Genomic DNA, 115,343 nt, shown 5'->3' with positions numbered 1-115,343 from the left:
CCCACAATTTCATACAGAAAATGCGCTACGGGCTCTTAAAAGTGGTAAGGATGTTTTGGTTGAAAAACCAATTGCTTTGAATGTAGCTGATGCTGAACTTCAAGTTAAGATTGCTCATGAATATGGGCGGATTTTTATGGTAGGCCATATTTTGCGTTTTCATCCTGCCTTTGAAAAATTATGTGAATTAATAGAGCAAGAAGCATTAGGAGATATCCGTTATATTTATTCTCATCGGTTAGGGTTCGGTAAATTTCATACACAAAGCAGCGCTTTATGGGATCTTGCTCCTCATGATCTTTCAATGATTTTAGCTTTGACAAAATGTGAGCCTTCTCAGGTGCATGGAGAAGGATCTGCAGTGATTAACCAGCTTTCTGATTTTGCGCATGTTCATATGACATTTCCCAATGGTATACGCAGTCACCTCTTTACTTCACGTCTTAGCCCTTATTGCGAAAGGCGCTTAACAGTTGTTGGTACAAAGGCTATGCTTGTATTGGATGATATGGAACCGTGGAATCGTAAATTAGCATTCCACAATTTTTCTGTTTGGCAGGAGAATAAAAAATGGGTTTCTAAGGTTGATAAGATAAATTATATTGATGTTTGTGAAGGTTTACCGCTTACTTACGAATTACAGCATTTTCTAAATTGTGTTGAGACACGTCAATTGCCTCGTACAAATGGGAAAGATGCTGTCGCTATTTTAAGAGTTTTAACTGCAGCTAGTGTCAACCATTATGAGTAAAAGATAAAGTATGCTTTCCTAATTGTAATTATCAATGGAGTTAATATGCAATTCATTGACCTTGGAGCGCAGCGTGCGCGCATCGAAGATAAAATTAATGCTGCAATTGCGCATGTTATAGCCAGTGGTCAGTATATTTTAGGACCGAAAGTAACAGAATTTGAAGAAAAGTTAGCAGACTATCTTGGCGTTAAACATGTTATTGCTTGTGCTAATGGAACAGATGCATTGATGATGCCTCTTATGGCTAAAAATATTGGTCCAGGGGATGCTGTCTTTTGTCCTAGCTTTACTTTTTCTGCAACGGCAGAGGTTGCGGCTTTGGTAGGAGCAGAGCCTGTATTTGTTGATGTAAGGTCCGATACATTCAATATTGATGTTGATAAACTTTGTGAAGCAATCGCAATGATTAAAAAAGAGGGACGTCTTAAACCAAAGGCTATTATTGCTGTCGATTTATTTGGACTTCCTGCTGACTATAGTCAAATTTCTCTAGTGGCTGAAAAAGAAAATCTTTTTGTTATTGAAGATACTGCTCAATCGATAGGTGGTAAAAGTGGTCATATTATGTGTGGCGCTTTTGGTGACGTTGCCGCAACGAGTTTTTATCCAGCAAAACCTTTAGGGTGTTATGGTGACGGGGGCGCTATGATGACCAATGATGATGATATGGCAGCCCTTTTACGTTCAATATTATTTCATGGTAAAGGTAAAACGCAATATGACAATGTGCGTATTGGTATGAATTCACGATTAGATACAATTCAAGCTGCGATTTTGTTAGAAAAGCTTGTTATTTTTGAAGATGAGATAGAAAAACGTGCAGCAATTGCTCAACGTTATTCTGAGAATTTAAAGGATATTGTGGCAGTTCCAGAAGTGGAAGAAAATGTTCGTTGTGCTTATGCACAATACACTATTAAGGTGAAAAATCGTGATCAGTTAAAAGCCTATTTACAAAAAAATGGCGTTCCTACAATGGTTTATTATAATACTCCATTACATTTACAACCAGCTTATAAAAATTTTCCCTATGTAAAGGATTCTCTTTCTGTTTCTGAGTATTTAGGAAGTTGTGTCTTAAGCTTACCTATGTATCCTTATTTATCTCAAAGCGATCAAGATAAAATTATTCAATGTATAAGAGATTTTTATAGTGCGTAAAATTTGTAAAAGAATCGCACTATTTATGGAACATTGTATACTGTAAGGTCCTGATTAATTCAGTCTATATCACTTTTCATATCTATTAATGATTTCATGCGTTCTTTCACTTATAACGCTGATATCAAATGGATCATGAAAGTTGAGAATATAGTCCTATTTATAGAAAAAGAAATTGCAAATATTCATGCCAGTATGAAGGAAAACATAAATATCCTCTCATTATACTAATATTTTGGTCAGATTGTATATCCTAAAAGACTGCAAAAAACTTTAAAATAAGAAAAATTATAAAAGAAATACGCTATTTTACAGATGAAACTTGAATAGTAAAAGTTTATCATTTGCAAATTAGCTATTGTTGACAGTGTGAATTCATAATAACAAAGTTTTCATGGCATTGATATTAATCAATGATGTTCATTGTTGATCTTTCAGTTATCAGCTTATCAAAAACGTCTTTTATTGTTTAGCTGTAATTAATTTTCAGGGAGGGGAGTTTTTTTAGTATTAACAATTTTTTTGCGAATATAAGATGCAAGGTCGTTTTTGTTTTTAGAGCCTTTAATTAATTTATTAATAGATGAGTCTTTACCCTCTTTTATAGCGATGTGAGCAGCTAGCGTGGCTGCTAATTCTTTTGTTTCTTCACATAATTCATGCAGTAGTTGATCTTTAGCAGCAGTATCAAGCTCATCTATTTGAATATTTTTTAAGCGTTTTTTATAATGCGCTATTTTCTCATGCATAGCTTTAATTTCCTTTATGAAAGTATTTGTTGCAAGAACATTATTTTTTTTCTCTACCGATTCTGTTTTAGGAGAGAGAAGGGGTGTGCATTGCGGTGGAAAATATGAAGAGCAGAGCTGTTCTTTTTGGAGGCTAAGTTGTATTTTTAGTTGAGCATATTTTTTTTGTAAAGAATCATATTTTTGTGCATGGCGCGCCAATTCTACGGCATGCTGGGCACAAAGAAAGTTTTGGTTTGCTTGTATTTCAATAAGCGATAACGGAATTTTTGCAGAAACAGATTTGTATGCAAAATGAAGAACTTTACGCCAAATGAGAGGGGAAATCAGTACTAATAACCAAGAAATAGTCGCAATTCCGAGAATAAAAAAAAGAATTGATTGGATAAACATAATGCCTCTTTTCAGTCAGAGTGTTAAAATGGGTTCCATGTTGGTGTGGGTGTTAATTTTAAATATCCCATATTGATGCTAAGGCGTGCGCCAATGCCTGTGCGTATCGGAATGAGCAGAGTATTATCCCGTTTAAGAATATGAAAGCCAACTCCTGCAATTAAATAGGCCGAACCTGAAATACCTCCATAGCGTCCCCATAAATTATTTATCTTATTAAGATCATAAACTAAGATCATTAAACGGGATCCTTGACCGCCAAAATCCCATCCTATAGAAGGACCTTGCCAAAAAACTTTATGCTGCCCATAGTTTTTTGTGAAGATTTTTCCTTCACCATAAGTTAATCCGGCAAAAAAAGCTCCAGATGCTTCTTCTCCTAAAATATAAGCACTTGGATGTCCGTGTCGTGAAAAAATTTTTTCAATTGCAGTGGCTATGCTTCCTGCTGTTTTCCCAAAAAAATTATGACCAGAAGAAATAATTTCTTGCAACGAGAAATTTTGATCATTTTCTTCTATTGGTGAGAGTTGGGCATTTGCAATATTTGTTATTATGAATAAAAGCGATGCAAAAAGTACAATATTCATATACCAACGTGATAAAAGAGAGTGTGTCATGGGATTTTTCCCTTTTAATTTTAAGTTAATTTATACACAAATAGAATTATAATGTTTATCCAATAGATAGAAAATAAGGCATAAAGTTATTTAAATTCTTAAATTTATTCTTAAAAAGAAGATTTTAATGTGATTGTTCAATTTCTGTACATACATTAGGTGCTAAGAGTTGCAGTTGAAAAACATTCAGAATTGAGGAGCTATATAAATATGACATTAGCTATTTCTTTGAAGTCTACTGATTTGGCTGCTTTGCTTTGTAGTCGTATTTGCCACGATTTAATTTCTCCTATTGGTGCTATTCAAAATGCTATGGAGCTTTATGATGAAGGTAATGCTGATGAAGATGTTTTACAATTAGTGCGTTTATCTGTTGCAAATGCTTCTGCACGTTTACAATTTGCGCGATTAGCTTTTGGGGCTGTAGGAGGAGTAGAGGACAAAGTAGATACGATTTTTGCTGAACAAGTGTCTCAACAATATATGAAAGAAGAAAAAGCAATTTTGAAATGGCAGGCTGCTTCTTTTCTTCTACCGAAAGATGAAATTAAACTTTTGCTTAATTTATTATTGATTGCAAATGCGACGGTTTCTCAAGGTGGTGAAATAGGTGTTGTAATTTTACAAAATACAGATCAACGTTTATTTCGATTCGAAATTCGTGGTAAAATATTACGTATCCCTTCTCATTTTATTGAATTATATAACGGAAAAATGCCGGAAGAGCTAATTGATGCACGTATTGCTCAGTTCTATTATACGATATTACTTGCTGAGATAACAGCTATGAAAATAAGCATACACGAAACCAGTGACTGCATTACTTTCGAATGTATAAAGAAGTTCTGAACAAGATAAAATTTTTCACTATATTAGAAAAAATAGCTGAGATGCTATTTAATGAATGATAATTATAGGATTTTTATTGATCGATAACAAAAAAAATCTCAGCATATAATATCTGAGATTTTAAGAGTTATGATTTTTGTTATTTAAGCAGTTTTTCGTATGTTTTCTTCAACTGGATCACGTAATACGTAACCGCGTCCCCAAACTGTATCAATATAATTGACGCCAGAAGATACTGCATCCAGTTTTTTCCGCAGCTTGCAGATAAAGACATCAATAATTTTGAGTTCAGGTTCATCCATACCACCGTAGAGATGATTGAGGAACATTTCTTTAGTAAGTGTAGTACCCTTGCGTAGAGATAGAAGTTCTAGCATTTGGTATTCTTTTCCTGTTAGATGAACAGGACGACCTGCAATTTCGACTGTTTTAGCATCGAGATTAACAGTAAGATCGCCAGTAATGATAACTGATTGTGCATGACCTTTAGAACGACGAACAACAGCGTGAATACGTGCAATTAATTCATCTTTATGGAAAGGTTTAGTCATGTAATCATCAGCACCAAAGCCAAAACCACGAACTTTATCTTCAATCCCTCCCATACCAGAAAGGATAAGCACGGGAGTCTTTATTTTTTCTAGCCTTAGAGTCCGTAAGACTTCATAGCCTGACATATCAGGAAGATTCAGATCAAGCAAAATGATATCATAATCATAGAGTTTACCTAGATCGATACCTTCTTCACCCAGATCAGTAATGTAAACATTAAAATTTTCTGATTTTAGCATCAATTCGATGCTTTTAGTGGTTGTTTTATCATCTTCAATTAATAATACGCGCATTTCATTTCCTCATCTTGCTCCTCCCGAATCAAGTGGAGCATTTTTATTTCATAACAGTTAGTAAAATGACTGTTCATAAAAAATAATTCACAAAATCAAACACTTAATATTTAAGTGCTTATGAATAGCTCAGCAGTACGCGTAACAATTGCCGCTGTTTCCCCCACTATCTTAGATAGTGGTTAACAAAATATTTTTATTTTTGAAAGAGGTGAATAAAATTATTTTAGAAAAATTTCATATTTTAAAAATTTGATAGGATAATCGGTGCTATATTTTATTAATTTGTGACGCAAAAAAGTTTTATAATTTACTGTTTTAAAATTTTTATATTTATTTACCGAGATTTAAGTCTCTTCGATTTAATAAGAGCATCATGTGAAGAAAGAGTTAGCGCTTTTAAAATAAGGCTTCGTTTGTAGTAGTTTAAAATGCTAAAGAAATTTAAATTAAAAATTGCTTTTTATTTTCAATGAAAAGAGTGAAAATAAAGGTATAGAGGGTATATATGAGCGCTAATTTGAGTTTTGGTGTAGTTTAAGGAGTATGAGGTATGAAGTCACAGCAGAATATGGTGCAATTAAAGATGTTTCAAGTGCGAGAGAAGCGTCGTGAAATTGCACAGCTTGAGATGATGATTACAGAATTTGAACGAATGGTATTAGAACTCGAAGAACAAATTGTTAATGAAGAGCGTAGATCGGGAAATAATGATATTCATCATTTCGCTTATTCAGCTTTTGCTCGTGCAGCACGACAGAGGCGTGATAATCTCACAGATTCGATTCGTGGTTTAAAGTTGCAGGAAACAAATGCTAAAATTGCCTTGAAAGAAATTGATACAGAGCTTCAACGTGCGCAAATTCTTGAAAAGAATGAGGATAAGACAGCAACAGATAATCATCATACTTTTACTCAACTCCATTCAATGGTTGGGTAGTTGAAACTCCAGATTCTATATAGATAGATTTTTAAATTTTATATGCTGAAAGAAAAAAATAAGCCAAGCTTAAAAAAGCTTGGCTTATTTTGAAATAAAATTTTGAACCGACATCATTATTTAATGCCTATATTGTTGGGTTTTAGTTGTCCGTAATCCAGCTAAACCGTGTTCATCAATCGAACTTTGCCATGAAAGAAATTCTTCTATAGTTAAAGTGTAACGTTGACACGCCTCATCCAAACTTAATAATCCACCTCTAACAGCTGCAACAACTTCAGCTTTGCGACGGATAACCCAACGCTTTGTTGTTGTAGGCGGTAAGTCGGTGATGGTGAGTGGACTTCCATCCGGACCAATAACATATTTTATTTGTGTTTTTATTAAATCAGTCATTGTATTTTCTACTGTAATATTTAAGAGCTAGAGACCTCAATATAATATATGAATAATATATGAGTTTTAAAAAAGAACTAAACTTGTTAAAAGAAAAATTAATAAAATCATTTGCAGATATTATAAATAAAACAATATGTTATAGTATTTATAGTAATTTTTTATGAAAAAACCTCTATTTTAATTGATTGTTTTTTACTTTAAGCTCCTTCTTTGACAGTCTGATATCACTCGTTAGTTGTAGGGAAGACAAAAAAATAATATAAACGGAGCATAGTGCATATATTTAGCAGGCATTTTAAAAAATAGAGAGTGAATGTATGTTTTTAAATAGTCTTGATTTGCCAGGGCACCCTAAAAATTCTCGTATTGTTGTTGCGATGTCTGGAGGAGTTGATTCGTCAGTTGTTGCAGGCCTCTTAAAAAAAGAAGGTTATGATGTAGTGGGGATTACCTTACAATTGTATGATCATGGTGCTGCAACACATCGTGTAGGGGCTTGCTGTGCAGGGCAAGATATTGAAGACGCACGTCGTGTAGCGGAAACTTTAGGTGTGCCTCATTATATTCTGGATTATGAAGAACGGTTTCGCGAGGCTGTTATTAATCCTTTTGCAGAAAGCTATGCGCATGGAGAAACACCCATTCCATGTGTCTCTTGCAATCAAACTGTTAAATTTTCGGATTTGTTAACAACTGCATATGAGTTAGGTGCAGATGCTCTAGCGACAGGTCATTACATTCGCAGTCGTGCCCATGGTGCACATCGAGCATTATTTCGTTCTCTTGATGCTGATCGTGATCAGAGTTATTTTTTATTTGCTACAACACAAGAGCAAATTGATTATTTACGCTTTCCATTGGGTGATCTTTCAAAAGAGCGTGTGCGTGAAATAGCGACCGAAATGGGCTTAGTTGTTGCCAATAAACACGATAGCCAGGATATCTGCTTCGTTCCACAAGGAAAATATTCTGATATTATTACAAAGTTACGACCAGAGGCTGCAAATCCTGGAGTTATTGTTCATATTGATGGGCAGATTTTGGGAGAACATTCAGGAATTGTTAATTATACTATTGGTCAGCGTCGTGGAATTGGTGTCTCAACTGGTGAAGCGCTTTATGTTATTTATCTTGATGTAGAAAATGCCTGTGTTATTGTTGGTCCGCGTGAGATGTTGGAAACACGTAAACTTTTTTTACGTGATGTGAATTGGCTTGGTGATGAACAATTAGATAATTTTCCTCTTGACGGTATTGAGGTTGCAGTAAAGGTTCGTTCGACGCGTCCTCCACGTTCAGCGCGTTTACATTATAAGCAAGGATCATTTTTTGTTGATTTGTTAGAAAGTGAGAGTGGTGTAGCCCCAGGTCAAGCTTGCGTTCTTTATAATGATAATAGTCATGAAGCACGTATTCTTGGAGGTGGATTTATTACGTGTGCAGAACGTGCCGCTGACACTGAAAAAATGTTGAAGAAAGTTTTATGTAATTTGAAAACGAAAACTTCATCCTTTTTCAAAGATGAAACATCCTTTGTATGTAAATAAATATATAAGATAAACAGGATATCATTTGATAATTTATTTTAAATATGAATGTTTTAATTCAATTGATCAAAATCAGCAAAATGTGCGAGGGTAAGACCTGACACTGTAGCAAGGTTGATGCTATCAAAGCCATAAGCCATAGGAATTCGCAAAGTCTCTGATTTTTGGAGAATATGTGTTGGCAAATCATTCCCTTCTATTCCAAAAATAAGTGCTGTGTGTTTTGTTGCTTTTGCATCTTTAAGATAGCAGGTAGCAGAAGGGGAAAGCGTGTAAAGTTTAAAATTCGCATTACTTAAAGCGGTTATAATGCTCTCAATATCATCTCCTCGTGTATAGGGTACACTTAACGCTGCTCCAGAAGAAGCTCTGATTGATTTTCTATAAAGAGGATCACAAGACGTTTTATCAAGGATAATACCAGTGCTAGCAAAAGCAGCTGCATTACGAAAAATAGCTCCCATACTCTCATAATTAGAGATGCCACATAAAACTGAAATCAAAGCTTTTTCTGGAAGATTTTGTAAAAACTTTTTTAATGATGGTAGTTTTTTACGTTCCCCAATGCCAAGCATACCACGATGAACATGAAAACCAGCAATATCATCCATGATTTTTTGCGGAACACAATAAATAGGGCATGTTGGTTTTGTTTCTTTTAAAATGGGCATAATACTTAAAAGGCGTGCTGCAACAACAAGCAATGATAAGGTAGAAAATTCTTTTGAATGCAGCAATGATGATAATATCGTTTTTCCTTCAGCAATAAATTGATGCTGTCGTCCAACGAGATCTTTTTCACGAATATTACGGTAAGCTTCCAAACATGGATCATCGGCTTCGTGAATTGTGGTGATGTTCAGAATCATATGAAATCCTTAACATTATTTTTTTTAAATCACTAGGTATTGAATAGAAAGATAAAAAATATTATTTTTAACTTTAAAGTAGAATATTATTGACAATATACAATCATAAGTATATATAACATGTACCGAGTGCGGCAAATATATTGTTTTCATATCGGGTACAGGATCTTAGGTCCCCGCTATTTCCTAAGCCTGTAAATCCTTATTAAAAGGAAAAAGAATCTGGGTTCCCAATGCCCAGGTTCTTTATTTTTATATTAGGAGATGTTTATTAAAACTTATTTTCTTCTATTTTAGGGGTGATTTTGACAATTATTTTTCTGTGAAATTATTTATAGTGGTTGTTGCATTTAAAAGTATAAGAGAAAAGCTGGAGTGAAACTCTTAGTTTTTTGTATTTTTTGATGTCTATTCATGTCATAAGGGTGAGTAATATAGGCAATGTATTAGGATTGCCGCATTTAAATATAAAAGTTATCCGTTTCAGTTAAAGGTAATAAAGAGAAAGCTGTTTAAGAAGCTGTTGATAGCCAGATTAATTGTATTTGATATCTGGAGAAAATCAACTTTTGATAAATAGTATCTAAGCTGCCTTTTTGTAAAGCAATTTGTATCAGAACTGTGGAAAAGTGATGATAAATTATAAAAATTAGTTTTATTTTCTCTTAATATTTCTTTTTATTTTAAGAGAGTGTTGGAAGATATATTAAAAATATTATCGCTCGTTATAATAAAAAAGATTATTGAGTTATGGATCCAAAAATACAGATACAAAGATTGACTATATTATCTATTGGAGCGGCTTGTATTGTATTTTCTTTAAAATATTGGGCCTATTATATCACAAATTCAGTTGCTCTTTATTCTGATGTACTAGAATCTATTGTAAATATTCTTGCCGCTTTAGCAGCGTGGTGGGCAGTTAAAATAAGTATGAAGCCTGCTGATCACGACCACCCTTTTGGACATCATAAAGCAGAGTATTTTTCTGCTTTTCTTGAAGGCGTATTCATCATTATTGCGGCAATTTTTATTTTAAGAGAAGCATGGCTAGCATTTATAACAGTTGAAGCACCAAAAAAACCTGGAATATGGCTTTGTCCTTATTTGGCAGCATGTATTATCAATTTTTTTTGGGGATGGCTTCTTATTCGACAAGGAAAAATTCATCGTTCTCCTGCTCTTAAAGCTGATGGAGTCCATTTAATGACGGATGTTTTAACTTCAGTTGGCATTTTAATAGGGTTGGTTTCTGCATTTATAACTGAATGGGCTGTTTTAGATCCAATTTTGGCAGTAATTGTCGCTATTAATATTCTTTTGCAGGGAGGTAAGGTAATTTATAATGCTATTCAGGGTCTCATGGATGTTGGGGTTGAATTAAATGAAACGATGCGGATTCGTAATCTTATTTCAATGAGTGCATCCGGTGCAATTGAAGTCCATGATTTAAGAACGCGTGTTGCTGGTAGGATTACTTTTATAGAGTTTCATTTAGTTGTACCAACTGATATGCAAGTAGGAGAGGCACACCAGATTTGTAATAATATTGAGAATGCACTTGAAGCGGAATTTAAAAATGTCCGTGTTACTATTCATATAGAACCTGAAAATGAAGCTAAATTGCGTTTTGGTACAGCATTTGTTCCTTTTGTGTAAGAATTTTATTGTTTTATAATTTATAAAGAGAGCGACTCTCAAAGAGAGAGTGAATATATGCTATGTTTATTGATATTGTTTTTTATGATTTAAGAGTACGTTGCAGGAACACAGAATTTTTTTTAAAGCATAACAAGAAAATTGTTACGAATGCTTCTACAATGATACTGAACTCTAGATTTATTATTGTATTCGGGATCAATAACGGTTTTCACTAAAGCGATTATGAATTGTTTCTTTTCGAAGGGAAAGACTTGAAATTATTTAGGCAAAAAGATGCCGATTTAAATTATCTTTTTTGTTTGTATTTTGAATTTCTTCACCCTTATGAACAGTATCACTGACCATAACTCTCTATAAATTATTGAATTAAGCTAGGTACGTTTATGTGGTCCTGTTACTTAATGTTGCATATTTTTGATTGTTCTCTTTATCCATAATTTACTCAAGAGGAATTTGATAGAAGAGCTAATTATTATAAAATAGCATATCTTAGTAAAAAACTTTCTATTTTTCGAAATATTAAAGATCAATTTTTTCAATACACGCTATTGTATTATTATGATTAATAATACAATAGCGCTGCAATTGGCAGTGCCATTGATTATGCAAATATTCAATAGCAAATAAGTTAAAACTTGCAGGGGGCTTTTTACTTCCGAAAGATTGTGATGCTGAAGAAACACCAACAATAGGAATCTTGCGCACTTTTCCTTCAATGATATTCAACGTAGGTAAATGAGTATGACCATGGAGAATAAGTTCGCAACCATGGTGTTTAACTACTTTTAGAAAACGCTCTATACCCCATAATTTTTTATGCCAAGAAGTAGCATGGTGAAAAGGAGGATGATGAATCATCACAACACGGAAGAGACCCTGTTTTTCTGCTTCATTTAAGAATTGGGATAAAGTTTTTGCTTGTTGTTTACCAAAGTAGCCTGAAGCTTGAAACGGTGGTGTCGCAATAGCTGAAGAGGCGCCTATAATTGCTATATTATTGCGAATACGCATATAGGGGAAAGGATTTTTTTGTGAGGAGTCACTTTTAATCCAAGGTTGGAAGTAAGTACAGGCTTTTTGGAATGCTCCGCGAACATAAGCATCGTGATTTCCAAATGTTAGGGAAATATTTTCAGGATTATTTTGAGCAAGTAACCAGTTGCGAGCTTGCGTAAATTCTTTATCCAAAGAAAGATTAACGAGATCACCAGAAATAACAATATGGTCAGGTTTTTTTTGTTTCAGTGCATGCATTAATGTTTCTAAAGCATCTGATTTCATTTGATTGTTACGTTTTTTTTTCCAATTAAGATATCCAGTGAGACGCTTTCCGCAAAGCTCCAATAAGGAAGGCTGTGGTAAGGGTGAAAGATGTACATCTGATATATGAGCAAGATAAAACATAGATGCTAGCATAGCGTTGAAAAAAATTTAGGCAATAAAAAATAGGCAAATACAAATGTTTGCATCCATAAAACCAGAGCGATTGTTCGCTTTAGAATTACAAGAAGATGTATGAAAAATGGCATAGGGTAAGGTATATTATTATGTGTGCTTAAATAAGTATAAACTACATTCAAGTAATTATAAAGTTGCTCAGAACTTTTAATGATTTTCACGATACCATACACTGGTCAACAATAAAAGACAGGTCAGTAATGCTAAAAATCCAGAAAAAATAGGAAAGTGAGAAATGTTAACCAAACGAGTTTTTGTTGCTTCTTTCAGAACAATTGAATGAGGAGAAGATGATACTTTTCCTGTTTGGGATTGAATCAATTTAATGGGAGGAAGATGAATATCATTTTTTTCTTTATTCCATAAACGCGTAACATGACCACCCGTTTGTTTACTGATAGGGATCAGTTTTTCTTCTGTTGAAATTAAATCAGACAATTCAGGATTATTGACTGCTCCTACAGTAGAAAGCACTGTTTGATCTCCATTACGAATAGTAAAGATCCCTGTTTCATCAGTCTGAATATTCCCTGTAAAGACACCTTCTTGTTCTTTCGTGAGAGTGATGTTCTTTTTTTTACCAGAGGGAAAAACTACTTCGACTGCTTCTGGGTGATCTTGGAGTGTTTGTCGACGAACTGTTAAATGATGATGATGACTCAAAGCACTTAATTTTTCTTCTTCAAGTTCTGGTTCTTTCATAAGCCAGTGGGCAATTCTACGGTAAAGAGCTGCATAAGGACCTCCACCTTCAAAACCTCGCGCCCAAAGCCAACTTTCATCGGAAAGTAACATTCCTACACGACCTTTACCAATATGGGAAAGAAGCAAAAGTGGTTGTTCATCAGCTCCTTTCATGATAGCAGTCGCTTTTCCTGTATTTTGGACTACAATTTGTCGTAACCATCGTCCCCATTGATGAGCAGGATGAGCAGGGGTTGTAAGACCCCGTGTAACAGGATGGCGCTCACCTTCTTTCGTGAGGGTAGGGCGAAAAGGTTTTTGAATTATGGTGCCATTTGGTAGCGCTGGTAGAACACTTATTAGAGGCGTTTTAGCTAATGAGAATTCTGTAGTAAACTCAGGTCCTGTTACTATCAGCAATGCTCCACCTTGTTGGACATATTGGGCAATATAATCATAGTAAATCAATGGAAGAACGTTAGAATATTGGTAGCCGTCGAGAATAACAAGATCAAAATTATTGATTTCTTCAACAAATAATTTGGTGGTAGGGAAGACTACAAGTGATAATTGATTGATAGGTGTATTGTCAGCTTTTTCAGGAGGACGCAAAATAGTGAAATGAATGAGATCGATATTAGAATCACTTTTTAAAAGGTCACGCCATGCTCGTTCACCATTATAGGGTGCACCTGAAATCAGAAGAACACGCAGATTTTCTCTAATGCCTTCAATAACAGTTATGGCACGATTGTTATTAAGACTTAATTCTCCTTCATGTGTGTCAGTTGTAACTTGAATAATGTTTTTTTCTGCATGAGATAGGGTGATTTCAGTTTGAAAGATAACACCAGGTGTTACAGAATGATGATCAACTTCTTGACCGTTAATGCTTACGGTAATATTTGCTTGTGCTGGTATGGGCTTTTTAGGGTGTCCTTTATCTTCTACTAAAATAGAGAGCATAAATGGTTTATTGATAAGAGCAAAGCGGGGAGGAGCAATAAATTTAATTTGGCGGTCAAATTCATCAGCTTTCCCTGTGATCAAAGCATTAATTGGGGCATCATGGTTAAGTTTTGATAGCTGTGGGATGTCATGCACTTGTCCATCCGTGATTAAAATCGTTCCTGCATAGCGAGAGGGTGGTATACTGGATATACTTTGTGTTAAAGCGTGAAACAAATTTGTTGATGGTGCATAATGATTATCAGAAAGTTTTCCAGCTTCAATAAAGCGTGGTTCGAATTGTGGGTAATGTGCTAGCGCATTTATTAATTGTGTATGGGCTTTATTTCTATCTTCCTCACGTGTTCCAAATGTTTGGCTTTCGCTATGATCAAGAACAATACCTACAACACTTTTAACAGGTTCACGTTGTTCTTTTGTGATCATTGGATTAAGGAGTGCAAGAATAAGAGACGCTAATGCTAGAAAGCGTAAAAAAGCTCCGCGGCGTTTTGTAATAAGCCCAATAACTATAAAAAAAGCGGGGATTCCTCCTAAAAAAAGAAGCCAAACGCTAGGCAAAAAAGGCTGAAAGGTAAGAGATTGTATCATTGCCTTCTTTCTCGGTTAAAACGCTCTAATAATGCAGGAACATGAATTTGATCGGCTTTATAGTTTCCCGTAAGTACATAAATAACAATATTCAATCCCGCACGAAATGCCCATAAACGTTGCATAGGATTATTAGGAATAAGTGGATATTTCCACCTGCCTTGTTCGTTTAGCGCCCAAGCAGCAGCAAAGTTATTTGCAGTGATGAAAAAAGAGCTAACATTATCTCCTGCAGTGATAGAATTTGTGTTTTTTTTGTTTATTGAAGATGATTCAACCCATAAAGGGGAACCACGATAAAGTCCTGGAAAATCAGGCATAATATAAAAAGAACGGGCAATAACATGTTCAGTTGATACTGGTTCCATCGTTGGAATATTTAATCCGCTTAATATCGTACGCAATCTTTGTGTGGCTGCGGTAGCTGTTTCTTCAAGGGTAAGATTGGTATTTATTTGATCACGAGTGTCAAATAAAACTGCGCCACCATTTTTCATGTAGGCATTGATTTTTTCAAGACTTTTTTGTGTTGGCATAGGGCTATTCGTATCAATTGGCCAGTAAATAAGAGGATAAAAACTGAGCTCATCCTTATCAAGGTCAAGCGCTACAACAGAACCAGGTGAAAGCATTGTACGTTCTGCTATAAATTGGCTGAGTGCTTCTAGTCCGCTTTTACTTGTTGTATCGATTTCATGATTATTGGTTACGACATAAGCGAGATGAGTAGTCCCTGCTGCTTTTATGATAGTATCATCATAGTTTTCTACAATTTCTGCTTGCATAATTGATGGATATAGAAAAAAAGCAATAAAGACTGCTATGAGAGGGAAAAGAAATAGCATATTGCTTTTCCTCTTAAAAAAGAGAGCTCCGCCTGTCCATAAAACTAAAAAACTATCGAGGGCTAATAATAAACTGGTTAGTCCTAATAGAAATCCAGTGAAATGTTTTTCTTGTGTATCATAGGGTAGAGTTTTATCACTTAAAAAATAAGGTGATGATGATTGTGTCGTTAAGTGTGATGCATGATTGAGTAGATTGAGAGCATAGAGATTGTTTTGAACACCATAGAGTCCAGGTGGAGTATGGTAGGATGGAAGGGGCGCTTTTTGTTCATCAGTAATGAGTGGAATAACATGAGAAGGAGCTGTTTGTAATTGACCGTTGGCATTGAGTATCTGCCAAGGATTGTATACTGTCGCTGTTTTTATTTGCGTTTGAGGTTCTTTTGCATGTGTACTAAGCGTAATAAGTTTTTGTAACATTTGTGTAAAAAAACCGGAAAGAGGAAGATTTGACCATGTAGGATCAGGTGCGATATGAATAAGAATGAGTATACCCTTACCATGGTTGGCAGCAGTAATGAGTGGAGTTCCATCTTCGAGACTAAGCCATGTTTTTTCAAAAAGATCTGAATTTGGTTCTGCAAGAATTTGGCGTAAAACAGTGACATTTTCTGGAAAAGGAAGGTCAAAAAAGAAGCTGTTTTTTGCAAAAGGTGCTAATTTTTGTGGTTTCGTCCACGACATAATACTGCCAAGTAAGCGTTCACCAGAACGTAATGATACAGGTAATAGGCTGTCATAATGTTTTGCAGAACTCAGATTCTCTCCAGCAAAACGGATAAGTATCCCTCCTTTATTTACAAAATGAGATAGCTTTTTTTCTGCTTCTTTTGATATATTAACTATGTCACCCATAATGAAAACAGATGGATTTTGGTTCAGTAAACGATCAATATCACTTGAAAGCTCTCCTCCTCCAGTTGTTATAAGTTGTGCATGACCTTGTAATGCTTTGATAACGTAGAACATTGGAGAAAGTAAGGGCTGTACCATTTCATTGATGTTGGGTGATAAAAGGGCAACGCGGTTTATTCGGCTACGGTTGTCGATTAAAAAGGTCGCAGCAGCTTGAGCTTGGTCATCAATTTTAATCCAGGCAATGTGATTACGTAATTCAAGTGGTAAATCAAAAGGAACAAGAGCTGTTGTTTCTCCTTCATGAAAGTTTGTTGTAAAACGAGCAAGGAGTTGACTTTTTAAATCATAAAGGCTGAGTGTTATTGGAGTCTCACCATAAGGAGTTGTACGAATGACACGTGCTGCCATATTTCCATTGTTATTTTCTATGTTTGTTATACCAGTTATGTTGGAAACATCATTCGCATACCATAAGAATGTTTTTGGCTTTAATTGTTTTATAAGGGTAAAAGCCTGACTATCTTCGTTTGTTTGCAAACCATCACTTAAGTACGCAATATCAAGAGGTTGTTCACCAATCTGTTCTACGAGCTTTTGAAGGGATTGGACGCGGTTAACAGGCCAAGGACGAGTATGTAAATGCAATAAATGTTGTTTGATGACTTCTGCAGAAAAAGGACCGATATCGTGAGCATTGTTTTCAGCTGTTGCAAGTAAATAAATGTTTTTTTGTTGTTTTTCTGCTTGTGTAATTAAAGATTTTGCAACTGCAATGCGTTTTTTCCATTCTTCAGCGGACGCCCATCCATTGTCAATGATGAGTGCAAGAGGATGAGAACCAGAAAATACAATCGGTTTTTGAATCCAAGTAGGACGCGCTAACGCTATTATGATCAGTGCGGCTATGGTTAGTCGTAATAATAATAACCACCAGGGTGTATGATTGGTAGTTTCCTGTTGATTAGTTTGTTTAAGCAGAAGGCGCAAAGGCGGAAAAAGTTCTTTATGAGGTTTTGAAGGTGTCGTTCTTAACAACCACCAAATAACTGGTAAGGCCAAAAGTCCAAACAAAAGGAAAGGAGCGTCAAAACTCAAAGTGATCTCCTTAGATAAGATTTAGAAGATTTCATTTTCTTTGTGAAGTTCACAATCACTTCTGTTAGGGGACGATCTGTTAAGCTAACCTGGTAAGTCCATCCTTGATGTAAGCAAAAATCTATTAATTTTTGTCGTCTTTCTTGATAGAGCTTGTGATAATTTTTACGCAAGTTTTCTGCTTTTCTCACGAGGAGTTTTTCTTTTGTTTCAGGATCAAAAAATTCTGTATGGCCTGTATAAGGGAAATGTTCTTCTGCTGGGTCGGTGACTTCAATGAGATGTGCATTGACTTGTTTTGTCTTTAAAACTGTCAGATGATCGATAATTTTTTCAGGATGATCAAGAAAGTCACTCATTATGATGGCTCGTGAAAAACGCGTTACAGTTGAGAAATTTGGAAATGAATTTTCAATTTGATGATTCGTTAAAGCTAAAGCCATACGCTCTATGACATTAGAGGATATAGTTGGAGCCATTAATTCAGGAATAGCAATATATTCGCCACTTTTTGCAAGAATTTTTGCTAATGCAAGGGAAAGAATGATGGCATGATTGCCTTTAGAGATTTTTGAAAAGCATGAACAATATTGCATAGAAGCACTTTGATCGGGCCAAATCCAAACGGTTTGCATCCTTTCCAATTCACGTTCACGTAGGTAGATATGTTCATCACGCGCTGAACGACGCCAGTCAATATGTGCGATGGATTCACCTTGCACATAAGGACGAAATTGCCAGAAATTTTCTCCATTGCCGTGTTTGCGTTGACCATGTCTTCCGGTTATTAATGTATTGGCAAGACGATTTGCTTGTAAAAGGAAATAGGGCATATTAGCTGCATCTTTCTGTAATGTTGCAGCAAGTGATTGTGGGCTTTCTCTAAAAGTTTGTTTGCCAATAGTCATCAGAGGGAATCTTTCATGAGATTAGCAATAATTTCTTTTATAGTTATATTTTCAGCATGTGCAGAAAAATTAAGTGCCATACGATGTTGTAAAACAGGTTGGGCGAGTGCTTGAACATCATCAAGTGAAGGAGCTAGACGTCCGTAGTAAAGGGCACGGGCACGAACGCATAGTGAAAGTGCTTGTGATGCCCGAGGACCAGGGCCCCAAGAAATATAAGTGTTTGCAAGGGAATTATCTTTATGAGGACGAGCTGAACGCACTAACTTCAAAATAGCTTCGACAACGCTTTCAGAAATTGGCATTTGGCGGACAATTTTTTGGATTTTTTGTAATTTTTTAATAGATAAAACGGGTTTTGCAATTTGGTTTTTTTTACCTGTCGTTTCTAAGATAATACGCCGTTCTGTCGCTAAATCAGGATAGTCAATGTCAATTTGCATTAAAAAGCGATCGAGTTGCGCTTCAGGAAGAGGATAAGTTCCTTCTTGTTCAATAGGATTTTGAGTTGCAAGCACATGAAAGGGTTTTGGTAGGTCATAACGTGTTCCAGCAATAGTGACATGGTATTCTTGCATGGCTTGTAAAAGGGCTGATTGGGTGCGAGGCGAAGCGCGGTTGATTTCATCGGCCATGAGAAGCTGAGTAAAGATAGGACCTTGAATATAACGGAAAGAACGTTGACCATTCTTATCTGAATCCATGATCTCAGAACCAATAATATCTGATGGCATTAAATCTGGTGTAAATTGGATGCGTTTTGCATCAAGTCCCAAGACGATTCCAAGTGTTTCAACAAGACGCGTCTTAGCAAGTCCCGGAACACCAACAAGAAGAGCGTGTCCACCTGCTAAAATAGCTGTTAAGGTGTATTCAATTACGTGACTTTGTCCAAAAATAACTTTGTCAATTGCTTTTTGTAGAATATCGAGCTCTTTGTGTGCTTCATCAATATCTTTAATAATTAATGAGGCATCATCATTGATACTCGCCTTTTCAGTAGAATGGGATAATGTATCATATTGACTCATATTTTTTCCTTAAAGCCATGTGTCGTAAAATGAGAATTTCTTTTATATGATTATAAATCTTTTCATGATTTGTAACAGAAAATGAAAAGAAAAGAAGCGTGATAAGCTGTTTTTTTATCTCTTCGCACAAATTAAGAATATTTTTATGGAGAAAGAGTGTGGTTTATAAAAAATATATTATGCATTGTATTTATTGAAATATAAAAGTTTGAAAGGGAATAATGAAAATTTGTTGAAAGGTTAAAGGGTGAATGTGACACACAATTTCAAACAGGTTGCATGGTTGCAGTCTAGCAATATTCAAACACTTCTTCGTGTTTTATCAATGGATGGTGAGGAAGCCCGTGTTGTTGGTGGTGCTGTACGGAATCAACTTTTGCAACAGCCTATCAGTGATATTGATATTGCAACAACCTGTTTGCCGCAGCAGATTATAAAGCGTGTAGAAGAAGTAGGATTTAAAGCTATTCCTACAGGAATTAATTTTGGTACAGTAACAGTAGTTGGTGAATCGTGCTCTTATGAGGTGACAACACTTCGCTCTGATATTCAGACGGATGGTCGTCATGCGGAAGTTGTCTTCAGCCGCGATTGGAAAAAAGATGCTGAACGTCGAGATTTTACTATCAATGCACTTTATTGTAATGCGGCCGGTGAGATCTATGATGAAGTAGGAGGTTTAAACGATATTGCAACTCGGACTGTTCGTTTTATTGGTGTTGCAGAGCAGCGTATTTGTGAAGATTATTTACGTATTTTGCGTTTTTTTCGCTTTTTTGCTTGGTATGGAATAGGGCGTCCTGATGCAGAAGGGTTGAAAGCGTGTACGCGTTTAAAACATGGTTTACACAAACTTTCACCAGAGCGTATTTGGGGAGAAATGAAAAAACTTCTGACTGCTTTGGATCCAACACGTGCTCTTTTATGGATGCGTCAAAGTGGAATTTTGACGTTCATTTTACCTGAGACAGAAAGGTGGGGGATCGATGCAATCCACTCACTTATTAAAACAGAGCAAGCTTTTGATTGGGAGGTTGATCCGTTTTTGCGGCTAGAAAGCCTTATTCCTCCTGATGTTATGCGTCTTCATGATATGGCACGTCGTTTACATTTATCGAATAAAGAAAAAATACGGTTAAAGGAATGGGCGGAACTAGAACTGATTAACTATGACTGTCCAGATATTCTTATGCAAAGACTGATTTATTTTTATGGTCGGCAACCAGTTTTAGATCAATTAGCTTTGTCTTTAGCAGCTGCACGGGATCACACCTTAAAGGACAGCAAAGCGGTTCAAAAAGAAGAATGTTATATCAGGCTTTATCAACTTGCTCGAAAATGGCAAATTCCAACTTTTCCTATTAGTGGCAAGGATTTATTGGAAAGAGGGCTGGTAAAAGGGAAGTTTTTAGGAAAAAAACTCAAAGAATTGGAATCATTATGGGTCGAAAGCGGCTTTTTGATTGATCGTAATAAATTATTAGAAAAAATTGAGCAGTAATATTCTGTGTTTTGTTAGGAGTTTTTTGAAATTTTCTTTTTATAGATTTTTTTGTTATTTGGTGTGTGATTATGCAATTTTATCGTAATGTAATTATTTGCAGCGTGAAAAATATGTTTTTGTTAATATCATTTCGTAAAGTTGTTTTAACAATAGGATAATTGAACTTAACAATTTTCATTTTTTCAATGTAATTTCTATCATCTGTTAAAAATTGTATCATTTGGTAAGATAACTTCTGTCATGAAGATTGGCCAGGCTGTAAGATTTAGTTTTATTATAAGGCTTGTCCTATTTCATTATAACCAATTTGACGAAGTGCCTCTCCTGTTACCATAGCGACGCTTATTGCAAGATTCAAAGAGCGTGCGTGTGGTAGCATGGGAATGGTTAATGCATAATCTGCTGCTTTATAAACATAATCGGGGACACCTGCTGATTCACGGCCAAAAAGTAAAACATCGTTTTTCTGATAATATATTTCTGTGTAATAGGTTTGTGCTTTTGTACTTAAGAGCAAAAGACGACGATTAAAGCGCTGCATGGTATCAATAAAACTCTGCCAATCAAGGTGACGTTCTAAGGACGCGCGTTCAAGGTAATCCATACCTGCACGTTTAAGATTGCGATCGGATAGATTAAAGCCTGCAGGTTCAATAATGTGTACATGCAGACCAAAACAAGCGCTAAGGCGTAAGATTGTTCCTGTGTTACCGGCAATATCAGGTTGAAAAAGAGCGATGTGAAGTGTCATATTGAATATTTGTAAACTGATTTATAAAGAAGTTATTTATAGCGATAGTGATTTTAAAGAGATAGTTTTAATTTATTGATTCAATAGAATACAATCAGCATATATGAAAAGATTTTTTTGAAGGTTATTTTTATGTTTATGGCGCAAAAGAGGAGGAGATAAAAAATTGAAATCAGTAAAATTTATATGATACGAAAGTAGATAATTCATATTTTTTTCAAAGCTTTGCCAAAAATATCATGAATATAAAGAGAATATGTTTTTTCCTTTGTATGTGCCTCAAAAATAAGATTAGAATTTTTGGGGCCCTTTGGTATTTATGCTAAAGGGTCATTGTGGCCCGGGCTGGAAGCAATATGTGTTTGTTACGATGGGCTCAAATATATATCTTTTCACGATTTAAAGGTACTGGGTTATGATCAGGAATAGATTAAAGTTTTGTATGTAATATGAAAGAGGTGATGGTTCTCATCGAGAAGAAAAGTTTTTAAAGAAATCTGGTATTGTGTCAGATTATTTTCCTTTTCCTTTTGCTAATCCTAAAGAAGCCAAATTTATGTATAATGGTTGCTAAACCTCCTGGTTTATTATTGATGACACGGACGCGCTTTTTTCTTTATCATTCTTTGCTTTAATTATTGATGTTTGATCAATTATAATTTTGATTATATTACAGCTCTTTAAACAGGGATATCATGAGACTTTAAAGGATAAAAAATTGCTAAAGGTTATTGGTATAATCCTTATTTTATTGTAGGGATATTTTGGCTTATGGTGTCTCCTTTAAAGAATATTCTTGTTTCTTATGAGAATGAAATAACAGAAGTGCATTATGGTGAGGTGTTTAATTTTTAATATGGGCTGCTGCTTCCCATATGGAAATTCGTAAGAAAGCTGGTTTTCGTATTATTTTTCATTATTTGGGAGTGCTTGTTTATAATATGAAAAGAAGAATTTGATCTGATCTAGTAAGGATTTAAAGAAAAATGAACACACAGAATAAGCTGTTTCAGAAACGCAGAGGGAACAAATTTTATAATGATGCATTGAGGATTTATAAAGTAAAAACGGAGAATTATAAAATGAAGAAAATTGTTTGCACTGCTTTCGTGTCAATTTTTATGGTTTCTGGTGCGTATGCTCAGTCTTTTACAACGACAACACCTTGTGAAAATGAAGTGATTTCATCAACAGGTATTGTACAGATTGGTTCAGATATTGCTGCGCGTTATATTACGCCTTCAGCAACTGATTTTGTTGCTTCAAGCCTTATTGGTGCTAATGTATACAATATGGAAGATGAAAATATTGGTGAAGTGAAAGATATTATTTTGCGTGAAAATAATGTCGAAGGAATTGTCATTGGTATTGGTGGTTTTCTTGGTATAGGAGAACGTTATATAGTTGTTTCTCCTGATACAATTCAGAAAACAAACGATTATGGTAAATGGAAATTTATTATCAATGCAACAAAAGATTCCTTAAAAGGCGCTCCAGAATTTAAATATGAAGGTTATTGGAATCGTTAATTTTGTCTTATCAGAAATAAAATAGCCGTTTATAACGCGGCTATTTTATTTGAAAGTTTTCTTAAAAACATAGAAAGAGTTGATACAAAGACGAATTTTATGGAGGATTAAGATTTAAGACTTTAAAGGAGTGTATTAAGTATTGTGCTTAAACAATATGATATCACCATCTTGCACAATATATTCTTTACCTTCATCGCGCGCTTTTCCTGCTTCTTTTGCTCCGTTTTCTCCACCAAAAGCAATATAATCTTCGTGGCTAATAGTTTGTGCACGAATGAAGCCACGTTCAAAATCTGAATGAATAACCCCAGCAGCTTGCGGTGCTTTTACTCCGCGCACAATTGTCCATGCTCGTGTTTCTTTAGGGCCACAAGTAAAGTAAGTAATGAGGTTAAGTAAATCATAGCCAGTGCGAATGAGTCTATTAAGCCCGGGTTCAGAAAGCCCTAAAGCCTTAAGATATTCTAACGCTTCTTCATCAGTAAGTTGGGCAATTTCAGCTTCAATGGAAGCGGCAATGACAATAGCTTGTGCATTCTGTGCTGTTGCCATTTTCTCAACTGCTTGGGTAAAGTCGTTACCATGAGCGGCCTCACTTTCACTGACATTGCAAACATAGAGAACGGGTTTTGATGTTAAAAGATTCAAACCATTAAGAATGCACCGTTCATCGGCAGAAATATCTTTAAGCATTAACCGTACAGGGTGTCCTGTTTGCAGCAATTTTAATGCAGCTTCCATGATAGGGAGAATAGCGAGCGCTTCTTTATCTTTTCCGGTTGCACGTTTGCGAATTTGTATGATTCGCCGTTCAAGACTTTCAAGATCTGAAAGCATAAGTTCTGTTTCAACGGTTGTAGCATCAGAAATAGGATCAATGCGTCCTTCTACATGTGTAATATTTTCATCTTGAAAACATCGTAAGACATGGATAATGGCATCAACTTCGCGAATATTCGCTAAAAATTTATTTCCTAAACCTTCACCTTTTGAAGCTCCACGTACAAGTCCCGCAATATCAACAAAACTAATACGTGTAGGAATTATTTCTTTTGATCCAGCGATAGAGGCGACTTTTTTCATCCGTAGATCTGGGACAGCAACTTCACCGGTATTAGGTTCAATCGTGCAAAAAGGATAATTGGCAGCTTGTGCTGCAGCTGTTTTTGTTAATGCATTAAAGAGAGTTGATTTCCCAACATTAGGTAATCCAACAATACCGCATTTAAAGCCCATAGATTCTCTTTCTTTGTTGATCGTAATTTATTTTTGTGGTCAAGATAAAGCTTTGTTAGTGTTTCTATAGCACGTTTTGAAAAGAGATCTAGTCTACAGTTGTTGTGATAGTATGAAAAAATAGACTGAATAATTGCATAATTTTTTTTTATATTACATTATTGAATAATGGTTGTACTCATAAATATTAACAGTGCATTAAGTTTTTCATAGTATGCAAAATTTTCGAAAATAAGTAATCGGAGAAAATATGAGATTGTTATCTCGTCGAACTTTTTTAATAGCAACGCCTTTGGCTTTGGCTGGATGTCTTACACGTCAATCAAATATGTCTATTTTTTCTCAACAGGACCAGTATATTCCACCGGAAATACTTGATTTATATGGGCCTGTAACAAATGAACCTTATTTTTTACCTGCAGTTAATCTTTCAATAATTGATCCAAAATTTTGGCGTCAACAAGTTAATTATCATACAGATTATTCTTCTGGTACATTAGTTGTAGATACTCAAGCATGTTTTCTTTATCTGATTGGTGAAAATGGCACAGCTTTACGTTATGGTATTGGTGTTGGCAAAGAAGGGTTGGCATTTACAGGTGTTGGAATTGTACAATATAAGCGCCGGTGGCCGCGTTGGGCTCCTACTAAGGCAATGATGGAGCGTGAACCAGAACGTTATGGACATTTAGGGCAGGGTATGCCTCCTGGTCCTGAGAATCCGTTAGGTGCACGAGCTTTTTATCTTTTCAAAAATGGGAAAGATACCCTTTTCCGTATTCATGGTTCACATGAAGCTTGGTCAATTGGTCGTGCTATTTCTAGTGGATGTATTCGTCTACTCAATCAAGATATTATTGATCTTTATAATCGTGTTCCTGATGGTTCACGTGTAGTGGTATTGCAGAATAGCGAAAATACATCAAGCGGGCTTATTTAATCATAATAAGTTATAAGATTTATTCGCTGAGTTTCATATTTCATTCAACTTTGATCCTTTCCTTCAGAGAAAAATATCAAAGGGTGTGAGTATGTCTTTTGTATTCAAGAAAGATGATGCTTTGTTGTAAATTTTTCCATTGCCAATGTAATTTTATTCATAAAACAATTATTGTTTCTTTTTATTAAGAGTTCCATGTTATTTGCGATTGCATCTAGTAAAGGGGTTAACCATTCTTGATCGGATTTTGTAAAATTTCCCAAAACATACTGGTTAACCAGCTCTTTGGGACCAGGATGTCCAATCCCTAAGCGTAGACGGCAGTAGTTGGTGCCGCAATGACTATCAATAGACTTTATACCGTTATGTCCATTACTTCCTCCTCCGATTTTTATTCTTATTTTACCAGGTGGTAAATCTAGTTCATCGTAAATGACAATAAGATTATTCAAGTCTAATTTATAAAACCGCAAGGCTTCGCCAATTGATTGACCAGACAAATTCATAAAAGTTTGCGGTTTTATAAGAATAATTTTTTCATCATTTATAAAGCCGTTTGAGATTTCAGCCTGAAATTTTTTTGACCATGGAGAAAATGAAAAGATTTGGTGAATAACATTAATAGCCATAAAACCAATATTATGGCGATTATTATTATAGTGAGAACCGGGGTTGCCAAGACCAGCAATGAGCAACATGTGCACCTCCGGTAAAGTATAAGAAAGCAAAAACTACTAAAAAGATAAGATCACATCTACTAAAGTTATTAGGTTTTTGCGTTGTTTTCATTGTTCTCTTGTTCTGAAGAATTATCGCTCGCACTTACGTTAGCAGGAGCAGCGATGGTAGCGATTGTAAAGTCTCTTTCCTGAATAACTGGTACGACACCTTTTGGTAATTGTACTGCAGAAATATGAATAGAATCACCAATGGAATAACTGGAAAGATCAATCTCAATTGCTTCAGGGATAGCATGTGCTAATGCTGTACATTCAATTTCATGGCGCACAATGTTTAAGACACCACCTCGTTTAATTCCTGGAGCTATGTCTTCATTAAGGAAGTGTACAGGAATGTGCACATGAACGATAGATTTTGCTGAAATGCGTAAGAAATCTACGTGTATAGGAAAGTCACGGACAGGATCAAGTTGATAATCTTTTGGTAAAACTTGAATTTTTTGTTGATCAATTTCAATCGTTGCAACAGTAGTACGAAATCCCCCAGCATGAATTTTATGGAAAATATCTTTATAGGGGACTGAAATTGCTAAAGGAGGCTGTTTATCACCATAAATAACAGCTGGAATAAGACCATTACGACGAAGTTCGCGGGAGGACCCCTTACCAACCCGCTCGCGTATTTCGGCTCTAAAAGTATAGCTTTTGCTCATAACTAAAGTCCTTTTTATATAATTTTTATATAATTGGAGAATCATGAAAACCAGTAGTGGTTTTTGCATGAATGCGAAGATATACGCTGTAAAACGGCGATTACCCCATTCTGTGTTGCCTCCAAGGGTGTCTACACAGAAGTTTGTTCTATAATTCAAACCATTTGGAGATGCAAGAGTTGAAGGAAAAATCCTTGGTTTCTACTTTTACAAAAGTATGCACGACAGATGCAGAATCAATATCAATTTTCAAAGATTGAATAATAGCTTTATGAAGGTTAAGATCATCTTAGGTGAAGTGCCAAAATGTAGCATGTTGCATAAATCAGTTTCAGTACTCCTTGATTTTGAGGAATTATTGACAGCATGTTTTTTGTACAAGATAGTTCTGATTCAGAACAATTACATCTTCCTCGATGTCTTCTTGAACAGAGTTCTTCATCAGCACAACAACGTGTTATTAATCCAGAAGGCGATTTTGTGACTTTGGCAAGTGAATTGAGCCGTATTATTATTGAATCTCAGCCGAAAGAAAAAAAATTGATACAAATTGCTCATCGTATTCGCCAATATTGAGTTTCGGTTGTGTTTAATCTTGAAGGTTTAGATATTGCACAACAGATGCATGCTGTTGGTCTTTTTCTTGAAGGTTTTTTTTATATTGGATGTGATTATTGGTTTTTATGTTAGTTGTAATTGATGAGGCACAGTTATTTACTCACCCTTCAGCAGGAGAGGTTTCTGATGTCTTGCGTAAGATTTCGCTTAGTGCTGCTGTGATCAAGTTAATGTGCCAAGGACGTAAACGTGGTCTTGCTGATGTTATTGCTACACGACATTTAGCTAAGTTTGCAAAAAACGTGGCTGCTGAAGCATCAAATTTTTAAATTAAGACGCATTTTTTAGATATTGATATGATATGTGCCACTGATCCCTAGGAATGGAGTGCTGTTAGGCAAAAATATTGTGAGCTCTTGAGCCACTTTATTACTTTAGGATTCGCTTTATCACGGTGTTCTTTACCGGTTATTGTTGGTTCTGTTCAAACATCAGTATGTTCTTCTGGTCCGAATAATGACGTTTCCAACGGAAAGAACTAATGCAAAAAGCTTGTTTTTACTGCCTCATCTGAAAAAACGATGTCATATCATCGTTCACTAGAGCCTGTAAAAGAACAAAAAATTCGTGAAATATTAGAAGCGGTTGCGCACAAAAAACAAAAATTAATAAAGGAAGATAAAAGTTCTTCTCCAAAGATTTCGGTAACTAATTACGAAATGCAGAGAGAACATATCATTTGTGAAATGATGGATAATCCTGAAGCTGGTTAACGTTCAACAGCAATCCTTTATCAAGATTTTTTGATATGTTATCGTATTTGTAATGTATTAGAGCTTCTTCCTAATATTTTACAATTTCGTTGTAAATTGGCTTTCATTCAGGCTTCTATTAATGAAGAAGAAGCTGTAAGAGAAAGAGTGGAAGCATATTTTACATCTATCAAAAAGTTTCGAAGATAATGTTAAGGTGTATTTTTGCGTGTTGCGCGGCAGCAGTAACGCTAAAACTCTGCTCATCAGATGTAGTTTTTGCACATCTTTCTGGAATCCATTCTTGAAGTTGTGTACATCGTCTTTTAATTTATTTAAAGAGCGTGGGCTTATTGTTATTCATACTGCTTTTAGTGGTAAGCCTATGGTAGAGCTTTTTCTGGTTTCAATATAGAAATAGCATCAGGGGATCCAAAGGCACTCATTTAGCCAAATAGACTTGAAACGGATTGCTCTGCTGCTGTTCTTGCAATAGCTTCTCCGATTAAATCAGCAATTGGCAAGATACGCATATTATGGGCTTGTTTAATTGCTTTGGTTGGCATAATTGAATCAGTGATCACTAATTCTTTCATTTCTGAATTGGCGATGCGTTCTACAGCGTTGCCAGAAAGTACACCATGTGTAATATAAGCAGTGACGCTTTTTGCACCATGTTGTAAAAGGGCACTCGCTGCGTTACACAGGGTCCCACCTGAATCAACAATATCATCTAGTAAGAGACAATCTTTTCCAGTTACATCACCAATGATGTTCATTACTTCTGATTCACTTGGACGTTCCCGGCGTTTATCAACAATAGCAAGTAGACTGTTTAAACGCTTAGCTAAGGAGCGTGCACGCACCACGCCACCAACATCAGGTGAAACAACAATAACATTTTCAAGAGAGTAATGCATTTTAATATCACGAGCAATAACAGGAACAGCATAAAGATTATCTGTTGGAATATCAAAGAAACCTTGGATTTGTCCTGCATGAAGATCTAATGTTAAAACACGATGAGCACCTGCTTGAGTAATAAGATTAGCAACAAGTTTTGCCGAAATAGGAGTACGTGGCCCAGGTTTACGATCTTGGCGAGCATAACCAAAATAAGGTAGAACAGCTGTAATACGACGTGCTGAAGAACGACGAAGTGCATCAATCATAATAAGCAATTCCATTAAATGGTCATTCGCTGGATAGGATGAAGATTGCAAAACAAAGACATCTTTTCCACGTACGTTTTCATGCAATTCTACGAAAATCTCTTGATCAGCAAAGCGTTTTACAGTTGCTTTGCCTAGAGGAATACTTAAATAGTTTGCAACATCTTCAGCAAGACATGGATTAGAATTGCCGCAAAAAAGTTTCATAATAGAACCTCTGAATAATTATGATTGAATGTGAAATAAGTTTTAACTTTTTACTATCAGATTGCAAGTGAACAATTATAAAAGAATGCTAAATTAGCTATCATTATTTTACAATGAATGTAGTTCATTAATTTATCTGAAAGACTTACTGTTTGTAGAGTGTTTGTTAAAAATGATAAAAATAGCTAACAAGAAAAAAATTATTTGTAAAGTAATCAATGTTATGAGAAAAAATACTCTTTTGAAGAATTTTGATTATTCATTTTTTAAACAATCGATAAGCATCTTGGTGAATGAATAAAACTTATATCACAGATTGTTTTTATGTCGTTCTTTCTTGAGAAGATTGTAGAAATATAGTTATTTGTAAAATATCTGTTTTTTCAATAGAGCAGTATAAATCTCAAAAATACAATTGTTTAATATGAAATATATTTTCGTTTTTGTTCATTTATTTCTGAAATCAGGATAAAGCTCAAAAGCAATTTTGATATCCGGTTTTTCTAATTTTCTAAGTATATATTTATGCTTCTTCGTAAAATTTTGCATAAATCTTAATTTTTTGTGAAAGAGATTACTTGATGAGGCAATAAAAATTTATGAGAGGCTATCAGCTTACACTTGCGATGTGAATTTTCATATTAGCTATGTTGTAATTACAATAAGAACATTTTAAATAATATAAATGGCAAATTGCGAAAATACCTTTTTCTAGATATATTGTTAAAGAATTTCTAGATATCAAATGGGCCAATTATTTATGTGTAAAAAATATGAATTAACAGATGAAGAAATAGTGATTGGTTTTCATAAACTTTATCGTATTAGAGCTCTTAAAGATTTTGGAAATGTAAAGGTAAATGAGCTTGGTGGTTTTATTGAAGATGAACAGAATTTATCACATGAGAACGATTGTTGGGTTTGTGATAATGCTAAAGTTTTTGATAACGCTATGGTTTTTGGTAATGCTAAGGTTTTTGGTAATGCTATGGTTTTTGGTAATGCTAAGGTTTTTGGTAATGCTATGGTTTTTGGTAATGCTAAGGTTTTTGGTAATGCTATGGTTTTTGGTAATGCTAAGGTTTATGATAATGCCAAAGTTATTGAGAATGCTCTAATTTATGATGAAGCCAGAGTTTTTAGCGATGTTAGAGTTTGTGGTGAAAACATTGTTGCTGGTAATACCATAATTTGGGGTAATGCTAATGTTTATAGCAGAACCAAGATCAGTCCCAGGGTTTCTAATAATGGTCGAGTTCAAAAGATGTGTTTATAATGAATTAAGGTATTATGAAACTAATATTATACAGCAGTTTTGAGGTTAAAATTGTCTACTAAGAGCAGTTGAAATGAGAAGGTATAACTGCAGTAAGAAATTTGATTTAATAGCAATTGATAACTCTTAACACCGAAGGGTTTTTTGGAAAAATATAAGGTTATTTGCAAAGCTTTTAGAGTTTGTATGTAATATATAAAAAGAAAAAGTAAAAATAATAAAAGCTTATACATTTTATGGAATAGGAGCTTTTTTCTTATATTTTTTAGTGTTTCTTTACAGTAAAATACAATTTTTCTCTTTATTTTGTGAGCATAATGGCAGAAATTTGTCGCCCATCATCAGGCTCGTTACGATGTGTTGCACGTCGATAGGAGAAAAAACGCTTTTCATCTTGATAAGTACAAAGTTTTATACAGGAAGTACGGATTCCGGCGTGCTCGAGTTTGTTTGTAATGAATGTCCATAAGTTAAACTTAAAGTGGTGTACTTTATCTGTTTTTGAAAAATATTTTTCGAACTCGTTATTGTGCTCAATAAATTGGTTATAAAATTCACTTGTTACTTCATAATGACATGGACCAATGCATGGTCCCAGTACTGCTATTATTGATTGCCGTTTGGCTCCTTGTTCTTCCATTACTGAGATTGTTTTTTCTAAAATTCCATTCAAGGCTCCCCTCCAACCAGCATGTGCAGCACCAATAACACCGGCTTGTGGATCAGAAAAAAGAATTGGTCCACAGTCTGCTGTAAGAACACCAATTGCTAATCCTTTTTTGGTTGTAACCAGAGCATCAGCTTTTGGAGGTTCTCCGATAAAAGCTTGATCAACAACGATAACTTCACAAGAATGTATTTGGTGAACAGTAATTAAATTTTGCACTTCAATATCAAAATAATGAGCGATTAAGATACGATTTTGCATAATATGTTCAGGATAATCATTGGGGTTTTGTTTAACATTGAGGTTTTGATAAAAGTTTTTTGATACATCTTCTTGGCGTGTAAAAAAGCCATGTTTGATATTATGTGGGTGTAAATTGCAAAGATCTTGTGCAAGAATAGGCTCCATAAAAGCTCCTATATGATTATTTGAAACGGAAATGGTTTGCGAGTTAATTTGTTATTATTTGTGATTAAAAATAAGGTATTTGTATGTTTTTATCATTGATGTGAAGCACTTTAAAAAGCTTACCCATTTGTTTTGGATCAGTTAATCGTTTGATGTCTTCGTAAATTTTTTTCTTAATTATTGTGCTTTTGTTGATACTAAGCTTTTCTGCACGTTCAAGCACTCCCATTTTGATAAGAAAATTTCCTTGTTCTAGAATTTCAACAAAACAGCCTTGTTGAGCGGCGATTGTTTTCAAAGAAAAAAAATCAACATGTGATGTTAAATCATGTTCACCAGGAGCAGAAAAAATATCGCAGAATTTATGTCTTGAGATGGCTTGAAGTGTATCTCCAAATGCAAAATCAGACGCACCATAATCGATAAGTAAAGCAGAGCCTTGTGTTTGCATTAAACGACTACTAATCTTTTGTGCCAATTGGTTTCGTGAGGGTCCGTATTCTAAAATTGTGCCATTAGGCATTTGAGCACATTGGGGTGGTAAGAAAGTAGAAGGAAACTTATGTATATCAGTGGTAAATGTAAAACCACCCTCTTTGTTAAGTGTAATACGACGCTCTTTCCATTCTCCATTGACTTTTATATATTGATTAATTGGAAGTGCATCGAAAAGCTCATTTGCAATGACAATAAGAGGTTTTAAAGGAATTTGTTCAAAATTTTCAACACTATAAATTTTTTTTTGGTGAGCGAAAAGACGTTTTTTTTGTTCTGTTGCAAGGCGTTGGCTTATTTCAATAAGAAAGATATCAGCAGCGTTGAATGCCGTTATACAAATTTTGCGAATAGTGCGTAAAATATCATCCATAAGAGTTCCACGTCCTGGGCCTATTTCAGCCAGGATAAACGGGTTAGGACAACCTTGAGCTTGCCAGCTCATAATGGCCCAAATGCCAATCATTTCTCCAAATAATTGACTTATTTCAGGTGCTGTGATGAAGTCACCAGCGCGTCCAAAGGGTTTTTGTTTTTGATAATAGCCAAATTGAGGATCAGTAAGAGCTAATGTCATATATTGGCTAACAGAGATTGGTCCATCGAGAATAATAATTTCTTTAATTCTCTCTTTTAGATTAGACATTATTTTGTAAACTTATATTTAAAAGCTTGAAGAAGTGCATAAAAACCGAAAAGAATCATCGGCAAAGATAAAGCCATACCATAGGTCAATCCAGTAGAGTGGAAGAGAGATGAAAACCATTCTGGATCCTCTTGAGGAGCACGGAAAATTTCTGAAATACTGCGTGCTATTCCATAGCTTATATTAAATATTCCAGTGATTATTCCAGGACGTTTTAATGCCTTAAAAGAAAAAATTGCAATGGCTAAAATGATAAAGAGAAGAAATCCTTCCATAAATGATTCATACAGTTGGCTAGGATGGCGTGGGAGATATTGAGGATCGTTATAAAAACAAACTGCCCAAGGAACAGTAGTCACATTCCCCCATAATTCTTGATTGATGAAATTGCATATCCGTACAATACCAATGCCAATGGGGACACCTGCGGCGATTGTATCAAACATTCCCCATACATTGATATTGTTTTTATAAGAAAACCAAATCATAGCAATGATTATACCTATAAATCCTCCATGAAATGACATACCGCCATTCCATATGGCAAGGATATCGATTGGATGATTGAGGTAATAAATAGGATCCCACACAAGCACCTGTCCTAAGCGGCCACCAACCACAATTCCAATAGTTCCTAACGTAACAAAATCACTTATTTGTTGGGGAGACATAGGCGCTTTATTTTTAGGCCACAGGGACTTTTTTTTAAGTAATTTTTGTGCGTACCACCAGGCAAACAAAATGCCTATAACATAACCAAGTCCGTACCAATGAAATGCTATTGGCCCTAAACGAATGATCACTGGATCAAGAAAGAGAGGAAAAGCAATAGCTTGGCAAAGAGGAAAATCATTCATGAGCAAGAGCTTTACATTTATGAAGTTATATGATTATCAAACCATGACAGATGAATACAAAATGGTCAAGTTAGGTCAGAGGTTTGTAGTTGTTATTGGCGGGAGTAAAAGAATACTGATCAATTAAGGTAATATCTATTAGAAAAACAAATACGATCTCTCGATATTATAAAATGTATTATAGTATGTCTATAAATAAAGAAAATTAAAGGAAAGCCTATGTATAATGGATCAAACCGTATTCTTGATGAGATAGCAAAATTAGCAACAGATGCAGCAGGTATTGCACAAGGTGTAAGGCGTGAAGCTGAAACTGCTGTTCTTTCACAGGTTGAAAGGATGATCAGTAAGCTTGATCTTGTTTCACGTGAAGAATTTTATGTTGTTAAGGAAATGGTTCTTAAACTCTACGCCGAAAATGCTGATTTGAAAAAACGTCTTGATAGTTTAGAAAAACAAAACAGAAAAAAAGTTAAAACGGATTCAGTTTAAGCAACTAATAGTCTTTAAAAAATAATCCCCAATTTTTCTATCCTGTGTATGAAGCATAAAAAATGCTTAGTCATGAGTCTGTTAGGGCAGATGAGCAATTTATTTTTAATTTATTTTTTACAAAAAATTATTTTTTTTTAATTAAGGGGCTAGCGCTACGAAATTGTATCAATACACTGAGGTTGTTTGATGATTCGTTTTTTCTGTATCAAGCTATAGTACCTTAGAAAATAGTATCATTTATTTTCTGATGTCATCTATTTACTGCGTTTTAATGTGTATTTATTTGCTGTGAAAGCTTTAACTGTGACGCGTATTGTTACGATGAGAGTTTTTTGCATTATATTGGTAACATTCTTAATTATTGAGGGTTGATGATGAGGCTGGCCATTAAAGCCACAGAAAGAAAAGAGCATCCTGTTGATTTTATTGAACAAATTGCTTATAAGTATGATTGGTCTTTTGAGCGAAATGTACAAGATGAAATTAGCGTTTGTGTAGAAGGAAAACGAGCTTGTTATAGCCTTTCTTTTTCATGGATAGAAGAGCAAGAGGCTCTTCATTTAGCTTGTGCATTTGATCTTTTTATTGAGAATACTCGTACAGCAGAGGTACAGCGTTTGTTGTTGGCAATTAATGAGAAATTGTTATTAGGACATTTTGATTATTGGCAAGGAAACAATTCGGTTATTTATCGGCAAGGTCTGCTTTTAGCAGGTGGCGTACACCCATCCCGTATACAAGTAGAGACATTATTGATTTATGCACTTAAAATTTGTGAAAGTCATTATGCTGCTTTTCAAATGGTTGCTTGGGCTGGTGAAAGCGCTCATAAGGCACTACAGTATGCTTTATTTGAGACCGTAGGGAATGCCTAAAGTCTTCGATGTATCCGCTCGTTATTCTTTAAAGAAGTTTTTCAATATATCTTATAGAGGAATATCTATAATAGCGCGCAAGCCTCCTAATGGACTATCATCTAATTGAATATTACCTCCGTGGCTACGTGCGATGTCTTGGGCAATAGAAAGACCAAGGCCTGTTCCACTTGCATCTTGATTTCGTGATTGATCAAGTCGAAAAAATGGCTTAAAAACTTCTGTACGCATGTCTTTTTGAATACCTGGTCCATCATCATCAATAGTAATAATAAAAGATTCTTGTCCGGATTTCGCCGTGAGTTGGATGGTATTTGCATAATAAAATGCATTTGATAGAAGATTACTGATCAAACGGGTAAAAGCATGTGGGCGTACTTGTATTTGTGAGGAGCCTTCAATAGTATACGAGAAGTTACATCGATGAAGATCAGCATTCGTAGAGAATTTTTGCATCAAGATACTTAAGTCAAGGATGCCAATATTTTCACTTCCTTCACCTCGTGCAAAAGCAAGATAACCTTCTAACATATTTTGCATATCGCTGACATCTTGCTCAAGTGGTTTAATATCAAAGTCATTACTTACTAATGCAAGCTGGAGTTTGAAACGTGTAAGAATGGTTCTGAGATCATGGCTTACACCTGAGAGCATCATAGTACGTTGTTCAATTTGGCGTTCAATCCGTTCACGCATACGTAAAAATGCAATACCAGCACGGCGTATTTCATCGGCTCCTTGTGGTTGAAATCCTTCTGGTAAAGGATGTCCACGTCCAAAACTTTCTGCGGCTTTTGCTAATTGTTGAATTGGTTTGATTTGATTACGTAAGAAGTAAATAGCTATTAACAGTAAAACAAGAGCTGTTCCTACCATCCAGCTTAAAAAAATACTGGTATTAGAGGCATAGGCTTGGCTGCGCATGGCAAAAACCCGCAAGATATTGTGATCAAGGTGGATACGAATTTCGACAAGATTAGAATCACCAACTGTATCAATCCAGAAGGGACGGTTAATTTGGCGCGTAATTTCTTCACTTAAAAAGTAATCAAGTATAGCAAAAAATGGTTTAGGTCCTGGAGGAGGAAGAGGATCAGGTGGGAGGAGAGAGATGTTTAATCCCATACGTTGTTGTGCAATACGCTTAATCTCTTCATAATTCTGCTGTTGTGGATATGTTTCAATTATATCGATAATAGCTGCAATGTCGTGGACAACGGTGGTTGAAAGACGTTCTGTTACCATTTGCCAATGGCGTTCCATGAAAACATAGCCAATGACTGTTTGTAAGAGTACCATAGGAGCGATAATAATGATCAAAGAACGCGCATAAAGCCGTTTGGGCATTTTCTTAGATAACCATCGCGCAATTTTTTTTGCAGGTTCGATCATCTCAGGCCTATTCAATTGAAAGCTTATAACCAATCCCTCTCACGGTTTGGATCCATATAGGAGTTGTTGGGTTGCTTTCGATTTTCCGACGAAGACGGTTAATTTGTACATCAATAGAACGTGCGCTATTGTTATCATCCATTGCAAATTTATGGCGTGGAATAGTTTCTCCTGCGTGTTCAGAAAAAATAACCATCATTTCTTGTTCTTTATCTGTCAGTTTAATAATTTTTCCTTCTTTTTTGAGTTCACGTCGTGAAATTGAAAAGATATAAGGGCCAAAAACAATTTGTTCAATTTTGGGTTGGGTAGAAAATGAGCCACGTCTCAAAATAGCATTAATGCGGAGTAAAAGCTCACGAGGATCAAAGGGTTTGGCAAGATAATCGTCTGCTCCCGCTTCTAATCCTTGAATACGATGATTTGTTTCTGATAAAGCTGTTAACATTAAAATAGGAACATTTTTTGTTTGACGGAGTGAATAGGTTAGATTAATGCCATTTTCACCAGGCATCATGATATCAACAATAAGAAGATCGAAATCTAAGCTTTTAAGTTGACGTTTAGCTTCATCAGAGTTGTCAGAGACTGAAACACGAAATCCATTTTTAATAAGAAATTGAGATAAAAGGCTGCGAATGCGGGTATCATCATCAATCACGAGAAGGTGGGGTGCATTATCACATAAAGTCTGAATGTGATCAGCCATATTTCAAACCTTTAACAAAATTCAGTTTACATAAATTGTACTTTACATAAGTTATATAAAGCTGTCGAGCAGACAATTTTTTGCTTTATAAAGACAGGAGAAATGTTATCTATAAACTAAAAGATTTTAAAATATTGAATTTTGAAAAGGATTCTAATGAGCGATTTCAGTGTGTATATTATTCCAGTTACGCCTTTTCAACAAAATTGCACTTTACTTTTTGATAATGAAAGTAAAAGAGGTGTTTTAGTTGATCCGGGGGGTGATTGGCCTAAGATACAACAAGCAATTCAAAAAAAAGGGGTTATTGTTGAAGCTATTTGGATAACACATGGTCATATTGATCATGTGGGAGCAGCCATGCAGGCTAAGGAGGCATTGGATATTCAAATTATTGGTTCACACCGTAATGACAAACCAGTAATGGACGATGTAAGAGAAAGAGCAAAAATCTATCACATGCCCGATGCGCGTGTTTGTATTCCTGATCAATGGTTAGAAGATGGAGATAGTGTTGATTGTGCAGGACATGTCTTCCAGGTTTTTCATACACCTGGCCATTCTCCTGGTCATGTTATTTATTTTAATGAAAAAAAGCGTTTTGCTTTATTAGGTGATGTGCTTTTTCGTGGTTCTATTGGACGCACTGATTTCCCATTATGTTCTCATGAAGAATTAATGAGATCAATTAAAGAAAAAGTTTTGTCATTAGGCGATAATGTCAGCTTTATTTGTGGACATGGACCAGGAAGTAAAATAGGTTATGAACGCCAACACAACCCTTTTCTTCAGGGAATTTAATAGTTTATCATACTCAAAAAAAAACCGCTTTAAAGCGGTTTTTTTAGTGTTATTGAAAATTACTGTACTGGAGCATAACAAACATGATCTAAGCCATCATGTCCTCGAAAAGTTCCTGTCCTCGGATTAAAGGAACGGTATGTCTTTTTACAATATTGATACCAACTTGTTGTATTTAACTGCTGTGAAGGCTGGTGTGTTACTGTTGATATCACTTGATAGTTTGCTTGATTTTGTGGTGGGGTTTGATAAACAACTTGTGGTTGTTCGGGCTCTTTTAAAGCATTTTTGATAATTATACCTGCTGTCAAAGCTAGAAGGCCTGCAGCAATAACACCACCTACATTATTACTACTGCTACTACTACCACGGCTTACATGATGTTCATAGAAGTTATGATGATGTTGCGTATGTTCGACACGCTCTGTTGATGTAGTAATTCGATCGTAATACTGGAAGGGACCACTGGTACTTACTTTTTGTGTACTAATTGTTTCTTTGTGTATTGTTTTGGCAGTAAGCACTGTCTCTAACGGTGCTGAAATGGCTACCGTTGATATTGCTGATAACATTAACAATTTAGCCAATTTAGTCATAGCAATACTCCTTAATACAAATTTATCTTAGTTTGCACTTTAAATGTTCTAACCTGAATGTAATCTGAACAGCGTTCAATTTTATTCTGATAGAGTGAATAAAGAAAAGGTTTGTTGAATATAAACATTAATATAGTAAAATGAAATCGGGTTTTAAACCCGATTTCACAAAACGGACTTTGCTTAAATTAACTCATAACATTAATGTTTATAGCTTTTGGTCCTTTACCACGACGGTCAGGCTCTATATCGAATGATACTTTTTGCGCATCATTTAATCCACTGAGGCCTGAAGCCTGAACATCAGAAATATGAACAAAGATATCAGTACTCCCATTATCAGGTTTAATGAAACCAAAGCCCTTGTTATTGTTAAAAAATTTTACTTCGCCCGTCTGAGCCATAGAATATTTCCTTATTTGATTGCCTTTGTAAGGCAGATAGTCAAAAACCGTATTACGCACCTTACGTAAACGGTATATTTAGGCAATTTACGATATCTGAAAAACGTTTTTTATTGTTTTTTGTCAACTTAGAAATTAGAATCAATTTCTAGAAAACTTTTCATAGCACCTTCCGATGTTCGCAATTTATCTAAAAAAGAAAGATTGCTTGAAAATAGAATATTTAACAAGAGTTTTCTTTAGAGAATTTATTTTATTATGTTGTTTTTAATTCATAGTAAGTATAGTGGCTCATTAAATTGTCTTGGATAATGGATAGAACAGAGAAATATTATATTGATATTTTGAGCAACAATTTTTTATAATATATCACTATTTTGGGGTTCTATTAGCGTGATTGTGATAAGAGCTAATTATTTTGTCGCAATTTATAGATTTTAGATTGTTTATTGCAAAAAACTCTTTTCGACATCTCATTTAAAGTATTTTTTGATTATCTTTTTTCTTTTTTGTGTTTTGTCAATAAACCAACATCCATGGTATTAGGGCCCATTTGATCAAGATTTGGTTTCGTGAAAAGACTTGATTTTATCGATTCATCAAGGGAATATTTATTGTTGTACACTAAAGAATCATCTGCAATGGCTAATTCTATTTCTTGTAGTCGTTTGATTTCATCACGAAATTGAGCAGCTTCTTCAAAGTTCAGATCATTAGCTGCTTTACGCATGAGTTTTTCGAGATGCTGAATATGGTTGGTTAGATTGTTGCCAACTTTATTATTTTGCGTGATAAAATGAGAAATCTTGACATTATGGTTATTTTCGCAAACCGAACTTAGAATATCATCAATATTCTTTTTAATACTAGTCGGTGTAATTTGATGCTCTTTATTATAAGCTATTTGTTTTTGTCGACGTCGTTTCGTTTCTTGCAAAGCACGCTCGATAGAACCAGTAATTGTATCAGCGTAAAGAATAACCCGACTCTCTACATTACGTGCAGCTCGTCCAATCATTTGAATAAGTGAGGTTTCTGAACGTAAAAAACCCTCTTTATCAGCGTCAAAGATAGCAACAAAACCACATTCTGGAATATCTAAACCTTCTCGAAGTAAGTTAATACCAATTAAAACATCAAAAGTACCAAGGCGTAGGTCTTGCAGGATTTCAATACGTTCTAGTGTATTAATATCAGAGTGCATATAACGCACACGGATATTTTGTTCATGGAGATATTCGGTCAGATCTTCTGCCATGCGTTTGGTGAGAACTGTTATTAATGTACGATAACCTTTTTTGATTGTTTGGTGAATTTCGTTGACGGCGTCATCGACCTGTGTTTTCACTGGGCGTATTTCTGTTGGTGGATCAATCAGCCCTGTGGGACGAATGACTTGCTCTACAAAGATGCCCTGCGATTGTTCTATTTCCCAGCGTCCGGGTGTAGCTGAAACAGCGATAGTTTGTGGGCGCATTGCATCCCATTCTTCAAAACGTAAAGGACGATTGTCCATACAAGATGGCAAGCGGAAGCCATATTCTGCTAAGGTAGCCTTTCGTCGGAAATCACCTCGATACATACCACCGATTTGAGGAATTGTGACATGACTCTCATCAATAAAAACAAGAGCATGGCTAGGAATATACTCAAACAGAGTTGGAGGTGGTTCACCTGGCTTTCTACCTGTCAGGTAGCGCGAGTAGTTTTCAATTCCTGAGCAAGATCCAGTAGTTTCTAGCATTTCTAAATCAAATATTGTACGTTGTTCTAAACGTTGCGCTTCCAAAAGGCGACCAGCTGCATTTAATTCATCGAGGCGTTTTACTAATTCCATTTTGATTGATTTTATCGCCTGATTTAATGTGGGTCGTGGTGTTACATAATGTGAATTAGCATAAATTTTAATGGATTGAAGATCTGCTGTTTTTTGTCCTGTTAAAGGGTCAAATTCGGTAATTGTTTCAATTTCATCTCCAAACAACGAAATACGCCAAGCACGGTCTTCAAGATGAGCGGGAAAAATCTCAATTGTATCGCCTCGAACACGAAAAGAGCCACGAACAAAGTTTATATCTTGTCGCTGATATTGTTGAGAAACTAAATCAGTTAGTAATTTCTGCTGATCGAGTTTATCACCTTTTTGCATTTGGAAAGTCATTGCTGTATAAGTTTCTACTGAACCAATTCCATAGATACAGGATACAGATGCGATGATAATGACATCATCGCGCTCTAGTACAGCGCGTGTTGCTGCGTGGCGCATGCGGTCAATTTGTTCATTAATAGAGGATTCTTTTTCAATATAAGTATCTGAGCGTGCAACATAAGCTTCTGGTTGATAATAGTCATAATAAGAAACAAAATATTCAACAGCATTGTTGGGAAAAAAGTTTTTGAATTCCCCATAAAGCTGTGCAGCTAAAGTTTTGTTTGGCGCTAAAATGAGAGCAGGGCGTTGTGTCTTTTCAATGATTTTGGCCATTGTATATGTTTTCCCTGAACCGGTAACGCCCAAAAGCACTTGAGTGCGTTCATTTCTCTTAATTCCTTCAACCAAAGATTTGATTGCAATGGGTTGATCACCGGCAGGCTGAAAGGATGTTTTAATTTGAAATGGAATTCCACCTTCCGATTTTTCAGGACGAATAGGACGATGAGGTGTCCATAATGCACCATTTTTAAAAAGAGGATTACCTGAAGCAATGAGTGCAGAAAGAGCTTCAACTGTTGCTGTAACACTATTTGTTTTTGTTATGTTTTTAGATGGTTTAGTATTTATGGTTTCAAATGAAGCATTATGACTTTTCACTGTATGAAGTTTGGCCTTAGAGCACTGCTTCATAACTGCAAATGGGTCTGTTGCTCTTTGATTGATTTGTTTTTGAGTTGTTTTTGATTTTTTGTGTGACATGATGAAAATATTTTATACAGTTATTCCGATATAATTAAGAAAAAAATAAAAGCTTTTGATTGCATTTGTTTTTGAAAGTATGAATTTTCTTTTTATCATTTGATAATGGGTTAAAATATTTTTTGTGATACGGCAGAGGCTACTATAGCTGTTTTGTGATACTGATCCTGGACAGTTATATTCTTTATAAGTAGAGTGAATGGAAGGCTAAGGCTGAGACCACGCTTTTGGTACGCGTAGATTGAGTAGTGTTAATAGGTTCTAGAGCAATTTTTGTAATGTTTTTTGATATTAGGAGTGTGTGCTGTAATCAATAGTTTTATATACGTTTGGTAAAGATTATTTCCACTTTTATATAATGTCCTTTTTAAAATATAATAAGCAGCAAAAAAGACATTTACATCCTTTAATACATTGATAATAACAGAGATATCGCTAAACATATAAAATTTAAGATATAAATTCACTTTCAAAGTGGCTAAAGAATACTCTGTGCTCTTTAGTATTTTTATATGGAAAACAGAATTTCTGTACTATATAATGAAAGCAACTGTAATTTTCGGGTTCCAAGAGTTATCTTGGAGGCCGATTTTTATATCTTTATAAGGTCTTTCGTGTACAAGAAAGGGACGGATTATGGAAAAAGTTCCGATGACTACAGCTGGTTTTGAAAGTCTCAAAGAAGAGTTACGGTGGCGTCAACAACAAGAGCGTCGACGGATTATTGAAGCAATTTCTGAGGCGCGTGCGCATGGTGATCTGTCAGAAAATGCAGAGTATCATGCTGCTAAAGAAGCACAAAGTCATAATGAAGGGCGTATAAACGAGCTTGAAGATTGTATTGCGCGAGCAGAAGTTATTAATGTTTCACGTCTTTCAGGCGATAAAATTAAATTTGGAGCTACTATTAATCTTTTAGATGAAGACACTGAAGAGAGAAAAGTTTATCAAATCGTTGGTGATCAAGAAGCTGACGTAAAAACTGGTAAGATTTCTATTTCTTCTCCTATTGCACGCGCACTTATTGGTAAGCAAGAAGGTGACGTAATTGAAGTAAACGCACCAGGTGGTACGCATAATTATGAAATTATTAAGGTCCAATATATCTAAATCATTATGCGTGTGTCTTTGAAAGAAACTGATATTATTGTTCCACATTTTAAGAAGCGTTTATCAGGGGTCACAACGACGATTATTCATCTTGTTCCATTGCAGCGAAAACAGGGTTTTTATATATCCACTTTAGGGGTAGGGTTGCCAAAAAATTTGCCTGCTCTTTCTTTTAAAGATCTTGTTGGTTTATGGAAAAGTCCAGTAGGAAAATCATTTCGAATTTGGCATGCACGACGCAATATTGAGATGCTTTGTGGGGTTTTCTTGCGCGATGTTTTAAAAATGAAACTTAAACTCATTTTTACATCGGCATCTCAACGTCATCATAAACCTTTTACAAAATGGTTAATTCGCCGCATGGATAAAGTGATTGCTACAAGTGAACGCACTGGAAGATATCTTGAGGTGCCTCATCAAGTTATTCTGCATGGTGTTGATCTTGAGCGTTTTTCACCACCAAAAACCATTGATGATTGTTTTTCAGCTTCTGGGTTATCTGGGAAATATGCGATAGGGTGCTTTGGACGTGTACGCTATTTAAAGGGCACTGATTTATTTGTGGATGCAATGTTAGAATTATTGCCACGTTATCCAGATTGGACAGCGATTATTGCTGGTCGGACTACAGCAAAACATTATAACTTTGAAAAACAATTACGTCAGAAAATTGCTACTGCTGGTTTAAGCGATCGTATTATTTTTCTTGGTGAGATCCAGGATATACCTTTGTGGTATCGTCGTCTTTCACTTTATGTTGCTCCCTCTCGTAGAGAAGGCTTTGGTTTAACACCATTAGAAGCAATGGCATCTCAGACTGCTGTCGTTGCTAGTAATGCAGGGATGTATGAAGAATTAATAACAGAAGAAACAGGAACAGTTGTTCCTGCAGGAGATCAAGCAGCTTTAACAGAAGCGATTGAATTGTATTTTTCTGATTTAGAAAAAACAATAATGACAGGGAAAAAAGCGTTAACTCATGTTCAGACACATTTCCCTTTGGAAAAGGAAGCAAGAGCAATTGGGCATGTTTATAAGGAAATGTTTGCAGAGGAAATATTTTAAATATACCAGACTCTATTTTTAGATGGAGATGAATAATATTTAAAAGCAAGATACATGCCGTTCATAAACATAATGCTAAGCTTCTGATATTCGTTCGATATTTTTGATGTGCTGATTTATTAAAAGCCCTTTTGGCATTTTATATTCGTTTAAATTTATATCATCATAATGCTTATTCTATGAATTTTCAGATGTTAAATATTAGAATTGTTCGCTCCAAAAAGAACGGGTAAAAAGGACAAAGATCGTTATAATTTCAAGACGGCCGGCAAGCATTAGAGCACTCAAAATCCATAAGGCATGATCATTAATGGTTGAGAAATTTCCCACAGGGCCAATAATGCTTCCAAGGCCTGGACCAATATTTGAAAGCGCTGTTAAAGCGCCCGTACAAGCAGAAATAAAATCAAGTCCAGTAGTGAGTAAAAGTGCAGTACCAATAAAAAGACAAAACATATAAAGGCACAAAAAAAGTAAAACTGCTTTAGTAATATCATTAGAGACATTTGAATGATCATAGCGTACTTTTACAATTGCATTGGGAGAAAGAAGCTGTGTCATGTTTGCTTGTGCAATACGCCATAAGATAATTAAACGGTTAACCTTTATGCCGCCGGAAGTAGAGCCAGCACAACCACCCGTGAAAGAAGCAATAAAGAAAATGCCAAGTGCAAAAGGTCCCCAAAGTTGATAGTCTTCAGCACTATAACCGGTGGTACTAATAACAGATGTAAGGTGAAAAATGACATCAAGGAAAATTTTGTGGAAGGGAAGATGATTATGAAATCGCAACCATGTTGCTAGCGCAAAGCTAAAGAGAAAAACAATACTAAGAAAAACGATTACTTGTGGGTCTATGGAACGTTTAGAGTATCCAGGAAGTAATAGTTTAATATAAAGGACAAAAGGTAATGCAGAAAGCAACATGAAGATTGTAGCAATTATTAAAATAGCTGGTTTATCAGAAAAATAACCAAAGGAGGTGTCATGGGTTGAGAACCCAGCTGTTGCTATCGTTGTCATTGCGTGGTTGATAGCATCAAATAATGTCATGCCAGCAGCAAAGTAGGAGAGCATGCAAGCTAATGTTAGTCCAATATAGGCAATAATAATGCCGTTGGCAATTTGGTGGATACGGGGTAATATTTTTTCTGATTTATCAGATGATTCCATATGGAAAAGTTGTATACCGCCAACCCGTAATGAGGGCAAAAGCAATAAAGCTAAGCCGATAAAACCAATACCTCCAATCCAGCATATGATGGAGCGCCATAATAAAATGCTTCGCGATAGATGATCAAGATCAGTAATAACTGTAGAGCCTGTCGTTGTAATTCCAGAGATGGATTCAAAAATTGCTCCTGCTAGGGAAATTGGGAGTGAAGAAAGATAAAAAGGGAGAGCTCCCACTACACTTCCTGTTAGCCATAGACAAAGGGTTAGTGTAAAGCTAAGCCGTGTTGAAAAACGACAAGTAGCTCCTCTCGTTGCTAAAAGAATAAGTGTTGCTAATACAGTTGTAATAGCAAAAGGATAAAGAAAAATCGTCCAATTATGATTGTTATCGCGCAAATCCGCAAGAGCTGGCAAAAGCATAGTCCCTCCCATGATTAATGCAAACCGTGCGCAAATATTAATAATAAACTGAAAAATAGTCGCTCCTTGTCTTTATTTATTGATTGTAATGTTTACCTAATGAGAATTTATACGCTTATGTAATATAAATTTAATGCTTATACTAAGCAAATTATGATAAATTGGCAATGTACCTTTTAATAAAGCTTGAAAAATAGGATTTTACTATAATTCAAGTTCTTAAGAAATGTGTTTTTAAAGACGGTATTTATCATAAACTTATAGAGTGTAATAAAGGCTGAAAAAAGGAGTTTTATAGTGCAATTGCATATTCGTGTTCTTATTATTGGCTCCGGACCTGCTGGTTATACAGCAGCTATCTATGCTGCTAGAGCAATGCTTAAACCAGTATTGATTACTGGAGTGCAGCAAGGAGGGCAGTTAACAATTACAACTGATGTTGAAAATTATCCAGGTTTTTCTGATCCAATTCAGGGGCAATGGTTGATGGAGCAAATGGCAAAGCAAGCAGAAAATATGGGTACAAAAATTGTTTATGATAGTATTGTAAAGGCTGATTTATCTAAGCGTCCTTTTACCTTATTTGGAGATTCAGGAACCCAATATTGCTGTGATGCACTCATTATTGCGACCGGAGCACAAGCGCGTTGGCTTGGTTTGGAAAGTGAACAAACCTTTATGGGGAGTGGCGTTTCTGCTTGTGCTACTTGTGATGGTTTTTTTTATCGTGGTAAGGATGTAATCGTGGTAGGTGGTGGTAACACAGCTGTTGAAGAAGCTCTTTATTTATCTCATTTGGCTAAAAGTGTAAGTGTGGTTCATAGGCGGGATCATTTTCGGGCAGAAAAAATCTTGCAAGATAGGTTGTTTTCTCGTGATAATATCCAGGTTATTTGGGATCATATAGTGGAAGAAATTATTGGTTCATCTGCTCAGTCTCCAACAGGGGCTGTTGTGACAGGTGCGCGTTTAAAAAATACAAAAACAGGTCAAAAGATGCAAATAGATGCAGATGGAATATTTATTGCTATTGGTCATGATCCTGCTGTTTCTTTGTTTGAAGGGCAATTGAAACAAAAACCAGGGGGATATTTATGGACGGCACCTGATTCAACAGAAACAAGTATTGCTGGTGTTTTTGCCGCAGGGGATGTCACTGATAATTTATTTCGTCAAGCTGTAACTGCAGCAGGAAGAGGATGTATGGCAGCGTTAGAGGCAGAACGGTTTTTGGATTCATAGATATACATCTCAAAAAGGTAATTTTTATAAATAAAATCAAAAAAGTAGGAGGAAAATTGTGTCATTGCCATTAGATTGGAATAAATTAAGAGTTTTTCATGCTGCGGCAGAAGCAGGCTCTTTTACGCACGCAGCTCAAAGGCTTCATTTATCTCAATCAGCAATTTCGAGACAAGTTTCGGCTTTAGAGCAAGATGTTCGAGTGCCTTTATTTCAGCGTCATGCGCGCGGTTTAATTTTGACAGAGCAGGGCGAAATACTTTATCGTACAGCCCATGATATTTTGATGAAGCTTGAGAATACGCGTTTGCAATTAAGTGAAAGTCGTGAAAAACCAACAGGACATTTACGCGTAACTTCGACTTTTGGAATGGGGACAGGGTGGCTTGCAGAGCATATACCTGAGTTTTTGAATTTGTATCCTGATATGCAAATTCAGCTTTTGCTTGACGATGAAGAGCTTGATTTGACAATGCGTTATGCAGACTGCGCTATTCGTTTACGTCAGCCTCAACAGCCTGATCTTATACAAAGAAAATTATTTACAGTTCATATGCATGTTTATGCTTCAGAAAATTATATTGCAAATTATGGTAAGCCAGAAAAATTATCTGAACTGGATGAACATCGCATTATTTCATTCGGTGAACCTGTGCCACCTTATTTGGTCGGTTTGAATTGGTTACAGAGAGCTGGAAAAAGTGATGATTCAGTGCGCGTTTCGATTTTGCAAATTAATAACATTGTTTCAATCAAAAATGCACTTATGCGCGATCTTGGTATTGCTGTACTTCCTGATTATATTGTGAATAATGATGAGAAACTTATACGTCTTTTTCCTGATATGATTGATATTCCTTCTTTTGATACTTTTTTTTGTTATTCTGCTGCTTTGAAGAATTCAGCAAAATTGAATGTTTTTAGAGATTATATCTTTTTAAAAGCACGCAAATGGTCATTTTAAATAATATGTTTATAGATCTATTGAAGAAGCAAAGGCTTATAATCTAGTAAGTTATGTATTTATTGCACGGCAGATTTATTGAAGTATTTATTTTATAAAATGGGAAAAAATATTATCTCTTGATTACGTTTTCTTGAGTGCTTCCTTTAAGGATCATCGGGTTGATTTTATCTTTCAAGATCTTCTGAGTTTGCCTGGTTTTAGTCCAGCTTTTTTATTAGAGAACAATCAAAAGGCGCGTAAGTGATCTTATCCTTTTAGGAATTGCTGTTATCTCTTTTTTATATGCAATCATATCTAATATAGATGTATGAAAGTGAGCTGCTATCTTTTTTAAGCATCGGTTTGAGAAGTTTTGAGAATATTAAAAAGTACTATTTCCATTATGAACTTATGTCATTTAATGTCTATATTGAGATAAGTTATGGTTTATCTTGAAGAATAAATATTCTTTATAAAATATATTTAATAATTCACGCTATCATTTATTTTTAATTCATTAATACCACCTGGGCAGATGATGATTCAGAATTTCAGGACAAGCTGTTACAAAAGCGCTGGATACGAAAACAAGCTTCTTCAAGTATTTCATCTGATGTTGCGTAGGAGATACGAAATGCCGGTCCAAGTCCAAAAGCAGATCCATGAACAACAGCAACGGACTCTGTTTCCAAAAGAGCCGTTACAAAATCTTCATCACTTGTAATAATTTGACCTTGAGGTGTTTTTTTACCAATAAGCTTTGCACAGGATGGATAAACATAAAATGCACCTTCAGGTGTTGGGCAATCAATACCATAGGCTTGATTGAGCATAGAAACAGCAAGATCTCGACGTGTTTGAAAAATAGTTTTATTTTTAGTTATAAAGTCTTGTGGACCATTCAGTGCTTCTACACCTGCCCATTGTGAAATGGAACTTGTACCAGATGTTTGTTGACCTTGAATGATGTCCATAGCTTTAATTAATTCATGTGGACCACCTGCATAGCCAATTCTCCACCCCGTCATGGAATAGGCTTTTGAAAGACCATTCATTGTCAGCGTACGGTCGTAGAGTTGTGGCTCTACTTGAGCTGGAGTAACAAAAGTAAAATCTCCATATGTTAAATGCTCATAGATATCATCAGTGAGAATATAAATATGAGGGTATTTCATTAAAATATCAGTTAATTTTTTTAATTCATCGTATGTGTACGCAGCACCTGATGGATTCGAGGGAGAATTAAAAATAAACCATTTAGTTTTTGGAGTGATAGCAGCTTCTAGATCTTGTGGTTGAAGCTTATAAAAAAATTCAGCTTTCGTTGCTACGAAAACAGATTTACCACTGTTAAGAGCAACCATTTCAGGATAACTGACCCAATAAGGAGAGGGAATGATAACTTCATCATCTTTATTTAAAGTTGCCATTAATGCATTAAAGAGAATTTGTTTGCCACCTGTGCCAACAATGATTTGTTCTGGTGTATAAGTAAGATTATTTTCTCTTTTAAATTTTGCAGAAATAGCTTGACGCAATTCTGGAATACCAGATATGGGCGTATATTTTGTTTCTCCACGTCGAATGGCTTCAATAGCAGCATTTTTGATATTATCTGGTGTATCAAAATCTGGTTCTCCAGCGCTTAAGGAGATGATATTACGACCTAAAGCTTTTAGAGCACGCGCTTTTTGAGCTACGGCAATTGTTGCGGAGGGCTTGATGGAAGAAAGCTTATCAGCAATGAAAACCATCGTTTCAATTCCTTATAATATAGGCAGGAAATTCTTGATTATAAAAATTACAAAATACATAAAGATTATGTCGTAAAAACACAAAACTGCAAGAAAACTGTCAGAAAATTTTATTGTAAACTTAGATTTAGTGAATCTAATTTTTTATACTGAGGAAATTTTGAAAAATCAATTCAAGAATAAATTTTCTTTGGTGTTGATAGTGAAGCATTTATCCGATTTTATTTCTACAAGGCATATCAAATTATACAGCCAACTTGGCTGAAAGTTTATAGTTTGTAGATGAGATTAAGCAGATGAAATTAATTGTAAAGATGACTCGTTTATTGAAAAAAATAGATTAAAATTTTTTGTCTTGTAGAGCATTGTGACTTTATTAAATTTCTTATTTGTGTGGTTTTTTGTTATTATCCAATAATAAAATTTTTCATAATTACTGGTTTATGTGTCACATTTTTCTGTAAGTTTATTATAATTGAGTTGTGATTAATTTAAATAAAATAGAGAAACAACTTAATCATTATAAAAATCAAAGAATGGAAAACTCGCCTATGAAGGCGAGATAGTTTATAGAATGCTCAAATTTTAAAGAGCAGAAAGATTTCCAGCAGCAAATTTTCCTGAACGGCGGTCTTGAAGAACATCATAAGAGATTTTTTGTCCTTCATTTAAGTTGTGTAAACCAGAACGCTCAACAGCAGAAATATGTACAAACACATCTGCACTTCCATCATTGGGTTGAATGAAACCAAAACCTTTATTTGTATTGAACCATTTAACTGTTCCTTTAGACATAGGAAACTCCTTAGTATATATAATATTATGTATTGAGATTTAAATTTCTCAATACGAGTTTAAATCGAAATTAGGCAGGAGAGATTTCATCAGAAGTGCGATTGCACAGAAAAGAAAGATCGCGTAACCGAAAATACGATGTGAAAGACTATAAAAGATTTTTCGATATAAAGCAAGCCCTATTGATTTTTTGTTATATTCATCAAAGATTGATAAAGAAAATAAAGATATTACATTTTTGGGTACGCAGGGAAATTTTTAAGTAAAATAATTTTGCAAAGAACACACTTCAAGATTGCTAGTTTTGAGTGCTCGAATAGCCTGTGCTGCGGATTCAGCGCCAGCTACTGTTGTGTAGTAAGGAACTCTTTGCATAAGTGCTGCGTGGCGCAATGATTTGGAATCTGAAATGGCACTCGCAGTATTAGTTGTATTGAAAATTAATTGAACTTTTAGATTACGAATAGCGTCTTCAATATGAGGGTGGCCTTCTAGAACTTTATTAATTTTTTCTGCTTTAATGCCATTTTCGACAAGAAATTTTTGTGTTCCAATTGTTGCTAAAATAGAAAAACCAAGCTCGCTTAAACACTTGACAGACTTTAAGATACGTTCTTTATCTTCATCTCTCACAGAAACAAATAAGGTGCCTTCTTTAGGAAGATCAACACCAGCTCCAAGCTGCGCTTTAGCAAAGGCAAGTGCAAAATCATAATCAAGTCCCATTACTTCACCTGTTGAACGCATTTCAGGGCCAAGCAGTGTATCTACACCTGAAAAACGGGAAAAAGGAAAGACTGCTTCCTTAACCGCAATATGTGGTCTTTTCTGTGTAGACGGTATTCCACCATAAGCGTTGAGTGCACTTTGGAGATTTTCTCCGATCATGATACGTGTCGCGATTTTAGCAATTGGTCGACCAATAGTTTTTGCAACAAATGGAACAGTACGTGAAGCACGAGGATTCACTTCTAGGACATAAATTGTTTCATTTTTGATAGCATATTGTACATTCATCAAGCCACAAACATGTAGTGCTTTTGCTAAAGCTTTTGTTTGTTTTTCTAATTCATTAACTAATTTATATGAAAGTGTGCGAACTGGTAGAGAGCACGCTGAATCACCAGAATGGATACCTGCTTCTTCAATATGCTCCATAATACCGACAACAAGCGTTTCTTCTCCATCGCACAAACAATCAACATCAACTTCTATAGCTTCTGTTAGATAGGTATCAAATAGAAGCGGATTTTTAGAAAGTAATGTATTGACTTGATCTGTCTTGTTGTGGGGATAACAAGCTTTTATATCTTCTGGCACTAATTCAGGGACTATTTCTAACAAATAATGCTGCAAGTCACGCTTGTCTCGAATAATTTGCATAGCACGTCCACCCAAAACATAAGAGGGGCGTACGACCAATGGAAAATCTAGCTCATGAGCTATGCGTTGTGCTTGTTCAATTGAATAAGCAATATCATTTTTGGGTTGTGTTAAATTAAGTTTGCACAACAATTTTTGAAAACGATCTCTATCCTCTGCAAGATCAATAGCATCAGGTGAGGTGCCTAAAATAGGAATATTATTTTTTTCAAGTGCGCTTGCCAGTTTCAACGGTGTTTGTCCACCAAATTGAACGATAACTCCGACTAATTCACCTTTTTCTTGCTCTGTTTTTAAAATTGCTAAAACATCTTCAGTTGTTAAAGGTTCAAAATAAAGACGATCAGAGGTATCATAATCTGTTGAAACAGTTTCAGGATTACAGTTAATCATGATAGCCTCAAAGCCTGCATCACGCAAAGCAAAGGCTGCATGGCAACAACAATAGTCAAATTCAATACCTTGGCCAATTCGGTTTGGACCGCCACCTAAAATAGCAACTTTTTTGCGTTCAGAAATATTTGCTTCTGAGCACTCCGTACCTGCAAAAGGTCTTTCATATGTTGAGTACATATAAGCTGTAGGTGAAGAAAACTCGGCTGCACAGGTATCAATGCGTTTGAAAACATGTCTAATATTTAGGGATTGGCGTAAGGTAAAAATATCATCTGGTGTTTTTCCAGAAAGATTTGCTAAGCGCGCATCTGAAAAACCCATAGCTTTTAACATGCGTAAATTATCTGCATCATGGGGAAGTCCATGGACACGAATACGTTGTTCTGTTTCGATGATGGACGCTATTTGTTCCAAAAACCATAGGTCAATTTTGCTTATTTGATGGATTTCATTCAGGGATAAACCCATACGCATCGCTTGCGCTACATAACGTAAACGATCAGGACTTGGGATAGCAATAGCCGAACGAATAGAATTTTTTTCATCACCTTCAGCATGTTCAGGGATTATGATTTCATCAAGACCCGTAAGACCTGTTTCAAGTCCACGGAGTGCTTTTTGTAAAGATTCTTGGAAAGTACGACCGATTGCCATAACTTCTCCAACAGATTTCATTGCGGTAGTTAAGACAGGCGATGAACCAGGAAATTTTTCAAAGGCAAAACGAGGGATTTTGGTGACGATATAGTCAATAGAAGGTTCAAATGATGCTGGTGTTGCACCGCCCGTAATATCATTTTTTAATTCGTCAAGTGTATAACCAACTGCTAATTTAGCTGCTACCTTTGCAATTGGAAAACCGGTGGCTTTTGAAGCAAGCGCTGAAGAACGAGAAACGCGTGGATTCATTTCAATAACAATTAAGCGGCCATTTTCAGGATTGACGGCAAATTGTACGTTAGATCCACCGGTTTCAACCCCAATTTCACGGAGCACAGCAATTGAGGCATTCCGCATAATTTGGTATTCTTTATCGGTTAAAGTAAGAGCAGGAGCAACAGTGATAGAGTCACCGGTATGAACACCCATAGGATCAATGTTTTCAATGGAACAGATAATGATACAGTTATCCTTGTGATCACGAACAACTTCCATTTCGTATTCTTTCCATCCCAGAATACTTTCTTCAATCAACACTTCTGTTGTTGGTGAAGCTTCAAGTCCACGTTCGATAATTTCGTAAAATTCAGAGCGGTTGTACGCAATGCCGCCCCCTGTACCACCAAGTGTAAATGAGGGACGGATAATGGCTGGAAGTCCAATAATATCAAGAGCTTGAACCGCTTTTGCGGTGGCATGAGCTATATAATGTTGCTTGCGATTGGCTTCTGCATTATTCCAATCTTGCTCAAGCTTTTCTAATGCTTGATCAAGTGCATCGCCAGAAAGTTCATTTTTAAGTTTATTATATGCTTTTTCATATAATCGACGATCTTCTTCTTTGAGCTCAGTTGCATTCGCTAACATAGAACGCGGTGTTTCTAAACCAATTTTTGCCATTGCTTTGCGAAATAGAGCACGATCTTCTGCCTTATCAATAGCGTCAGCATTGGCACCGATCATTTCAACATTGTAGCGATTTAAAATTCCCATGCGCTTTAAGGATAAAGCAGTATTAAGTGCTGTTTGTCCTCCCATGGTTGGTAAAAGTGCGTCTGGACGTTCATGAGCAATAATTTTAGCAACTATTTCTGGAGTGATTGGTTCGATGTAGGTCGCATCTGCCAAATCCGGATCAGTCATAATGGTGGCAGGATTAGAGTTCACCAGAATAATTCGGTAGCCTTCTTCTTTTAAAGCTTTACAGGCTTGTGTTCCTGAATAGTCAAATTCACATGCTTGACCAATAATAATAGGTCCTGCTCCAATGATAAGAATAGATTTTATATCTGTGCGTTTTGGCATGGCTTTTTCCTATAGCAAGCACCTATGCGTAGTTGCGGTAGGCAGAAATTAGAATGTTGGCTAAACTCGTTTTATAGGTTAATAGATAAAGAAAGTAATCCATAAAATACTTTTTTATATTTTTTCTTTGGGGATAATGCTTGAAAACAGTGTGCTCTTATAAATAATGGTTAAATAATTTTCAAACGCAAAAGATGAAAGCATGAGTTGATTTCAGCAATGTTAGCTGAAATAGAAGATATATAAAGCGTTATTTTTGTTAATCTAACATGTATTGTAAAAATATGTTTTGAAGCATTATTATATTATACATTAGTAAATACGTTTTTTTGTGTATGCCTTGGTGATTAGTATTATGATATTTCAAATATAACGTTTTTAAAATATAACTATAAAGCTAGCTTTGGCTGTAATACTGTTTAGGTGGATTTTGTACTAGATAGGTTTAAGAATAACGATAGCACTGTATTTAGAGTTATAGGAGTTTATGGTAAATTATCTTTTTATAATTACATGTCTAATAAAGTATCTTTGATAAATGGTCGGGACTTATTCATACCAGTTTGCAGAAAATACAAGCCTTTATACGAATGATAAAGAAAGTCTAAATACTAAAACTATATGATTAGGTTATTTTTTATAATCCATAATCAAGTTGCGAAAATGGTGAAAAAGATAATGACTATCTTGAGGTCCAGGCGAAGCTTCAGGATGATATTGAACAGAAAAAATCGGTTTTTCGATAATTCGAATGCCGCAGTTTGAACCATCAAAGAGAGAAATATGTGTCTCTTCAACATGTTGTGGTAGCGATGTTTTATCTACGGTGAAACCATGATTCATTGATACAATTTCGACTTTGCCAGTAGTAAAGTCTTTAACAGGGTGATTGGCGCCATGATGCCCTTGATGCATTTTTATAGTTTTCGCTCCTACGGCAAGAGACAGCAGCTGATGACCAAGGCATATGCCAAAAAGTGGTATGTTGCAATCAATGAATGTTTTGATGGTTGGAACAGCATATTTGGCTGTAGCAATTGGGTCTCCTGGACCATTAGAAAGGAAAATACCGTCGGGATTCATAGATAAAATTTCATTTGCATTTGTAGATGCTGGCACAATAGTTATGTGTGCACCCAAGGCCGATATAAGGCGAAGAATATTGCGTTTAATGCCATAATCAATTGCAACAATGTGAAAATTACGTTTGCTATTTACACTATATCCTTTATTCCATATCCACGGGTTTTCATTCCATTCTATTAATTGTTTTGACGTTACTTCTTTTGCAAGATCAAGATTGATAAGACCAGACCATTTTTGTGCACGCTTTTTTAAAGCATTAATATCAAAATTTCCATTTGGATCATGGGCAATGACCGCATTGGGTACACCTTTTTCACGGATAAGAGTGGTTAATGCTCGTGTATCAATATCGTAAAGTGCAATAATTTTTCGTTCTTTAAGCCACTGATTTAGATTTTCATGTGCACGGTAGTTAGAAGGACCAGTAATATCTGCTTTGAAAATAGCACCAACTGCACCATGGTAATTGAGAGGTGTAAGATCTTCAATATCTTCTCGATTAGTGCCTACATTACCAATATGAGGAAAAGTGAAATTAACGATTTGTCCTGTATATGATGGATCTGTGAGGATTTCTTCATAGCCTGTTATGGCGGTATTAAAACATACTTCAGCTTCAACAATTCCTGTAGCACCCGCACCTTTACCTTCGATTACTGTACCATCGGCTAATACTAAAAGAGCTGTAGGCTTATTTGTGCTCCAAGGACTGGGAAGCGAGATGGTTTGTGTCATTGTTTGGGCTCACAATTTGCTATTTGAAGGCGTAATACTCAAAGTCACGCAAAAACCATGCAACTATAATTAATGCTATACATTGTAATTTTTACTTAGAGTTAAAGTATAAGGATATTTTATAAAGAGGTAAAGATCCAGATTTGAGTTTTCTAAAACTATTTAGAGACATTAATTCCTTAGAATGAAGCAAAAAAACAGTGAGGAGTTATGGGCTTTGTCTTATTGGAATAATGAGAAAACCATTACATAGGGTTTTGTTAGATTTGAAAGAAAATTCAATATACAAGTTGGAAAAATAGAGATATGGTAAAGAAACGCTCTGCAAGGCGTCATTGTTTATAATCGGTAATGCTGTAAAAAGCTGTAAACGGGACAATTATGCCCCGAGTTGTTATTGTTACAGTTTCACAACAAAAATAGAGTTTTATTTGCTTTAAAAGGCAATAGAGAACACTATTTTATGATCGAACTTTTCTGCCAATCCATATAAGGATGCAGGCTCCAATAAAACCTGAAATGAGATAACCCAGCCAACCAGCAAAATTGATTTCTAAAAAGCTTAGAAGGAAACTGGCTAATGCAGAACCAACAACACCTAAGATAATATTTAAAAACATCCCTGTTCGGCTGTTCATAAAATATTGTGCAATCCAACCTGAAAGTCCACCAATAATAATAGCCAAGATCCAACTGATATATGTATTTTCCATTCCACTCTCCTATGTCTAAACTTAAACTGTTATGTTTAACTGCAGTAGAAATTAGAGTAAGTTGTTTCAAGGTCAAGAATTATGCATTGTGTTATTTAAAGAGAGCTTGTTGTTTAAAGCTTTATGATGGTTTTTTGTGTTGATTTTCTTAAGCAATGATTGAATTCAATCTATACAGAAAAGATAATTATTCTTTCAAAAAAATGAAGGATTAGCTATTTATTTATGCAAAAGGATCTCTTAGATAAGAATTTTGGAGTATTCTTCGTTCTTTTTAATTGAATAGATTGTTATTTTATAGCGACAAGTTTTTTAAAAGAATAAACGTGATTAAAGTTCATTATTTTGTTTTTAATGTATTTTTAACATTATAGCTTGCGCGTGTTAAATCATAACCACATGGATTTTGGAAAATTTTAAGGCCAAAGTCAGGAAGAACAGAATAAAGGTGATCAAAGATATCAGCTTGAATTTGTTCGTATTCTTCCCAAATGGTGGTATTCGTAAAGCAATAAATTTCTAAAGGTAAACCATTCGGCGTAGGAGGTAATTGCCGTGTCATTACAGTTGCGTTTTTTTTGACATTTAGATGCTCTCTTAAATAAGATAATACGTAAGCCCGAAAAGTACCGATATTAGTTAAACGGCGAGTATTTGCTGGTATATCATGATTTTTTTCTAAGCGAGTATTCCATTCATTAATTTCAGGTATTTTTTGTGCAAAGTAGTTTTCTAGGAGATTAAATCGTGCTAAATATTCCTCTTCTTTTTTTGTATGAAAGCGGATACTTGCTTGATCAATAAATAAAGATCGTTTGATACGTCGACCACCTGATTCTTGCATACCACGCCAATTTTTGAAAGGATCAGTTACCAGTTTACGGATAGGAACTGTGGTAATTGTTTTATCAAAGTTTTGAACTTTTACAGTATGAAGGGCAATTTCAATGACATCACCATCTGCACCAAGATTAGGAATTTCAATCCAATCTCCAACACGTACCATATCGGTAGATGAGATTTGAATTCCTGCAACAAGAGAAAGTAATGTGTCTTGAAAGATCAAAATCAAAACAGCTGCCATTGCACCAAGACCAGAAAAAAGAATAAGAGGCGATCGGTCTATTAATGTGGCCAATATAAAAATAGCAGTAAGCGTAAAAAGTGCAATTTTAGCTATTTGAATGTATCCTTTTATTGGCTTTAACCTTGCTGCAGGTCTTTGTTCATAAAAGGTATTAATGATATTAAAAAGAGCAGAAATTGTTAAAGCAACGATAAAAATGATAAAGGCATTGGAGACATTTCGGATAATTGTACTGAGAATATTGGGCAATGTAGATATAAAATTGATGCCAGTTGAAAGAATAAAAGCCGACGCAATATGAGCTATGTACTTAGTAATATTTTCAATATCAGTAATTGTATTGTGATGGAGGAACGCAGTGAGGTGTTTTTTTCCGCGAATAAGTAAGATACGTGTTAAAAAATTAACTAAAAGTGCAATAAGAATCAGAACGACTAACCAAGAAACCATTTCTAGTGATGGATATTGAACAAGAAATTTAAGCACTGTACTTTATCTCCATTTTGATTATTCATTTCTTATTTAAGATGAAGTATTGGAATTATGCTTCAAAGTAACTAAAATGCAAATAAAGAATTTTTAAACTCTGTGAGAGATAATGCGTATTCCGCCTGATTTTCTTGATGAGATTCGCGCTAGGTTGCCAATTTCAGTGGTTATTGGTCAAAGGGTGATATTTGATCAAAAAAAAAGTAAACCTTCACGTGGTGATTTTTGGTGCTGTTGTCCATTTCATGGTGAAAAGACTCCAAGTTTCCATTGTGATGATCGTCGGGGTCGTTATTATTGTTTCGGTTGTAATACAAGCGGTGATATTTTTACCTTTCTTTGCGAACTTGATGGATTGCGCTTTTCGGAATCTGTAGAGCGTTTGGCTAATTTTGCAGGTATGAAATTACCTGCCTTTGATTTACAGAATCATAAAGATGAAATGAAAAAAAATGATCTTTATGATGTTATGAAAATAGCGACGGATTTTTTTCAAAATAACTTACATCATCAAATTGGTGCCCAAGCACGCCATTATCTTGATGAACGTGGTGTTACATTAGAACTTGCAAAGCGTTTTCAGATTGGTTTTGCTCCGATAGGACGTACAACTTTGAAAGATGCGTTGAGTGCGCGTGGTATTTCACTAAAGCAAATGGAGGATTGTGGCCTCCTTATATCCGGTGAAGATATTTCTACTCCCTATGATCGATTTAGAAATCGCATTATATTCCCTATTGAAGATTTACGTGGCCGTGTGGTTGCTTTTGGGGGGCGTTCGTTAGATAAAAATGCACGAGCAAAATACTTAAACAGTCCTGAAACGGTTCTTTTTCATAAGGGTAATATGCTTTATAATGCGGCATCTGTCCGTAAAAATAGCCGTGCCTCAGAAAAAAAAGAAGCATGTTCTGTTCTGGTTGTTGAAGGCTATATGGATGTCATTGCTTTAACTAAGGTTGGTTTTGAAAAAGTAGTTGCCCCTTTAGGAACAGCATTAACAGAAACGCAAATTGAACTTTTATGGCAAATGGAGTCTGATCCGATTTTGTGTTTTGATGGAGATAATGCCGGTTTAAAAGCTGCTTTCCGTGTTGCTGATCGTGTACTTCCTCTTTTAAAAGCAGGAAAGTCTGTGCGTTTTGTTTTATTGCCAAATGGTAAAGATCCAGATGAAATTATTCGTACAGGAGATGCGCATCTTTTTTCTTCTTTTGTTCAAAAAGCAATTCCATTGATTGAGCTTTTATGGTGGCGTGCTACTTCCGGAAAACATTTTACAACTCCAGAAGCACGCGCTGCATTGGAGCGAGAACTAAAACAACAGATAGCAACAATTAAGGATAAAGATATACATCGTTATTATTTTCAAGATATCAAAAGACGGCTCTTTGCGTTTTTTCGTTCATCTTTATTAAAGCAAAAGAAGCAAGGAGAATATATTCAAAATCAAAAAGATGGAATGTTTAAAGACCAATCTTTTTCTGCATTAGAAAATTCTAATATAGTTCGTAGTTCAAAACATTTCATTCCTTTGCGTGAAGCAGTTATTTTGCTGATTTTAGCTTATTATCCTGAACTGTGGTACGAGAATTTTGACGTTTTTGCAGAATTAGAATTAAAAAATGATCAATTAATGAGTTTGCATCAGTCCATGTTGGAAATTCTTGGAAATCAACAGTTATGTGATAAAGAAACAATGACTGTACTTTTAGAAGAAAAAGGGAAAAAAAGTATTTTAGAGCATATAGATAACCTTGTGCAAAGAGTTGGTATGCGGATTACTTTTGGAGGTGCTCCTGTAGAAGATGCTCGTGCTGTATTAAAACAAGCTATCTACTTGCATCTTCAAGAACACCACCTACATAAAAGACTACAAGATATCGAAGAGGAACTCATAAAAAATCCTAGAGATGAAGTTTTTGATCTACTTCGTGAGGTGAAAGCTGAATTGGAACGAACACAGGCAACAGAGGCTTTAATTGAGGGATTCGGATCTTGGTTTTGCGAAAAAATAGATGAGGGCAAACCAAAATAGAATAAAATGATTCGCTTTTTAAAAGCGAATCAGTCACGAAGTCTGATATAAAAGCCTTAATTATTGAAATGACGTTTTTGTGAAGAATAATGACTAAATTTTAGGAAAAGCGGGAAATTGGTTCTTACTATGTGGTGCAGATATTATCTCAGAAAGACTGAGATGTATTGGGCTGATCTCTATAGTATTCCCGTGATTTTGCGTGAAAAGGTGTGTATAAAAGTGTGTCTTTTTGAATAAAAGATTAATCCTGTAAACAGTGCATATAAAAATTTTAATGCGCTAAGTAAGAATAATAAGCTGATCACACGAACCTACCTAGTGATCAAGTGGAGTTAACAGTATGGCAACAAAGGTTAAACAAAAAGATAATGTGGAAGAAATGGGCAAAGTAAGCTCGGATGGTTCTCTTCTTGATTTTTCCGATGATGCTATCAAAAAAATGATGAAACTTGCCAAAAAAAATGGCTACGTGTTGATGGATGAGTTGAATGCAGCTCTTTCTTCTGAAGAATTCACGTCTGAGCAAATTGAAGATATATTGGCAATGTTCTCTGAGATGGGTATTAGCGTTATAGATGATGAAGATGAAATTGAATCTGGACAATATGAGGAAGAAATTACAGTAGAAGGTGGCGATTTAGTAGAAGCCACAAATTATGCGGTTGCAACAACATCTAAACGTGAAGTAGCCGACCGAACTGATGATCCAGTTCGTATGTATTTGCGTGAAATGGGAGCCGTTGAATTACTCTCGCGTGAGGGTGAGATTGCTATCGCTAAACGTATTGAGGCTGGACGTGAAACGATGATTTCCGGTCTTTGTGAGAGCCCTTTAACATTTCAAGCTTTAATTATTTGGCGTGAAGAGTTGCAAGAGCAGCGTATTCTTCTGCGTGAAATTATTGATCTTGAGATGACTTATTCTGGTCCAGAAGCGAAGCAGGCTCCTATTATTGATGAAAGTGAAGTCAAAAAAATAAAAGAAGAAACATCATCTTCTAGCATGCGTGATATGAATGATCTTGGAGAAGAGATAGGGGGCGAAGATGATGACGAAGAAGATGACGAAGTTAATTTATCGCTTGCAGCAATGGAGCATGAGTTGTGTCCTCAGGTTGTGGAGACTTTAGATTTTATCGCTGAAACTTATGTAAAATTACGTGAGCTACAAGATCAACAAGTTGAAAGCAGTTTATCACATCGTAAGGCAGAACCTCTTTCATCGGAACAAAGAAAACAATATACTGAATTGAAAGATGCTTTAATCCAAGCAGTAAAATCTCTTTCTTTAAATCAAAACCGTATTGAGGCATTAGTTGAGCAATTATATGATATCAATAAGCGGTTGATACAGAGCGAAGGTAAGTTGAAGAGGCTTGCTAGTAACTATGGGATTGGGCATGAAGATTTCTTAAGAGAATATCAAGGTCGTGAATTGGACGCTGATTGGGTTAATTATATTGCAACTTTATCAGGACGTGGTTGGAAAGAATTTTCAACTTGTGAAGCTAAAGTCATTCAGAGTTTGCGTAATGAAATACAAAATCTCGCGCAAGAAACTGCTATTTCAATTAGTGAATTTCGTCGAATTGTTACGCAAGTACAGAAAGGGGAGCGTGAAGCGAATATCGCTAAAAAGGAAATGGTGGAAGCTAATTTGCGTCTTGTTATTTCCATTGCTAAAAAATACACTAATCGTGGTTTACAATTTCTTGATCTTATTCAGGAAGGCAATATCGGTTTGATGAAGGCCGTTGATAAATTCGAATATCGGCGTGGATATAAGTTTTCAACTTATGCGACGTGGTGGATACGTCAAGCGATTACACGGTCTATCGCTGATCAGGCACGGACTATTCGTATTCCTGTTCATATGATTGAGACAATTAATAAAATTGTTCGTACATCACGCCAAATTTTACATGAAATTGGACGTGAACCAACCCCAGAAGAACTTTCTAGCAAGCTTTCTATGCCGTTAGAAAAAGTACGAAAAGTGCTTAAAATTGCGAAGGAACCTATCTCACTTGAAACACCTGTTGGTGATGAAGATGCTTCTCATTTAGGTGATTTTATTGAAGATAGAAATGCATTGTTACCAATTGATGCGGCTATTCAGGCTAATTTACGAGATACAACAACGCGCGTTCTTGCTTCATTAACACCACGTGAGGAGCGTGTTTTAAGAATGCGTTTTGGTATTGGAATGAATACTGATCATACATTAGAGGAAGTTGGCCAACAATTTTCAGTGACCCGCGAGCGTATTCGTCAGATTGAAGCAAAGGCACTTCGTAAGTTGAAACATCCTAGCCGTTCACGCAAATTACGGAGCTTTCTTGATTCTTAATTAAAAAGAACAGCGTTTTTAAAAGATAAATAAAAATATGTTGTGCGTACTAGATCAAATTTTATTGATTTTATCCTTTAAAAGAATTGTCTTATGAAAAAAGTAGATCCTGTTTATGAGTAAGGAACTTCCTTTTTGGAAAAGGAAAAAATTAGAGGAAATGTCTGTTACTGAGTGGGAAAGTCTTTGTGATGGTTGTGGGTGTTGTTGCTTGCATAAATTAGAAGATGACGATACTGGTGACATTTATGCAACGAGTATTGCTTGTCGTCTTTTAGATAAAGATACTTGTCAATGTAAAAATTATACTCACCGTAAATCAATTATTTCAGATTGTATATTATTAGATATTGCTACGATTAAAACAGCTCGTTGGTTGCCAGAAAGTTGTGCTTACAGGTTGGTGAGTGAGGGTAAAGATCTTCCGTGGTGGCATCCATTAATCTCAAAAGATTTTCAAACGGTACATCAAACTCAATTTTCTGCACGTGAGCAGATTAAAATTCATGACGATGAATTATCATCTACGGAATCTTATTATCAATATATCACCGGAATTCTTTATAAAAACCGATGATATAATTATTTTACTCAATGATTGATGATTAGTCGTCTATAGCAAATGTTATAGTGACACTAACATGATAATTCAATTCACCTCCTGAAAAGTTTGTATCTGCATAGCTTGCAGATTGTGCTCTACTCATAAGGCGTGGTGTTGGATAATATTCGTTATTACTTTCATTAATTGTAATAATCTTTCCTAATTTCACGTTGGCTGCTTGAGCTAAGGTTTCTGCTTTTGCAATAGCTTCAATAACAGCTTTTTTACGTGCTTCTTTATACAATGGCTTTGTATCGGCATTGGTAAAGGTAATTCCATTAACAGAATTCACACCAAGTGCCATTGCTTGATCAAATATTTTACCAGCATTGGCCAGATCACGGATATTTACTGTTAAAGAATTTGAAACATGATAAGTTATTTCATTGTTCTTTTTTTCTTGTTTTTTATCTGAGTTCGTTTGGTAAATAGATAAGCCTGATGTTTGCAAGTCATTTGCTTGAATGCCATTATTTTTAAAAGTATCTAAAATATCATTCATAAATTTATTATTCGCTGCTAATGCTTTTTGAGCAGTCGTATCATGAGTCACAACGGCTAGATTGATAATCGCCATGTCTGGTGTTGCTTGGTTTTCACCGGTTGCTGTAACTGTAATTGTTGGTGCATTTTTTATTGTTTCTTCCGCATGTACGAAGCATGAAGTAGTGAGTAGAGATAATACAGTCAATATCGACAACTTAATTCGGTAGACCTTCAACAGTTGGAAAATCATTTTAGTCATGTTCAATCCTTATAATATATATATATTCTATTACTTTCCCATTTTTTGTATTTATTGTAAAGGAATTAGGGCGCTGAAAGAAAAAAAAACAAGAAGAAAGAAAAAAAGACGAAGTATAATTAAAGCAAGCTCTTGTATAATAGGATATTTTAGTTTAGAGAAAATCTCTGTGGGGCCTGTAGCTCAATTGGTTAGAGCCAGCGGCTCATAACCGCTTGGTTGGGGGTTCGAGTCCCTCCGGGCCCACGTTTTCCTAATAAAATCAATATATTTATTTCAAGATGAGGGACCTTGTGGGTATTCATTCCATTAGTCTATCTCTGGTATGAGAAGGTCATGATATAAAGGTCCTTAATTAGGTTTTACTGATCAAGGATTTATGTGGTATGTACAGTCGTTTTTCTGATCTTAGCAAGAATGGTGATTTATTAATGCTTTATTTCGTGAAAAAAGAAGTTGTGGCTAGTGTTTATTGCACCATTTTTTAGATAAATGATGATTAGCAGTCTTAATAGGAAATAGGAATCGTCTAGTTTTTCTCTTTATACTCTTTGTTTATAAAGTAACAATGATATATTACAGTGATATGTGGTAGTTGGGGTGAAACTTTATGGATATTAAGGATCAATTGTGTCTGTACTGCCCCCTTTAACAATTCGCCTTTGTGGGCCACGCGGGTTTTGTGCTGGTGTTGATCGTGCTATCCAGATTGTTATTCTTGCATTGAAAAAATATGGTTCTCCAGTATATGTCCGTCATGAAATTGTACACAACCGCTATGTTGTTGAGGGATTGCAGCAACGAGGAGCCATTTTTGTTGAAGAACTTTGTGAGATACCTGAAGGGCATCGTAGTCGACCTGTTGTGTTTTCTGCTCATGGTATACCAAAGTCTGTACTAGAAGATGCTGTTCGTTACAATCTATTTTATCTTGATGCGACATGTCCATTAGTTTCTAAAGTCCATAAGCAAGCAATTCGTCATCAACGTCATGGCCGTCATGTTATATTGATTGGTCATGCTGGTCATCCTGAAGTAATTGGAACTATGGGGCAGCTTGAAGAAGAGAATGTTACATTGATTGAAACGGTAGAAGATGCTTTATATTATCAACCAAATAATCCAAATAAATTAGGATTTGTAACACAAACAACACTCTCTGTTGAAGATACAGCAGAGATTCTTAATATATTAAAACAGCGTTTTCCTGCGTTAGCAGCTCCAGCAGCTGAATCAATTTGTTACGCTACCACTAATCGGCAAGATGCTGTTAAGGCAGCAGCGTTAGGAAGTGATTTATTTTTAATTGTTGGTTCACCGAATTCATCTAATTCTAGACGTTTGGTGGAAGTTGCTGAGAAATTTGGTGCGCGTCAATCTATTTTAATTCAGCGTGCTAATGAAATTGATTTTGATAATCTAGGTATTCTTTCAGTCATTAGTCTTTCAGCAGGAGCGTCAGCTCCTGAAATTATTGTTGATGAAATCATCACAGCGTTTCGTGCACGTTATGATGTTACAATAGAATTGGCTGAAACTTTAGTTGAAACGGAAACATTTTTAGTGAATCGTGAATTACGTGATATCAGCCTATCTTCTCAAGATATAGCTTTTATTAAAGGACGAGCAGAAGTACTGAAAGATGAAAATAACGATAACAGTGTTCATCAAATAAAAGAAAAATAGGCGCAATTATAGGGGATATAATCTAAGGCATTTAAACCACGTTACTCAATAGGTTTGCTTTTAAAAACAAGGAAAAGAGAGGATGTTGGAAGTCTAGAGTTTTATAAAATAGAGTGACTATTCGCTTTAATGTTTATGACAAGCATTTTTTAGAAAAAAATTTATCTTTTATATATCTCTGTACAGCATTTATATCCGATATAGCCTTTCTTGTTATAAGAATTGTTTTAAAAGGTAATAATATTATAATTTGTTGTATTGGAAAGGAGATATAGTTTTGCAATTTTAATGTATGTTATTGCTGCTTGATAGGTTATGACGTAATGTGGCTTTATGCTTTTTACTTATACCTTTCTAAAATTAACGAGATGAATTTCTTGATAGTTTTGTTCTTCAAAAAAATCATTAAAATATTGGTTTGAACTTTATTTTTGCAGTAATGTGAACTTGTTGGCTGAGATAGAGTTTTGTTTTTGTTATGTTAAATCGAAAAAAAGTTGTTGAAATTTATACAGATGGTGCTTGTTCAGGAAATCCTGGTTTGGGAGGATGGGGAGCAATTTTACGCTGGAATGGTCATGAACGTGAGCTTTATGGTGGAGAAGTATATACGACCAATAATCAGATGGAACTTATGGCGGCGATTCGCGCGTTAAATGCTCTGAAGGAATCATGTTTGGTTGATCTTTATACGGATTCAGCTTATGTGCGTAACGGGATTTCTACCTGGGTTGAGAGATGGAAAAAAAATAATTGGCGTACTGCATCGAAAAATCCTGTTAAAAATATAGAGTTATGGCAAGCCCTTGACTATGCTTGTTCTCAACATGATATCAGATGGCACTGGATAAAAGGACACGCAGGTCATCCAGATAATGAGCGCGCAGACGCACTCGCACGTAAAGCAATTACTGAATATCGTGAAAATGGCTGTTTTTCGATATAATTTTTTATCTCATGGAATGACAGTACGGTTTGATTATGTGTTTATTGCAAATGTTCCACTGAAGGCATGATCTTGGTAAGAAATAGTATAAAAAACTGTTTCATTTAATTCATCTGAATCAAAATATATTGGAGCACTGAAGACCGTATATCCCTGGTGATCGCTTATTTTTTTTGCTGGTCCAATCTGCATTGTTTTTCCATCTAAAAAGAGAGCAGAAGGTGTGATTATTTTATTATTTTTTATTTTTATTAAGAGGGTATTTCCATTTTTTTCAGCATGTATTTTAAATGCATTATCGGCTGTACGGGGTAAAGCATCTTGGGCTTTTTTTAATAAGGATAGAGAAAGAGATGTATTATTTTGAGTCGATGAGGAAAAATTAAAATCGATAGTAAAGGGGATACAAATTTCATTACACATTCCAAGGGTTAAAGAACCACTTAGATTTTCATCTGAACCAGAGATATTAAAGGGTAGTACGACTTTATTTTTATAACCTAATGACCAATCATTTTCTGTTGTATAGAGTTGTGGTGTAGGATAAAAAATTTCATAAGAGACTTGTTGGTTGAAATTAAAAAAGGGTGCCATCCCCGAATTTCCGGGATTTCGCCAATAGGTTTTCCATTTTGGTTTTAACGTAATTTCAATAATGCCGCTTTTTGTCTCAGAAAGAGAAGATGAAGTTATAGCTAATCTAGCATAGCCACCCTCTGATTCATGCCAAGGTGTTGCAATAAGATGTGGTTTTTGTTCTGCTTGAGAATTAACAAGAAAGTAGAAAAATCCTAAAAATACAAATATTATTTTCAAAATTAATAAGAGATTTTTCTGAAAACGATTTGGAATTTTTTGTAAATTTTGAAATATTTGCAATTTTTTCATTTGATCTTTATTCTCTACTGATACTGACTTAATTGAAGTCAAAAAATTGAATTATGGAGGCTATCAAATTATGAAACAGCATGAAGGGTTTCTAAATGGACAGTTGCTCATAGCAATGCCTGGAATGAATGACAAGCGCTTTGTTCGTTCTGTTATCTACATTTGTGCCCATTCTAATGCTGGTGCTATGGGAATTATTCTTAATCAGTTACATGATATTAATTTTCCTGAACTTTTGCTTCAACTGGGTGTAATTAACCAAAATCAAAAAAATTATCTTTCCGAGCCAATAAAAAAATTTCCAATACGCTGTGGTGGACCTATTGATACGTCTCGTGGTTTTGTACTGCATTCAGATGATTATGCTTGTGAAGCAACTATCTCTGTTACAGACAAAATTTGTCTTACTACAACCCTTGGTGTATTAAAAGCCATGAGTTGTGAGAGGGGGCCTGAACATGCTCTTATAGCTTTGGGGTATGCCGGATGGAAAGCAGGACAGCTTGAAACAGAGATTTATGCAAATGGTTGGTTGATTAGTCCTACATCTCCTAGCTTTCTTTTTGAAAGTGATATCAGTAGTAAGTATGATGAAAGCCTTATTCGCATGGGAATTAGTCCAACTTCTCTTATTTCTAAACCAGGTCATGCATAGTCATTCATTTTGTAACATTTCTTAATTATAGGTATGAGAGAAGTGGTTTTGAACAAGAGCAATCAATTCTTCAACAGCAATTGGTTTAGTGACGGTCGTACTTTGAACATACTTACAACCTTCTTGTCGTAAGAAAATAGCTTCTTTTTCATTTTCTACGCCTTCTGCTATGATTTGTAAATTAAGATCAGTAGCCATTCTGATAATTGATTTAAGTACAAGTTTTTTCTTATGTGAATCGATAGAGATAAGTGAACGATCTAATTTAACCATGTCGAATGGATAACGGACAAGATATGTAAGTGATGAATAACCTGTTCCAAAATTATCTAATGCTAGATTCATTCCTAGTGCTTTAATCTCTTCAAAAAAATGAGCTGATTGTTCAGGATTTTTTCTTAAAACAAGCTCAGATATTTCTATCATCAATCGTCCTTTACTAACCGGATTGCGAAGAAGAGCAGAGCGTATTTGACGTATACAATCAGGATGAATCATTTCTGCACTTGGCAAATTGATAGAGATAAAGAAAGGATGTTTAGCACATTTTTCTTGTATATTTATAAGATCTACGAGCGCGCGATCAACGATGAATTGTACTAAATCCATAATGAGTTGTTCACTTTCTACGATTTTAATAAAATCGTGGATATTTAAATTTCCATGATTGGGGTGTTGCCATTCTACGATTGTTTCAAAACCAATAATGTTTCCATCTGATAAATTAAGAATAGGGTGATAGAGGATTTTTATTTCATTACGTTCGATAGCATGATGAATGTCTTTTTTGATATTGTTATGTTCGAGATCTAAAGTACGAAAACTCGGGCGGAAAGGTTCAATGTGATTACCACCCATTTGTTTTGCATGGATCATTGCTAGTTCACTGTCATTGAAAATATTTTGAGCAGTTGATTTGTTATCACTCCATGTAGCCAGGCCAATGGATGTGGAAAGCGTTATAGTTTTTTCTTCAAGAGTAATGGGTGCTGAAATTGTTTTGAGCAGATGATTTGCGAACATTGCAATTTTTTGGGGTTCTGTTTCGCTGAGTAAAATAATTGCAAAACGATCTGCGGAAAGGCGTGATAAGGTGTCTTGCAGGTTAATAAGGCGGCTTAAACGACGTGCAATTATCAAGAGGACTGTGTCCCCAACCGCTATACCTAGTTTATGATTAATTTGACGAAAATTATCAAAATCAATCATAAAAATTGTTGGTTTAATTTTTATATTTGCTTTAGCTAAAGAGCTATAATTTTGTAATCTATCGAGGAAAATTTGTTGGTTAGGAAGACCGGTTAAGCTGTCATGAATTGCATCGTGTAGTAAACGTTCTTCGGCTTTTTTGTGATTGGTAATATTGAGAATGCTTCCGATAACACGGGTAATTTTTCCGTCTTTTTGGATAGCTGGGCGTGCACGGAGAGAAAACCAATGATAATGACCACCACCGGAGGAGATCCGAAAAATCTGATCAATCCGTCCTGTTTTATTTTCAAGAATGATATTTAAAACAGCCTGAAAGCGTTCGCGATCATCATAATGCAAGGCTAAAATCCAGTCGTTCATAGTACCGTTGAGTTTGCGGGCGTGCTTACCAAAAAGGCTTGTCATATCTGGGTGAACAACAATCCGGTCACGCTCGACATTCCAGTCCCAAATAATACTTCCAGCTCCTCTAGCTGCCAGAACTTGTCGTTCGAGATCGGAAAAAATGCCCTCATGGAAAGCATCATTAGAAAACGTTTGTTGCATGACAAGAAAGCTGATAAGAAGAACAATCAGCACCAGTCCTCCAGCTAGAGCTTGTGGAACAATATCATTATCTAAATATCCTATTATGCATGCATAAGCTTCAAGAGACCAAAAGCTAATTAACAACCATGTTGGAATAAGCATGATTGCACGGTCATATTTACGGATTGAAAAATAGCTGATCAATATAATACCAAGTATGGTTGTAAGTCCAAATGATAAGCGAGCAATTCCAGCTGCTCTAGTAGGATCATAAATAGCAAATGCTCCTAGTCCGCAGAAAGATATAATCCATATAATTGCACCATAGCTAAAGTGATAATGCCAACGATTAAGGCAAAGATAAGTAAACAGAAAAGTAAAGAGTGTTGCAGCAAGTGCAACTTCTGTACCAGCACGCCAAATTGGTTCTGTTATTGGTGTAATTGCAAAGAGTTTATTCCAAAAATTGAAATCAATACCAATGTAAAAAAGAACAGCCCAAGCAACAGCAGCTGTTGCAGGGAAAAGACTTGTTCCACGAACGACAAATAAAATAGTTAATAGGAGCGCTAAAAGTCCTGATATACCAAGAAGAATGCCATGATAAAGTGTATAAGAATTAATGGTATCTTTGTAAGCTTCAGGTTGCCATAAGTAGATCTGTGGTAGATTTTTAGAGCTTAATTCTGCAACAAATGTAATCACAGTGTTAGGATTAAGAGTGATACGAAAAATATCTGCATTTGCATTCGTTTGACGATCAAGAGAAAAACCTGCACTTGGAGTTATAGATTGGATCCGTACTGATCCAAGATCCGGCCAAAGAAAACCTGAATGAGCCATACGATAATGGGGAACAACAATTAGACGGTCAATTTGTTCATCTGTTGGATTTGCAAGGGAAAATACTGCCCAGTTTCCAGAAAAATTTTCACTTTTTGCTTGTACTTCAATACGCCATATAATACCATCTGGCCCTGGTGCTGTGCTGGTTTGGAAGATAGGGTTATTGGTGTGATGAATTTCAATAGCTTTGGACAAATCAAGAGCTATATCCTGAGGAGAAATTTTGATTGGTTCGATTGCTTGTACTGATGAAAGGCATACAAAAAGACTAATGATTATGACAAGAACGGTATTGATTATTTTACCAAAACTCTTCACGTTGCCTCACTCTCAGTATTTGAAGCTCTTGAATTTCAAACGAGACTTTCGAGAAAATTCTTCCACTTGATTAGTTGTTATTTTTATAAAGAGCGGTTGTCATTATTCTTTTGAAAAAATCACACAGATTTTATACAAAAAATAGATCAGATATCTGCTCGTACTAATGAGTCTCAAAATTAACGGAATTTTGTCCTTTTTAAAAGGAAAAATTCAGCTATTTAACCATTTATTATTAGATTTTACGCAATATACTCTTGTTGGTTAAGTTATCTATGTGGAGTATTCATTAGCCAGTTTTGCTCGCTTTTTTGATAAAACTTATTTAATCTAATAAGAAAAATTTTTGTGATAATTTTCATTAAAGATATGTGGGGATAGGGTTTTAAAGTAATTTGTGCATATCAAATTATCATTTTATCTAATTTATGAAGGTGTATTCTTTATTTCTTTTAGAGAAGAGAGTTCATATTAGGTGAAAGAGTTGATACTAAATCGTTAAAATTCATGAGCGGTTCAATAGGTCCAACAGCTGCTAAAGTTGGCTTAGAATTGATAAAAAGATGTTTAGCTAGATCAGTGAGTTGTTCTAAGGTAATAAGTTCTACACATTCAGTCATTTCAGAGATTGGAATTGGTCTACCATAAAGGAGCATTTGGCGAGCGATAAGATGTGCTTGACTAGATGGATTTTCTTGTGACATTGTAAGATTAGCGCGATATTGTGCCTGCGCTCGTTGAAGTTCATTTATATGAATATTTTTGCTTATTTTACAGAGCTCATCAAGAGTAACTGGTAGAAGTGTTTCTAATCCTTCTTGTCCGGTAGCAGCATGAAGACCGAAGAGCCCAGTATCTGAAAATCCCCAATGGAAAGCATAAATAGAATAGCATAATCCGCGTTTTTCTCTTATTTCTTGGAATAAGCGTGATGACATACCGCCTCCAAGAATGATTGAAAGAATCTGAGCCGCATAAAAATCATGCGCATGATATGGGCGTCCTTCAAAACCAAGTACAACTTGCGTATCCATTAGATCACGATATTCGCGAAAGTCACCACCGGTATAATTAGCAAGATTAACTAAAGGAGCTGTTGAATGGGGTTGGAAAGTGCCAAGACAACTTTCCACTTGGCGCAAAAAACTTTCATGTTCTACAGATCCTGCAGCAACTACGATCATGCGGTCTGCACTATATTGTTGTTTCATAAAATTGTGAAGATCAGCTGATGTAAATGATTGAACCGTTTTCTGTGTTCCTAAAATAGAACGACCAAGAGATTGATGACGAAAGGCGGTTTCAGTAAAATAGTCAAAAACGATATCATCAGGAACATCACAAGTAGCGCCAATTTCTTGGAAAACGACTTGTTTTTCACGTTCTAATTCATCTTCGTCAAATTTTGAACATGTCATAATATCGGCTAGAATATCAATAGCAAGGGGAATATCTTTTTTAAGAACACGTGCAAAATAGGCAGTTGTTTCAATACTTGTGGTAGCATTGATCTCTCCACCAACATCTTCAATATCAGTTGCGATTTGAAAAGCTGTACGGTTTTCTGTTCCTTTGAAAGCCATATGTTCAAGTAGATGCGCAATGCCATGTTGTGTAAAGGTTTCGTTACGTGAACCAACTTTAACCCATATTCCAAGCGCTACACTTTCAATTTGTGGCATTTTATGTGTGGCGATAGTCAAACCATTACTGAGGCGGCTGATATCTACACCCATGTATTATTACTCCATTTAATCAACCAAATACACAATATAACGGCATTGGAATGTTTTTGCCTTAAATAAATGCAGCTAGCTATAATAAGATGCACGCGATTTTAAAGAAAATAGTCTTTTACTATTTTTTCCATTATTAGCAATGATTTGTAAAGTGCCTTCCATAATTTATGAGATTTTCTAGAAAAATTAGTCATGGTAGATGAATAAGACTAACGTAATATTAGATGATTGAGGAATGTGAGCGGTAGTAAGAGTAATCATCATGAAAGATATGTGATTATTTATTGTGATGAGCGATTTTGAGTGCAATTTCTGTATGTAGATTAGTGAGATAACCGCTGTCTTGAGACACGCTATCAATTATCAGGTAGTTTTGTGAATATGATTTGTTTTGTTAAAGGATAGAGAAAAATATTTTTGAGTCATTTTTTATTATTTTGGAAACGGCTTAATTCAAGATTGTAATATCAATAATCTTGGAAGTCTAAATTAATTTAAATTTTTGGCTTTCAAGTTAATAGATGTTCAAAATTAGAAAAAAATCAATTTTCATCGATATAGAGAATGATATTATATTGCTTATAGGTGTTTTTCATAGATGCTACTGATCACTATTCATGCAAGGATATTAATAATGTTCATTGCAATGATTAATTCCTCTATGAATTATTCGTATCAATTTATCTTTTATTTTGATAGTTTTCATTTTTTAGTTTGTATGACTTTACCCTTTTATGATGATAGGATGCTCTTAAATTTTACGACTAGATCCTAGTTTTTAATAGTAATTCTTAAATTTTTTAGTCAAAAATTACTGAGAGAGTATATGAGCTAATATATGTTGGAGATATCTTTTTATTATTGTGAATCTTTCCATATTTTCATTGCTTCTAAGGTTTCCGGTAAATGCGCATGTTTTGTAATAACCGTTTCAGCGCCAGCTTCTATAAGAGCATTAGAGTGGCCAAGATAACTGTGGGAGCCTCCAGTAAAGCCGATAACACGCATTCCTGCAGAAGTAGCAGCGTGTACACCATGAATAGAATCTTCTACAACAATAGTATTTTCTGGTTGTACACGTAATTCTTGTGCTGCAAAGAGAAAGACATCAGGTGCAGGTTTTGGTTTTTTTGTTCCAACTTCGAGTGCAGAAAATATTTTGTTATCAAAAAAGTGATAGAGTTTAACAGTGTTAAGCATATCTTTTATATCTGCACTCCTTGCATTTGAGCAAATACAATACGGATAATGAGGTTTAATAATTTCTATTACCTCTTTGACACCATTAATAATACGTAATTCAGTTTTCATTCGTATGCGAAACAGATGTGCCATTCTATCTATGAAATTAGCAGAAATTGGTTTTTTAATTTCTTGTTCAACTTTTTTTAGAATGTCTTGAAAAATAAGTCCTGAATAGCGTTCGCTTAGTTTTTCAGGTGATATTTTATATCCGATTTCTTTAAGCAATTGTGATCCAATTTTTGCTACAAGATATTCAGAATCTACTAAAACTCCATCACAATCAAAAATAATAAGATCAATTTGTAGCATAAGATATTCCTTATTATAATGGGCTTAAGAATTTTTATAAAATGATATTGAAAGGCTTTCGTTTTATAAAGATATATTTTGAAAGATTGTTTTCATTAGTTTGATAATATGAACAATATAATACAAAGGAGTAAAATAAAGATTTATCAATATTAAATTATTTTTCTTGCATTGAATAAAATAAATTTAAATTAGCTTAACGATACGTTTACTCTATTTTGTGAAGATAGACGACGATTAGATTAATTAATCATTTTAATTATAGATCATTTCCGTTCGTATTGTTGAGTTTTTTATGACAATTGTTCAGCTACAAAAAAATCAGGCTTGTACTTCTTCACAGACGCAGTGGCGTAATAAAATCTTTAAAGGAGATTGTGTTGCAGTACTAGAAAAACTTCCTAAACATTCTGTTGATGTAATTTTTGCAGATCCTCCTTATAATTTGCAATTAGAGAGTGTCTTGTATCGTCCAGATTACTCACGCGTTGATGCAGTTGATGACGCATGGGACCAGTTTGAAAGTTTTGCTGCTTATGATGCTTTTACACGTGCATGGTTGCTTGCATGTCGTCGTGTATTAAAACCTAATGGGACAATTTGGGTTATTGGATCTTACCATAATATTTTTCGAGTTGGTACAGCATTACAGGATTTGGGTTTTTGGATGCTTAATGATATTATTTGGCGAAAAAATAATCCTATGCCGAATTTTCGAGGGCGTCGCTTTCAAAATGCTCACGAAACGCTTATTTGGGCTGTTCGAGATCAAAAAGATAAAAAATATACATTTAATTATGATGCTTTAAAAGCTGCCAATGAAGATAGACAAATGCGTTCAGATTGGTTGTTTCCTCTCTGTACAGGTGCTGAGCGCTTAAAAGATAAAATAGGACGTAAATTACATCCAACACAAAAGCCTCAATCTTTACTGGCCCGTATCATTATGGCTTCTAGCAAACCTGGTGATGTTATTCTTGATCCATTTTTTGGTTCGGGAACAACAGGTGCTGTTGCCAAACTTTTAGGTCGTGATTTTGTAGGAATTGAACGCGAGCAACATTATATTGATGCAGCTTCCGAGAGAATTGCTGCAGTTAAACCTTTAGCTAAATCAGAATTAGAAATTTTAAAAACAAAAAAGGCAGAACCACGCATAGCATTTTCTAGCTTGCTGGATGCAGGATTGCTTTATCCTGGAAGTATCCTTTATGATAAGAAGAAAGAAGTATCTGCTCTTGTCAGAGCTGATGGAACTATTATGTATGATGGTGAAGCAGGATCTATTCATATGATAGGAAGAAAGGCTCAGGCTTCGCAAAGTTGTAATGGTTGGACATTTTGGTATTATGAAGAAAATGGTCTCTTGAAATCGATAGATAGTTTAAGAATGATGATACGCTCACAGATGTTGAAAGCTAATACTATATAAGTTGCATTGATGTTAATCGTGGATAAAGTATTAGTGTAGTCAATTCTTATTTGGCAGAGGGAGAAGTTATTTGAATTTAAAAGGAGAAGAAATAGCTATAGCAATGGCTTTTTTCATAACGGTAGGAAGTGCTTCTTCGGTAAGATGATGGATATCGCACCACCAACCATTTTTAAGTTTTATTCCGCGAATATTATCTGCACAGTAGACGTTAAGTTTTAAAGAAAAATGAGTAAAAATATGCGTAATTTCTCCCTTAAGTTTCCAATTAGCCGAACAAGGGGCATTTTGCAGTCCATTTTCTTCATTTATTCCAATGTTATTAGGAATTTGGGTCATGCCGTTGAGTAATTTTGTATGCTGTCGTTTTTCTAAGTAAATTTGTTTATTTTCATTGAGTATTACAAAAGCAGCACCAGTTTTTAAAGGGCGTTCTTTTTTAGGTGCTTTTACTGGAAAAGCTTCTGCTGCCTGCATTTTCATTGCTGTGCACAAATTTTGAAGAGGGCAGAGTAAGCAAGACGGCTTACGGGGCGTGCAAATTGTTGAACCTAAATCCATCATAGCTTGAGCAAAATCACCAGGACGTTTTACATCTGTAATTTCTAGTGTTTTTTCTTTAATTTCAGATTTTGCTTTAGGCAATATTGAAGTAATGGCAAATAAGCGTGTTATAATACGTTCGACATTACTATCAACGACAGCTACAGGATGACCAAAGGCAATTGCAGCAATAGCTGCTGCAGTATAGTCTCCAATACCCGGTAAAGTGCGTAATATTTCTACTGACTGTGGAAATTTACCTCTATGATTTTTAACAAGTTGAGTAGCACAATTTTTAAGATTGCGTGCACGTGAATAATAACCAAGACCCGCCCATGCTTTCATGATATCATCTTGTGATGCTTGTGATAAAGAGAAGAGATCAGGCCAAAGTTTTAGAAATTTTTTAAAGTAAGGTTTAACAGCTTCAACTGTTGTTTGTTGGAGCATGATTTCAGATAACCAAATTTGATAAGGATCAGGGTAAATGCCTTTTATTTGTTTTGTAGGGGGCGTACGCCATGGTAAATGGCGATAATTTTGATCATACCAAGAAAGGAGAAGTGAAGAAATTTCATACATCGTTGTTTTTAATCATAAACAAGTCTAAAATACAAAAAAAGCGTATATTTTGCAATTTATAGTTTGTTTTTAATGATTAATGATAAAAATTCTAGTTCATTACATGGAGTTTCTTAAGGTGTATTTGTGATTAATTTTTAAAGTAGTGGTTTTAAATGTCGAAAAGAAAATGATTGTGATTTAATAATAGTCTAGGATGGAATGCGCAAAAAAACACAAAAATACCATTTTTATTCTCTTTCTGAAATGGTATCTGAAATGCTTGATCCGATTTTACGCAAAAGGACAGGACTTAATATAGCGCTCATAGAACATTGGTCACAGATTGTAGGCCAGGATGTTGGCGAACATACAATGCCAATCAAAATTATTTGGAAATATCGTGCAGATCAAAATGATACATTTCATCCGGGGACACTTGTGGTTGCCTGTGAAGGATTTACTACGCTAAAGTTAATGCATGAAACAGATGAATTGATTCAAAGAATTAATAGTTTCTTTGGATATATTGCTATTGACCGAATCAAAATTGAACAAAAGCAAATATCAGTTTTCACTGATCGTGCGGAAGTAGAATTATTTCCAGATGAAAAAAATCAAAGACGCTTAAAAAAAATGCTTGAAGAGATTGAAGATAAAAGCTTACATCAATCACTTTATAAACTTGGATGTTGCATTTTTATGGAAAAAAAATAATAAAGAAGGAAAAGCGTGTTATATTTCTTTCCCTTAATGAAGAGGTATTAAATTTTTATTTGTTGAAGTCAAACAGAAAAGTGTTATTTATGATTAATTATCGTTTCATCGTATCTTTCGTAGTCATTTTTATTTGGGGTATAACTGCACAGGTCTGTGCAACAACAACTTTAGTGAGTAAAGCTAAGCCAGTAGCAACTGTTGATATGGTTGAGCTCCTTAAATCAGGTAAAGTTAAAGATAAAGTTGAGGGTGAAGATAATGCTCCTGTGACTATTATTGAATATGCTTCACTTACATGCGCTTTTTGTGCTGATTTTTACAATGTTATACTTCCTGAACTTCGTAAAAAATACATCAAAACAGGTAAAGTAAAACTTATTTTTCGCGATTTTGCTTACGATCCTCGGGCGACAGCGGGTTTTATGTTGGCTAGGTGTGCTCCAGAAGAGCGTTATTTTCCTTTGATAGAAATTTTGTTTCAAAAACAATCCGAGTGGGCTATTGCACCAGATGCTTTAGAGCCATTGAAAAAAATTGCCTTTATGGCCGGTTTTAACGATGAAAGCTTTAATGCATGTTTAAAAAATCAATCTATTTTAAATGAAGTGAATGCATCTTTTGAACGTGGAAAAGAGCTTGGTGTTACAGCAACGCCAACCTTCTTTATTAACGGTAAAAAGTATGAAGGTGCTATGTCAACGGAAGATTTCTTTTCAGTAATTGATAGTTTTCTTTAACAACATACATTGTTTCCGAAAATGAAGATTGGTAATTATGATTGTTGGTCTTCTTGTTGGAGGAGAATGCTTTCATACCTTACTATAAGGCAGTATTTTATTTGGCTTCGTTAATTTTAAAATCGAAAGGCTATTTTTAATGATTAGCTTCGGTCAAGTAATATTGTAATACTGATAATTGAGCGGATTTGTACGATGGCAAAATGGGTTTATAGTTTTGGTAATGGTAAAGCAGAAGGAAGTGCGAGCGAATGTAATCTGCTTGGTGGTAAGGGGGCTAGCTTAGCAGAAATGAGTAATCTTGGTTTACCTGTCCCTCCTGGATTTACTCTTACAACAGAAGTTTGCAGCTTTTATTATACTCATGATCGAACATATCCAAAAGAGTTGCAGGAGGATGTTAGACAAGCACTCCGACGTGTTGGAGAACAGACAGGACGCGAATTTGCTCATAAACAAATGCCGCTTTTGCTGTCTGTTCGTTCAGGAGCTCGGGCTTCTATGCCAGGGATGATGGATACAGTGCTTAATCTTGGTATGAATGACGATACTGTAAAAGCAATTGCTGTACAAGCTGATAATGAGTGCTTTGCTTATGATAGTTATCGTCGTTTTATCCAAATGTATTCTAATGTTGTTTTGGGGGTAGATCATTCCCATTTTGAGGAGATTCTTGATGACGTAAAAGCACGTAATGGTTATAGCGTTGATACAGAAATGACAGCAGCTGATTGGAAAAATATTATTGTTCTTTATAAAGCATGTGTTGAAGAAAAGTTAGGAGAACCCTTTCCACAAGATCCTGAGAAACAATTATGGGGTGCAATTGGAGCGGTTTTTTCAAGTTGGATGACAGCGCGTGCAGTTACTTATCGTCGTTTACATAATATTCCTGAAAGTTGGGGAACAGCAGTTAATGTGCAGGCTATGGTGTTTGGCAATATGGGTGAAGATTCAGCAACAGGTGTTGCTTTTACACGTAATCCATCGACAGGGAAAAAAGAACTCTATGGTGAGTTTTTAGTCAATGCACAAGGGGAAGATGTTGTAGCAGGTATTCGTACACCTCAGAATATTACCGAAGTTGCTCGTATTGCAGCTGGTTCAAATAAGCCATCATTAGAAAAAATTATGCCAGAGGCTTTTTCAAAATTGTGTCAGATGGCGTATAAGCTTGAACAGCATTATCGAGATATGCAAGATCTAGAGTTTACAATTGAAAAGGGTAAATTGTGGATGTTGCAGACTCGTTCAGGAAAACGAACGGCACGTGCAGCTTTAAAGATAGCCGTTGAGATGGTTGAGGAAGGATTGATAAGTTGCGAAGAAGCGGTAATGCGGATTGAACCAAAATCACTTGATCAGCTTTTACATCCTATGCTTGATCCCAAAGCAAAGCGATGTGTTATAGCCCGTGGTTTACCTGCTTCCCCGGGAGCGGCTACTGGTGAAATTGTTTTTACTTCTGAAGAAGCAGAAAGAGCCTCAATAGAGGGACGAAAAGTTATTTTAGTTCGTGTAGAGACAAGTCCAGAAGATCTTCATGGTATGCATGCTGCAGAAGGAATTTTAACGACACGAGGTGGAATGACAAGTCATGCTGCTGTTGTCGCTCGTGGTATGGGAAAACCTTGTGTTTCTGGTGCAAGCAGTGTGCGGATTGATTATAAAACGAATACAATGGTTGCCTCAGGTCAGAGCTTTCAAAAAGGCGATATTATTACGATAGATGGTGGAGTAGGGGAAGTTTTAAAAGGAAAGGTTGCAATGTTGCAGCCCGAACTTTGTGGAGATTTTGCTAAATTAATGGAATGGGCTGATGGAATGCGGCGAATGAAGGTTCGCGCTAACGCTGAAACAGTGACTGATGCAAATATGGGGCGTTCTTTTGGAGCTGAAGGTATTGGTCTTTGTCGTACGGAGCACATGTTCTTTACTGGTGATCGTATTGTTGCTATGCGTGAAATGATTTTAAGTAATGATGAAGATGGACGTCGCAACGCGTTGGATAAGCTTTTGCCAATGCAACGATCAGATTTTACTGAATTGTTTGAAATTATGTCTGGTTTACCTGTAACTATCCGTTTTTTAGATCCTCCTTTACATGAGTTTTTGCCAAAAACAGATGCAGAAATTCTTAGTGTTGCAACGGCAATGGGCGTTTCTTCTGAACTACTTATAGAACGTGTGCACCAATTGCATGAATTTAATCCCATGCTTGGATTACGAGGATGTCGCTTAATCATTACTTATCCTGAAATTGCTGAAATGCAAGCGCGAGCAGTTTTTGAAGCAGTAGTAGAATCAGCTAAGAAGACAGGATCTCCTGTCATTCCTGAGATTATGGTACCACTTGTGGCTCTTAAGTCTGAATTGGATTTTGTTAAAGCGCGTATTGATTATGTCGCTGGTGAAGTGATGAAGGAAAAGAATGTTAATATTCAATACATAGTTGGGACAATGATTGAATTGCCAAGAGCTGCTCTTCGAGCGGGTGAAATTGCAGAAACTGCAGAATTTTTTTCATTTGGAACAAATGATTTGACGCAAACTACTTTTGGTATTTCACGTGATGATGCCGCACCGTTTTTGTCTACTTATTTGCAAAAAGGACTTTTGGAAAAAGATCCTTTTGTATCGATTGATAACGATGGGGTAGGAGAGCTGATCGCTATTGCTTCACAACGTGGGCGTTCTCAGCGCGGGAAAATTAAACTGGGTATTTGTGGTGAACATGGAGGTGATCCTCATTCTATCGCCTTGTGTGAAGAAAATGATCTAGATTATATTTCATGCTCCCCTTTTCGGGTACCGGTTGCACGTTTAGCAGCAGCACAGTCAGCAATTGTCAAAAAAACTTTGAGTTGAGGTGATACAATCGATTATTGAGTAAAGCTCATGTCTCTGTTGTATAAAGTTTCTTTTACTACGATTGTTTATATTCACTTTTGATTTTCCATGTTTTATCGATATTGTTGATAGTAACTTGATCGATTTTAAGCAGTGGTTTCATTCTAAAAACGAGCAGATTTTTTATAAACAACTCATGAGGGACTATAAATTTATACCATTTAAAATTTACTCAAACTAATTATTATAAAAATAAGTTTCACCCTTTTTGACCTTGTATTCGAGTGATAGTGTTATTTCCTTCAATAATTTCGTCTGGAATAGATATAAGCTTTTATAAATTGGCTGGGGCGAACTTTACTCTAAATTCTTGATTGAATATCATAAACTTTTTTTCATATAAAACTATAAGGTATTAGCTTTGCTATCAGCAAGTTCATATGATTTAAATAAAGTGCACTAGGTGTCTTCAATAATCTTATTGATTAGTTTTTATATTTATATTTGTATCGTATATGATTATGCAATCAGCTAGAAGTTGTAAAAAAATGCAACGGAAATCAGCAATCGAATTGTAAAGAATCAAAATCTGAATTTTCAAATATAAATATTTTAGGAAAAATTGGCTGGGGTACCTGGATTCGAACCAGGGAATGCCGGTACCAAAAACCGGTGCCTTACCGCTTGGCTATACCCCAAAAGATAAAATAATTACGCTAGCGTTCGCGCCTTATAACGATTTTTACAACTGTACGCAATATGCGAAAGCAGAAGTACTCACTTTTTCTGCTTATAAAAGCTTAATTCTGTCATTATATCATAAAATATATTACTAGCTTTTAAGAAAATGACACTAAAAAACTAATTTGATGTATATTTATAAATATCACATTCTCCTTACAGTCATGATTTTAATACCCAGTATCTATTAATAGTATAAAATTCATAGATATCTATGTTTGCGAGCATATACAAATCAAAAAAATATCGTATTTTTCAAGAATTAAAACATCGTAAAAATCGATAAAAACACCATTGCGGTAATTATAATTATAGAAATTATTCAATTGTAAAGCTTATAAAATAATTTATCACGACATGAATTTAAAATTGTAGAAAATATCCCAATTATCTATCTTTCCTTATTCTTATATCAAAATAATAAAAAATAATTATTTGCTTTGAAAATTTAGCCATATCTTATAATTTTAATTCATCGTTTGAAGAAAAAGGAATAGAAGCTATTTCTGTATCAAGTGCGTCCATAAAAGCGATGATGAAAGCAGCATTTGTACCAAAATCTCTTGGCAGATGACGCGAAGTGGCACGCATATCAACAAAAGTTGTATTCCCTTCATCTGTTAAGCGAATTACAATATCGGAAACGAAATTTAGGCAAATAGTTTTTGCTATTGTTGCAATATAAAATTCGTTATCTTCGTTCTTGATATTTTGTTGCGCCAGTACCGGCCAGCCACGAGCTGCTAGGACATTAAAAACTGATTTACGAATATGATCAGGTGAGCCGTCATAACGACGTCCCGACATTTCTGGCCATTGTGACATTTGTACTTTAGCTTGTTTACTCAAATCATTTTTGAAAGGAAAAGAATTACTGGGACGTAGAGTACGGAAAAAAACTGGTGGTTTCTGTGTATCAGTAGAAACGTCATAAATAGCTGGCAAGGCAAACCACCATCCAGTAGATAGTATCAGCGGTGTGGCAGTGATTAACGAAAAAATGATACCTTTCAGCGCTTTCATTCCACCTCGGGTACCATATGTCCATAAACTATAGAGCGCTTTGATAGCAAGAAAAAGAGAGAGGAAAATACAACAAGCAGAAAGGATTATCAAAACGATAAAATCACTTATACGAAGCATAGAATAGCGTTGTAAAAGTGTTGAGAATAATAAAATAAGAAATGCCAATCCACTGAAACGAGGAGACCAGACCGCTGCCCTTGAGGTGAGCGAAACATATTCCTTTTTCATGAAACATTTTTCCCCAAAAAGTACTCTAAACAAAATCTTCTTCAGATTTTATGTTTAATGATATAGGTAAATAAAGCACTCACTTTTGAAATCAAGAGCACTTTAAGCGATATACATTTTCAGTAGTTAAAGCTAATTTATTTTTCTGAATAATGATCGATTTGTTTTTAAATAGAGTCATCTCTTATTTATGAATTGCCAGATAAATGAGTACTTAGGCTTCGTAAAAAAATCAATGAAAGTACTTTGATTTTAATAGGGAATTTATGTTTGATCAAAATATTTTATAAACAAAAGAAGTATATTTGCAATCATGTTATTTTTATTATGGACTTTTAAAGCTAATAGTAATATATCATAGCGTGTTTTATAAAATTTGAGGTTTTGTGTATATGAACATAAGATATTTAATAACAGTCTCTGTTTTAAGTTTGAATTTGCCTTTTGGAGCGCAGGCTAGCGATACTGCAGTTCCTTCAGGTTTGAAATCAATTGCTTCTCCTTTTTATTCTTGGGATGGTTTTTATCTTGGAGGACAGGTGGGCAGCTTTTCTAGTTCTATGTCTTTGTTGCATAATAATACTGATAAAACTGACAAGCGGAATTTTAAAGATGTATTTTCATCTGAAGTTTCTGGGATTACGGGTGGTTTTTATGCAGGTGTGAACTTTGAGTATAGTAATCGCTTTGTTTTAGGCGTTGATACAGACATTGTTTTCTCTAATAAAAAGGCTGAAAAAGTTTTTGTTGACGAAAAATTTGAAAATCTTGTTCGGTCACAAGATTCAATACAGCAAGCGACACAGCAATCCACACGGCAAAGATCAAGTGAACCTCGGATGATGATAATTCGTAACAAGGATGGTTCGCAGATAGTAAGTAGTAGCAGTGGGGATCGTAGCGGAGCAGATCCACTTATAAGAACGGTGCTAACTTATCCAAATGAGGGAAGAACAGTAGTGTATGATGGAGATGCTGCACTGCGAGTCGGAGTCCCCGGAAGTAGTGGTGGGCAACCATTAGTAACATCATGGGTAACTTATCCAAGTTTGGGAAAAACAGTGGTGTATGATGGAGAACAAACAGGGGGTGATTCCTCTAGTGCTTCTTCTGCAGGTATATTGCCATTGCCTTTTGAAGTGTATACTCATACTTTAAAACGGAAATGGCTTGGTGCTACGCGGATGCGTTTAGGTTTGTCGGCTGGTCGTGTTATGCCTTATATTGCTGGTGGTATTGCTTATGCGAAGGTTCAGTTTATTTCTTCAAAAACAGTTAATATAGGTGCAAGTAAAAACACTATTCCTATGAGTTCGCTCGATAGTGCCGAAGTAGAAGTAATGGTTGGTTATACTCTTGGTGGTGGTTTTGATTTTGCGATGACTGATCGTATTTTGCTACGCGCAGAGTATCGTTACTCAGATTTTGGTGCAGAGAAATTCAAAAAAGTAGACCTAAAATACTATAAGGTTAATGATTTTCGTATTGGTTTAGCTTATAAATTTTAATTTGTTGAAGCATAAAACTACTTAGAAGTTATATTTTTGCGATATGGAAACTCTCTTTATCAGGTTTCTAATAATAAAAAATATAATGCAATAAAGTGTTATAATGTACAGATTTGCTATTCTGATATAGACAGTTTTAGAGGTCTGTCTAGTGTAGGATCGTTAATTTTTAGGATACAATAAGCTTATAAATAAAGCTTATTGTATCCTATTTGTTTATATTATTTGTAGATTAACATATTCAATTTAAAACTGGATCTGTAAATATTAACAATGAGTGTTTCATAATTTAAATAAATTTAAAAAATGAAATTTTTGTATTTTTACTGTTATTATAGATAAAAAAAATACAAGAATGATTTTAAAAATGTAAGTTTTTATTAAATTTCGGCTGATTTATGAGAAGTGTATCTATATTTTTAGATGTGGAGATATGAGCTCTTTGAATAAGAAAAAAAGATAAAGAGTTTGGAAGCTTTGATTTTTTATTTCTTATATTTTTGTTCTTGATTTGATCTATTCTTGCAGTAATTATCTGAAATATTCTCAAGTGATAGGGGGATAAGAATATATTGATGCGGAAATCGGGTTATTTTTTTGTGCTTACTATCAAAAGAGAATAATAGATTTTAGTTTATGCAATTTGGTTTCAGGATGCAAACTGTTATGGTTTAGTTATGGTAATAGCAGGTAGGAGAGGGTTGTAGCAGAGTTTTTAGTGGAAGGTATCCCATTTTATACCGATATTAAAGGTGGTTTACCTAGGATAGCAAAAGCTGTGGTAATGAATGACAAAATAAAAAGATAAATCTGTTTAAATTGGTCTAAAAACGATAGAAATGAGCAATAATCTCTTTATTTTCTTGGATTTATAGTGAGAACAAGAGCACCCGATTTGTACAACAATGGCAGATATGAGACTACTGTTTTTATTGCGTTGATTTAATGAATCCTAGTACATACAGGAAGGTGTACTAAGTATTGTCTTGTGTATTTCTGCTGATGAAGTTTTTGTCTTATTGGCTTGAAAGATCTGCAATCTATACTTGTTTATAGCGCAGATTGTTTTTTTTCAGTTGTTAGCTCGTTATGGAAATTATCTACATTATTCGTTGGAGCCATAAATGACAGCGTTTTATTTTAGAAATGCAGGGTAGAAATTACTTTTTGGGTGAATCTATTCTAGAATTTTCTAATATTATGCGTATGCCAATTCGTGAACAGGAAGTCTTAATATTGCAGCAGAAGATAAATAATGTCTTATTCCAAATTTTATTCAATATTTCTTTATGGTTATTGTCAAAACTTTTTGAATAATTTGCAGAAATTGGTGATCTAGAAAAATTGTATTTAATTTTTCTTTGAGTGAAGACATTTAAGTTATTAATAGTGAAGAAAATTGAATAGGTTTTTTGTTTAATTTTTTCAAAAGGCGTTGTGATTTAATTTATTTTACAGAATTCACTGATATTCTAGAAATTATTTTAACTTAGCTTGGGAATTGTCTTCAGTATGTACTTATATTTCATGTGAAGTTAAGCCAGTTAAGAATGCTTCCTCATCTTTTTGTGCTAATCCGTAGTTCGATATAATGAAGGTAATAGGATAGTTTTATAGGAGAAGCGCTTATTTAATTTAGAAAAAGGAGCAGTTCCATCGGTTGTGCAACGTATATTAATTCATTTTTCATATTCATAAAGTGGGCTAGTAATACAGAAAAAAGTGAGACATTTATTGCTTCTAGTTCTATTTGGAATCAGTATGAATAGGGTATCCATTATGATTCAGCTTATGAGATATGATTAAGATTTAGAGAGAAGAAAACTTTAATTCCTAAAAGTAGTCATTAGCAATCTATTTTGGATGCTGTAATAAAGTAATTCCGAGTTCAATGATAAAAACACACTAGGAAGAGTTTTGGTAAAGGCAGGTACAGAATATTTGCATGGGATGTTAGACAATATTTTACGGTCGAAAACGTAAGATTGAGAGCTGTTAATTATTCTTCTTTTTATCATTTAAAAGTAATTTAATATTTTGGGCGCTGAGTGAATTAGGAATATTTGTCAGAATATGATTGTATTCAAGGTAGTATTTTGACGAGTGATCAGATATCTTTAAAAAATTATTATAATGTATATTATTCAATTGATATCAAACATTATTCGATATTTGCTCTTAAAAAATATTATAAGTATCAAATTAGATTTGGGAGTGAGATTAATAATTAGAATCGAGGAGATTTTTAAATGACTTTTGAATTAGTTGAGTTACCTTATGATTATGATGACCTTTCGCCTTATATGTCACGCGAGACACTTGAATATCATCATGATAAACACCACCTTGCTTATCTGACAAACACTAATAATTTTGTAAAAGATTTAGGCTTAGGGAATAAGAATCTTACAGATCTTGTTAAAGAAAGCTTTGGAAAAAATCCTGGTTTATTTAATAACGCAGCTCAGTATTATAATCACAACCATTTTTGGCATTGGATGAAAAAAGGTGGAGGGGGACAAAAGCTTCCTGCAAAATTAGCCAAAGCTATCGAGTCTGATCTAGGTGGTTATGATAAATTCCGTGCAGATTTTATGGCAGCTGGCGTTGCTCAATTTGGGTCTGGTTGGGCGTGGGTTGCTCTTAAAGATGGTAAATTAGAAATTATGAAAACACCCAATGGTGAGAATCCTTTAATTCATAATGCGCAACCTATTTTAGGCGTTGATGTGTGGGAGCACTCCTATTATATTGATTACCGTAATGCTCGTCCAAAATATTTAGAGGCATTTGTGGATCATTTAATTAATTGGGATTATGTTTTAGAACTTTATGAAAGCTATGGGTTATAGAAGGAGTGTATAATCCATTATTATTAATAAAGGCTTCAAATTTATAATTTCTGAAGCCTTTTACAGGGTAAAATATTGAAGTTAGCAGTTGTTTTTTCCTACTATTTTTAGAATGTATGCATATATATATGCAATTTCTTCTAATTTTGCAAAACGCCCAGCTGCGCCGGCATGACCTGTATCCATATTGATACGCAATAAAACTGCATTATCATCTGTTTTTAAATCACGTAATTTCGCTACCCATTTTGCTGGTTCCCAGTACGTTACACGAGGGTCTGTTAATCCTGCAATAGCAAGAATAGGAGGATATTGTTGAGCCTTGATATTATCATAGGGCGAATAGGAGGCAATAAGATTGTAATCTTCTTCAGATTCAAGAGGATTACCCCATTCTGGCCATTCTGGGGGGGTTAGGGGCAACGAAGCATCAAGCATTGTTGTGAGGACATCAACAAAAGGAACGTTTGCAATAATACCAGCAAAATCTTGTGGGGCTATATTGGCTATAGCACCCATTAACATTCCTCCTGCTGAGCCGCCATAGGCAATTAGCCGATCATGAGAAGTGAATTTATGATTGACGAGATGACGTCCACAAGCAATAAAGTCGTTAAATGTATTTTTTTTAAAGAAATGTTTTCCTTTTTCGTACCATTCCGTTCCTTTTTCTTTTCCTCCGCGAATATGGGCGATAGAATAAATAAAGCCTCTATTGACTAGCGAAAGTATATTGCTATTGAAATTTGCAGGAATAGAGATCCCATATGCACCATAGCCGTAAAGGAGGCAAGGCGCTTTACCATTAAGATCGGTGGTTTTATGATAAAAAAGGGAGATAGGGATTTTTTCTCCATCATGTGCAGTTGCCATAATACGTTGTATTATATAATTATCTTGATTATGCCCAGAAGGAATTTTTTGCGTTTTTAAAAGGATTTTCTTGCGACTTGTTATTTCATAATCAAAAATCTGATTAGGAGTTGTCATAGATGAATAAGAAAATCGAATAGTTTGGCTGTTGTATTCTGCTGCACCTTGCAAATCTAAAGAATAAGCTTCCTCTGTAAAGGCAATGGAGTGCGTCTGTTTAGTGGCACGATCCATGATTTGTATACGAGGAAGTCCTTCAAATTGTTCAAGCCAAATGAGAAATTCTTGATAGGCGTCATGGAATAGGATGAGACGCCCAAGTTGATGTGGTACAATCTCAGACCAGTGTTCTGATTGCGGTGATATACATGGTGCTACCATAATTTTAAAGTCTTTTGCATTATCTCGATTGGTGAGAATGTAAAAGACATCATCTCCTTCTGTGAGTGAGTATTCAATGCCTTTTTCTCTTTTTCGCACACATTGGGGAGATGTGAAGGGAGCATTGGCAGGAATAAGCCAGATTTCTGATGTTTCATGATCATGAATATTGATATAAATAAAGTCATTCAGCTTAGAACCGCTTACATGTAAAAAAAAGCCAGGATCATTTTCACAAAAAATGAGCTTATCTTGAGCTTGATCGGTATTTAATCGGTGATAGTAAAGCTCTGATGGGCGATGATTCTTATCCATTTTAGTATAAAAAAAGCCTTCAGAATTTGCATCCCACACGATTTGTTCAGATATGTCAGTGATTGTGTCAGTATAGTGAGGTAGTACTTTAAAATTATGAATTTTAGCTGTGTAATATTCAGAACCTTTATCATCGTAAGTCCATGCAGCATATGCATGATTAGGAGATATTTGGACTGAACCAAGTTTAAAATAATCTTTACCGTTGGCCAAAACATCACCATTAAGGTAAACGTCTTTTTCTCCACCATTTCTTGGTGTACGAAAATAATGTGGTTGTTGGCCTCCGATCACATAAGAAAAACCATAGGAAAAAGGACCATGTTTTATAGGAACAGAACTGTCATTTTCTTGAATACGGCTTTTCATTTCTGAAAAAAGTAAATCTTGTAATGATTTTGTATCAGCCATTTGATCTGCCTGATAGGCGTTTTCTGTTTCAAGATGGTGTCGGATATTTTTGTCAAGACAGCTGGTTTTTTTTAAAACATCTTGCCAGTTTGAGGCACGCAGCCAATGATAAGGATCTTCGCGGTAAATACCGTGATGAATTTCTTTATGAATAATTTGGGGTGCTTTTGGAGGGAGTATAGACGAACGAGTCATGCATAATCCTATAAAAGGAGTGAAGATTTTCTATGTGTTAAATCAAAGTTATTGAAGTAATTAAATTCCATGCCTAATAGGCCATTATTTATTTGTAAAAATATAACTTAGATAGAGTTTACAATTTATGTACTATATTTTTATTCATGACATTTGTTTTTTATTATTGAAATTAAAAATAATTTCTTAAATTATTTTTTTATTAAGAAAAACTAATTTTTGATACCAAAATTAAAATTGATAGAACTAAATATAAGGTATAATGTTATTGTTTAAAATAAAAAGCTATTTTTATATTATAAATTTGCATTCGATATTTCTAGTTCTAAGTTTATGCTTCTTTATTATATAATATGACAACAAAGAGAAGTTTATTTGATTTTTTTGTGTTAATGCAATTTTATAAAATAATTGAATTGACAAAAAAGATTTTTGTACAATATGAAACTTATATGTGTATAATCTCGTTATTACGAGTGAAAATACAATGATGTCTCGGTTAAAATTAAAGGAAATAAGAATGGAACATCGTCCAGTCCTGGAGACTGAAAGCAACTTAGTTATTACGTTGGTTGCCGATATTGTTGCTGCTTATGTGAGTAATAATTCAATACGGCCGGTGGAAGTGCCAAGTTTGATTGCTGATGTTCATGCTGCTTTTCTAAAAGCGGGGAGTATGACATTAGCGGAAGTTGAAGTCGAAAAACAAAGGCCAGCTGTCAATCCAAAACGTTCAATCTTTCCTGATTATCTTATCTGCCTTGAAGATGGAAAGAAATTTAAATCTTTAAAGCGTCATCTTATGACGCATTACGGGATGTTGCCCGAGGAATATCGTGAAAAATGGCAATTAGATAGCTCTTATCCCATGGTTGCGCCTAATTATGCAAAAGCACGTTCAGCTTTGGCTAAAGAAATGGGACTTGGACGTAAAAGCGAAAAAAAGAAAATCAAGTAGTTACGTTATTTCAAGGGTATTATCTAATTTGAAATCTAGAAGTGTTTTTTAGAAAACGTCTTAGTGATAAGTAGTGATAAGGAATTAACGTACTTTTGGGAAAAGAGTCTTGTTGTTATAGAAAGCTTTCGGCACGAATTCGTTTAATCATTGCTTTAAGGCCATTAGATCTTTGTGGTGTTAAATTTTCATTTAAGCCCAGCTTTACAAGCAGTTCCTCAGCATTAGCTACACGGATTTCAGAAGCTTTCTTGCCTGAATAGAAAGCAAGAAGGATATAGATTAGACCACGTACAATATGGGCATCGGAATCTCCTTGGAATGTTAATACTGGATTTTCTGAGTTATCTCGTGAGGAGAAAAGCCATACTTGACTAACACAACCGTGCACTTTGTTAGTGTCGTTTCGTTCGCTTTCTGGAAAAGGGGGCAATTCATAGCCAAGCTCAATGACATAGCGATAACGATCTTCCCAGTCATCAAGTTGAGAAAAGTTCTCTATAATATCATCGATCGTTTTTGTCATAATAAACTGCTTTCTTGTTTTCTGGAATATTTTTATGATGCTTCTTGTTGATAGATAATGACCTTATTTTTAATAAAGTTAATGAAAAGTACTGAAAGAAATAAGAGTATTTTTTACAAGGTCATTTTATTTTCTTTCGGGTTTTTCATACCTGTGCTGGAGTGATCTTCTTGGGAAGGTTTCATGTTTTTATTGCTCAATGTATGGTCAAGATATTCATAGATAATTTTTGAACCATTACGTGCACGTTCACCCATTGATTCTAAAAAGGATTTTCCGATTTTACAAGCCTCTATGTTTCGTTCACAAAACATTCCTAAATCATTTATAGTTTCCTTAAGAGCGACAATCATATCTCGTGTTGTTGCATCAGTTTCTTGAGAGGAGGAGGGATTATTATTGTTTTGCTTTGTTGTAAAAAACGAGATGATTATAAAAATAAAAAATAAAAAAAATGCTGATTTTATTAAAAAACGTATCATATTAGACCAATATGCTGCTATTATAAATGAATATGAGGGTAACTTATAATATTTTTGATGCAATATTCATAATGCTTAACATTTTATGAAATTGGGCATTCATTTTGAATGATTTACATCGTGAATGATATTATAAAATATATATTTTTGTATTGTATATAAGTGGTATCTTATCATTGTTTTATTAAAAATTTAACATTAAATTTGTCTTTAGATAGGAAGCATTGAGAATATATATCATATGTATTTAAATTAGAATATAAATACGATATAAGAGATATGAACAGTGAGCTCTAATGATTTTTAGATTAATGTGTAGAATGCTGTGTAATTTTTTGCATTGTGCTGTTTTTTATAGATGGTTTTAAACAGAAAAGTACTTTATAATCACTCTCTTCTAAAATGATTAGGTGAAATTTTAGGCTTTTGAAATTAATCGGAAGAGATATAGAAATTTTTAGTAAATACAGTACATTTTTTAATATTATAGCGTAAGCTAGTATTAAATGATAGCTTAAAACCAGATAAGAGGCTGACTTAGCCGTGGTCTTTTTGGGTTATTTTTCTCACTGCTCAAATGATCCATGAGATTTTCATATTTTTTCGAGTGAAATTTTATTTTTATGGCAAAAAAATAATGCAATTTGCTTTAAAAAGGTTGAGTGTTTTTATTATTATCTTGTAAATTTCAAATACAGCTATAGATGAAGTTTAGGGAGTTATTAAATATTAACGGTATGGGTTGGCATTTGCGTACTATATTATATCTGAAATAAATTGTATTCATTTAGTATTATACAAAGATGTAAATTTATTATCATACTATCTTTTAAAAATGTCTGTTATAAAGCGTATTCTGTGTTTTATGATACAGCTTAATTTGATTTTAAATGTCATCAAATATATGTACAAAATGAATATAATTAAATTAATTCTACAATGCTAATGAGATAGCGATAGAGAAATAATTGTATGAGGTAATAGCTTAGTATGGAATAAAATTCTGTAGAGTAGGGATTTTTATTCGTATGAAGTTCTGTTGAATGTAAGATCAACGGATATAGAATTATAATATAAACATGTTTTTCACTAACTGAAAATCGAAATAATATATGTTAAGTTCTATTATGGTAAATAAACGAAAGAAACGAAAAAAGAAATCTATAAAACAATGGAGTATTACCATAGCATTTTTGGCAGTAATGTTCCGCTTTATTCTTTGGTTAATAAAACAATTTTATCGCCGTGTATGTGCAAATGCTTGTTTAGTTATAGGCTTGTTTATTTTTATTATAAGTTTTGGTTTTTTTTTAATTAATGCATTGTTTTCACAAATAAAAACACACCAGGATGTATTGACTGATATTAATTTAGCATTGGTTTCAGTTGTATCAGAATATTTTATCTAAATAACCAACAAAAATTTAAGTCGATGCTCATTCCTGTTTCTATTGCAAGTAGTTTACTTAAGATTTATCTTTGCGCTGACTGTAAAGAATTATATTAGAAAGCCTATTGGATACGCAACAGAAATTAGCAAAATTAAAATGATCCATGGTCATTTATCAAGAAATATTTTGTTATAAAGAATTAGAGAGTTATAGTTTTTATTTATTAGTTATAGTGTATTAAAGATAGCAAGTGCTTCAATAACGATATTGAATACTTTACTAAAGAAACTATTTTAAATGTTCTATTTTGATATTATTTAGAGAAAAAAAACTTTATATTCTTTCAGCTTTTAGAGAAATCATTATTTGTGTAGAAGATTAAAAGGCTGAAAATGATTTTAAATAGTCAAAAATATTTACATTTGTTCAGAATAGAAAAATTGATCATAAGATTTTGATTAAAATACTGAAGTTGATTTGTTCAGTTAAAGATTAGGACACTTATCATTCATTGAATATACGACAAGTTGCTTTTGCAAGAAAAGATTCACTTTCTTTTTTTTCAAGTAGCGATGGAGTGAATACACGTAAAATAGCAAAACCCTCATTTAATTTTTGAGAGACTAAAACTGAATGAAGGGTATGTTCAATTTTTGATTGTTTGAGTTTTGTTATTTGTAGAGGGCTTCCGATAATGAGATTGAGCTTAGCATTTGGGGCTGTTTTATCATTGAGATTGTAGAAAATAATTCCGTCGTTTGTATAAGCTGATAATGACCAAAATTGTGTTGTTTGTGGAGTGGTTAAGTGAACAGGACCATTGTCTAGATTAAATTTGCAGACTTTAAGAAGAAATAAAGGATCCATTGATTGGCGAATAGGATTATCCGAATTCAGGTCGGCAAATTGATAAGGAGGTCCTATTTTTTCAAGTCGTGTCCATATATTATTTCGTGTGTAATGAGGAATGAACAGTAAAATACAAATATGAACAATGATCGTACTGGTGCCTATAAGAAGAATTGTATGGATGAATTTAAACACATTTTTCTCCTGCTGGAATTCGTTCTACGGAGGGCATCATAGGTTTTCGTAGTTCTGTTGTAGAAATAATTGAAGTGTCATATAAGTTCAGAATAATTCCAAATTCTTTTTTACTCGTTGATGCAAGCCAATTTCCTGTTTGCGGTGTTGGTGAGATATGTATCCGTAATGAACCATCATTTTCATAAATTACGTTGTAAGTGTGGAGTGCAGAAGGAATATTATTTGTTGAAGTGTAAGGTTTAAGGAATTTGTCAGCTAGATACAGAGTAAAGAGACGCGTTTCAGGAATGTGTCCTGTAAGTAAATAATGGCAGTTGGGACGTAGTGGATGTCCCTGGTTGTCTGTCCAAAGTTGGAAAATAAGATTTTCTGGATATCCAAGAGAAATATCACCACGCTTTGCAGTGCGTGCGCGGGTGTAAGGATCAGCTTTAGGTGTTCCTATGTGTAAATAGCTCTTCCATTCTCTAATCTTTAAACTATCAAAATCTATGGCAGTATTAAGCATATAATTAACGCTGAATATTCCAGATATAATGGAAAAAACGAAGATTAAAAAAGTAAAAATGATATTAAAAAACACTGTAGGATACTCAAATTGCATTCGTTGAAGAAAAAATAGTTTTCGTATTTGATAAGGTCATATTTGGTAATTTTTGTAAGTCTTTGTTGATAGAACGTATAGCGTTTAATGTTTCTGGTGAGAGTATTTTAGGCAATTTAGAAATTATATAAGAATTATCATGGGAAGGATTCATTGGTGATTGATAAGGTAAAATAGAATTTTTTACACCATAGAGTGGTTGAAGAACTGTATTTTGGTGTGCACAGAGCATAATGCGATGCCATATCATGGCGGGAATAACACCACCAAAAGCGCGATTCATGGGTGAAAAATTATCATTTCCCATCCATACAGCACCAGTATAATTACCAGTAAAGCCAACAAACCAAGCATCACGGTAGGCTTGTGATGTTCCAGTTTTTCCGGCAACAAGTGACATGGGCAGCGCTGCGCGTTTACCAGATCCTCGTGTGGTAACACCAACAAGCATTTGATTCATATAAGCAGCGGATTGTTCACTGATAACTTGATATGGTTTGTTACCGTTCCGTGTCCAATCCCATATGACATGACCATCTATTGTGCTAATTCGTGTAAAGCCGTGGCGATTTCCGGCTATGCCTCTATTAGCGAAGACATTAAAACCAATTGCTTGATCCATTGGTGTCATATTGGATGTTCCTAATACCATGGTTTTGTGTGATAAAATATGAGAATTAATACCCATATTTTTAATCAAATTTCTGATTGGTTCAGTATTACGATTAAGATATTTGTAAGTAATATAGACGGGTATTGTATTAATAGAAAAGGCTAAAGCAGTTGCTAAATCGACATTGCCGATATAACGGCCAGAGTTATTTCTTGGCGACCAACCATCCCAATGGATAGGTTTATCAGATACTATAGTATCGGGGGATAATCCATGTTCCTCCATGGCAGTTGCATAAACATATGGTTTGAACGAAGAACCAGGTTGTCGACCACCTTGTGTTGCTCTATTAAATTGGCTTTTTTCATAATCAAGTCCCCCAACAATTGCACGTACAGCTCCGTTATTGTCAAGAATAACGGTGGCTGCTTGTGTTGCGTGATATTGTTGGCCATATTGGTATAGATAATATTCGATTGCTTCTTCTGCTGCTCGTTGAATATTTGGATCAAGGGTTGTTTGAACAATTAAGGTGCGGTTTGGTAATTGACTGCTGATTTGACGTATTTCATCAAATGCCCAATCAAGAAAATAATTAGGCTGACTGTTTTGGGCTTTTGTAATAATTTTGGCAGGTTGGCGGTATGCTTTGATAATTTGGCTATCCATCATAAAATTACTGTCAACAAGATTAGATAGAACTATATTTGCACGTGCTTGTGCAGCAGGTAAATTGCTATGAGGAGCATATTTGGTTGGTGCTTTGAAAAGACCAGCTAATATAGCGGATTCTGCTAAGGATATGTTGCGTATATTTTTATCGAAATAAAATTTTGATGCCGCTGCAATACCGAAATTGTTTCCTCCCATGTATACGCGATCGAGATAGAGTTGCAAAATTTGTTTTTTGCTAAGATTTGCTTCTAGCCATAGAGCAAGATAAGCTTCTTTAATTTTACGTGTTATGGTTCTTTCATGTGTTAAAAATAAATTTTTAGCGAGTTGTTGTGTAAGGGTTGAACCACCTTGAACGATAATTTTAGCTTGTATATTTTGTGTAATTGCTCGTATAAGACCGTAAAAATCAATTCCCCAATGATGAAAAAAACGTCGATCTTCTGTTGCAAGAACTGCTTTGATAAGATAATCAGGCATTTCCTCTACAGGGACGGATAGAGCTGGTAAAGCTCCACGGTGTCCAATAGAATTTCCATAGCGGTCCAGAAAAAGAATGGAAAAATTCTTCGATGAATACCAATCTTTTTTTGTTAATTCAAAAACAGAAATACCGATGATGGTGAATAAAGTAAAAGCAATCACCCCTAATGTTAATGTTTCATCGAGAATTTCAACGATACATCGTTTCCATCCTCGTACACGAAAACGTTGCGAAATAAGGGCTGTTCTATTCCAGAAGAAATTGTGACAAATACGGATATTGTAAAGTGTTGTGTCTAGCCACGCATCTAATTCAATAAGTTTAGGGCTATGGAATGGTTTATTTTGTTGGATTTTCTTTTTTTTCAAAAAATCAAACATAAAAAGCCTATGCTAAAGTAATACAATTAAATAATCTGATAATAATTATATGGAGTATAAGAACTTTTTTGCTATAGGCATGGCAAAAAAAGAATGTATTTGAGATTATGATACTTAATTTATCTGAAATATATATTTAGTTTTATATTTTAAAAATTTTTGTTATTTAAATTTCGCATGCCATTAAAAAAAATGAACTTATAATTACTAAAATTTTAATATGATGATATATATATATATATATAAAGTTATATTTTTCTTTATGTCATTTAAATTGGGGAAATGAATTAATTTCTTTATTCATTTTTTATTCACATAAAATAACTTATAAAAAATCTATGATGGGAAAAATTTTCTTTTTTGCGATATTCATAGGCCTTATCGGTTTAGATTTTGTTTTAGCAGCTGATTGTATTGAAGTAGGAAAAAAAGTTGCTATGTAACAAAAAGGGACACTAACTCGTTCAACACCGAGTATTCAAGGTGGCAAAAATATGTATGTGGTTGTGATTGTTGTTCCTGCGCATAATGGGGATAAATCACGACGTGTTGAGGTTGTTATTGCTGCCGATTAACTTTTTTCAGGTGTAGTGATGCGTATTTTGATTGTTGAAGATGATCGCGATCTTAATCATCAATTAGCAAAAGCAATAAAAGATGCTGGATATGTTTTTGATAGCGCTTTTAATGGTGAATACGCTTATTTTTTAGGAAGCACAGAGTCTTATGATGCTGTAATTCTTGATATCGGTTTGTCAGGTATGGATGGAATTCAAGTCGTTAAAAAATGGCGTAAAGAGGGATATTCTATGCCTGTTTTAATGTTAACAGTACGTGATCGTTGGTCTGATAAGGTACGTGGTATTGATGCCGGTGCTGATGATTATGTTGTTAAGCCATTCCATTTAGAGGAAGTAATGGCACGGTTGCGTGCTTTAATTCGCCGCTCGACGGGACATGCAACAAATACATTATCTTGTGGGGAGGTGTTATTAGATACTAAAACTTCTCGTGTTTTTATTGATGGACAGTTAATTAAATTAACATCATATGAATTTCGGCTTCTTTCTTATCTTATGCATCATAGTGATAAAGTAGTTTCAAAGACAGAGCTTATTGAGCATCTTTATGATCAGGATTTTGATAAAGATTCGAATACAATTGAAGTGTTTGTAAGGCGGTTGCGTAAAAAACTTGGGGTAGATTCGATTGAGACTGTTCGTGGACTAGGCTATAGAATAAAAATGTTAGGTGATAAATGAGGGCTTTGAAGAATAATAATCGGTTGAAACGGTTATTTTTTTTTGTTGGAAAATCTCTCAGTCTGCGTGTTATGATTTTATCAACATTATGGGCTATTATTTCACTTTCATTTATTTCAGCAGTCAGCATTTTATTCTATCAGCGTTCAAGTGAACAAAGTTTGGATCGTATTCTTTCTTCTCAGCTTTATAGTCTGATTACAGCTGTAACTGTCACACCTGAAGGATATTTGAGAGGGAATCCTAGATTTGGTGATATTCGTTATTCAGATCCAACGTCTGGATGGTATTGGGAGGTATTGCCTGTATCATCTAATCTATATGGAAGATTGGTATCACAATCATTAGGAACTAAAGAAATTTTTTCACCGAGCATTGTTGATATTCCTTTTAATAGTGAATTTTTTCGTTCTTATCGAATAAAGGGTATAGATGGGGAAAACCTAAAAGTTATTGAAAGTGATGTTATTCTTGATAATCAGAATCGTGTTGCTCGTTTTCGCCTTATTGGAAATATTGATGAAGTGCATGGACAGGTAAAAGAATTTGAACAGACTTTACAAATTTTTCTGTGGAGTTTTGGTATAGGGAGTGTTCTTATCAATTTGACTCTTATTTTTTTTAGTTTGCAGCCATTAAGACGAATTCAACAAACATTGAATGATATTCGTACGGGAAAGACTGATTATATAAGTATGGATTTATTAAGTGAAGTTATGCCATTGGCACAAGAAATGAATGCTCTTATTGATAATAATCAACGTATTATTGAAAGATTTCGAACTCAGGTTGGTAATCTTGCTCATTCATTAAAGACACCTTTATCAGTTATCATTAATGAAGTTGATGGCATGACAGGGGAAGCAGCCCTTTTATTGCGCGAGCAAGCTAAAATAATGCATGCACAAATTAATCATTATTTACGACGTGCGCGGATTGCAGCACAGCGCGATAGTATTATTTCTCATACGTCTGTTCGGGAAACACTTAATCGTTTGATTAGGGTCATAAAAAAACTCAATCCTGATAAACATATTCAATTTACTATGGATGTTGATGATATTATTTTTTCTGGTGAAAAAGAAGATCTAGAGGAAATTGTGGGTAATTTGCTTGAGAACGCTGCTCAGTGGTCTCGCACTAAAATCTTAATCTGTTGTTCTTTAGAAGAAAGTTTTGAAGAAATAGCATTCTTTAGTATTGTTATTGAAGATGATGGTCCTGGTTTGACAGAAGAGCAAATTGATAAAGCTTTAAAAAGAGGTCAACGTTTTGATGAAAGTAAGCCAGGAACAGGATTGGGATTAGCAATTGTCTCAGATATGGTTAGTGAATATGGTGGAAGCTTTTCTTTGTCGCGTTCTAAACTGGGTGGATTATATACAAAAATTGTATTACCAAGGTGATAAATATGTTTTCTTTTTCTTGGTGTCTATACCAAAGATAATATCTGTAATAAAAAGCGATATTTTGTATACAGCTTAAGGTAGTAAGTAAAAATATTTTCGTACCTTAATTGTTATATTTATATGTCATGGAGGATATAAATGAAAATTTTGTTTTTATGGTTTTATAGATGTCAGAAAAATTGATGATGAGTTTTATGGTGTCATGATGCAGAAAGTCTTTTTATCATTAATTGGTATGTTGATTGTCAGTTTATCGGGGTGTAGTCATACGTTGAAATTAGATACAAAGGATCTCAATGTAGAAGAAGTTCATTTTGATAAGATTAATAGCATGGGGACTGGTCTCCTTGGATCTTCTTTTACGCTATTATCTATGGATGATCGTTATAAAGTTTTGCAAGCAGAATATAATGCGCTAGAATATGCTGGTGCTGGAAAAAAAGTAAGCTGGGTATCTAAAAAAAGAGGTATTTTTGGTGAAGTAAGTGCAGGGCAATTTTATCAGGTTGGTTCACAAAATTGTCGTCAGTATAGTCACTCTTTTACTCTTAATAGTGTATCTGAAATAGTTTATGGTAGTGCATGCCGCAATGCTGATGGAAGTTGGGTGCCTCTTATATAAGTGCCACAATAAAAGCATGAAGGAAATTGGTTGTAGTTTTTTGATTTCCATATAGGTGTTAAAGTGATATGCTATTATCAGTCTTGGTTGCATTTTTTTTAATTTTTTTAACAATTATTCTTTTTTTGTTTTTTTATTGTGGAACAAAACAAAAGAAAATGTCTTCTTTCAACCTTGATCAAACTCAAAACTGTGAGAGTGAAACTAATTTTCAACGTTGTACTTTTGATGCAGGAGGTGTGCGAAGACTTTATAAATATTCAAAAAGTTTTTGCGCACTTATGGTGCTAAGTGTTCTATTTATTTTTTTTGTAACATGGGGTGTTTATAGTCTGACGGGTAATCCAGGAGTCAAAAGTTATTTTTTTAGTGAATTGATGGAGAAAGATCCCAATACGTTAAATGAGCATGAAAAACTTATTCGTTTAGAAGTGCTTTTTTTTCGTATGCCTCATGATGGAAAGGTAGCAGATGCATTGGCAGTAGCGTATCTTGAGGCTGGTCGTTTTCAAGATGCTGTGAATACCTACTTATATGCACTTCATTTAAATGGAGAAACAGCTCCAAGGCTGTTAGGATATGGTTTAGCGTTAGTTAATTATGAAGGAGGAATAATTACGCAAGAAGCACAGGATATTTTTCAGAAGGCTGTTAATTTAGCACCAAAAGATTTTTATCCTCATTTACTTTTAGCAAGTGCTTTTCATCAATCAGGTCAATCTTCTCAAGCGGTTCAGCTTTTACAAAACTTCCTTAATCAGACACCTAAGAATATTAAAGGAAGATCACGTATTGAAGAAATGATTATTCAGTTGCGTAGTGTTTCTGATGAGCAAGATTTAGATTAATTTATAATTGCATAATTGGGTGAATTTGTTCAGAAATAGACAAAATACTTATAATCAGTTTTACTTATATAAAAGAATGTGCAAAACTCTTTCAGTACACAATAGGGCATGTATACAATACACATTAATGAAAATATTTTTCATGAGTAGGCCATGAACAGTGCACCTTTAAAGGATTCTTTTTCACTTGAGCTTGTTTTGAAGACGCAAAAAAAAAATAGACTACTTATGGTTTTATCATGTCTTTTTATTATAGCAATTGTTACCGGTTTCATGTTGTATATGATCCGTAATACAGTCAATTTTTTTCGAATGCCATCTGAAATTACAAGAGAAGATATTTTAACGGGTCGTTCCTTACGTTTAGGTGGTTTTGTTGAAAAAGGAACTGTTGAATACAGTGGAAATATGCAAGTTACCTTTTTTGTAACTGATAATCTAAAACATGAAAAGGTTATTTTTACTGGTATATTACCGGATCTTTTTCGCGAAGGACAAGGCGTTATTGTGGAAGGATATTTCAATAAACAAAGAATTTTTATAGGTACGCGTATTTTGGCAAAACATGATGAGACTTATATGTCTAAAGAAATGGCTGATCGCGTAAATAAATGTCAGAATATGAAGGGACAATTCGATTGTGCTCGTTGAATTGGGTCATCTTTTTTTAGCGGCAGCATTGGCAGTTAGTTTGTTGCAGGCATTTTTACCAACTTTTGGGGTTTTACAAAAAAAGCGTTTATTGATGCAATTAGCAGTACCGCTAACATATATCATTTTTATATTATTGCTCTTATCTTTTTTGATTATTGTTTACGCTTATATTGTATCTGATTTTTCTGTTCTTAATGTTGTTGAGAATTCTCATTCAGAAAAGCCAATGCTTTATAAAATCGTTGGTGTGTGGGGTAACCATGAAGGATCAATGTTATTATGGGTTTTGCTTTTAGCCTTTTTTAGTACATTGATTGCATTATTTTCTCCACAATTACAAGAACAGTTTAAAGCATTAGTTTTAAGTTGCCAAAGTTGGATCATAAGTGCTTTTCTTTTGTTTATTCTCTTTATGTCTAATCCATTTGTACGTGTTCATTCACCGGTATTGCAGGGAAATGATCTTAATCCTGTGTTACAGGATATTTCTTTAGCAATTCATCCCCCACTTCTTTATTTGGGCTATGTTGGTTTTTCGGTTTGTTTTTCTTTTGCAATAGCTGCATTGATTATAGGATATATTAATAAGATTTGGGCTTGTTGGATACGACCATGGGTTTTGCTTGCATGGATTTTTTTGACAATTGGCATTACCGTTGGGTCTTATTGGGCTTACTATGAATTAGGTTGGGGTGGTTACTGGTTTTGGGATTCAGTTGAAAATGTTTCATTAATGCCTTGGCTTTCGGGAACTGCTCTTTTACATTCGGTGATTGTTTTTGAAAAACGAAACTTATTGAGAAGCTGGACCTTATTTTTAGCTATTCTTACGTTTTCTCTTTCTCTTATGGGAACTTTTCTTGTTCGTTCAGGTCTTTTGATGTCTGTGCATAGTTTTGCTGTTGATCCAGCACGTGGGAAGGCAATTCTTGCTATTTTGTTTTTTTTCACGGGAGGAGCTTTTCTTCTTTTTGTTATACGGATGCCTATTTTGAAAACAGGGGGACTTTTTCATCCAATTTCGCGTGAAGGTTTTATTATTTTAAATAATTTACTTCTTACAACAGCAACAGCCACAGTTTTAATTGGTACACTCTACCCTTATTTTTTCGAGGCATTAACAGGGCAAAAAATCTCTGTGGGTGCTCTTTTTTTTAATCTTACATTTGGATCTTTAATGATAGTACTTTTGTTATTTGTTCCATTTGGCACGATGATGGCTTGGAAACGTAGCGATTTTTTTGCAGTTTTTGAGCGATTGTGGTGTGTTTTTGCACTGGCTTGTGTAGCGTGTTTTATAACATTTTATGTAGATTCTTTACGTGATATTTTTGCTGCTTTAGGGATTGGATTAGCAGTTTTTGTTTTTTTGGGTGGTTTGGCTGATCTTTGGAACAAAAGTGGTTATCATAAGGTGTCTTTTAGGGTTCGGGTTAAGAGATTTTTAGGATTACCATTATCTGTTTTTGGTGCAGCGTTGGCTCATATGGGATTAGGAGTTACATTATTCGGCATTATTTGGGTTGCAACTTTTGGGCAAGAACGTATTTTAATTATGCAAGTAGGAGAGACAGTTACGATAGCTGATAAGACTATTCGTTTTGATGAAGTTCATAATATTGCAGGTTCGAATTATTCAGCGATACAATTCGATTTTAAAATATACGAGAATAAAAATGTGATAAGTAATGTGACAGCATCGAAACGTTTTTATTCAAGCCAAAATAGATCGACGACGGAAGTTGGTATTCAAAATCATGGCTTTTCTCAGTTTTATATTGCTCCTGGTCGTATAAATGATCAAGGGCTTGTCGTGCATATATGGTGGAAACCGTATGTGATATGTATTTGGTTTGGTGCGTTCATGATGGCGATAGGAGGAGGCTTTTCTCTTTTAAATCATTGGATGCGTGTAGGTTGGGTGCAATCGATTATAAAGGGATCAAGATGAGGAAGCTTTTCTTTTGGATTTTTACATTCTTTATTCTCATTTTTTCTATGCAATTAGTGGGAGCGGTAGAGCCAGATGAGATTTTAATGGATCCAATACTCGAAGGGCGCGCGCGTGATATTTCATCCTATTTGCGTTGTCCAGTTTGTCAAAATCAAACAATTGATGATTCAAATTCCTCCTTAGCACGTGATTTACGTCTTTTAGTTCGTGAGCGCTTGAAAGCAGGTGATAATAATCAGCAGGTTATTGATTTTCTTGTTGAACAATATGGTGAATTTATTTTACTAACACCCCCATTTAATAAAACAACATGGTTTTTATGGTTATCACCTCTGATCATCATTATTATTGGTGTAAGTTTCATTTTATTTCGAATAAGGTGGGCAAGCAGAAAAACACCCATTTCTTTTGATGCTCATTAATAGAAGCGATTCATAATATTGTTGAAATTAAAATGGATATTATATGGATAAAGAAAAGTGAGGGATTTAAACGGATAGTTTAGATTTATTTCATCTGAATGTTATTTATCATCAACTTTACAAAACTTTAATAATTTAGACAGAAAACAGTAATATTTACTGTTTTATTGTTAATTACAGTATGGTTAAAATATTACTGAGTAGGAGCATAAAAAATGATCAGATCAAATTTTCGTATGATGTTAACAGCAGTAAGTTGTTCTGTATTTTTAGCAAGTACGATGTTTTTTACCGGATCAAGCTTTTGGGTGACAAATACCTATGCGAATCCTGTATTTGTTCCTTCAGTACAACAACAAGGATTTGCAGATGTTGTATCTAAAGTAAAAGCAGCTGTTGTTTCTGTGCAAGTGAAGAGTAATGCTAAGAAAGAAGAGCGTTTCTTTAGTAATTTTTTTAGCAGTCCAGGGATTGATCAGTTGCCAGATCAACATCCTTTGAAAAGATTTTTTAAAGATTTTTATAATCATGCTCTTCCTAATAATAAGCCTTTGAATCGTTCGCGTAAATTTCGTCCTATTGCCTTTGGATCTGGCTTTTTTACCTCTTCTGATGGTTATATTGTTACCAATCATCACGTCATTGCGGAGGGAACGAGCTATGCTGTCATTCTCGATGACGGTACAGAACTTGAGGCAAAACTTATTGGAGCAGATCCCCGAACTGATCTTGCGGTATTAAAAGTAAATGATAAACGGAAGTTTCCATACGTTGATTTTGCAGATGATTCGACAATCCATGTGGGAGATTGGGTAGTGGCTGTCGGGAATCCATTTGGCCTTGGTGGAACTGTAACAGCGGGTATAGTTTCTGCGCGTGGACGTGATATTGGTGCTGGTGTTTATGACGATTTTATTCAGATTGATGCTGCTGTTAATCGTGGTAATTCTGGGGGGCCAACGTTTAATCTTAATGGACAAGTTGTTGGAATTAATACAGCAATTTATTCTCCCTCTGGTGGGAATGTTGGGATTGCTTTTGCTATTCCTTCAGCAACAGCAAAACAGGTTGTGAAACAACTTATGGAAAAAGGTTCTGTTCAGCGAGGTTGGATCGGTGTGCAAATTCAGGCTGTTACAAAAGAAATTTCTGATTCAATTGGTCTCAAAGAATCTAAAGGTGCTTTAATTACTGATCCGCTCAAAGGGCCAGCAGCAAAGGCTGGCGTTAAAGCAGGGGATGTAATTATTGCAGTTAATGGCGAAAAAATTAATGATGCACGTGATCTAGCAAAGCGTATTGCAAATACTAAGCCTGGAGAAACTGTTACTTTAGGAATTTGGAGATCGGGTAAAGAGGAAAGTATTAAGGTTAAGCTTGATTCCATGCCAGCAGATGAGGGACAGCGAGAAAAAGGAAAATATTCAAGTGAACATGGTAATTCAGATGAAACGTTAGAAGATTATGGTTTGATTGTAGCTCCTTCTGATGATGGTGTAGGATTGGTTGTAACGGATGTGGACTCAGATGCAGATGCAGCTGATAGGGGAGTACGTCCTGGTGATGTCATCGTAACGGTTAATAATAGGCCTGTCAAAAAAGCATCTGATATTACTGATGCAATCAAAGATGCAAAAAAACTAGGGAGAAATGCGATATTGTTACAAGTGCGAACAAATGATCAGAATCGTTTTATTGCCCTTCCAATTCTAAAAAAATAACATTTATAAGAAGTGAAACAGAAACTGACTAAGGTTTCTGTTTCATCAATCATTGAATAAAATAATGGAGATGCGTTTATGAAGATACTCATTATCGAAGATGATCGTGAGACAGGGCGTTATCTCGAGAAAGCCTTTTTGGAGGCAGGACATACAGCTGACATTGCTTATGATGGAGATACGGGGTATACTTTTGCTGAGACGGTAAATTATGATGTGATGGTTATTGATCGCATGCTTCCATATCGTGACGGTCTTTCTATTGTTACTGAGTTGCGTGCAAAAGGCATCGAAACACCAGTTCTTATTCTTTCTGCTTTAGGTCAGGTTGATGATCGTGTAACTGGTTTGCGTGCGGGTGGAGATGATTATCTGACAAAACCCTTTGCTTTTTCTGAACTGCTTGCGCGTGTTGAAGTTTTACGAAGGCGAAAAAATCCGAAGGAAGCAGAAACTGTTTATTGTGTTGGCGATCTCGAACTTGATCGATTAGCACATATAGTGAAGCGTGGTGACAAGAACATTATATTGCAACCGCGTGAATTTCGTTTACTGGAGTATTTAATGCGATACTCTGGACAGGTCGTTACTCGTACGATGCTTTTAGAAAATGTTTGGGATTACCATTTTGATCCGCAAACAAATGTTATTGATGTTCATATATCTCGTTTAAGAGCAAAGATTGAAAAAGATTTTGATGTTCCCCTTTTGCATACAGTTCGTGGAGCAGGATATATGCTAAAGGCACCAGAAAAGAAAATATGAACCGTTTAATCAACATGATGCGTACGACTGCAGTGAGGCTTTCTGCGCTTTATATTTTGCTTTTTGGATTAGTTGCGGCGGGACTTTCTCTTTATATGACAGCATTCGCTATTTCATTACTGACAGACCAAACGGAACAAGCTTTACGTGAAGAATTAAGGTATATCGAGAGTGCTTATAATTATGGTGGGTTGCCTATATTAATGCGTACTATTGATTATCGTTCACGTCAACCAGGGGCTTTTCTTTATCTTGTCACTGATCCAACGGGTCGTATTTTGGCAGGGAATGTTGCGCACATAGAACCTGGGATTCTTCAATCTAATGGCTTTCTTTCTCATTCTTTTTTGTATTCACGCTTTGGAGAAAATGGCCAGATAAATGAACAAAATAAACATCGTGCTTTAGCGGCTATTATTGATTTACCCAATGCTATGAAACTTCTTGTTGGGCGAGATTTAGATGAACCGGAACGTTTTGTAACAGTTATTCGTAAAGCCGTTATGATTGCTCTTGCAGCAATGGTTGGAGGTGCTTTGTTAATATGGTTTTTTATTGGTCGGCGCGCATTACAAAGGATTGATCGTGTAACAGCTGCATCACAGCGTTTGATGAATGGTGATTTTAGTGGGCGCTTACCCGTTTCTGGAGCCGGTGATGAGTTTGATCGATTGTCAGTTAATCTTAACGTTATGTTAGATCGTATTGAAGAATTAAATACTGGTTTGCGTCAGGTGTCAGATAATATTGCTCATGATCTTAAGACACCACTAACTCGTCTCAGAAATCGTGCCGAAGAAGCACTTGTAGGAAAGAAAACAGAGTTTGAATATCGGCAGGCTCTGGATGATGTTATTGCTGAATCAGATTATCTTATTCGTACTTTTAGTGCTATTTTAATGATTTCACGTATTGAAGCAGGTAGCTCAATTGAGAATCTTGAAATAACGAATATAAAATTGATTCTTGAAAATGCGGTTGAATTTTATGAACCTTTTGCTGAAGAAGCTGGTGTTTCGCTTCGATTGGGACATACTTTTGATAAAGAGCTCAAGCTGAATCGTGAACTTATTACACAATCAATTTTAAATCTTATTGATAACGCAATCAAATATGCATCTATAGGTGAAAAAAAGGCAGAGGTTTCTTTGTCAATGGAGGATGATGGAGGACGTTTGCGCGTTGTAGTTAGTGATAATGGTCCAGGAATAGCAGAAGATAAACGTGAAAAAGTGATAGAACGGTTTGTTCGTCTTGAAGAAAGCCGCACACAACCTGGTTTTGGTATTGGTTTAAGTATAACAAAAGCTGTTATGAAACTTCATGGGGGCGAATTGTTACTTGAAAACGCAAATCCAGGATTGAAAGCTGTTTTATTATTTCCTTAATATTGTTATTGCTTGTTTATTTTATAGATATTGCCTTTTTCTAATTTTGTTATGCAATAAAATAGAATGAAAACTAAAATGCTTTCTTGATGGAATGCAGATGAAGACAGCTTTTTTAAAAACACGGCTTTTTCCTTTACGTCCTCTTGATGAGAGTGGTTCACAATGGTTGAAAGATATTGAAGAACAAGCAAGAAAAGAAAATTTAGAACCATTGGTTTCCTATATTGTAGGTGGAGGAGAGCAAGTTGATTTTATCTGCGCAGTCATGACTTTATCTCCTTTTTTACGTGGAGTTTTGATTGCAAATCCCTCTTATCTTAGTCCTTTATTGACTACAGATATAGAAACAAGGCTCAGTGAAATTGTAGAAGATATTGCTGCCGTTGATAGAGCTGAAATGATTCATGAAACTTCATTAATGGCGGCTTTAAGGTGCAAGAAAAGAGAAGCGCACACTCTGATTGCTTTAGCTGATTTAAGTCGTGTTTTTACTTATGAGGTTTCTTGCGCATGGCTGACACGTCTTGGTGAAGCAGCATTAGGTGCAGCTTTACGTTTTCTTTTGAGAGAAGCTCATGATTGTGGAAAAATACGTTTAGCTAATCGTGATATACCAGAGAAAGATTGTGGTTTAATTGTTTTAGGGATGGGGAAATTTGGCGCTGAAGAACTTAATTATTCCTCTGACATTGATCTGATTATTTTAATTGATGAAATGTCATCTCATGTGGGAGATTCCTATGAAAGTGTTGATATATTTTCAAAAATGGTGCGCCGATTAATCCGTATCATTCAAGAGCGTACTGCCGAAGGATATGTTTTTCGGCTCGATTTGCGACTCCGACCAGATCCAGGTTCAACACCTTTGGCGTTACCTATTAGAGCTGCTCTGCGTTATTATGAAGGGCGTGGTCAAAATTGGGAACGTGCAGCTATGATTAAAGCACGTCCAGTAGCGGGCGACATTGATGCAGGTTTTAATTTTCTTAAAGAACTTTCTCCTTATGTATGGCGCAAATATTTAGACTATGCAGCTATTGCTGATATTCATTCTATTAAACGCCAAATCCATGCTTATAAAAATTATGGGCAAATTGCTGCTTATGGTCATAATATCAAATTGGGACGAGGGGGTATTCGTGAAATTGAATTTTTCGTGCAAACACAACAGTTAATTGCTGGAGGACGCTTACCTCAATTACGTGGACGTAAAACAGTTGAAATGTTAGCAGAGCTTTGCAATCTTGGTTGGATCGGAGAGGAAATTAAAGATAGCCTTATAAAAAGCTATGCTTTTTTACGTAATGTTGAACACTGTATTCAAATGATTGCAGATGAACAAACGCATGTTTTGCCAGAAGAAGTTACGCGATTTACGAGCGTTGCGTATTTGATGGGATATCAAGAGAGTCACTGTTTTATTCGTGATTTGTTAGAAACACTTCTGATAGTGGAAGAACATTATGCTGCGTTGTTTGAGCACGAGCAAGAACTTGGCTTGGAAATGGGTAACTTGGTTTTCACAGGTGAGGAGGATGACCCTGAAACACTTATTACATTAAGTCGTTTAGGTTTTAAAAGGGCAAGCGATATTTGTCGTATTATGCGTACATTGCATTGTGGGCGTTATAGGGCCACTCAATCTGCTGAAGCGCGTGAAAGATTAACAGAGCTTACACCAGCACTTTTAAAGGCTTTTGGTGCGACCAAAAGAGCAGATGAGGCAATGTTGTGTTTTGATAGTTTTTTGCAAGGCTTGCCTTCAGGGATACAGCTTTTTAGCTTATTGCAGTCAAATCCGCCCCTTTTAGATATGTTGGTTTGTATTATGGGTGCTGCACCACGGCTTGCCGAGATTATTACACGTACACCACACGTTTTTGATGGGATGCTGGATCCTAAAATTTTTTCAGAATTGCCAACAAAAGATTATTTAGAAAATCGTTTGCAATATTTTCTTGAAGGTGTCACTTCTTATGAAGAAATTCTTGATCATCTAAGGATTTTTGCTGGTGAACAGCGTTTTTTGATTGGTATTCGGCTTTTGAATGGTACAATTAATGGAGATAGAGCAGGTTTTGCTTTTACTGCGCTCGCTGATCTCATGATTGCAAAAACGCTTACTGCTGTTCAGGAAGAATTTTTTCGTCATCATGGCCATATCAAAGGGGGACGTATTGGCATATTGGGTATGGGTAAGCTGGGAAGCTGTGAATTAACAGCAGGATCAGATGTCGATCTTATTTTACTGTATGAGCATGACGAAAATGTAGAAATGTCTGATGGAGAAAAGCCACTCTATGTTTCTCAATATTATACCCGTTTAACACAACGTTTTGTTTCTGCTTTATCTACTTCTACAAATCAAGGAGTTCTTTATACTGTTGATTTAAGACTACGGCCATTGGGCAATAAAGGGCCTATAGCTGTTCCCTTTCAGGTTTTTAGAAAATATCAACGCCAGGAAGCTTGGATATGGGAACATCTTGCCTTAACCCGTGCAAGGGGTATAGCTGGAGATGCTGATTTTTTGCAAAAATTGGAAAATGAAGTAAGGGAAATTATTGCACTTCCTTGTGATAAAAAGAAGGTTGCAAAAGAAGTGCTTGAAATGCGTGCTTTAATTGAAAAAGAAAAACCACCGGCAAATCGATGGGATTTAAAAACTCTACCTGGTGGTATTATGGATCTTGAATTTATTGCTCAATTTGCTCTTATAACTCATGTCATTGATTTTCAAATTGGAGCGACTACAGCTGATATTCTTTCTCGTTTACCACTCGATTTTCTAAGTCAATCATTGATTGCTGATTTACATTACGCTTATTGTCTTTATAACAATTTAAGTCAGATTATACGTCTTTGCTTAAATGAGGCTCTTAATCCTGATGATATGCCACCTGGGTTGAGCGATCTTTTGCTACGTAGTATTGGCGAGCCTGATTTGCCACGTGTTGAAAAATTAATTGAAGAAATAGGACAATCAGTGCGTACAATTTTTACACAAGTTATGGGACGCTAGATAGAATGTTTTTTAAGTAAAATCATACGTTGATTTTTAGTATACAAATGAATGTATGTTAAAATAAACTATGAATATTATACTATGCTTTATTTTTTTTGATTAATAAACTCAGAAAAGCTTTTTTGATTGTCAATCAATAAAGCAGGTGAGTTTATTACACGGATAAGCTTCCTTTTAAGCAATTATTTTCTACTCACAGAAAGCGATCACTAATAATATTTTTATAATTTATTTCTCTGTTCAATTTAATATATGTATCATTTTATATGTAAAATTTTAGCTCAAAGGTTATAGTATTACACGTATGGTGAGAATTGATACAATACAAGAAATAAGTAAGCTATGCTGAAGATATATAATCGTTGTATATTTTATGATGACTATGTACCTTACACATTATAGAGATTCATGCAAATGTTGAAAGAGACAAATTTTCAGGGATCTCTTCTATATCCTATTGTGATGCAAGAAAAAGTTAAAATAAGACTATAGATGTAGACGTGTTATGCGTGTTTAAATTGCTTCAGAAGAAAATAGATCTGTAATAAGGAGAAAAGGGAGAAAAAGTAAATTTTATCAAATTATATGCTGTTATAGTATTTATTTTTCTGAGAAGTATGCTCAATATATTAAATATGTTTATCATTTTAACGTACAATACTTTTAAGTATAATAAGTAAGATTATGATTTTCTTTTTACTTATTGCATCCGTATTTATCTGCAATAAGATTGATATGAGGTTTAGTGCCCTTACTAAAGTAGAGAAGTTTGTCTTTCATTATAAGTTAATGACAAACTTTATTCCTAGGATTAAATATTTGGGTTTACATTAGATTTTCATACGAGAAGTTTAGAGTTCATTGGAATAAGGTCATTTTTTATGGGTGAAGATTTAATTTGTAGGAGATTCCTATGAATTTAAAGATGTCACAAAGTATAATGGAAAAGCGTAAAAACAAGAGTAGGCAAGATACGATTATTGTGACGGCAAGAAAGACATCTATAGGGAGTCTTTTGGTAGCTAAATCTCATAAGGGTATTTGTTATATTGCTTTAGGCGATTCAACTGAACAATTATTACAGGAATTAGGAACGCGTTTTACCAATATAAAATACAATATTAATGATAATGTGTTGAATCAAGAAATAGCATGTATTGTAGCGATGGTTGAAACTCCTAAGTTGGTAAAACATCACAATTTACTATTCGATATCAATGGCACAGTTTTTCAAAAAAAAATTTGGACTGCATTATGTGAAATACGATGTGGAGAAACAATTTCTTATAAAGAGTTAGCGCAAAGTATTGGTATGCCAAAAGCGTACCGTGCTGTTGCTAATGCATGTGCATGTAATGAATTGGCATTAGTGATCCCCTGCCATCGTGTAATCCGAAAGAATGGTGCTCTTTCTGGTTATCGTTGGGGTATTCAGCGCAAACAAATTTTACTACAACGTGAACGATATTAAAGATTTAATTTTGTTGAATTGGCATTATAATCGTTACAATTGTGCCTTTTCCTTCTTTAGAAGTGATTTCTAGTTTTCCTTTATGTAGTTCTAATAAAGAACGAGATATAGCTAGTCCAAGACCTGAACCAGGGTGGGTTTTGGTAAATTGATTTTCAACTTGTTCAAAAGGTTGTCCAAGTTTTTTGATTGCTTCTTGGGGAATACCAACACCTGTATCTTTAATACTAAAGATAAGGTTGTTATTTTTCTGGAAAGCACGGATATCAATGCTGCCACCAGAAGGTGTGAATTTAACAGCATTTGAGATAAGATTAAGAAAAATTTGTTTCATAGCGCGACAATCAACATCAGCATGAAGTTTTTGTTCAATATTTGTTGTAAGAGAAATCTTTTTCGCTTGTGCTTGTGGCGTTAGTGTACGAATTGTTTCACTGATGATTGGCTCAAGGTTGATATTTTTACGGTCAAGGGTAAATCTTCCAGCTTCGATTTTTGACATATCAAGAATATCATTGATAAGAGTAAGAAGATGGGTTCCTGAATTATGAATATCGTGCATATATTCTTTATAGCGTTGTGAACCGAGAGGACCAAAGGTAGATTGTAACATGATTTCTGAAAAACCAAGAATAGCATTAAGAGGAGTACGCAATTCATGGGATATATTGGCTAAAAATTCTGATTTAGCTTTGTTAGCACTTTCGGCTCGCTCTTTTTCTTCTTGCAGGCTTTTATTAAGCTTTTCAACTTCTGTAGCACGTTGTTGAGCATTGCCTCGAGCACGTTTCAGCTCTTGAATGAATGAAAAAAGTCGTCTTTCACTATCTTCAAATTTTTCTTGTTGTTGTTTAAGTTCAGAGATATCAGTGCCAACACAAACAAGCCCTCCATCTTGTGTACGTCTTTCATTAATTTTAAGCCAGTAGCCATTTGCAGTTTGACGAATACTCGTTAAGTTACCAGATTCATCTATCTTAAGAGGATATTCACTGATAGCAGGACGTGACATGGCTTCAACAGTTGCACGTTCAATTCCTGATTGTAGCATTTGTTTAGGGATAGCAGCATATTCACAAAATTTGCTGTTAGACATAACTAGACGTCCTTCTGAATCCCATAAGACAAAAGATTCAGAAATATTTTCAATCGCATCACGGATACGAAGGTCAGCTTGTGCAGTTTGTTCAGCAAATTGATGTTGTTCACTAATATCAAAGGAAATACCAACTAAGTGAGGTTCTTCTTCATCGGTTACTTCGGCGCGAATGCGCATCCATACATAATGACCTTCAGCGTGACGCATAGGTACATTAATATCGATATGTTTTTTTTTACTCTCCATTAATTCTTGAGCGAGTTCAAAAAAATTTGCATCTTTTGGATCAATGATAGCAGTAATTTGAGAAATTGATAGGAGTGCATTTTGAGGTTCATAGCCAAGCATTTCATACATTGCTCGTGACCAATAAACCCGTCCACTCGCCATATTCCAATCCCATAATCCACAACGTCCCCGCATCATAGCCATATCAATGCGATTTTGAATTTTTTCTGAAATCAAATCTGTATTACGTGCTCGTGTGACTTGATTATAATAGGCATAGAGAAGAACTAAAATAATACTCACTGTTCCTATCAGTAAAGTTATATTTAATGAGAACTTTTTTTCCCATTCCGTATAGATATGTTTTTTTGTTGCACTAATGAATACTCCATATTGGCCACTGTCTGTTTGGCTGAATGAAGCGAGAGCAGGTTCTTGTTCTATTGTAATTGGTATGATGCCAGTGTTTTTTTTGAGAGGCCATGAAATGATATTCCCAGAAATAAAATCCTGTAAAGACTCCCCTGAAATTATTTCTGAATTAGACGAAGCTAGTATATTTCCATTGCGATCAAGGATAGCTATCATAGGATTGATATGAGTAGAGCTGTGATGATGAAAGGTTATTAGAATATTTTGTAAATGATTAGGAGAAAGAGAGGCTACTTTTTTTTGCTGAGTAAAAGCCAGTAAATCATGATCGATTTTATTTACTATAGAGGAAGATAAAAGAGAAAGTATGGAACGCGCATTCTTATCAATTGTATGGCGCCAGTCATAAAGTGACGCAAAGCGTATTGTTGCTAACACAATCAAAGATATAATAATGGCGAATGGAATAGAACGTCGCAACCAAGGTTCGATAAAGAGGAGTTTTTGGTAAATTGAATTAGAAATACGTGTTACTCCTACCCTGCGATTTGAAGCGCTTGGTTTTGAATCAGAATGCATTCTTGTGGCCGCGTTATACACGTCCAATTTAGCCATTTCTGGGATCCTCTAATCATGAATAATGTAACTAGAAAACTGTTTTGGTACTCATAACAATTCAGTAAGCCTAATGAATCAAAACAAGAGTCTTCTGTCTAGTCTTTTTTTAAAAAAAAGAATAATTTTACTCTGATGAGTATAAATTATGAAAATTAAAAGAACTTTAATATTACCTATAAATAGGCTAAAATAGCTATTTATAGGCTTATTGTTATGAGAGCTGCAGAAGAACTAAATTTGATTAATTAATAGAGCAATATTACAATAATTTAATTATAAATATTTTTATTTTAAGCAAGTAGTGTACGATTGATGATATCTGTTACATCGCTTGATAATTTTTCTGCTGCTGCAATTGTTTTTAATGCAGATTCGAGTTTTTTCTGTCGAATAGGTTCCAATTGTCTCCAAGAGCGCATAATTGTTAATAACCGTGAAGCAAGTTGTGAATTTTTAGGGTCAATTTCTAAAATAGTTTGGCATAGAAAATGATAAGATGCTCCATCAATCCTGTTAAAACCTGTTTGGTTCCCAGAAGCAAAAGTGCCAATCAAAGCACGTACTCTATTAGGATTATCTTGTGAAAAAAGCGGATGTTTTGTGAGTTTTTGAACGCAGTCAAGTGTTGATGCTCCTGCAACCATTGCTTGAATTGCAAACCATTT

The 115,343-nt window shown here is 34.9% G+C and carries 92 protein-coding genes and 2 tRNA genes (2 of these 94 only partly in view); 48 read left to right on the top strand and 46 right to left on the bottom strand.

Annotated features, from left to right (window positions below; translation table 11 throughout):
* Both BA1379B_RS04700 and BA1379B_RS04695 read left to right on the top strand, forming a co-directional pair.
* A protein-coding gene (locus tag BA1379B_RS04700; RefSeq protein ID WP_078673930.1) for a Gfo/Idh/MocA family protein crosses the window boundary here: on the top strand, positions 1 to 751 show its 3' portion. Its footprint begins 206 nt before the window's first position; only the last 751 of its 957 coding nucleotides appear in the window; the start codon falls outside the window, past its left edge; the stop codon is at positions 749 to 751.
* Positions 752 to 796: 45 nt separating this feature from the next.
* Complete coding sequence (locus BA1379B_RS04695; protein ID WP_078673929.1) at positions 797 to 1,915, top strand: DegT/DnrJ/EryC1/StrS family aminotransferase; 1,119 nt, start codon at positions 797 to 799, stop codon at positions 1,913 to 1,915.
* A 479-nt stretch (positions 1,916 to 2,394) separates the two neighbouring features.
* On the opposite strand, the gene BA1379B_RS04690 is transcribed toward BA1379B_RS04695, so the two are convergent.
* Positions 2,395 to 3,057: a hypothetical protein gene (locus BA1379B_RS04690; RefSeq protein ID WP_035006895.1), complete on the bottom strand. Its 663-nt coding sequence runs from the start codon at positions 3,055 to 3,057 to the stop codon at positions 2,395 to 2,397.
* 23 nt (positions 3,058 to 3,080) lie between these two features.
* Positions 3,081 to 3,677 (bottom strand): DUF1134 domain-containing protein, encoded by a 597-nt coding sequence (locus BA1379B_RS04685; protein ID WP_078673928.1) that lies wholly within the window; start codon positions 3,675 to 3,677, stop codon positions 3,081 to 3,083.
* A 210-nt stretch (positions 3,678 to 3,887) separates the two neighbouring features.
* Between BA1379B_RS04685 and chpT the strand changes: the two genes are divergently transcribed.
* Positions 3,888 to 4,526, top strand: a complete 639-nt coding sequence (gene chpT, locus BA1379B_RS04680) for a histidine phosphotransferase ChpT (protein ID WP_078673927.1) — start codon at positions 3,888 to 3,890, stop codon at positions 4,524 to 4,526.
* A 143-nt stretch (positions 4,527 to 4,669) separates the two neighbouring features.
* On the opposite strand, the gene ctrA is transcribed toward chpT, so the two are convergent.
* On the bottom strand, positions 4,670 to 5,371 hold the full coding sequence (gene ctrA / locus BA1379B_RS04675; protein ID WP_035006900.1) for a response regulator transcription factor CtrA: 702 nt from the start codon (positions 5,369 to 5,371) through the stop codon (positions 4,670 to 4,672).
* A 553-nt stretch (positions 5,372 to 5,924) separates the two neighbouring features.
* On the opposite strand from ctrA, the gene BA1379B_RS04670 reads away from it, so the two are divergent.
* Complete coding sequence (locus tag BA1379B_RS04670; RefSeq protein ID WP_035006902.1) at positions 5,925 to 6,311, top strand: hypothetical protein; 387 nt, start codon at positions 5,925 to 5,927, stop codon at positions 6,309 to 6,311.
* A 120-nt stretch (positions 6,312 to 6,431) separates the two neighbouring features.
* Here the strand turns inward: BA1379B_RS04670 and sciP are convergent, their stop codons facing one another.
* A complete protein-coding gene (gene sciP, locus BA1379B_RS04665; RefSeq protein ID WP_035006904.1) occupies positions 6,432 to 6,707 on the bottom strand; it encodes a CtrA inhibitor SciP in 276 nt (91 codons plus the stop codon).
* Between the two features lie 320 nt (positions 6,708 to 7,027).
* Between sciP and mnmA the strand changes: the two genes are divergently transcribed.
* Entirely contained in the window at positions 7,028 to 8,257 is a 1,230-nt protein-coding gene (gene mnmA, locus BA1379B_RS04660) for a tRNA 2-thiouridine(34) synthase MnmA (RefSeq protein WP_035006907.1), read from the top strand.
* 53 nt (positions 8,258 to 8,310) lie between these two features.
* On the opposite strand, the gene BA1379B_RS04655 is transcribed toward mnmA, so the two are convergent.
* Positions 8,311 to 9,126 (bottom strand): TrmH family RNA methyltransferase, encoded by an 816-nt coding sequence (locus BA1379B_RS04655; RefSeq protein WP_035006908.1) that lies wholly within the window; start codon positions 9,124 to 9,126, stop codon positions 8,311 to 8,313.
* Between the two features lie 750 nt (positions 9,127 to 9,876).
* Between BA1379B_RS04655 and BA1379B_RS04650 the strand changes: the two genes are divergently transcribed.
* On the top strand, positions 9,877 to 10,785 hold the full coding sequence (locus tag BA1379B_RS04650) for a cation diffusion facilitator family transporter (protein ID WP_035006910.1): 909 nt from the start codon (positions 9,877 to 9,879) through the stop codon (positions 10,783 to 10,785).
* Positions 10,786 to 11,307: 522 nt separating this feature from the next.
* Here BA1379B_RS04650 and BA1379B_RS04645 read toward each other — a convergent pair.
* The 5 genes from BA1379B_RS04645 to BA1379B_RS04625 form a co-directional block, all read right to left on the bottom strand.
* Positions 11,308 to 12,204 carry a metallophosphoesterase family protein gene (locus tag BA1379B_RS04645; RefSeq protein WP_078673925.1) on the bottom strand — a complete coding sequence of 299 codons (897 nt, stop codon included), beginning with the start codon at positions 12,202 to 12,204 and terminating at the stop codon, positions 11,308 to 11,310.
* Positions 12,205 to 12,393: 189 nt separating this feature from the next.
* On the bottom strand, positions 12,394 to 14,490 hold the full coding sequence (locus BA1379B_RS04640) for a membrane protein (RefSeq protein WP_035006917.1): 2,097 nt from the start codon (positions 14,488 to 14,490) through the stop codon (positions 12,394 to 12,396).
* Entirely contained in the window at positions 14,487 to 17,291 is a 2,805-nt protein-coding gene (locus tag BA1379B_RS04635; protein ID WP_078673924.1) for a DUF4159 domain-containing protein, read from the bottom strand. The genes BA1379B_RS04640 and BA1379B_RS04635 overlap by 4 nt, the downstream gene beginning before the upstream one ends.
* Positions 17,288 to 18,199, bottom strand: a complete 912-nt coding sequence (locus BA1379B_RS04630; protein WP_078673923.1) for a DUF58 domain-containing protein — start codon at positions 18,197 to 18,199, stop codon at positions 17,288 to 17,290. The genes BA1379B_RS04635 and BA1379B_RS04630 overlap by 4 nt, the downstream gene beginning before the upstream one ends.
* The gene (locus tag BA1379B_RS04625; protein WP_035006925.1) at positions 18,199 to 19,230 is read right to left on the bottom strand and encodes an AAA family ATPase; all 1,032 of its coding nucleotides are present in this window, start codon (positions 19,228 to 19,230) and stop codon (positions 18,199 to 18,201) included. The genes BA1379B_RS04630 and BA1379B_RS04625 overlap by 1 nt, the downstream gene beginning before the upstream one ends.
* A gap of 247 nt (positions 19,231 to 19,477) precedes the next feature.
* Here BA1379B_RS04625 and BA1379B_RS04620 point away from each other — a divergent pair, with 247 nt between their 5' ends.
* A complete protein-coding gene (locus BA1379B_RS04620; protein ID WP_035006927.1) occupies positions 19,478 to 20,731 on the top strand; it encodes a CCA tRNA nucleotidyltransferase in 1,254 nt (417 codons plus the stop codon).
* 277 nt (positions 20,732 to 21,008) lie between these two features.
* On the opposite strand, the gene BA1379B_RS04615 is transcribed toward BA1379B_RS04620, so the two are convergent.
* A complete protein-coding gene (locus BA1379B_RS04615) occupies positions 21,009 to 21,485 on the bottom strand; it encodes a tRNA (cytidine(34)-2'-O)-methyltransferase (RefSeq protein WP_035006929.1) in 477 nt (158 codons plus the stop codon).
* Between the two features lie 1,082 nt (positions 21,486 to 22,567).
* On the opposite strand from BA1379B_RS04615, the gene BA1379B_RS04610 reads away from it, so the two are divergent.
* Positions 22,568 to 23,014, top strand: coding sequence for a PRC-barrel domain-containing protein (locus BA1379B_RS04610; RefSeq protein WP_078673922.1), 447 nt, complete (start codon positions 22,568 to 22,570; stop codon positions 23,012 to 23,014).
* Positions 23,015 to 23,149: 135 nt separating this feature from the next.
* On the opposite strand, the gene ychF is transcribed toward BA1379B_RS04610, so the two are convergent.
* Entirely contained in the window at positions 23,150 to 24,253 is a 1,104-nt protein-coding gene (ychF, locus tag BA1379B_RS04605) for a redox-regulated ATPase YchF (RefSeq protein ID WP_078673921.1), read from the bottom strand.
* A gap of 256 nt (positions 24,254 to 24,509) precedes the next feature.
* Here ychF and BA1379B_RS04600 point away from each other — a divergent pair, with 256 nt between their 5' ends.
* Positions 24,510 to 25,193, top strand: a complete 684-nt coding sequence (locus BA1379B_RS04600) for a L,D-transpeptidase (protein ID WP_051668879.1) — start codon at positions 24,510 to 24,512, stop codon at positions 25,191 to 25,193.
* Between the two features lie 104 nt (positions 25,194 to 25,297).
* Here the strand turns inward: BA1379B_RS04600 and pth are convergent, their stop codons facing one another.
* Together pth and BA1379B_RS04590 are read right to left on the bottom strand one after the other, a co-directional pair.
* Entirely contained in the window at positions 25,298 to 25,891 is a 594-nt protein-coding gene (pth, locus tag BA1379B_RS04595) for an aminoacyl-tRNA hydrolase (protein ID WP_035006937.1), read from the bottom strand.
* Between the two features lie 68 nt (positions 25,892 to 25,959).
* Positions 25,960 to 26,586, bottom strand: coding sequence for a 50S ribosomal protein L25/general stress protein Ctc (locus tag BA1379B_RS04590; protein WP_035006939.1), 627 nt, complete (start codon positions 26,584 to 26,586; stop codon positions 25,960 to 25,962).
* Between the two features lie 366 nt (positions 26,587 to 26,952).
* On the opposite strand from BA1379B_RS04590, the gene BA1379B_RS07135 reads away from it, so the two are divergent.
* The 4 genes from BA1379B_RS07135 to BA1379B_RS07120 all read left to right on the top strand — a co-directional run bounded on the left by BA1379B_RS07135 (position 26,953) and on the right by BA1379B_RS07120 (position 27,917).
* A complete protein-coding gene (locus tag BA1379B_RS07135; protein WP_235692225.1) occupies positions 26,953 to 27,162 on the top strand; it encodes a hypothetical protein in 210 nt (69 codons plus the stop codon).
* Between the two features lie 107 nt (positions 27,163 to 27,269).
* The gene (locus tag BA1379B_RS07130) at positions 27,270 to 27,473 is read left to right on the top strand and encodes a hypothetical protein (RefSeq protein ID WP_235692226.1); all 204 of its coding nucleotides are present in this window, start codon (positions 27,270 to 27,272) and stop codon (positions 27,471 to 27,473) included.
* Between the two features lie 87 nt (positions 27,474 to 27,560).
* Entirely contained in the window at positions 27,561 to 27,686 is a 126-nt protein-coding gene (locus tag BA1379B_RS07125; protein ID WP_257787863.1) for a hypothetical protein, read from the top strand.
* Positions 27,687 to 27,725: 39 nt separating this feature from the next.
* On the top strand, positions 27,726 to 27,917 hold the full coding sequence (locus tag BA1379B_RS07120) for a hypothetical protein (protein ID WP_335617743.1): 192 nt from the start codon (positions 27,726 to 27,728) through the stop codon (positions 27,915 to 27,917).
* A gap of 425 nt (positions 27,918 to 28,342) precedes the next feature.
* On the opposite strand, the gene BA1379B_RS04580 is transcribed toward BA1379B_RS07120, so the two are convergent.
* Positions 28,343 to 29,275, bottom strand: a complete 933-nt coding sequence (locus BA1379B_RS04580) for a ribose-phosphate pyrophosphokinase (protein ID WP_035006940.1) — start codon at positions 29,273 to 29,275, stop codon at positions 28,343 to 28,345.
* A 760-nt stretch (positions 29,276 to 30,035) separates the two neighbouring features.
* Between BA1379B_RS04580 and BA1379B_RS04575 the strand changes: the two genes are divergently transcribed.
* Positions 30,036 to 30,551, top strand: a complete 516-nt coding sequence (locus BA1379B_RS04575; protein WP_078692556.1) for a hypothetical protein — start codon at positions 30,036 to 30,038, stop codon at positions 30,549 to 30,551.
* Positions 30,552 to 30,852: 301 nt separating this feature from the next.
* Here BA1379B_RS04575 and pgeF read toward each other — a convergent pair whose 3' ends face one another.
* From pgeF to lgt, 3 genes are all read right to left on the bottom strand, one after another.
* Positions 30,853 to 31,626 carry a peptidoglycan editing factor PgeF gene (pgeF, locus tag BA1379B_RS04570; RefSeq protein WP_035006942.1) on the bottom strand — a complete coding sequence of 258 codons (774 nt, stop codon included), beginning with the start codon at positions 31,624 to 31,626 and terminating at the stop codon, positions 30,853 to 30,855.
* A 64-nt stretch (positions 31,627 to 31,690) separates the two neighbouring features.
* Positions 31,691 to 32,767, bottom strand: coding sequence for a class I SAM-dependent methyltransferase (locus tag BA1379B_RS04565; RefSeq protein ID WP_078673919.1), 1,077 nt, complete (start codon positions 32,765 to 32,767; stop codon positions 31,691 to 31,693).
* Positions 32,767 to 33,624 (bottom strand): prolipoprotein diacylglyceryl transferase, encoded by an 858-nt coding sequence (gene lgt, locus BA1379B_RS04560; RefSeq protein WP_078673918.1) that lies wholly within the window; start codon positions 33,622 to 33,624, stop codon positions 32,767 to 32,769. Before lgt ends, BA1379B_RS04565 begins: the two co-directional genes overlap by 1 nt.
* A 219-nt stretch (positions 33,625 to 33,843) precedes the next feature.
* On the opposite strand from lgt, the gene BA1379B_RS04555 reads away from it, so the two are divergent.
* Positions 33,844 to 34,116, top strand: coding sequence for an accessory factor UbiK family protein (locus BA1379B_RS04555; RefSeq protein WP_035006947.1), 273 nt, complete (start codon positions 33,844 to 33,846; stop codon positions 34,114 to 34,116).
* Positions 34,117 to 34,493: 377 nt separating this feature from the next.
* Complete coding sequence (locus tag BA1379B_RS04550; protein ID WP_035007389.1) at positions 34,494 to 34,994, top strand: YbjN domain-containing protein; 501 nt, start codon at positions 34,494 to 34,496, stop codon at positions 34,992 to 34,994.
* Positions 34,995 to 35,045: 51 nt separating this feature from the next.
* Here BA1379B_RS04550 and BA1379B_RS04545 read toward each other — a convergent pair whose 3' ends face one another.
* Positions 35,046 to 36,386: a sensor histidine kinase gene (locus BA1379B_RS04545; protein WP_078673917.1), complete on the bottom strand. Its 1,341-nt coding sequence runs from the start codon at positions 36,384 to 36,386 to the stop codon at positions 35,046 to 35,048.
* Between the two features lie 7 nt (positions 36,387 to 36,393).
* Positions 36,394 to 37,095: a response regulator gene (locus BA1379B_RS04540; protein WP_078692437.1), complete on the bottom strand. Its 702-nt coding sequence runs from the start codon at positions 37,093 to 37,095 to the stop codon at positions 36,394 to 36,396.
* A 156-nt stretch (positions 37,096 to 37,251) separates the two neighbouring features.
* Here BA1379B_RS04540 and BA1379B_RS04535 point away from each other — a divergent pair, with 156 nt between their 5' ends.
* Positions 37,252 to 37,896, top strand: coding sequence for an MBL fold metallo-hydrolase (locus BA1379B_RS04535; protein ID WP_078692436.1), 645 nt, complete (start codon positions 37,252 to 37,254; stop codon positions 37,894 to 37,896).
* A gap of 59 nt (positions 37,897 to 37,955) precedes the next feature.
* Here BA1379B_RS04535 and BA1379B_RS04530 read toward each other — a convergent pair whose 3' ends face one another.
* From BA1379B_RS04530 to uvrB, 3 genes are all read right to left on the bottom strand, one after another.
* Entirely contained in the window at positions 37,956 to 38,492 is a 537-nt protein-coding gene (locus BA1379B_RS04530; RefSeq protein WP_078673914.1) for a BA14K family protein, read from the bottom strand.
* A gap of 188 nt (positions 38,493 to 38,680) precedes the next feature.
* On the bottom strand, positions 38,681 to 38,896 hold the full coding sequence (locus tag BA1379B_RS04525; RefSeq protein ID WP_035006956.1) for a cold-shock protein: 216 nt from the start codon (positions 38,894 to 38,896) through the stop codon (positions 38,681 to 38,683).
* A gap of 493 nt (positions 38,897 to 39,389) precedes the next feature.
* Entirely contained in the window at positions 39,390 to 41,810 is a 2,421-nt protein-coding gene (uvrB, locus tag BA1379B_RS04520) for an excinuclease ABC subunit UvrB (protein WP_078673913.1), read from the bottom strand.
* A gap of 636 nt (positions 41,811 to 42,446) precedes the next feature.
* On the opposite strand from uvrB, the gene greA reads away from it, so the two are divergent.
* The gene (gene greA, locus BA1379B_RS04515) at positions 42,447 to 42,920 is read left to right on the top strand and encodes a transcription elongation factor GreA (RefSeq protein WP_035006958.1); all 474 of its coding nucleotides are present in this window, start codon (positions 42,447 to 42,449) and stop codon (positions 42,918 to 42,920) included.
* Between the two features lie 6 nt (positions 42,921 to 42,926).
* Complete coding sequence (locus tag BA1379B_RS04510; RefSeq protein ID WP_078692435.1) at positions 42,927 to 43,985, top strand: glycosyltransferase family 4 protein; 1,059 nt, start codon at positions 42,927 to 42,929, stop codon at positions 43,983 to 43,985.
* 201 nt (positions 43,986 to 44,186) lie between these two features.
* Here the strand turns inward: BA1379B_RS04510 and BA1379B_RS04505 are convergent, their stop codons facing one another.
* Entirely contained in the window at positions 44,187 to 45,581 is a 1,395-nt protein-coding gene (locus BA1379B_RS04505; protein ID WP_078692434.1) for a TrkH family potassium uptake protein, read from the bottom strand.
* Between the two features lie 294 nt (positions 45,582 to 45,875).
* Here BA1379B_RS04505 and trxB point away from each other — a divergent pair, with 294 nt between their 5' ends.
* Both trxB and BA1379B_RS04495 read left to right on the top strand, forming a co-directional pair.
* Positions 45,876 to 46,823, top strand: a complete 948-nt coding sequence (trxB, locus tag BA1379B_RS04500; protein WP_078692433.1) for a thioredoxin-disulfide reductase — start codon at positions 45,876 to 45,878, stop codon at positions 46,821 to 46,823.
* A gap of 58 nt (positions 46,824 to 46,881) precedes the next feature.
* On the top strand, positions 46,882 to 47,787 hold the full coding sequence (locus BA1379B_RS04495; protein ID WP_035006966.1) for a LysR family transcriptional regulator: 906 nt from the start codon (positions 46,882 to 46,884) through the stop codon (positions 47,785 to 47,787).
* A gap of 533 nt (positions 47,788 to 48,320) precedes the next feature.
* Here the strand turns inward: BA1379B_RS04495 and BA1379B_RS04490 are convergent.
* From BA1379B_RS04490 to BA1379B_RS04465, 6 genes are all read right to left on the bottom strand, one after another.
* On the bottom strand, positions 48,321 to 49,523 hold the full coding sequence (locus BA1379B_RS04490; protein ID WP_078692432.1) for a pyridoxal phosphate-dependent aminotransferase: 1,203 nt from the start codon (positions 49,521 to 49,523) through the stop codon (positions 48,321 to 48,323).
* 585 nt (positions 49,524 to 50,108) lie between these two features.
* Complete coding sequence (locus BA1379B_RS04485) at positions 50,109 to 50,318, bottom strand: cold-shock protein (RefSeq protein WP_035006968.1); 210 nt, start codon at positions 50,316 to 50,318, stop codon at positions 50,109 to 50,111.
* A gap of 258 nt (positions 50,319 to 50,576) precedes the next feature.
* Positions 50,577 to 54,062 carry a carbamoyl-phosphate synthase large subunit gene (carB, locus tag BA1379B_RS04480; protein ID WP_078692431.1) on the bottom strand — a complete coding sequence of 1,162 codons (3,486 nt, stop codon included), beginning with the start codon at positions 54,060 to 54,062 and terminating at the stop codon, positions 50,577 to 50,579.
* A 630-nt stretch (positions 54,063 to 54,692) separates the two neighbouring features.
* On the bottom strand, positions 54,693 to 55,883 hold the full coding sequence (gene carA, locus BA1379B_RS04475; protein WP_035006970.1) for a glutamine-hydrolyzing carbamoyl-phosphate synthase small subunit: 1,191 nt from the start codon (positions 55,881 to 55,883) through the stop codon (positions 54,693 to 54,695).
* A 461-nt stretch (positions 55,884 to 56,344) separates the two neighbouring features.
* A complete protein-coding gene (locus BA1379B_RS04470; RefSeq protein ID WP_035006973.1) occupies positions 56,345 to 56,596 on the bottom strand; it encodes a GlsB/YeaQ/YmgE family stress response membrane protein in 252 nt (83 codons plus the stop codon).
* 340 nt (positions 56,597 to 56,936) lie between these two features.
* Positions 56,937 to 58,169 carry a mechanosensitive ion channel family protein gene (locus BA1379B_RS04465; RefSeq protein WP_078692430.1) on the bottom strand — a complete coding sequence of 411 codons (1,233 nt, stop codon included), beginning with the start codon at positions 58,167 to 58,169 and terminating at the stop codon, positions 56,937 to 56,939.
* Positions 58,170 to 58,281: 112 nt separating this feature from the next.
* Here BA1379B_RS04465 and dnaG point away from each other — a divergent pair, with 112 nt between their 5' ends.
* The 3 genes from dnaG to BA1379B_RS04450 all read left to right on the top strand — a co-directional run bounded on the left by dnaG (position 58,282) and on the right by BA1379B_RS04450 (position 63,140).
* Entirely contained in the window at positions 58,282 to 60,210 is a 1,929-nt protein-coding gene (gene dnaG, locus BA1379B_RS04460) for a DNA primase (RefSeq protein ID WP_035006978.1), read from the top strand.
* Between the two features lie 343 nt (positions 60,211 to 60,553).
* Positions 60,554 to 62,563 (top strand): RNA polymerase sigma factor RpoD, encoded by a 2,010-nt coding sequence (gene rpoD, locus BA1379B_RS04455; RefSeq protein WP_078673910.1) that lies wholly within the window; start codon positions 60,554 to 60,556, stop codon positions 62,561 to 62,563.
* 115 nt (positions 62,564 to 62,678) lie between these two features.
* Entirely contained in the window at positions 62,679 to 63,140 is a 462-nt protein-coding gene (locus tag BA1379B_RS04450; RefSeq protein WP_035006982.1) for a YcgN family cysteine cluster protein, read from the top strand.
* A gap of 28 nt (positions 63,141 to 63,168) precedes the next feature.
* Here BA1379B_RS04450 and BA1379B_RS04445 read toward each other — a convergent pair whose 3' ends face one another.
* Positions 63,169 to 63,912: an SIMPL domain-containing protein gene (locus tag BA1379B_RS04445; RefSeq protein ID WP_078673909.1), complete on the bottom strand. Its 744-nt coding sequence runs from the start codon at positions 63,910 to 63,912 to the stop codon at positions 63,169 to 63,171.
* A gap of 172 nt (positions 63,913 to 64,084) precedes the next feature.
* Here BA1379B_RS04445 and BA1379B_RS04440 point away from each other — a divergent pair.
* From BA1379B_RS04440 to rnhA, 3 genes are all read left to right on the top strand, one after another.
* A tRNA-Ile gene (locus tag BA1379B_RS04440) sits at positions 64,085 to 64,158 on the top strand.
* Between the two features lie 384 nt (positions 64,159 to 64,542).
* Entirely contained in the window at positions 64,543 to 65,598 is a 1,056-nt protein-coding gene (ispH, locus tag BA1379B_RS04435) for a 4-hydroxy-3-methylbut-2-enyl diphosphate reductase (protein ID WP_035006985.1), read from the top strand.
* Between the two features lie 478 nt (positions 65,599 to 66,076).
* Positions 66,077 to 66,544, top strand: a complete 468-nt coding sequence (rnhA, locus tag BA1379B_RS04430; RefSeq protein WP_078692429.1) for a ribonuclease HI — start codon at positions 66,077 to 66,079, stop codon at positions 66,542 to 66,544.
* 33 nt (positions 66,545 to 66,577) lie between these two features.
* Here the strand turns inward: rnhA and BA1379B_RS04425 are convergent, their stop codons facing one another.
* Positions 66,578 to 67,432: a protein-disulfide reductase DsbD domain-containing protein gene (locus BA1379B_RS04425; RefSeq protein WP_078673908.1), complete on the bottom strand. Its 855-nt coding sequence runs from the start codon at positions 67,430 to 67,432 to the stop codon at positions 66,578 to 66,580.
* Between the two features lie 70 nt (positions 67,433 to 67,502).
* Here BA1379B_RS04425 and BA1379B_RS04420 point away from each other — a divergent pair, with 70 nt between their 5' ends.
* Positions 67,503 to 68,087 carry a YqgE/AlgH family protein gene (locus BA1379B_RS04420; RefSeq protein ID WP_035006991.1) on the top strand — a complete coding sequence of 195 codons (585 nt, stop codon included), beginning with the start codon at positions 67,503 to 67,505 and terminating at the stop codon, positions 68,085 to 68,087.
* A 21-nt stretch (positions 68,088 to 68,108) separates the two neighbouring features.
* Here BA1379B_RS04420 and BA1379B_RS04415 read toward each other — a convergent pair whose 3' ends face one another.
* The 3 genes from BA1379B_RS04415 to BA1379B_RS04405 form a co-directional block, all read right to left on the bottom strand.
* Entirely contained in the window at positions 68,109 to 70,991 is a 2,883-nt protein-coding gene (locus BA1379B_RS04415; protein WP_078692428.1) for an EAL domain-containing protein, read from the bottom strand.
* A gap of 452 nt (positions 70,992 to 71,443) precedes the next feature.
* Positions 71,444 to 72,727, bottom strand: a complete 1,284-nt coding sequence (locus BA1379B_RS04410; protein WP_078673906.1) for a M16 family metallopeptidase — start codon at positions 72,725 to 72,727, stop codon at positions 71,444 to 71,446.
* Positions 72,728 to 73,588: 861 nt separating this feature from the next.
* Positions 73,589 to 74,284, bottom strand: a complete 696-nt coding sequence (locus BA1379B_RS04405) for an HAD family hydrolase (protein WP_078692427.1) — start codon at positions 74,282 to 74,284, stop codon at positions 73,589 to 73,591.
* Between the two features lie 295 nt (positions 74,285 to 74,579).
* Between BA1379B_RS04405 and BA1379B_RS04400 the strand changes: the two genes are divergently transcribed.
* Positions 74,580 to 75,716: a site-specific DNA-methyltransferase gene (locus BA1379B_RS04400; protein WP_078692426.1), complete on the top strand. Its 1,137-nt coding sequence runs from the start codon at positions 74,580 to 74,582 to the stop codon at positions 75,714 to 75,716.
* Positions 75,717 to 75,782: 66 nt separating this feature from the next.
* Here BA1379B_RS04400 and mutY read toward each other — a convergent pair whose 3' ends face one another.
* Positions 75,783 to 76,841, bottom strand: a complete 1,059-nt coding sequence (gene mutY, locus BA1379B_RS04395; RefSeq protein WP_035006999.1) for an A/G-specific adenine glycosylase — start codon at positions 76,839 to 76,841, stop codon at positions 75,783 to 75,785.
* A 201-nt stretch (positions 76,842 to 77,042) separates the two neighbouring features.
* Between mutY and BA1379B_RS04390 the strand changes: the two genes are divergently transcribed.
* The 3 genes from BA1379B_RS04390 (at position 77,043) to ppdK (ending at position 81,145) form a co-directional block, all read left to right on the top strand.
* On the top strand, positions 77,043 to 77,537 hold the full coding sequence (locus BA1379B_RS04390) for a DUF721 domain-containing protein (RefSeq protein ID WP_035007000.1): 495 nt from the start codon (positions 77,043 to 77,045) through the stop codon (positions 77,535 to 77,537).
* An 89-nt stretch (positions 77,538 to 77,626) separates the two neighbouring features.
* Positions 77,627 to 78,277 (top strand): DsbA family protein, encoded by a 651-nt coding sequence (locus BA1379B_RS04385; protein ID WP_078674111.1) that lies wholly within the window; start codon positions 77,627 to 77,629, stop codon positions 78,275 to 78,277.
* Between the two features lie 195 nt (positions 78,278 to 78,472).
* Entirely contained in the window at positions 78,473 to 81,145 is a 2,673-nt protein-coding gene (ppdK, locus tag BA1379B_RS04380; RefSeq protein WP_078692425.1) for a pyruvate, phosphate dikinase, read from the top strand.
* Between the two features lie 605 nt (positions 81,146 to 81,750).
* On the opposite strand, the gene BA1379B_RS04375 is transcribed toward ppdK, so the two are convergent.
* Positions 81,751 to 81,825 (bottom strand) — tRNA-Gln (locus BA1379B_RS04375).
* 502 nt (positions 81,826 to 82,327) lie between these two features.
* Positions 82,328 to 83,122 carry a DUF1499 domain-containing protein gene (locus tag BA1379B_RS04370; RefSeq protein WP_035007003.1) on the bottom strand — a complete coding sequence of 265 codons (795 nt, stop codon included), beginning with the start codon at positions 83,120 to 83,122 and terminating at the stop codon, positions 82,328 to 82,330.
* Positions 83,123 to 83,514: 392 nt separating this feature from the next.
* On the opposite strand from BA1379B_RS04370, the gene BA1379B_RS04365 reads away from it, so the two are divergent.
* Together BA1379B_RS04365 and BA1379B_RS04360 are read left to right on the top strand one after the other, a co-directional pair.
* Positions 83,515 to 84,630, top strand: a complete 1,116-nt coding sequence (locus BA1379B_RS04365) for an outer membrane protein (protein WP_078692424.1) — start codon at positions 83,515 to 83,517, stop codon at positions 84,628 to 84,630.
* A gap of 2,249 nt (positions 84,631 to 86,879) precedes the next feature.
* Positions 86,880 to 87,482, top strand: a complete 603-nt coding sequence (locus BA1379B_RS04360) for a superoxide dismutase (protein ID WP_078692423.1) — start codon at positions 86,880 to 86,882, stop codon at positions 87,480 to 87,482.
* Positions 87,483 to 87,563: 81 nt separating this feature from the next.
* Here BA1379B_RS04360 and BA1379B_RS04355 read toward each other — a convergent pair whose 3' ends face one another.
* Positions 87,564 to 89,657, bottom strand: a complete 2,094-nt coding sequence (locus tag BA1379B_RS04355; RefSeq protein ID WP_078692422.1) for a S9 family peptidase — start codon at positions 89,655 to 89,657, stop codon at positions 87,564 to 87,566.
* 520 nt (positions 89,658 to 90,177) lie between these two features.
* Here BA1379B_RS04355 and BA1379B_RS04350 point away from each other — a divergent pair.
* On the top strand, positions 90,178 to 90,615 hold the full coding sequence (locus tag BA1379B_RS04350; protein WP_035007008.1) for a MucR family transcriptional regulator: 438 nt from the start codon (positions 90,178 to 90,180) through the stop codon (positions 90,613 to 90,615).
* A 115-nt stretch (positions 90,616 to 90,730) separates the two neighbouring features.
* Here the strand turns inward: BA1379B_RS04350 and BA1379B_RS04345 are convergent, their stop codons facing one another.
* Together BA1379B_RS04345 and BA1379B_RS04340 are read right to left on the bottom strand one after the other, a co-directional pair.
* Entirely contained in the window at positions 90,731 to 91,141 is a 411-nt protein-coding gene (locus tag BA1379B_RS04345; RefSeq protein ID WP_035007009.1) for a SufE family protein, read from the bottom strand.
* A 113-nt stretch (positions 91,142 to 91,254) separates the two neighbouring features.
* Positions 91,255 to 91,623, bottom strand: a complete 369-nt coding sequence (locus BA1379B_RS04340) for a DUF5330 domain-containing protein (protein ID WP_035007012.1) — start codon at positions 91,621 to 91,623, stop codon at positions 91,255 to 91,257.
* 1,127 nt (positions 91,624 to 92,750) lie between these two features.
* Between BA1379B_RS04340 and BA1379B_RS04335 the strand changes: the two genes are divergently transcribed.
* Entirely contained in the window at positions 92,751 to 93,032 is a 282-nt protein-coding gene (locus tag BA1379B_RS04335) for a hypothetical protein (protein ID WP_153574813.1), read from the top strand.
* Positions 93,033 to 93,518: 486 nt separating this feature from the next.
* Here the strand turns inward: BA1379B_RS04335 and BA1379B_RS04330 are convergent, their stop codons facing one another.
* Genes BA1379B_RS04330 through BA1379B_RS04320 form a run of 3 tightly spaced genes read right to left on the bottom strand, consistent with a single transcriptional unit; the run spans position 93,519 to position 96,817 of the window.
* Positions 93,519 to 94,058, bottom strand: a complete 540-nt coding sequence (locus BA1379B_RS04330) for a DUF1254 domain-containing protein (RefSeq protein WP_035007015.1) — start codon at positions 94,056 to 94,058, stop codon at positions 93,519 to 93,521.
* Positions 94,051 to 94,644, bottom strand: coding sequence for a DUF1214 domain-containing protein (locus BA1379B_RS04325; RefSeq protein WP_035007017.1), 594 nt, complete (start codon positions 94,642 to 94,644; stop codon positions 94,051 to 94,053). Before BA1379B_RS04325 ends, BA1379B_RS04330 begins: the two co-directional genes overlap by 8 nt.
* A 10-nt stretch (positions 94,645 to 94,654) precedes the next feature.
* Positions 94,655 to 96,817: a transglycosylase domain-containing protein gene (locus BA1379B_RS04320; RefSeq protein ID WP_078673900.1), complete on the bottom strand. Its 2,163-nt coding sequence runs from the start codon at positions 96,815 to 96,817 to the stop codon at positions 94,655 to 94,657.
* A gap of 593 nt (positions 96,818 to 97,410) precedes the next feature.
* On the opposite strand from BA1379B_RS04320, the gene BA1379B_RS04310 reads away from it, so the two are divergent.
* The 12 genes from BA1379B_RS04310 to BA1379B_RS04255 all read left to right on the top strand — a co-directional run bounded on the left by BA1379B_RS04310 (position 97,411) and on the right by BA1379B_RS04255 (position 112,361).
* Positions 97,411 to 98,079: a response regulator transcription factor gene (locus BA1379B_RS04310; RefSeq protein WP_078673899.1), complete on the top strand. Its 669-nt coding sequence runs from the start codon at positions 97,411 to 97,413 to the stop codon at positions 98,077 to 98,079.
* Positions 98,076 to 99,485 carry an ATP-binding protein gene (locus BA1379B_RS04305; RefSeq protein ID WP_078673898.1) on the top strand — a complete coding sequence of 470 codons (1,410 nt, stop codon included), beginning with the start codon at positions 98,076 to 98,078 and terminating at the stop codon, positions 99,483 to 99,485. Before BA1379B_RS04310 ends, BA1379B_RS04305 begins: the two co-directional genes overlap by 4 nt.
* 205 nt (positions 99,486 to 99,690) lie before the next feature.
* Complete coding sequence (locus BA1379B_RS04300) at positions 99,691 to 100,110, top strand: hypothetical protein (RefSeq protein WP_035007026.1); 420 nt, start codon at positions 99,691 to 99,693, stop codon at positions 100,108 to 100,110.
* 158 nt (positions 100,111 to 100,268) lie between these two features.
* Positions 100,269 to 100,958 carry a tetratricopeptide repeat protein gene (locus BA1379B_RS04295; protein ID WP_371326051.1) on the top strand — a complete coding sequence of 230 codons (690 nt, stop codon included), beginning with the start codon at positions 100,269 to 100,271 and terminating at the stop codon, positions 100,956 to 100,958.
* A 153-nt stretch (positions 100,959 to 101,111) separates the two neighbouring features.
* Positions 101,112 to 101,609 carry a cytochrome c maturation protein CcmE gene (gene ccmE, locus BA1379B_RS04290; RefSeq protein ID WP_035007030.1) on the top strand — a complete coding sequence of 166 codons (498 nt, stop codon included), beginning with the start codon at positions 101,112 to 101,114 and terminating at the stop codon, positions 101,607 to 101,609.
* Complete coding sequence (locus tag BA1379B_RS04285; RefSeq protein WP_035007032.1) at positions 101,599 to 103,563, top strand: heme lyase CcmF/NrfE family subunit; 1,965 nt, start codon at positions 101,599 to 101,601, stop codon at positions 103,561 to 103,563. The genes ccmE and BA1379B_RS04285 overlap by 11 nt, the downstream gene beginning before the upstream one ends.
* Positions 103,560 to 103,988: a cytochrome c-type biogenesis protein gene (locus BA1379B_RS04280; protein ID WP_035007034.1), complete on the top strand. Its 429-nt coding sequence runs from the start codon at positions 103,560 to 103,562 to the stop codon at positions 103,986 to 103,988. Before BA1379B_RS04285 ends, BA1379B_RS04280 begins: the two co-directional genes overlap by 4 nt.
* Before the next feature lie 215 nt (positions 103,989 to 104,203).
* On the top strand, positions 104,204 to 105,709 hold the full coding sequence (locus BA1379B_RS04275) for a Do family serine endopeptidase (protein ID WP_035007035.1): 1,506 nt from the start codon (positions 104,204 to 104,206) through the stop codon (positions 105,707 to 105,709).
* 78 nt (positions 105,710 to 105,787) lie between these two features.
* A complete protein-coding gene (locus BA1379B_RS04270) occupies positions 105,788 to 106,474 on the top strand; it encodes a response regulator transcription factor (protein WP_035007037.1) in 687 nt (228 codons plus the stop codon).
* The gene (locus BA1379B_RS04265; protein WP_035007038.1) at positions 106,471 to 107,862 is read left to right on the top strand and encodes a sensor histidine kinase; all 1,392 of its coding nucleotides are present in this window, start codon (positions 106,471 to 106,473) and stop codon (positions 107,860 to 107,862) included. The genes BA1379B_RS04270 and BA1379B_RS04265 overlap by 4 nt, the downstream gene beginning before the upstream one ends.
* 100 nt (positions 107,863 to 107,962) lie before the next feature.
* Positions 107,963 to 110,887, top strand: a complete 2,925-nt coding sequence (locus BA1379B_RS04260; protein ID WP_078692420.1) for a bifunctional [glutamine synthetase] adenylyltransferase/[glutamine synthetase]-adenylyl-L-tyrosine phosphorylase — start codon at positions 107,963 to 107,965, stop codon at positions 110,885 to 110,887.
* A gap of 916 nt (positions 110,888 to 111,803) precedes the next feature.
* Entirely contained in the window at positions 111,804 to 112,361 is a 558-nt protein-coding gene (locus BA1379B_RS04255) for a methylated-DNA--[protein]-cysteine S-methyltransferase (protein WP_078692419.1), read from the top strand.
* Positions 112,362 to 112,365: 4 nt separating this feature from the next.
* Here BA1379B_RS04255 and BA1379B_RS04250 read toward each other — a convergent pair whose 3' ends face one another.
* Positions 112,366 to 114,675, bottom strand: coding sequence for an ATP-binding protein (locus BA1379B_RS04250; protein ID WP_078673895.1), 2,310 nt, complete (start codon positions 114,673 to 114,675; stop codon positions 112,366 to 112,368).
* Between the two features lie 293 nt (positions 114,676 to 114,968).
* Positions 114,969 to 115,343 carry the 3' portion of an aminopeptidase N gene (pepN, locus tag BA1379B_RS04245; RefSeq protein WP_078692418.1) on the bottom strand. Its footprint extends 2,256 nt past the window's final position, so the window shows 375 of its 2,631 coding nt (coding positions 2,257-2,631); its start codon lies beyond the right edge, outside the window — the gene reads right to left on this strand; it ends in the stop codon at positions 114,969 to 114,971.

It is taken from the genome of Bartonella sp. A1379B, from assembly GCF_002022485.1.
Classification (GTDB): domain Bacteria; phylum Pseudomonadota; class Alphaproteobacteria; order Rhizobiales; family Rhizobiaceae; genus Bartonella; species Bartonella rochalimae.
This window is presented reverse-complemented; position numbering and strand designations above follow the sequence as displayed.

What these genes read in the sequence shown, in the direction of transcription:
- BA1379B_RS04355 (WP_078692422.1), bottom strand. Translation starts at nt 89,657, where the DNA reads ATGACTCGTTCGTCTATACTCCCTCCAAAAGCACCCCAAATTATTCAT.
- BA1379B_RS04340 (WP_035007012.1), bottom strand. Translation starts at nt 91,623, where the DNA reads ATGATACGTTTTTTAATAAAATCAGCATTTTTTTTATTTTTTATTTTT.
- dnaG (WP_035006978.1), top strand. Translation starts at nt 58,282, where the DNA reads ATGCGTATTCCGCCTGATTTTCTTGATGAGATTCGCGCTAGGTTGCCA.
- BA1379B_RS04280 (WP_035007034.1), top strand. Translation starts at nt 103,560, where the DNA reads ATGAGGAAGCTTTTCTTTTGGATTTTTACATTCTTTATTCTCATTTTT.
- BA1379B_RS04385 (WP_078674111.1), top strand. Translation starts at nt 77,627, where the DNA reads ATGATTAATTATCGTTTCATCGTATCTTTCGTAGTCATTTTTATTTGG.
- BA1379B_RS04545 (WP_078673917.1), bottom strand. Translation starts at nt 36,386, where the DNA reads ATGATCGAACCTGCAAAAAAAATTGCGCGATGGTTATCTAAGAAAATG.
- pth (WP_035006937.1), bottom strand. Translation starts at nt 25,891, where the DNA reads ATGTTGCTCATTGCTGGTCTTGGCAACCCCGGTTCTCACTATAATAAT.
- BA1379B_RS04305 (WP_078673898.1), top strand. Translation starts at nt 98,076, where the DNA reads ATGAGGGCTTTGAAGAATAATAATCGGTTGAAACGGTTATTTTTTTTT.
- BA1379B_RS04410 (WP_078673906.1), bottom strand. Translation starts at nt 72,727, where the DNA reads ATGGGTGTAGATATCAGCCGCCTCAGTAATGGTTTGACTATCGCCACA.
- BA1379B_RS04615 (WP_035006929.1), bottom strand. Translation starts at nt 21,485, where the DNA reads ATGACACTTCACATCGCTCTTTTTCAACCTGATATTGCCGGTAACACA.
- BA1379B_RS04255 (WP_078692419.1), top strand. Translation starts at nt 111,804, where the DNA reads ATGAATTTAAAGATGTCACAAAGTATAATGGAAAAGCGTAAAAACAAG.
- BA1379B_RS04645 (WP_078673925.1), bottom strand. Translation starts at nt 12,204, where the DNA reads ATGCTAGCATCTATGTTTTATCTTGCTCATATATCAGATGTACATCTT.
- BA1379B_RS04445 (WP_078673909.1), bottom strand. Translation starts at nt 63,912, where the DNA reads ATGACTAAAATGATTTTCCAACTGTTGAAGGTCTACCGAATTAAGTTG.
- BA1379B_RS04260 (WP_078692420.1), top strand. Translation starts at nt 107,963, where the DNA reads ATGAAGACAGCTTTTTTAAAAACACGGCTTTTTCCTTTACGTCCTCTT.
- BA1379B_RS04640 (WP_035006917.1), bottom strand. Translation starts at nt 14,490, where the DNA reads ATGATACAATCTCTTACCTTTCAGCCTTTTTTGCCTAGCGTTTGGCTT.
- BA1379B_RS04365 (WP_078692424.1), top strand. Translation starts at nt 83,515, where the DNA reads ATGAACATAAGATATTTAATAACAGTCTCTGTTTTAAGTTTGAATTTG.
- carA (WP_035006970.1), bottom strand. Translation starts at nt 55,883, where the DNA reads ATGACACAAACCATCTCGCTTCCCAGTCCTTGGAGCACAAATAAGCCT.
- BA1379B_RS04470 (WP_035006973.1), bottom strand. Translation starts at nt 56,596, where the DNA reads ATGGAAAATACATATATCAGTTGGATCTTGGCTATTATTATTGGTGGA.
- lgt (WP_078673918.1), bottom strand. Translation starts at nt 33,624, where the DNA reads ATGAATGATTTTCCTCTTTGCCAAGCTATTGCTTTTCCTCTCTTTCTT.
- BA1379B_RS04535 (WP_078692436.1), top strand. Translation starts at nt 37,252, where the DNA reads ATGAGCGATTTCAGTGTGTATATTATTCCAGTTACGCCTTTTCAACAA.
- ctrA (WP_035006900.1), bottom strand. Translation starts at nt 5,371, where the DNA reads ATGCGCGTATTATTAATTGAAGATGATAAAACAACCACTAAAAGCATC.
- carB (WP_078692431.1), bottom strand. Translation starts at nt 54,062, where the DNA reads ATGCCAAAACGCACAGATATAAAATCTATTCTTATCATTGGAGCAGGA.
- BA1379B_RS04685 (WP_078673928.1), bottom strand. Translation starts at nt 3,677, where the DNA reads ATGACACACTCTCTTTTATCACGTTGGTATATGAATATTGTACTTTTT.
- BA1379B_RS04425 (WP_078673908.1), bottom strand. Translation starts at nt 67,432, where the DNA reads ATGAAAAAATTGCAAATATTTCAAAATTTACAAAAAATTCCAAATCGT.
- BA1379B_RS04610 (WP_078673922.1), top strand. Translation starts at nt 22,568, where the DNA reads ATGAAGAAAATTGTTTGCACTGCTTTCGTGTCAATTTTTATGGTTTCT.
- BA1379B_RS04265 (WP_035007038.1), top strand. Translation starts at nt 106,471, where the DNA reads ATGAACCGTTTAATCAACATGATGCGTACGACTGCAGTGAGGCTTTCT.
- BA1379B_RS04565 (WP_078673919.1), bottom strand. Translation starts at nt 32,767, where the DNA reads ATGTCTAATCTAAAAGAGAGAATTAAAGAAATTATTATTCTCGATGGA.
- BA1379B_RS04550 (WP_035007389.1), top strand. Translation starts at nt 34,494, where the DNA reads ATGAGGCTGGCCATTAAAGCCACAGAAAGAAAAGAGCATCCTGTTGAT.
- BA1379B_RS07130 (WP_235692226.1), top strand. Translation starts at nt 27,270, where the DNA reads ATGTTAGTTGTAATTGATGAGGCACAGTTATTTACTCACCCTTCAGCA.
- BA1379B_RS07135 (WP_235692225.1), top strand. Translation starts at nt 26,953, where the DNA reads ATGTTTTTTGTACAAGATAGTTCTGATTCAGAACAATTACATCTTCCT.
- sciP (WP_035006904.1), bottom strand. Translation starts at nt 6,707, where the DNA reads ATGACTGATTTAATAAAAACACAAATAAAATATGTTATTGGTCCGGAT.
- BA1379B_RS04390 (WP_035007000.1), top strand. Translation starts at nt 77,043, where the DNA reads ATGCGCAAAAAAACACAAAAATACCATTTTTATTCTCTTTCTGAAATG.
- BA1379B_RS04490 (WP_078692432.1), bottom strand. Translation starts at nt 49,523, where the DNA reads ATGGTTTTCATTGCTGATAAGCTTTCTTCCATCAAGCCCTCCGCAACA.
- BA1379B_RS04695 (WP_078673929.1), top strand. Translation starts at nt 797, where the DNA reads ATGCAATTCATTGACCTTGGAGCGCAGCGTGCGCGCATCGAAGATAAA.
- pgeF (WP_035006942.1), bottom strand. Translation starts at nt 31,626, where the DNA reads ATGGAGCCTATTCTTGCACAAGATCTTTGCAATTTACACCCACATAAT.
- BA1379B_RS04590 (WP_035006939.1), bottom strand. Translation starts at nt 26,586, where the DNA reads ATGAGCAAAAGCTATACTTTTAGAGCCGAAATACGCGAGCGGGTTGGT.
- BA1379B_RS04275 (WP_035007035.1), top strand. Translation starts at nt 104,204, where the DNA reads ATGATCAGATCAAATTTTCGTATGATGTTAACAGCAGTAAGTTGTTCT.
- BA1379B_RS04250 (WP_078673895.1), bottom strand. Translation starts at nt 114,675, where the DNA reads ATGGCTAAATTGGACGTGTATAACGCGGCCACAAGAATGCATTCTGAT.
- BA1379B_RS04690 (WP_035006895.1), bottom strand. Translation starts at nt 3,057, where the DNA reads ATGTTTATCCAATCAATTCTTTTTTTTATTCTCGGAATTGCGACTATT.
- mutY (WP_035006999.1), bottom strand. Translation starts at nt 76,841, where the DNA reads ATGTATGAAATTTCTTCACTTCTCCTTTCTTGGTATGATCAAAATTAT.
- BA1379B_RS04270 (WP_035007037.1), top strand. Translation starts at nt 105,788, where the DNA reads ATGAAGATACTCATTATCGAAGATGATCGTGAGACAGGGCGTTATCTC.
- BA1379B_RS04295 (WP_371326051.1), top strand. Translation starts at nt 100,269, where the DNA reads ATGTCTTCTTTCAACCTTGATCAAACTCAAAACTGTGAGAGTGAAACT.
- BA1379B_RS04320 (WP_078673900.1), bottom strand. Translation starts at nt 96,817, where the DNA reads ATGTTTGATTTTTTGAAAAAAAAGAAAATCCAACAAAATAAACCATTC.
- BA1379B_RS04655 (WP_035006908.1), bottom strand. Translation starts at nt 9,126, where the DNA reads ATGATTCTGAACATCACCACAATTCACGAAGCCGATGATCCATGTTTG.
- mnmA (WP_035006907.1), top strand. Translation starts at nt 7,028, where the DNA reads ATGTTTTTAAATAGTCTTGATTTGCCAGGGCACCCTAAAAATTCTCGT.
- BA1379B_RS04630 (WP_078673923.1), bottom strand. Translation starts at nt 18,199, where the DNA reads ATGACTATTGGCAAACAAACTTTTAGAGAAAGCCCACAATCACTTGCT.
- BA1379B_RS04525 (WP_035006956.1), bottom strand. Translation starts at nt 38,896, where the DNA reads ATGGCTCAGACGGGCGAAGTAAAATTTTTTAACAATAACAAGGGCTTT.
- ccmE (WP_035007030.1), top strand. Translation starts at nt 101,112, where the DNA reads ATGAACAGTGCACCTTTAAAGGATTCTTTTTCACTTGAGCTTGTTTTG.
- BA1379B_RS04555 (WP_035006947.1), top strand. Translation starts at nt 33,844, where the DNA reads ATGTATAATGGATCAAACCGTATTCTTGATGAGATAGCAAAATTAGCA.
- BA1379B_RS04310 (WP_078673899.1), top strand. Translation starts at nt 97,411, where the DNA reads ATGCGTATTTTGATTGTTGAAGATGATCGCGATCTTAATCATCAATTA.
- BA1379B_RS04360 (WP_078692423.1), top strand. Translation starts at nt 86,880, where the DNA reads ATGACTTTTGAATTAGTTGAGTTACCTTATGATTATGATGACCTTTCG.
- BA1379B_RS04650 (WP_035006910.1), top strand. Translation starts at nt 9,877, where the DNA reads ATGGATCCAAAAATACAGATACAAAGATTGACTATATTATCTATTGGA.
- rpoD (WP_078673910.1), top strand. Translation starts at nt 60,554, where the DNA reads ATGGCAACAAAGGTTAAACAAAAAGATAATGTGGAAGAAATGGGCAAA.
- BA1379B_RS04405 (WP_078692427.1), bottom strand. Translation starts at nt 74,284, where the DNA reads ATGCTACAAATTGATCTTATTATTTTTGATTGTGATGGAGTTTTAGTA.
- BA1379B_RS04400 (WP_078692426.1), top strand. Translation starts at nt 74,580, where the DNA reads ATGACAATTGTTCAGCTACAAAAAAATCAGGCTTGTACTTCTTCACAG.
- BA1379B_RS04510 (WP_078692435.1), top strand. Translation starts at nt 42,927, where the DNA reads ATGCGTGTGTCTTTGAAAGAAACTGATATTATTGTTCCACATTTTAAG.
- BA1379B_RS04345 (WP_035007009.1), bottom strand. Translation starts at nt 91,141, where the DNA reads ATGACAAAAACGATCGATGATATTATAGAGAACTTTTCTCAACTTGAT.
- BA1379B_RS04670 (WP_035006902.1), top strand. Translation starts at nt 5,925, where the DNA reads ATGAAGTCACAGCAGAATATGGTGCAATTAAAGATGTTTCAAGTGCGA.
- chpT (WP_078673927.1), top strand. Translation starts at nt 3,888, where the DNA reads ATGACATTAGCTATTTCTTTGAAGTCTACTGATTTGGCTGCTTTGCTT.
- BA1379B_RS04485 (WP_035006968.1), bottom strand. Translation starts at nt 50,318, where the DNA reads ATGTCTAAAGGAACAGTTAAATGGTTCAATACAAATAAAGGTTTTGGT.
- ppdK (WP_078692425.1), top strand. Translation starts at nt 78,473, where the DNA reads ATGGCAAAATGGGTTTATAGTTTTGGTAATGGTAAAGCAGAAGGAAGT.
- BA1379B_RS04335 (WP_153574813.1), top strand. Translation starts at nt 92,751, where the DNA reads ATGGTAAATAAACGAAAGAAACGAAAAAAGAAATCTATAAAACAATGG.
- BA1379B_RS04530 (WP_078673914.1), bottom strand. Translation starts at nt 38,492, where the DNA reads ATGACTAAATTGGCTAAATTGTTAATGTTATCAGCAATATCAACGGTA.
- BA1379B_RS04370 (WP_035007003.1), bottom strand. Translation starts at nt 83,122, where the DNA reads ATGAAAAAGGAATATGTTTCGCTCACCTCAAGGGCAGCGGTCTGGTCT.
- BA1379B_RS04580 (WP_035006940.1), bottom strand. Translation starts at nt 29,275, where the DNA reads ATGAAACTTTTTTGCGGCAATTCTAATCCATGTCTTGCTGAAGATGTT.
- BA1379B_RS07120 (WP_335617743.1), top strand. Translation starts at nt 27,726, where the DNA reads ATGTCATATCATCGTTCACTAGAGCCTGTAAAAGAACAAAAAATTCGT.
- BA1379B_RS04575 (WP_078692556.1), top strand. Translation starts at nt 30,036, where the DNA reads ATGTGTAAAAAATATGAATTAACAGATGAAGAAATAGTGATTGGTTTT.
- BA1379B_RS04625 (WP_035006925.1), bottom strand. Translation starts at nt 19,230, where the DNA reads ATGAGTCAATATGATACATTATCCCATTCTACTGAAAAGGCGAGTATC.
- BA1379B_RS04540 (WP_078692437.1), bottom strand. Translation starts at nt 37,095, where the DNA reads ATGGCTGATCACATTCAGACTTTATGTGATAATGCACCCCACCTTCTC.
- BA1379B_RS04505 (WP_078692434.1), bottom strand. Translation starts at nt 45,581, where the DNA reads ATGCTTTTGCCAGCTCTTGCGGATTTGCGCGATAACAATCATAATTGG.
- BA1379B_RS04350 (WP_035007008.1), top strand. Translation starts at nt 90,178, where the DNA reads ATGGAACATCGTCCAGTCCTGGAGACTGAAAGCAACTTAGTTATTACG.
- BA1379B_RS04420 (WP_035006991.1), top strand. Translation starts at nt 67,503, where the DNA reads ATGAAACAGCATGAAGGGTTTCTAAATGGACAGTTGCTCATAGCAATG.
- ychF (WP_078673921.1), bottom strand. Translation starts at nt 24,253, where the DNA reads ATGGGCTTTAAATGCGGTATTGTTGGATTACCTAATGTTGGGAAATCA.
- BA1379B_RS04300 (WP_035007026.1), top strand. Translation starts at nt 99,691, where the DNA reads ATGATGCAGAAAGTCTTTTTATCATTAATTGGTATGTTGATTGTCAGT.
- greA (WP_035006958.1), top strand. Translation starts at nt 42,447, where the DNA reads ATGGAAAAAGTTCCGATGACTACAGCTGGTTTTGAAAGTCTCAAAGAA.
- uvrB (WP_078673913.1), bottom strand. Translation starts at nt 41,810, where the DNA reads ATGTCACACAAAAAATCAAAAACAACTCAAAAACAAATCAATCAAAGA.
- BA1379B_RS04450 (WP_035006982.1), top strand. Translation starts at nt 62,679, where the DNA reads ATGAGTAAGGAACTTCCTTTTTGGAAAAGGAAAAAATTAGAGGAAATG.
- rnhA (WP_078692429.1), top strand. Translation starts at nt 66,077, where the DNA reads ATGTTAAATCGAAAAAAAGTTGTTGAAATTTATACAGATGGTGCTTGT.